Origin of the sequence: Micromonospora sp. NPDC005173 (assembly GCF_040608515.1) — a bacterium.
Lineage (GTDB): Bacteria > Actinomycetota > Actinomycetes > Mycobacteriales > Micromonosporaceae > Micromonospora.
This window is the reverse complement of the sequence record NZ_JBEXIK010000003.1, coordinates 222,059-335,870: the sequence shown is the minus strand read 5'-3', so window position 1 is coordinate 335,870 and position 113,812 is coordinate 222,059. Positions and strand designations below refer to the sequence as shown.

The following is a 113,812-nucleotide window of genomic DNA, read 5'->3' as shown; positions in this document are numbered from 1 at the left end:
TCCAGCTCGCGGGCCGGCCGGCGCAGGTTGTCCGTGGCCAGCAGGTAGAGCGTGACGTGCCCGATGCCGGCCTGGTCGCACCAGCCGAGGACGTGTTTGATCTTCGCGGCGCCGACCCGATGCCCGTCGTTCGGGTCGACGAAGCCCATCTCCCTCGCCCACCGGCGGTTGCCGTCGCACATCACCCCGACGTGTCGGGGCACCGGCTTACCCGCGAGCTTCGCCGTGAGCCGGCGCTCGTACACGGAGTAGATAAGGTTCCGCAGCGTCATCACCTAGCAGCGTAGCGACCCGCGGGGCGGATCATCGCCTCGGAGGCCCATCCCCGCCTGGCAGCGCGATGCCGATCATGGCCAGGGTGCGGGCGGTGAGCCGCCCGTCGCCGAGTCCCAGCTCCACCACATCGTCGAACACCCGGTCGTCCCGACGGGCCGCCCGGACCGCCGCGTCGACCACTCGCCGGCGTCGCGCCAGCCAGGCTGCCACCGAGCTGTGCCGCAGGTGGGTGCCGAGGCGGCGGCGCAGTCCGTCGGCGTAGCGACGGGCGGCACCCTCGGGTGCGTGAGCCGCCGCCGCCCCGGCCAGCGCGCCGGAGAGCAGCGCGTAGAAGATGCCCTCCCCGGTGAACGGGTTGATCAGCGACAACGCGTCGCCGACCAGCAGAGTGCGGCCCTGCCCCGGTGCGGGCCGATGGGTGGACAGCGGCAGGTGGTGGGCGCGCAGCGCGGTCACCGTCCCGAGGTCGGTGCCGGGCAGCAGCGCGGCCAGCCGATCCAGCAGGTACGCCCGGCTCAGCGGCTCACCGCGCAGCACCTCCCCGTACCCGACGTTCGCCCGCCCGTCGCCGATCGGAAACGACCAGGCGTACGCCGGCCAGCGCGCCTGCGACGTGACGATGACCTGCTCGGACGGGCCGGGCAGCGCCGGCGCGTACCCCCGGATGGCCAGCGCCAGGTGCCGGTCGGGGTTCACCGGGTGACCGAGTGCCCGGCGCACCACCGACCCGGCACCGTCCGCGCCCACCACCACCCGGCCGGACAGCTCCCCGTCGAGCACCACCCGGTCGGCACGCGGCTCGACCTGGCGGACGGTGTGCCGGCGCAGCTGCGCGCCGGCAGCCACCGCGGCCGCCACCAGCCGCGCGTCGAAGACCTGCCGGGGCACGGTGTACGCCGGCCGGGGCAGCGCCCGGGCCACCGCGCCACCGCCCGGGGCGATCATGCGCAGCGCGGGCAGCGGGGCGTATCCCGCCACCGCCTCGGTCACGCCCAGTTCGGCGAGCACGTCCACCGAGTGCGCGGCGATCCCGTCGCCGCACGCCTTGTCCCGGGGAAAGTCGGCCCGGTCCAGCAGCAGCACACTGGCACCCGCCCGGCGGGCCGTCAGCGCGGCGGCCGCCCCGGCCGGCCCCGCTCCCACCACCACCACATCGAACTCGTCGCTCACCGCGCGCCTCCCTCCCGCCAACGCGGCCCGGCCCTTCCCGCCCCGCCCCGCCCGGCGAGCCGCCTGCGCCGCTCGACGCCGGCCGCTGTGACCGACGCCACCCGCCATCCTGCCCCCTGCCCGCTCGCGTCGACCGGTCCTCAACGGCCCGGCCGGGCCGAAATCCCCATCCCCAATCCCCAATCCCCAATCCCCAATCGCCGCCGCCTACGCCCCGCCCGGCCCCTGCCCCCGCTTGGGTGCCAGGCTGGCCGTGACCAGTCGTGCCCGGGCTTCCGTTGAATCCCCGTCGGTCAGGGCCACCTGTCCAGGCCCCTGTCGAGCTGCCCCAGATATGGGGCACCGGGACCCAGACGCGCGGGCGCGGGCGCGGGCGCAGGCCAGCCGGTCCATGTGTGGGGCAGCTCGATAGGTCCCACCCGCACGCACACGCCAGCCGGTCCATATCTGGGGCAGCTCGACAGCGACCACCGCACGCACGCCAACCCGGTCCAAATCTGGGGCACCTCGACAGGACCCACCCGCGTGCACACGCCAGCCCGGTCCAAATCTGGAGCAGCTCGACAGGACCCACACACACACGCCAACCCGGTCCAAATCTGGAGCAGCTCGACAGGACCCACCCACACACACGCCAGCCCGATCCAAATCTGGGGCAGCTCGATAGGCCCACACACAGGCGGTGGTCCTCGCCGCGACCGCCGCCGACACCGCACGCCATCGTCTCTGAGGCAGAGACAGGACCACCCGCGCGCGTAGGCCAGCCCGCCTTATCGGAGGCCCGCCGACAGGTGAGTACGCCAGGTGGAAGGGGTCCAGCCGCATTCGCCGCGCCGCGCACCTGCCAGACCGAAGCGGTACAGCCCAGGACTGCGGGGCATCGACCGGGGGCCGGCTCGCCGGCCACGTGAGGCCGGATTCAGGCCGGGTTCAGGCTGGGACGGCGGCGTCGGCGGCGTCGGCGGCGCGAGGCGCTCGCCAGAGTCCGTGCAGCGTCAGCGCGGCGGCGGCGAGCAGCGGGCCGCCGTCCCGGACCAGGCCGTCCACCCCCAGCAGCCACCAGCACAGCGGCAGGTCGACGGCGAGCACAGCCACCGTGACGACGACCAGCAGCCCGCGAGCCCAGTCCTTGCCGCGCATCAGGAACGCGGTGCAGAACAGCACCGCGTAGCTGGCCGCGATGCCGGCACCGAACCAGAACAGCACGGCCGGCACCGCGGCCAGCCGACCGTCCAGGATGGATCCGCCGGCCACCAACGCTGGCACCAGCATCAGCGGGCTGTAGGTGAACGCCGCGACCCGGCTGGTCAGCAGCCAGGCGCTGGCCTGTCGCCGACGCGGCGGGGTCTCCCGCCAGGAGATGCCGGCTCGGTCGATGACCAGCCGGGGCCGGTGCCGGACGAGGTGACCGGCCAGCGCCGGCGAGCGGTAGAGCAGCCAGACCACCGCCGCACAGAGCGCGGTGAGCGCGGCGAAGCCGAGCAATCCGGGCAGCGGAGGCACCCCCTGCCGGGGCACGATCAACCGGCCGACGGCGAAGATCGTGGTGACGGCGAGGATCAGCCCGAACGGGCGGGCCACGGTCCGGCCCCGGCGGACGTGCCCGATCAGCAACAGGAAGCCGAACGAGCGCAGCATGGCCCAGCCGGTCCGCACCGCCAGCCCGAAGCCCTGCTCCGGGGCGTACCACCAGTTGAGCAGCTCGACCACGACGGTGGCCGCCGCGGTCGTCGCGAGCAGGATGGTGAGCACCCGGACGGCGGACGGCCGCCGGACCTCGGTCTCGGCGGCCGTCCTCATGGGATCTGATGATGCCCGCGACGGGCGATCTTCACACCTACCGTTGCGGCTGCGTGGCGTCCAGGCGGGCCCGCAGCGCGTCCAGCTCGGCCCAGAGCACGCCTGGCAGCTTGTCACCGAACTTCTCGAACCACTCGGTGACAAGCGGCAACTCGTTGCGCCACTCATCCGGGTCGACCTTCAGCGCGATCCGGACGTCCTCCGGGGTCATGTCCAGACCCTCGACGTCCAGTGCGTCCGGGGCCGGGACCATGCCGATCGGCGTCTCCACCGCATCGGCCCGGCCCTCGATCCGCTCGACGACCCACTTGAGCACCCGGGAGTTCTCGCCGAAGCCCGGCCAGAGGAACGAGCCCTCCGGGTCCTTGCGGAACCAGTTGACGTAGTAGATCTTGGGCAGCTTGGCCTCGTCGCCGTCGGTGCCCTTGCCCATCTCGATCCAGTGCCGGAAGTAGTCACCGGCGTTGTAGCCGATGAACGGCAGCATGGCCATCGGGTCGCGGCGGACCACGCCGACCGCGCCGGACGCGGCGGCGGTGGTCTCCGAGGAGAGCGTCGCCCCCATGTAGACGCCGTGCACCCAGTCGCGCGCCTCGGTCACCAGCGGGATGGTGTCCTTGCGACGGCCGCCGAAGAGGATCGCGTCGATCGGCACGCCGTTCGGGTCGTAGTAGTCGTCTGCCAGGATCGGGCACTGGGTGATCGGGGTGCAGAACCGGCTGTTCGCGTGCGAGGAGAGGCCGTCGCTCTCCGGCGTCCAGTCGTTGCCCTTCCAGTCGATCAGGTGCGCCGGGGGCTCTCCCATGCCCTCCCACCAGATGTCCCCATCGTCGGTGAGGCCGACGTTGGTGAAGATGGAGTTGCCCCGGTCCAGCGTCCGCATCGCGTTGGCGTTGGTCTTCCAGTCGGTGCCCGGCGCGACGCCGAAGAGGCCGTACTCCGGGTTGACCGCGTACAGCCGGCCGTCCTCACCGAACCGCATCCAGGCGATGTCGTCGCCGATGGTCTCGACCTTCCAACCGGGGATGGTCGGCTCCACCATGGCCAGGTTGGTCTTGCCGCAGGCGGAGGGGAACGCGCCCGCGATGTGGTAGACCTTGCCCTCCGGCGAGGTGATCTTGAGGATCAGCATGTGCTCGGCGAGCCAGCCCTCGTCGCGCCCCATCACGCTGGCGATCCGCAGCGAGTAGCACTTCTTGCCGAGCAGCGAGTTGCCGCCGTAGCCGGAGCCGTACGACCAGATCTCGCGGCTCTCCGGGAAGTGCGAGATGTACTTCGTCTCGTTGCACGGCCACGCGACGTCCTGCTGGCCTGGGGCGAGCGGGGCGCCGATCGAGTGCAGCGCGTGCACGAAGTCCGCGTCGTCACCCATCGCCTCAAGGACCCTGGCGCCCATCCGGGTCATGATGCGCATCGAGGCGACCACGTACGGGCTGTCGGTGATCTCGACGCCGAACATCGGGCTCTCGGCCTCGACCGGGCCCATGACGAACGGGATGACGTACATGGTGCGCCCGCGCATCGAGCCGCGGTACAGGTCGGTCATCGTCCGCTTCATCTCGGCCGGCGCCATCCAGTTGTTGGTGGGGCCGGCGTCCGCCTCGTCGACGGAGCAGATGAAGGTGCGTTCCTCGACCCGGGCGACGTCCGTCGGGTCGGTACGCGCGTAGAACGAGTTGGGCTTCTTCTCCGGGTTCAACCGGATCAGGGTCCCGGCCTCGACCAGTTCGTCGGTGAGGCGGCGCCACTCCTCGTCGGACCCGTCCACCCAGACGACGCGGTCGGGGGTGGTCAGTTCCGCGACCTCACGGACCCAGGCGAGTAGTTTCGGATGGGACGTCGGGGCCTGATCGATACCCCGCACAACAGCCGGAGCAACCATGACACATCTCCTTGTGGTCGACGCTGACCGATCTATGGGATGCACGAGTCTCAGCGGCGCGATGCGTCGCCTTCGTGGAAACCTGGGATTGGCCTCAGCGTAAACCGGGCAGCCTTCCGAGTCAGTGGGACAGGTTGTGAAGAACTGCACAAGGTACGGCCACGCTGCGGCATCACGATCTGATACCCGCTTTCCTGCGCAGTTTCACGCAAATCTTGTTGTGCACCCCGGTCGACGCGAGTCGCGGTCCGGCCGTGGACCGGTCCCGCCGACCGGTTGGTTGATTCCCGTTCCGTGGCGCGTCAGTCCTCCGGATTGGTTACGCTGCGTTCAACAGCGGCGCACCCGACGGAGGGTCGGAACCAGTGACGACGCCTGCTCGCCGTTGCTACCCCGCTGACTGGTCAACAGCCGGTAGGCTCGGCCCGTGGCCGCCACAATGACCGGGGAGCAACCGGGTCCCCGGCAGACCAGACCGGGTCTGGTCCGGGCACTGCTCGACCGTTTCGGTCACCTCGTCCGCGAGTTGAGCAAGTTCGCCACGGTGGGCGGCATCGCCTTCCTCCTCGACTTCGCGCTCTTCAACTACCTGACGACCGCGCGCGGCATGGAGCAGGTGACGGCGAAGACGATCTCCACCGTGATCGCGGCCTCCGTCGCCTTCCTCGGCAACCGGTTCTGGACCTGGCGGCACCGCCAGCGCAACAACCCGGCCCGGGAGTACGCGCTGTTCTTCTTCTTCAACGCCGTCGGCCTCGGCATCGCGGTGGCCTGCCTCGCGATCAGCCGGTACGGACTGGGCAGCATCTGGCCGGCTGTGTTCCAGACGCGGCTGGCCGACAACGTCGCCAGCTTCGTCGTCGGCACGGGCCTCGGCACGCTGTTCCGATTCTGGTCCTACCGGCGGTTCGTCTTCGTCGAAGCGGGAACGCGGCCCGTTCCGCAGGTGAAGCACGACCGTGACCACGGGGCGTGACCTGCCGCCCACTCGTTCGGCCGGTGATCGCCGGCTTCACCGACTGACCTAAGGTGTTTCGCATGCGTCTTGTCCGTCTGCTGCCTGAGCGCTGGCAGAAGTTCATCCACGAGGCGCTCAAATTCGGCATCGTCGGCGGCATCAACACCGTCATCAATTACGCGGTGTTCAATGCACTTGCACTCACCGTCTTTGCCGACGGTCAGTTGAAGGCCACCGTGATCGCGACCATCGTCGCCACGATCACGTCGTATCTAATGAATCGCCATTGGACGTACCGGGATCGCCCGAAATCGGCGCTCCGGCGGGAGTACGTCCTGTTTTTCCTTTTCAACGCGACCGGCCTGATCATCGAACTGGGTGTGCTGGCCGCGGCCAAGTACGGGCTCGGCGTGAACAGCCTGCTGGCGCTGAACGTGGCCAAGACGGGCGGCGTCCTGCTGGCCACGCTGTTCCGGTTCTGGTCGTACCGGACCTTCGTCTTCCAGCCCATCGAACCAGCCGAGGCCGAGGCGAAGGCCGAGCCCACCTGGCACAGCATTCCGCGTGACGAGTGGGACAACGTGGCCGAGATGGACCCGGTCGCCGAGCTGGCCGAATCCGTCTCCGAGCTGGAGGAGGCGCATTCCGATGAGCGCCCGGCCCCGACACCCAGCCCGAACGGCGCTCCCTCTCAGGGGCGGCCCACGCCGCTGACCGCCGGCCTCACCGCCGACCTGGACGCGGAACTCGCTGCGGAGCTGCACGTCGGCACCCGGCGCACGCCCCGCCGGTGACCGCGCCCACCGCGCGCTCCGGCACCGGAGCCCCCGCCGAGCTGTTCTTCGAGGATCTCGTGCCAGGTCTCACCGTCGACCTGGGCGTGGTCACCGTGGACGGCGACGAGATGGTCGCCTTCGCCCGCCGCTTCGACCCGCAGTGGTACCACGTCGACCCGGAGCTGGCCGGGGCGAGCCGGCACGGCGGGCTGATCGCCAGCGGCTTCTACACGGTCAGCCTGTTCATGCGGGCGTACGTCGACCACCTGCTGTCCCGGGCGGCGGCGGACGCCTCCCCCGGTCTGGAGGAGTTGCGCTGGCTCGCCCCGGTACGTGCCGGGGACCGACTCGCCGTCCGGGTCGACGTGATGGGCGCCCGGCCGTCCACCGCCCGCCCCGGCCTCGGCACCGCCAGCCTCACCGGCACCATGCTCCGCCTCGGCCCGGACGACCGGCCCGAACAGGAGGTGCTGCGGACCCGCTTCCGCGGCTGGTTCGCCCTACGCCCGACCGAGCCCGCACCGGAGAACATCCCGCCCGAGACGGGCGGCCCGGCCGAAACTGGCGCCCTGACCGAGAGAAAGCCGACGGACTGACCCGCCCCGGCCCGTCGGCCGGGGCGGTCGTGCGTCGGGGTCAGCTCGTGGTGTCGCGGAGCGGCTTGCCCTCGCGCATGTCGGAGAGGATGTCGCGCATCTCCCCATCGCCCAGCGAGTGCTTGTCGTGCTGCGCCTCGACCAGTTCGTACAGCTTGGTCTGCACCCGGCCGACACCCGGGACGTCGGCGAGCACCGACTGGCCCCGCTCTCCGGCGGACTCGATGGTGAGCGTGCCGCAGCCGAGCACCCGCTCAAGGAAACGCTGGTTCATCGAGTGGTCGTTGATCCGGGTGAGCGGGATGTCCCGCCGGTCCCGGGAGAAGACACCCTGCTGGAGCAGCACCCGCTCGTCGGTGAACAGATAGTGCGTGGTGCGCCAGACCAGGAACGGCCACAGCCCGAGCCAGAGTGCCGCGACCAGGGCGATCACCCCGATCACGGCCAGCGCGATCGACCCACCGCCGCTCGAGGGGAGCAGCAGCACGCCGGCCACCACCGCGGCGATGGCGAGCACCAGCACCGCGATCGGCCGGATCAACGCCTTCCAGTGCGGGTGTAGGTGCAGCACGACATGCTCGTCCTCGGTGAGCACGTCTTCGGGGAACGCCACGGCAAACCTCCAACGCAGAAATGACGCGCTGACCGTAAACCCCCCACCCCTGTACACAACATCCGCCACGTGGCCCCCATCCCACTCTTCGCGATCTTGCGCCCTCGATCACCGCTACGCGGCTCTCGCCCGTTCTGCCGGAAAGCACCTGCAAGATCGCGAAACGGTGTGGTGCGGGTCAGCGGAGGTGGAGGACGTCGCCTGCGGCCAGGACGCGGTCGCCGGCGGGGGTGGTGATGAGGAGTTGGCCGTCGGCGTCGATGCCGGTGGCGGTGCCGGTCACGTCGTCGCCGTTGGGTAGGAGGACCCGCACCTCGCGGCCGACCGTGGCGCAGGCCGCCAGGTAGGCGTCACGCAGGCCGCTGGCCACGGCGTCTCCGCCAGCGGCACGCCAGCGGTCGTACCAGTCGGCCACCGCCCGCAGCAGCGCCCGGAGCAGCGGGTCCCGGTCGGTGGCCGCCGCACCGGCCAGTTGCAGCGAGGTGGCCGGCAGCCCGGTCGGGTTCACCGGCAGCTCGTCGGCGCGCAGCGTCACGTTGAGCCCGATGCCGAGCACGATGGCTGGCGGCTGGGCCGGTGCGCGCCCGGGAATCCCCTCGGCCAGCACGCCGGCGCACTTGGCACCACCGATCAGCAGGTCGTTGGGCCACTTCAGGTTGGCCTCCAGCTCGGCCAGCCGGGCCACCGCCTCGACCAGCGCGACGCCGGCCAGGAGCGGCAGCCAGCCGTACCCCGTCGGTGGCGCCGCCGGCCAGCCGCGGTCCGGCACGGCCTCGCCGGGCCGCAGCAGCACGCTGGTGGCGATCCCGGCCCGCGGCGGCGACTGCCAGACCCGGCCGCGCCGGCCCCGCCCGGCGGTCTGCCGCTCGGCGACCACGACCAGACCCTCCGGCTCGCCGGCCCGCGCCGCCTCGGCCACATCGGCGTTGGTGGAGCCGGTCTCGGCGCGCAGCTCCAGCCGGGCCCACGGGCCGTGCGGCGCGACCAGCGCGCGCCGCAGCCGGGTCACCGACAGCGGCGGGCGGTCCAGATCGGTGTACGGGGAGCCCGGCATTCCGCCAGCCTACGGCGGTGGCCGGACCGGCATTGAGGCGTACTGCACAGCCGCGTCGGCCTGAACCATCGTTATATTCCCTGGGTGACTACCGAGACCGGGACCAACATCCACAGCACCGCGGGCAAGCTGGCGGACCTGGAGCGCCGGGTCGACGAGGCGGTGCACGCCGGATCGGCGCGTGCGGTCGAGAAGCAGCACGCGCGGGGTAAGAAGACCGCCCGTGAGCGGATCGAGATGCTGCTCGACGAGGGCTCCTTCGTCGAGCTGGACGAGCTGGCCCGGCACCGGTCCACAGCCTTCGGGCTGGAGAAGAACCGCCCGTACGGCGATGGCGTGGTCACCGGCTACGGCACGGTGGACGGCCGACAGGTCTGCGTCTTCGCCCAGGACTTCACGGTCTTCGGTGGCTCACTCGGCGAGGTCTTCGGCGAGAAGATCGTCAAGGTGATGGACCTGGCCATGAAGATCGGCTGCCCGGTGGTCGGCATCAACGACTCCGGCGGGGCGCGCATCCAGGAGGGCGTGGTCTCCCTCGGCCTCTACGGCGAGATCTTCTTCCGCAATGTCCGGGCCTCCGGGGTCATCCCGCAGATCTCGCTGGTGATGGGGCCCTGCGCCGGCGGCGCGGTCTACTCCCCCGCGGTCACCGACTTCACCGTGATGGTCGACCAGACCTCGCACATGTTCATCACCGGCCCGGACGTGATCAAGACGGTGACCGGCGAGGACGTCGGCATGGAGGAGCTGGGCGGAGCCCGCACGCACAACTCGCGCAGCGGCAACGCGCACTACCTCGCCAGCGACGAGGAGGACGCGGTCGACTACGTCAAGGCGCTGCTGTCGTACCTGCCGTCGAACAACCTCGACGAGCCGGTGGTCCTCGAGGCCCCTGCCGACCTGGAGATCAGCGACGACGACCGCGAACTGGACACGCTGATCCCGGACTCGGCCAACCAGCCGTACGACATCCACCGGGTGATCGAGCACGTCCTCGACGACGGGGAGTTCCTCGAGGTCCAGCCGCTCTACGCGCAGAACATCGTGGTCGGCTACGGCCGGGTCGAGGGACGACCGGTCGGCGTGGTGGCCAACCAGCCGATGCACTTCGCCGGCACGCTGGACATCGCCGCCTCCGAGAAGGCCGCCCGGTTCGTCCGCACCTGCGACGCGTTCAACATCCCGGTGCTGACCTTCGTGGACGTGCCCGGCTTCCTGCCCGGCACCGGCCAGGAGTGGGACGGCATCATCCGCCGGGGCGCCAAGCTCATCTACGCGTACGCCGAGGCGACCGTCCCCAAGGTCACCGTGATCACCCGCAAGGCGTACGGCGGGGCGTACGACGTGATGGGCTCCAAGCACCTCGGCGCGGACCTGAACTTCGCCTGGCCGACGGCGCAGATCGCGGTGATGGGCGCGCAGGGCGCGGTGAACATCCTCTACCGCTCCGAGCTGGCCGGTGCCGAGGACCCGGCTGCGGTCCGGGCCGAGAAGATCGCCGAGTACGAGGACACCCTGGCCAACCCGTACGTGGCGGCCGAGCGTGGGTACATCGACTCGGTCATCCCGCCGCACGAGACGCGCACCCAGATCGTCCGGGCGCTACGCGTCCTGCGCACCAAGCGCGAGACCCTGCCCCCGAAGAAGCACGGCAACATCCCCCTCTGAGCGCGACGCGCGCGGATCAAGAACCGGCGTCAGCACGACGGGTTGGCGGCGAGGCACATACGGCGGGCGGCCGTCTCGGCGAGGCGGCTCAGCTCCGGCTCGGTGCCGTCCTCGCCAAGGGCGAGCACCGCGATCAGGTCGCCCACCTGCACCACCGCGATGCTGGTCGACCGGGGTCCACCCCCGATGGCCTTGCCGGTCTTCTGATCGCGGGGCTGCGAGACGGTGTGACGCAGCAGGGCTGCTCCGTCGCCCGCGAAGCCTCGCTGGACCACCGCCCAGCGGTGCACCGCCTCGCCGGTACCCGTGCTTCCGGCCACCTCGTAGGGCCCGACGCTGCGCCATTCGGCGCAGGGTGCCACCCGCCGGTCGAGGTCGCCGAAGAACGACTCCGCCGCATCCGGCGTCACCCGGTACAGGTCCTGGCTGAGCAGCACATCGGTGGGGGTGAGGGCGGCACCATCAGGGCCTTCCCGCAGCAGGGTCTGCGATCGTGACCAGCGGGACGTTTCCCAGACGGGTGTCATCCCCCGGCTCTGCCGGCAGTAACCCAGCATGTCCTCGATGAGGACCGGCTCCCCCAGCCCCGACTGGCTGAGCTGCACCTGCGCCGGCTGGGCCAGATCGGCCGGCTGCACCAGGGAGTCAGCGGTGATCTCGCCGCGGGCGGGTGCGTCCGGGGAGGCCGAGGCCGCCACCTGAGGCGGTGCCAACTCCCTCCCGCCTGCGGTCACCACGAAGGCGGACACGCCCGCGAGCGTCAACACGACCGTCGCCGCCACGACGGCACGTCGGCTGCGTCGCCGGGCCCGCGCCCGGATCTCCTGCGGCTCTGGCCACCGCACATCCCCCAGGTCCCGGTGAACCCGCTCGATGAATGCCAGGTCGTCACGCATCGGTAGCCTCCTCCAGATCAGAGACGGCGAGCAGACCGGCGAGCGCGGCGCGCCCCCGGGAGAGTCGGGCCTTGACCGTGCCGACCGGTGCATCGGTCTCCCGCGCCACCTCGGCGACCGGCATGCCGACCAGGTAGTACAGGGCGATGGCGGTGCGTTGCTCCTCGGGCAGCCGGCGCAGCGCGGCGACCACCTCGACGGTGTCGGTGCCCGGGCCGGGAACGGCTTCGGTGGCGGCCCCGTGCCGCAGGTACGCGCGGGCACGGCTGCGCAGGCTGCGCCACCGGCTGACCGCGATCCGGCTGGCCACCACCCGCACCCACGCCTCCGGCTCGTCGTACCGGCTGACCGTCGACCAGCGCTGCCACGCCCGGATGTACGCCTCCTGCACGGCGTCCTGCGCCTCGACCCGATCGCCGGTGAGCACGTAGACGAAACCGAGCAGCCGTTGTCGGCTCCCGCGGTAGAACTCGTCGAACCCGTCGACGTCCGGCACCCGCTACCTCCCCGTGTCGGTCGCAGGGAACACGCGTCGGGCAGGGTCGTCGGTTGCCCCGATCAGGCGATCATCTTCTCCAGCTCGGCGAGCGGGAACGCACCGGCCGCGATCCGCTCCCGGACCGCTCGGCGCACCGCGCGCTGCACGGCCACGTTGGCCGGCGTCGGTACGCCGTGCAGCCGGCCCAGCAGCGCGATCTCCCCGTTGAGGTGGTCGACCTCGGTGGAGCCGGCGCCTCGGGCGAGGCTCTGCCAGGTGGAGCCGCCGGAGCGCTCCGCACCGGCCACTGGGCGCTGCTGGACCAGGTCGCCGCGTTCGGCCTTCTCCTCCTCTGGCGAGGTGTGCGCGATGCTCGCGGCGGCGAACGCGGCGAGGCCCTCGGCGCGTACCCGCTCGGACAGCGCCTCCGGGATGTCCCGACCGAGCAGCGCCTGCAGGCCGTTGCCGAGGTTGTTGAGCAGCTTGCCGTACTTCCAGCGCAGCACATCCGGGCGGACCGGGGCCATGAACCCGGCCGCGCTCAGGTCTGCAGCTATCGCCCGATCGGTGTCGTCGGCACCGGTCGGGTACCGCCCGACGTGCAGCATCCCGGGGTGCGGGTAGCCGTTCGCCACCACCACGCCCGGATCCAGGTGGGTGGCCGGCAGCCAGACGCAGACCGGGTGCACGTCGGCGAAGAGCCGCAGCGCGGCCCGCTCGTTCGCGACCCCGTTCTGCGCGGTGACCAGCGGCAGCCGCTCGCCCGCCGTGCCGCCGCCGGCCACCGGCGCGTCGACCCAGGCCGCCAGCGCGCCAGCGGTGTCCTGCGACTTGACGGTGAGGATCAGCACCGTGTCGGCCGGCAGCGGCTGGTCACCTGGTCCGTCCACGGCGGCGAGCCGGGCGGTGACCTCGCCGTCGGGCTGGCGCAGGGTCAGGCCCCGCGCGCGAATCGCGTCCAGGTGCGCTCCCCGGGCCACCAGGGTCACGTCCCGGCCGGCCTGGGACAGCCGTACGCCGATGGTCCCGCCGACCGCGCCCGCCCCGATGATCACGTATCGCATGGCCTCATTCTGCCCGCCCAGCGAAGTGGTCCCGGTGCTCGCTCCCGTGCGGCGCCCTGGCGGTCAGCCGGTCAGGCCGGCGTCGGTGAGGATCGGGCCGGCGAGCAGTAGCGCGCCGGCGACGAGCGCTACCAGGTTGACCAGCGCGAAGAAGGTCACCCAGAAGAACGCCGGGAACGGGGTGAGCCCGGCGAGCTGGTCGGCGTCGGAGGCGGGCATCCGGCCACGCGAGCGCATCCGTTGCAGCTCCACCACCGGCCGCACCCCGCCAAGCAGCAGGAACCACACCCCGGTGTACGCGAACGCGGCCTGCACCTGCGGGGTGGCGTACCACGAGACGGCGAGCACCAGCGCACCGGTGATCAGCAGCGACACCACGCCGAAGGCGTTGCGGATCATGACCAGCATGGCGAGCAACAGCACCACCGCGACCCAGAGCAGCAGGGTGATCCGGTTGCCGCCGAGCAGCCAGGCACCGGCCAACCCGACCAACGGCGGGGCGACGTAGCCGGCCAGCAGGGTGAGGATCATGCCCGGCCCGCTGGGCCGGCCGGCGGAGAGCGTCAGGCCGGAGGTGTCCGAGTGCAGCCGGATGCCCCGCAGCTTGCGACCGGTGAGCAGGGCGACCAGCGCATGCCCGCCCTCGTGCGCGATGGTGATCGCGTTACGGGCGATCCGCCACGGCAGCCGGGTGGAGACCACCACCAGCGCGACGACCGCGGTGATCAGCACCAGCAGCGGGGGCGGGTCCGGCTGCGCGCCGAACAGCGTGTCCCACAGGTCGCCCAGCCCGTCGATCGACATCATGGGGCGCGAGCCTACCGGTGCCGTTCAGTGCCCCGGGCCCTGCGCTGATCGTTCCGCTCCGGTCACCGGGACGACTTACGCCCGTTGATGAAGCTTTTCTTAGCCACTCTTGTGATCTGGGGCAGTTATCTCCAAAGATGGACGTCAATAGACCGACGTCATTGGAGGCAGCCATGGCCCGTACCAGATCATCGCTGCGCCGCGTGCTCGCGGCCGGCCTCACCGTGCTCGCCACCGCGGCGGCGGCCCTGGTCGCGACCGCTGGCCCGGCGGCGGCAGCCACCACGCCGGGCATCGACGTGTCCAACTACCAGGGCTCCATCAACTGGACCAGCGTCCGCAACTCCGGCATCCAGTTCGCGTTCATCAAGGCGACCGAGGGCACCAGCTACAAGGACCCGCGCTTCAACGCGAACTACGTCAATGCGTACAACGCCGGGGTGATCCGCGGGGCGTACCACTTTGCCCGGCCGAACATCTCCGCCGGCTCGACCCAGGCCAACTACCTGGCCTCCAACGGCGGCGCCTGGTCGGCCGACAGCCGGACGCTCCCCGCCGCGCTGGACCTGGAAGCCAACCCGTACGCCGGCGGCTACTGCTACGGGCTCAGCACCACCGGGATGCGCAACTGGGTGCAGGACTTCCTGAACACCTACCGCTCCCGCACCGGCCGCTACGCGGTCATCTACACCACGGCCAGCTTCTGGAACCAGTGCACCGGCAGTTGGACCGGCCCGTGGGCGAACCACCCGCTCTGGCTGGCCCGCTGGGCGAGCACGCCGGGCGCCCTGCCGGCTGGTGCGCCGGTGTGGAGCTTCTGGCAGTACACCAGCACCGGCGCCGTCTCCGGGATCAGCGGCAACGTGGACCGCAACTACTGGAACGGCGACCGCACCCGGCTGATCGCGCTGGCCAACAACACGGCCTGATCCGCGCCGCTCCGCCCGATCCGCCTGGGGAGGCAGTTGGCGGCAGCGGGATCGGCTGTCACCTCACGGTCGACAATCGGTCCGGCTGCCGCCACTGGGCCGGTACGGGTCAGGCCCGCCGCCGGCTCATCGCCGGAACCACCACGGGAGCGTCCTCGCGCGCCAGGGTCGATCTCCGGCTCAGCCGCCAGGCACCCACGCCGCAGACGGCAACGGCCACGACGCTGAGCAGTGCGATGAGCGCCGAGATCCCCACGCTGACCAGCAGCAGGACCGCGTCGCCGAGTGCGACGAGCATCCACAGTGCCAGCCGGGGCCGGGCATCCCTCCGTCGGTAACCCATGTCGTACCTCCTTCCGTCGTCGATGGTCAGATACCCCAGACGACGGAAGGTCATGCGAATCAGTTCCGTACCGGCGCGAATCCCGCGGCTCAGTCCTTGCGGTCGGGCACGAACCCGGTGGCGATCCGCTCGAAGTTCGGCAGGTTGGCCTGCCAGTCCTTGTCGGCGACCTCCCACCGGATGGCGTACCCGCGGTTGGTGGCCGTCACGAAGCCCCGGTTACGGACGTGGATCCGGGTCCCGTCGCGGGTCTCCAGCCACTCCCAGTCCGCGCAGGTCTTCCAGAAGTCGCACCGCTTGATGTCGATGTACTGGTAGTTGTTGACGAACTTCCTGCGGTCCGGCTCCTTGTCCCGCCAGTCACTGACCGCGTCCGGTGCCGGCCTGCTGGTCCACTGCACGAGCAGCTCGCCCGGCCCGTTGGACTGGTCGAAGACAATCGTGCTGCCGTCGACCTGCCGGCGCACCCAGCCGTCGGGCAGCGGCAGGGCGAACCCGGCCGTGTCCTTGTGCAGCTTCCAGCCTGGCGGCAGCGCGTTCGGGTCGGCTGAAGGAGTGGCCGACGGCGTCGGGCTGGGAGCGCCACTGGTGGGCGGGGGCACCGACGGCGCGGAGGCCTGCGGCGCCGAGGTCCCGGCCGCCCCGGTCGGGCCGGCCTCCGGGGTCTCGTCCTCGTTGCCGAGCAGCGGCACGATCACCGCGAGGCCGATGAGCAGCACGGCCACCACGGCCCCGATCAGCAGATTGCGTCGGGTGTTGTTCGGCTTCGTACCGTCGGACGGCAGCACCGCCGCGCGCCCGACCGGGTCGACCGCAGCCGCCATGACCGCCGTCGGGGTGGTCGGCCTGCGCTGCTCCGGCGCCACCGGCGGACCGTCGACCACGGTCGGCTCGTCGTCGTCGGCCGCCCTCGTACCGTCGGCGGGTGTGTCGCCCGGAACCGCGACGCTCGCGGTGGGCTCGGCGTCGGAGGTCGCCGGGCGGTCGACCACGGCGGTCGGGTCGTCCGCCGGCACCGTCTCGGTCGGGTCAGCGTCCGCCCCGGAGGGCACGACGGCAGTCCGCGTGGCGTCGACAGCGGGGGTCGCGGCAACGGCGGCAGGTGGCGGGGTACGCGGCGCAGGTGGCGACACCGGCTGGTCGGCGCGATTCTCGGCGGGTCGCGGGACCGGCACGTGTGGCGGGCGCGGCTCGCGCGGACCGTTCGGCCCCGGCCGGCGTACGCCATCCAGCAGCGAGATGCTGCGTGCCCGCTTGCCCCCGGCGCGGCGCAGCAGCCGCTCAGCCACCTCAGCGTTGATCCGCTCGTTCGGGTCCTTGCGCAGCAGCCCGTTGAGCACGGCCTTGAGAGGGCCGGCGTTCTTCGGCGGCGGCATCGGCTCGGTGGCCAACGCGGCCAGCGTGCCGATCGCCGACGGCCGGGCGTACGGCGACTTGCCCTCCACCGCGGCGTAGAGCGTCGCGCCCAACGACCACAGGTCGGCCTCCGGCCCGGCGGTGCCGTCCCGGGCCCGCTCCGGCGAGATGTACGCGGGCGAACCGAGCACCATGCCGGTGCGGGTGACGTTCGGGTCGCCCGGAATGGTGGCGAGTCCAAAATCGGTCAACACCACCCGGCCGTCGTCGCCGAGCAGAACGTTGCCGGGCTTGACGTCGCGGTGCATGACGCCGGCCTTGTGCGCGGCGTTGAGGGCGCCCAGCACGCCGAGCCCGATCTCGACCGCGCGGGCCGGCGACACCGGCCCGTCCTCGGCGAGAGTGTCCTGCAACGACCTCGACGCCACGTACTCCATGACGATCCACGGGTCGCCGTCAGTGCGGAGGACGTCGAAGATGCGGACGACATTGACGTGGTTGAGCCGGGCGATGGCCCGAGCCTCCCGCAGCGAGCGCTCCCGCATCTCGCGGCGCTCCTCGTCGGTGAGGCCGGGAGGCGGCACCAACTCCTTGATGGCGACGTCCCGGTGCAGCACCTCGTCGCGCGCTTTCCACACCCGACCCATGCCGCCCTGGCCGAGCGGCGACAGAAGCCGGTATCGGTCAGCGACAAGTTGGGGAACCGCGTTCGACATCGGTGAGACGGTACCCGGAGGGCCCGACCCTCACACCGCCGGCACGCCACTCTGCGTTCCCCACAAACTTCGCGCCGCGTACCCTGGCGGCATGTCTGCCGAAGAGCCCCTGTTCCGGGTCGTCCGCGGCGTGCCCACCGCCGAGGAGCTGGCCGCCCTGGTCGGTGCGATCGTCGTCCGATCCCGCCCGGCCGCCGCCCCCGCGCGAGTGAACCCCTCCGTCTGGGCCCGCAGCGGTCGACCGGCCGGCACGGCGCTCGCGGCCGGTCCGGGCGGGTGGCGCTCCGCCGGCCTGCCCCGCTGACCCGACCCGCCGTACGGGGGCTGTCAGCGTCGCTCCCAGCCGTTAATCTCACTCAGGGAAACGGTGCAGTAACGGGTAGGGAGGATCAATGATCCCCGAAGAAGACCGCCCCACGCCCTGGCTGCGCAACTACGGCGGCATCGAGGCCGACATCCGTCAGCTCCGGGAGTTCGCCGACCGGCTCGCCGCCGAGGTCGAGAGCAACTACGCGCCACACCTGTCGTACATCGCCGACGACATGTCCGCGAAGGTGCCCAACCCCTGCGACGCCTTCATCGAGCTGGTCACCTTCCTGCACGCCCATCACGAGACACAGCAGGCCACCACCGACATGGTGTACGCGGTCCGAGGTGCCACCGGCCACCTCGCCGCCGTCGCCGACCGGGTCGCCACCCAGTACGCCGACGCCGACGTCTTCTCCGCCGCCCGTGTGGTGGACGTCCAGCGGGCCCTCACCGACCCGGGCACCGTCCTGCCTGGTGGCCCGACGCCGATGCTGACCGACCCGACCAGCCCGGACAGCGAGAGGCCGGTGGTCCTACCGTGATCGAACGGGGCAGCGGCCGCACCTCCGGCCTCACCGACTGGCAGCTGATGGACGTCAACAGCATGTGGGCGTGCCTACAGGACCACGACACCGCCAACCACTGGAAGCAGGTCGCCGGATGGCGCAAGGTCTGCGACCTGGCACAGATCCACCTCGGCCGACTCCAGGACTACCGGCGCGGGCTGGCCGAGGCATGGCCGCCGGAAACCAGCGCCGCCTCCGTCACGTACCTCGCCCAGCTCGACGAACTGATCGACAAGGTGCGGCACACCCACGACGCCGCCGCCGCCAACTACACCGCGCTCTCCGCCGCCACCCAGGCCATCGGCACCACCCGCGCCGAACTCCGCAAGGTTTACGAGGAGTACGCGACCAAGCTCCAGCAGAAGCAGGCGTACGAGGCGACGGCCGCCGACCCGAAGGCGATCATGGGCAGCCGGGTCACGGCATCACCGGTGACCGACGTCGAGTTGGAACGGCTGAACGTGCAGGCGCGCGCCATGATGTTCAACCTCAGCGGCGAACTCCAACAAGCCCAAGCCACCCTCCAAAAACCACCCGCAGCACCGAAGAGCGCGAGGCAGCCAGACGACCCCGACGTGTACGGCGGGCATGCCCCGCCCGCTATTCCGCCGATCACGCCGGTTCCACTGACTATTCCCACGACCATCCACGCGCCTAGCGCGACCGCCGCACGGCCGATTCCGGCGCCAGCGGCGCCAGCGATAGGCCCAGTGCTCGGCGGGGCTGCCGCTGGACTCAACGCGCCTCCCATCACAACGCCGCCCAGCATTCAGACAGCGGGAACGGTTGGTCCACCAGCCACTATTGGGCCGGGGCATGGGCTAACGCCAACGCTGCCTCCTGCTTCTGCGGCTTCGCCGCCGTTGCCGAACCCCCGGACGACCCAGCATGGGGTAACCGGAAGGGCGGTCAGTGGAGGTTCCGATGGAAAAGCGGCGCATCCTGGGTCGCCCGCTCGCTCAACCCCTACAACTGGAGGCTTGATCGGGGGAGTCCCAGGCCTGAGCCCGGGCCAGGCGGTCAACAACTCTGGTTCCCCTAGAAGGGTCAACCCGATCGGCGGCGTCATTGGCGGTGGCGGTGCCGGGACTGCACCAACTGGTTCGGCAGGCACCCGTCCGGGTGGGGGCCGCAGCTTCAATGGGAGCCCGAGCAGCCTTCCGATCGGCGGGGCCCCGGGGCTGCATGGGAACGCAGGTCGTTCGGGAGTTGGGCTCGAGGCCGAAGATAAGCCCCGCCAATGGGATCCGGACCACCCCTGGGAGACAGAAAAAGGCGTTCCGCCGGTAGTCCGCCCACCGGACAGGGATGACCCAATCGACCCTGGGCCAGTTATCGGCTTCAACAGGTGACTAGACCGCTACGGGCCAGCATTCCTAAACTGGCCCTGGCCGCAATACTACTGCCCGTAGGTCCATTCACAGCACAACAAGATCCAGACCTTATACGCGGCGATCAGTGGCACTTGCCGTTCCTGCGTATCACGCAGGCGCACTTGTTGAGCCAAGGGTCAGGGGTGGTCGTCGCTGTGCCGGACACAGGAGTCGACCCTCATCCTGACCTACGTGAGAACCTCCTAAGCGGCACCGACGTAATCCCTGGGGGTAGCGGCGACGGTCGCCAAGATCGAGACAGCCATGGGACATCGATGGCGGGCCTAATAGCTGCACATGGAAGAGCCAACGATCAAGGTGCCCTTGGCATTGCACCTAAGGCACAGATCCTTCCAATCCTTGACACCCCACTTGACGGCAAGGGCGACCCCGACGCCCTGGCCTCCGGTATCGAGTTTGCCATCGAAAGGGGCGCCGACGTAATAAGCATCTCAGCCGTCGCCGGAGCCAGTGTGCGCCTTCAGCAAGCACTGAGGGCCGCCAAAGAGGCCAACATTCTCGTGATAGCGGCTGCGGGTAATTGGCCGCCCGACACCGATGTGCGGTATCCGGCTACAGAAGAAGGTGTAATTGCCGTGGGCGGTGTCGACCGTGCTGGACAGCACGCGGCCGTCTCGGTGACTGGGCCGCAGATCGACGTGGTCGCACCGGCGGTCGACATCTACAGCACCAGCTACGACGGCAAGTACTCGAAGGGAACCGGCACCTCTAGTGCGACCGCGATCGTGGCGGGGGCGGCGGCGCTGATCCGTTCCAAGTACCCGTACCTGCCGGCGCAGGAGGTGGCGCACCGGCTCACGGCCACGGCCGTCGACAAGGGGCCGCCCGGGCGCGACGACGAGTACGGCTATGGCGTGATCGACCTCGTGGCGGCGCTGACGGCAGACGTACCCCCGTTGGGGTTTGAGTCGGCGAGCGCGCCGGCCGGTGGTGGTCCGACTACGGCGGCCGGCGCTCAGCCGGGCGACGACGGCGGCGCGACGGTACGCGGCCTGGCCACCCTAGGGGTGATCGTGGCTGCCGGTGTCGGATGGGCGTTGGTGGTGCGGTGGAGGCGGCGAGGCGACGACCCGCCACCCCGAATCAGTCGCTGACGGGTCGCCGGCACGGTGATCGACTCAAGGTCGGCGACCTGGGGGCGTCCGCGAGATGGGATAGCGCGATGTCGGCGATATGGAGTGGATCAAGGCGTTCGGCGCGCGAGCTGGGGCGGCTGGGTGGTCGTGGTGCGCGGGTCGTGGGGGCGGTGGGCCGGTAACGTCGGTCGGGTGTCTGTATCTCTGCCGCTCCGCCTCGTGCTCGCCTCGGCGAGCCCTGCCCGTCGCAAGTCTCTCCAAGCCGCTGGCATCGAGCCGGACGTGCTGGTCAGTGGGGTGGACGAATCCCTGGTGGTGACCGAACGAGCCGAAGAGCTGTGCCTGGAGCTGGCTCGGCTCAAGGCGCAGGCGGTGCTGACCCGGCTGAGCCCGGCCACCGACCAGCGGACGTTGGTGATCGGCTGTGACTCGGTGCTCGCGTTCGACGGGGAGATCCTCGGCAAGCCCGCCGACCCGGCGGACGCCACCCGGCGGTGGCAGCGGATGCGGGGACGCAGCGGCGTTCTGCACAGTGGGCACTGCCTGATCGACGTTGCCGCCGGGCGTCGCGCGGAGGCGGTCGCCTCGACCACCGTCCACTTCGCCGACATCAGCGACGACGAGATCGCCGCGTACGTGGCCAGCGGCGAGCCGCTGGCCGTGGCGGGCGCGTTCACGATCGACGGGTTGGGCGGGCCGTTCGTGGAGCGGATCGAGGGTGACCCGGGGACGGTGGTCGGGCTCTCGATGCCGTTGCTGCGCCGCCTCCTCGCCGAGTTGGGCCTGCGGATCACCGATCTGTGGACGAAGGTCGCGCCCGGAGGCCAGACGATCGAGCCACTCGGTAACGTCCGGTCATGACCACCAAGTCGATCCCGCTCACCGACGAGCTGCACGCGTACCTGGTCGCGCACGGCTCTCCGCCCGACGAGATCATCCGGGACCTGGCCGAGGAGACCCGGTCGGTGCTCCCGGAGCACGCCACTATGCAGGTGGCCCCGGAACAGGCCGCGTTCCTGACCTTCCTCACCCGGCTGCTCGACGCGCGGCAGGCGGTCGAGGTCGGCACGTTCACCGGGCTCTCGGCGCTGGCGATCGCCCGAGGACTGCCCGAGGACGGGCGGCTGACCTGCTTCGACATCTCCGAGGAGTTCACCGGCATCGCCCGGCGCTACTGGGCTCGGGCCGGCGTGCAGGACCAGATCGACCTGCGTATCGGCCCGGCCGGGGACAGGCTCCGGGAGCTACCGCACGAGCGGTACCTGGACTTCGCGTTCATCGACGCGGACAAGACCGGTTACCCGGTCTACTGGGCGGAGTTGGTGCCCCGGATGCGTCCGGGTGGGGTGATCGCCGTCGACAACGTGCTGCGCGGCGGCCGGGTGATCGCGCCGCAGAACGAAGCCGACCGGGCCATCGCCGCCTTCAACGACGAGGTGCTGGCCGACGTGCGGGTGGACCCGGTGATGCTGCCGGTCGCGGACGGCCTGACGCTCGCCCGGGTGCGCTGAACGGCGGCAACCGCTGAACGCGGATATCGGGGTGTCCACGTGCGAAGGACACCCCGATATCCAGGAACTGGGTCGCGTCAGCGCACGCTGCGGGCAAACTGTCGGGCGGCCCAGACGACCCCCGCCGCGGCGAGCACCGTGGTGATGGTCAGGCCCTGCCAGACCTTGTCGCTGCCCAGGTCGCCGGCGAACAGCGCCCGGGTGCCGTCGACCGCCCAGGAGAACGGGTTCCAGTCGGCGATGCCCTGCAACCAGCCGGGCGCGAAGGTGAGCGGCAGCAGGATGCCGGAGAGCAGCAGCACCGGCTGAGCCACCGTGTTCATCAGCGGGGCCAGCGCGTCCTCGCTCTTGACCTTGAGCGCGACGCCGTACGAGACGGCCGAGGTCATCAACGCGATCAGGGCGAGCATCAGGTACGCCAACAGCAGGTCCCCGATGAACACCCGCAGGTCGAACAGGAGCGCCAGCAGGGTGATGATGACCGCCTGCACGAGGAGCGAGACCACGTCGCGCAGCGAGCGGCCGAGCAGCAGTGCGAGCCGGCTGATCGGGGTGACCCGGGATCGTTCGATGACCCCGGCGCGCAGCTCGGCGATCAGGCCGAAGCCCTGGAACAGGCCGCCGAAGATGGCCAGCAGCACGAGCAGACCGGGTACGAAGATCTTGTAGGCGGCAGCCTGGGTGGGCGCGTTCAGCGCCGGCTTGAGCAGCGGGGCGAAGAGCAGCAGGTACATCACCGGCTGGAAGACGCCGACGAAGACCCAGACCGGGTTGCGCAGCAGCAGCTGGGTCTGCCGCTGGAAGATCAGCCAGGTGTCACGGGCGAATTTCATGAGTCGTCTCCGGGTGGTCAGGACTCGCGCAGCGAGCGGCCGGTCTTGGTCAGGAAGACGTCGTCCAGGCTGGGCCGGTGCAGCTCGATCGAGCGCAGGTCCAGCCCGGCGTGGTCGAGTCTGCGCAGGACCTGCGGGATGGCGACGGCGCCCTCTTCGACGTAGAGGCGCAGGCCGCCCTCGTCGGCGGTCTCCAGCTTGTTGACGTACGGCTCGCCGTCGAGCACCTGGGCGGCCTGCGGGGTGGCGGCCAGGTCGAGGCCGACCAACACCACGTCGCCGGAGATCTCCCGCTTGAGCTCGGCCGGAGTGCCTTCGGCCACCACCTCGCCGTTGTCCATGATCGCGATCCGGTCGCAGAGCGCGTCGGCCTCGTCCAGGTAGTGCGTGGTGATGAAGACGGTCATCCCGTCGCTGCGCAGCCGCCGGATCTCGTCCCACATGTGGGCACGGCTCTGCGGGTCGAGGCCGGTGGTCGGCTCGTCCAGGAAGACGATCTTCGGCTCGTGGATGATGCCGAGCGCAATCTCCACCCGCCGGCGCTGGCCGCCGGAGTAGGTCTTGCACTTGCGGTCGGCGTACTCCGTGAGCTGGAAGGCGTCCAGGGCGCGGGCGGCGCGCTGCTGCGCGTCGGCCTTGCGGATGCCGTACATCCGGGCGTGCAGCACCAGCTCCTCGCGCGCGGTCGACTCGTCCCAGGTGCTGCCGCCCTGCGGGACATAGCCGATCCGACGGCGCACCTCGGCCGGGTCCTTGCGCAGGTCGGCGCCGGCGATGGTGGCATCGCCGCCATCCGGCTCGATCAGTGTGGCGAGCATCCGCAACGTGGTGGTCTTGCCGGCGCCGTTCGGGCCGAGGAAGCCGAAGATCTCGCCCTCGGCGACCTCAAGGTTGACGCCCCGCACGGCGTCCACCGTTTTCGTCTCTCGACCCGCGCGGGAGCGGAACGACTTCCGCAGCCCCCTGGTCTCGATCATCTCTGCTCCTGGTCGTCCGGGCCGGCCGGGCCGGCCGTCAAGGGGGACGACGCCGGACGGCGCACTCCCCGCTGTGCCGTCAGCAGGCTAACGCGATATAGCTTTTGTGGTCAACGTTGATTATTTCGTGTCGGGAGCGGCCGGCTCTCCGCCGTCCGTCCACTGCGGCCAACCTTCGGCGTTCGTCAGCTCAGCAGGCAGGTACGACACTCCGGAGTCGATCCGTTCCGCGATCCGCTCGCACCAGCTCATCTCCGCCTCCGCCCGCGCCGACCAGAGCTCGAACATCCAACCGACGTGCACCGGTTTGGTGTTGCGCACCCAGTCCGACTCCAACGAGGCGCGCATCGACTCGATGCCCGCACGCAGCAGGTTGGCCCGGTTGCGCAGGGCCGCCGCCGCCTCGGACCGCGGCATCGCGGGCAGGAACGAGAACGCCGCCGTGAACGGGTCCGTCGGCTCGTTGAAGTTCCACCAGAGGTTGCGCAGCAACGTCTCGAACTCGTCCTCCCCCTTGGCGGTCACCTCGTACGTGGTGCGTGCCGGACGGGCACCGACCTGCTCGGTGGCGACGGCGCGGAGCAGTCCCTCCTCGGTGAGTTTGCGCAGCGCGTGGTAGATCGACCCGGGCTGCACGTTGGCCCACTTGTCGGCGCTCCAGCTCAGCAGCTCGCGGCGCACGTCGTAGCCGTGCACGGGCTGCATCCACCGCACCAGCCCGAGGATCATCATCCGAGTCGCAGACACCACACAAGCGTATTAGCCAAGTTTGACTAGAGGCGGCAGGGACAGTGCGGCATCCCACACTGAGCGATCGTTAGGGCCACCAGGGTGGCCGATACACTCCCGGTCAGTAACCTGCCGGGAGGAGCCACGAAGGTGCGCAAGGTACTCATCGCCAATCGCGGCGAGATCGCCGTCCGGGTGATCCGCGCCTGCCGCGATGCCGGCCTGGGCAGTGTCGCGGTCTACGCGGACTCCGACCGCGACGCCCTGCACGCCACTCTCGCAGACGAGGCGTACGCGCTCGGCGGGGACAGCGCGACCGAGACGTACCTGCGCATCGACAAGCTGCTCGACGTGGCCGCCCGGGCCGACGCCGACGCCGTGCACCCCGGCTACGGCTTCCTGTCCGAGAACGCCGACTTCGCCCAGGCGGTCATCGACGCCGGGCTGACCTGGATCGGCCCCACCCCGCAGGCCATCCGCGACCTGGGCGACAAGGTCACCGCCCGGCACATCGCCCAGCGTGCCGGCGCACCGCTGGTCCCCGGCACCCCCGACCCGGTGGCCAACCCGGACGAGGTGATGGCGTTCGCCGTCGACCACGGCCTGCCGGTCGCCATCAAGGCCGCCTTCGGTGGCGGCGGGCGCGGCCTCAAGGTGGCCCGGACCATGGAGGAGATCCCCCAGCTGTTCGAGTCGGCCACCCGGGAGGCGGTCGCGGCGTTCGGCCGGGGCGAGTGCTTCGTCGAGCGCTACCTGGACCAGCCGCGGCACGTCGAGGCGCAGGTCCTCGCCGACCAGCACGGCAACGTGATCGTGGTGGGCACCCGGGACTGCTCGTTGCAGCGGCGGCACCAGAAGCTCGTCGAGGAGGCGCCCGCGCCGTTCCTCACCGACGCTCAGCGCGCGCAGATCCACGACAGCGCCAAGGCGATCTGCCGCGAGGCCGGCTACCACGGCGCCGGCACGGTGGAGTACCTGGTCGGCGCCGACGGCACCATCTCCTTCCTGGAGGTCAACACCCGGCTCCAGGTCGAGCACCCGGTCACCGAGGAGACCGCCGGCATCGACCTGGTCCGCGAGCAGTTCCGGATCGCCGACGGCGAGAAGCTGCGGATCACCGAGGACCCGACGCCGCGTGGGCACTCCATCGAGTTCCGGATCAACGGCGAGGACCCGGGCCGCAACTTCCTGCCCGCCCCGGGCACGGTCACCGCGTTGCGGCTGCCCACCGGCCCCGGCGTACGGGTGGACACCGGCATCTCGGCCGGAGACGTGATCGGCGGCAACTTCGACTCGCTGCTGGCCAAGGTGATCATCACCGGTGAGACGCGGACCGAGGCGCTGGAGCGGGCCCGGCGCGCGCTGGACGAGATGGTGATCGACGGGATGGCCACCGCGCTGCCGTTCCACCGGCTGGTCGTGCGGGACGAGGCTTTCACCGCCGAGCCGTTCACCGTGCACACCCGGTGGATCGAGACCGAGTTCCACAACACCGTGCCGCCGTTCGCCGCGGCCGCCAGCGCCGCCGAGGCGCCGGCCGAACGCGAGACCGTGGTGGTCGAGGTGGGTGGCAAGCGGCTGGAGGTCAGCCTCCCCGCCGGCTTCGGCGGGGGTACGACCACCACCGCGCCAGCCGCGCGCAAGCCGACCCGGCGCGGCGGCGGAGCGAAGGCCGGCGCCCCGGTCGGCGGCGACGCGCTCACCTCACCGATGCAGGGCACCATCGTCAAGATCGCGGTGGCGGACGGCGACAACGTGGCCGAGGGCGACCTGGTGGTGGTCCTGGAGGCGATGAAGATGGAGCAGCCGCTGCACGCCCACAAGGCGGGCACGGTCAGCGGGCTCACCGCCGAGGTCGGTGCCGTGATCACCGCCGGTGCCGCCATCTGCACCATCGCCTGACGGGTACCCCTTCCGCACGCTTTGTCCGCAGGCGAGGCGTTGCGGGGGTGGTTTGCGGCACCGACGGGGGCACGGGTGGCCGCAGGCAGGAATGATGGCCGGGTGCGGTTTCTTCACGGCGCGGTCCCCGCGCACGACCTGACCTACACCGACGTCTTCATGGCGCCGGCCCGCTCCGACCTGGCTTCCCGGCTCGATGTCGACCTGTCCACCGGCGACGGCACCGGCACCACCATCCCGCTGGTGGTGTCCAACATGACCGCGGTCGCCGGCCGGCGGATGGCCGAGACGGTGGCCCGGCGGGGCGCGATCGCGGTGATCCCGCAGGACATCCCGATCGAGGTGGTGGCGAACGTCGTCGCCTGGGTCAAGCAGCGGCACCTGGTCTACGACACCCCGATCACCCTGGGCCCGACCGAGACCGTGGGCGACGCCATCCACCTGCTGCCGAAGCGCTCGCACGGCGCGGTGATCGTGGTCGACGAGGCCGGCCGGCCGATGGGCGTGGTCACCGAGGCGGACACCCTGGGCGTGGACCGGTTCGCCCAACTGCGGCACGTGATGTCCACCGAGCTGCACACCGTTCCGGCGGACGCGGACCCGCGTGCCGGCTTCGACCTGCTCTCGGCGGGTCGGCGCCGACTCGCCCCCGTGGTGGACGCCGACGGCCGGCTGGTCGGGGTGCTGACCCGGCAGGGCGCGCTGCGGGCCACCCTCTACACACCCGCGGTGGACGACCGGGGTCGGCTGCGGATCGCCGCCGCGATCGGGATCAACGGGGACGTCACCGGCAAGGCCGCCGCGCTGCTCGAGGCGGGGGTGGACACGCTGGTCGTGGACACCGCGCACGGCCACCAGGCGCGGATGATCTCCGCCCTGCAGGCGGTCCGCAAGCTGGACCCGGGGGTGCCGGTGGCGGCCGGCAACGTGGTCACCGCCGAGGGGGTACGCGACCTCGTCGAGGCGGGTGCCGACATCATCAAGGTCGGCGTCGGCCCGGGGGCGATGTGCACCACCCGGATGATGACCGGGGTGGGCCGGCCGCAGTTCTCCGCCGTGCTCGACTGCTCGGCGGCGGCCCGGGAGCTCGGCCGGCACGTCTGGGCCGACGGTGGCGTACGGCACCCGCGCGACGTGGCGCTCGCGCTCGCCGCCGGCGCCTCGAACGTCATGATCGGTTCCTGGTTCGCTGGCACCTACGAGTCTCCCGGTGACCTCTACACGGACGCGGACGGCCGGCGGTACAAGGAGAGCTTCGGGATGGCCTCGGCGCGGGCGGTCAGCGCCCGTACCGCCGACGACAGCCCGTACGACCGGGCCCGCAAGGCGGTGTTCGAGGAGGGCATCTCCTCGGCCCGTATGCACCTGGACCCGGCCAGGCCCGGCGTCGAGGACCTGATCGACGAGATCATCGCCGGGGTACGCAGTGCCTTCACCTATGCCGGCGCGCGGGACCTGACGCAGTTCCACGAGCGGGCGGTCGTCGGCGTACAGAGCGCCGCCGGCTACACCGAGGGGATGCCGCTGCCCACCAGCTGGTGAGGGTCGGCGCAGGCCGCCACGCATTGGTCAGTTGACGAGCCGGCGCAGTACGGCACGGGCGGCCACGCGCGGGTCGTCACCGACCCGGTCCGGCAGTGCGCCCGCCAGCCAGAGGGTCGCGAAGCCGTGCGCGATCGACCAGGCCGCGAGCGAGTCCCGGTCGGCATCGGCGGGCGCGCCACGGGCGGGCAGCGCGCCCACCCCGGCCCGCAGTGCGGCCCGGGCCTGCCCCTGCGCGGCGACCAACTCGGCGTCGTCGGCCCGGTAGAGCTCGGGCCGGAACATCACCTCGAAGTGCGCCCGGCGTTGGACGGCGAAGTCGACGTACGCGACACCGGCCGCCAACAGGTCGTCACCCGCCCTGATCAGCGTCTGCGCCAACAGGTCGAAGCCCTGGGCTGCCAGCGCGGTGAGCAGACCCGCCTTGTCGCCGAAGTGGTGCGCGGGCGCGGCGTGCGAGACGCCGGCCCTGCGGGCCAGGTCGCGCAGGCTCAACGCGGCCGGCCCGACCTCCTCGATCGCCTCCACCGCAGCGGCGAGCAGGGCACGGCGCAGGTCGCCGTGGTGGTACGCGCGCGTCTCGGTCATGCCCGAATCATATCTTGTCATTGACAAGATGCCCGCCCAGGAGGCAATCTTGTCACTGACAAGTTTTCCCGAGGAGGATTCGATGGCACCCCTGATCGCCCTGGTGGTCGGCACCGCACTGGCCCGCCTGGCCGGCCTGGCCGGCATCACCGCACTGGACGGCTGGCACCCCGCACTACGGGTCGGGCTGGCCGTGATGTTCGTGTTGACCGGCGTCGCGCACTTCGTCGGCCAGCGGCGCGCCGGCCTGATCGCGATGGTCCCGCCCGCCCTGCCCAGGCCGGCCCTGCTGGTCACCCTGACCGGCGTACTGGAACTGGTCGGCGCGGTCGGCCTGCTGGTGCCGGCGACCGCCCGCCTGGCTGCGGCCGGGCTCGGCCTTCTCATGCTCGCGATGTTCCCGGCCAACGTCTCGGCCGCCCGGCGAGGGCTGACCCTGGCCGGGAGACCGGTCACCCCGCTCGGCCCGCGCACCGCCCTGCAGATCGTGTTCGTGGCTACTGCGGCGGTTATTTCATTTGGCCCCTGACTATCAGGGGGCTAACCTGCCTTCCGTGGAACTCGTCTCACTCCAGGATGTGCCGCTCGGCCGGCTGGTGGTGGTGGCCGGGCACCTGGTCGGGCAGCGGTGGAACCGCTACCTCGCCGAGGAGCACGGCCTCACCCAGGCCGGCATGGTGACGCTGATGACGCTCGCCCGACACGGCGAGTTGCCCCACCGGAAGGTCGCCGAGAAGGGCTTCGTGCGCCCGGCGACCCTGACCGGCATCGTGGACACGCTGGCCCGCGAGGGGCTGGTCGAGCGGCAGCGCGACGAGAGCGACCGGCGCAGCGTCCGGCTCGCCATCACTCCCGCCGGGCGGGAGCGGGTGGCGGCGCTCACCACGCTGATGCACTCCGGAATTCCGCTCACCTCGGTCGACGCCGACCCGGCGAAGGCCCAGGTCATCCGGGAGTTCCTGCTCGAGGTCATCGGCAGCGGGGACGACCCGCGGATGGCCGGACGTGACACCGAACCGAAGGATCCGTCGTGCTGATCCGACTGTTACGCAATCACCTGCGTCCCTACCACCAACCGTTGACGGCGGTCGTGCTGCTCCAGTTCGTGGGCACCATGGCCTCGCTCTACCTGCCCAGCCTCAACGCCGACATCATCGACCAGGGCGTGGCCCGGGGCGACACCGACTACATCGTGCGCACCGGCGGCTGGATGCTGCTGGTCAGCCTGATCCAGATCATCTGCTCGATCGCGGCGGTCTACCTGGGCGCGCGGATCGCGATGGGCTTCGGTCGGGACGTCCGCGCATCGCTGTTCGGGCACGTCAACCGCTTCTCCGCCCGCGAGGTGGCCCGGTTCGGCGCGCCGTCGCTGATCACCCGCAACACGAACGACGTGCAGCAGGTGCAGATGCTCGTGCTGATGAGCTGCACCATGCTCGTCGCCGCACCGATCATGAGCGTCGGCGGCGTGTTCATGGCGCTGCGGGAGGATCTCGGGCTCTCCTGGCTGATGCTGGTCAGCGTGCCGGTGCTGGCCGTCGCGCTCAGCGCGATCATCCGCCGGATGGTCCCGGGGTTCCGGCTGATGCAGACCCGGATCGACACGGTCAACCGCGTGCTGCGCGAGCAGATCACCGGCATTCGGGTGGTCCGCGCCTTCGTCCGCGAGCCGTACGAGACGGATCGCTTCGGCGTCGCCAACGCCGACCTGACCGCCACGGCGCTGCGTACCGGCAGACTGCTGGCCCTGATCTTCCCGGTGGTCATGCTGGTGCTGAACGTCTCCAGCGTGGCGGTGCTCTGGTTCGGCGCGCAGCGGGTTGACGCCGGTGCGATCCAGGTCGGCGCGCTCACCGCCTTCCTTCAGTACCTGATGCAGATCCTGATGGCCGTGATGATGGCCACCTTCATGCTGATGATGGTGCCCCGGGCCGCGGTCTGCTCCGAGCGGATCATCGAGGTGCTGGACACCGACTCGTCGGTTGTCCCCGCCGCCGACCCGGTCACCGAGCTGCCCACCCGGGCCGAACTGGAGCTGCGCGGGGTGCGTTTCCAGTACCCGGGCGCGGTCGAGCCGGTGTTGCGGGACATCTCCTTCCGGGCCACCCCGGGCACCACCACGGCGATCATCGGCAGCACCGGTGCCGGCAAGACCACCCTGCTGTCGCTCGTTCCCCGCCTGGTCGACGTCACCGCCGGCGCGGTGCTGGTCGACGGGGTGGACGTACGGGAGCTGGCACCCGACGAGCTGTGGCGGCGCATCGGCCTGGTGCCGCAGCGGCCGTACCTGTTCACCGGCACGGTCGCCAGCAACCTGCGCTACGGCAACCCGGACGCCACCGACGACGAGCTGTGGGCGGCGCTGGAGATCGCCCAGGCCCGGGACTTCGTGGCCGAGATGCCCGGCGGGCTGGACGCCCCGATCGCCCAGGGCGGCAGCACGGTCTCCGGTGGGCAGCGGCAACGTCTGGCCATCGCCCGGGCGTTGGTCCGGCAGCCGGAGATCTACCTGTTCGACGACTCGTTCTCGGCGCTCGACCTCGGCACGGACGCGCGGCTGCGGGCGGCGCTGCGCCCGGTCACCGCGCAGGCCGCAGTGGTGATCGTGGCCCAGCGGGTCTCCACGATCGTCGACGCCGACCAGATCATCGTGCTTGAGGACGGAGGGGTCGTCGGAGTGGGACGACACGAGGAGTTTGCTGGAGAGCTGCCCGACGTACGCCGAGATCGTGGCCTCCCAGCAGACGGCGGAGGTGCCGGCATGAGCGAGCCCGACGAGTCGCGGACCGCGGCCGTACCCACGCAGAAGCCGGCCGGCGACGCGCGGACGCCGGAGGGCGACGCGCAACAGCCCGGCGGCGACGCGGCGACGCCGAAGCGGTTGCCTCCGGGCCGCCAGGGCGGCGGGCCGCCGTGGGCGGGCGCCGGGATGCCCGCCGAGAAGTCGATGAACTTCGGGCCGTCCGCCCGGCGGCTACTCGGCCGGCTGCGCCCACACCGGCTGCACCTGACCGCGATCATCACGCTGGCCGTGGTGAGCGTCGGCTTCAGTGTCGCCGGGCCGAAGATCCTCGGCCACGCCACCGACCTGATCTTCAACGGGGTGATCGGCCGGCAGTTGGAGGCTGGGACGACCACCGAGCAGGCCGTCGCGGCGGCCCGGGCCGGCGGCAACGAGAGCTTCGCCGACATGCTGGCCCGGATGGACATCGTGCCCGGGGCGGGCATCGACTTCAGCGCCCTGAGCCGGGTGCTGCTGTTGGCGCTCGGGCTCTACCTGGCCGCGAGTGTGTTGTCGTGGTGGCAGGGCTGGCTGCTCAACGGGGTGGTCCAGCGCACCGTGCTGCGGCTGCGGGCGGAGGTGGAGGAGAAGCTCAACCGGCTGCCGCTGCCCTACTTCGACCGGCAGCCCCGCGGTGAGCTGCTCAGCCGGGTCACCAACGACATCGACAACATCTCGACCAGTCTCCAGCAGACCCTCAGCCAGCTGCTCACCTCGCTGCTGACCGTGATCGGCGTGCTGGGCGTGATGTTCTGGATCTCGCCGCTGCTGGCCCTGGTGGCCCTGGTCGCGGTGCCGTTGTCGGTGCTGGTCACCCAGCGCATCGCCAAGCGCTCGCAGCAGCAGTTCATCGCGCAGTGGAAGCACACCGGCGAGCTGAACGGCCAGATCGAGGAGGCGTACACCGGTCACGAGCTGGTGAAGGTCTTCGGCCGGCAGCGCGAGGTGGAGGCCGCGTTCGCCGCGAAGAACGAGGAGCTGTTCCGGGCCAGCTTCGGCGCCCAGTTCATCTCCGGGATCATCATGCCGTCGATGATGTTCATCGGGAACCTCAGCTACGTGGCGATCGCCGTGGTCGGCGGGCTACGGGTGGCGTCCGGGACGATGAGCCTTGGCGACGTGCAGGCGTTCATCCAGTACTCCCGCCAGTTCACCCAACCCCTCACCCAGCTCGCCTCGATGGCCAACCTGCTCCAGTCCGGGGTGGCCTCGGCCGAGCGGGTCTTCGCGGTCCTCGACGCCGAGGAGCAGAGCCCCGACCCGGTCGAACCGGCCCGGGTTCTCGACCCGCACGGCCGGGTCGAGTTCGAGCACGTCTCGTTCCGCTACGAGCCGGACAAGCCGCTGATCGACGACCTGTCACTGGTCGCCGAGCCGGGGCACACGGTTGCCATCGTCGGCCCGACCGGCGCCGGCAAGACCACACTGGTCAACCTGGTCATGCGGTTCTACGAGCTGGACGCCGGGCGGATCACCCTGGACGGGGTGGACATCACCACCATGCGCCGCGACGACCTGCGCGGTCGGATCGGCATGGTGCTCCAGGACACCTGGCTCTTCGGCGGCACCATCCGGGACAACATCGCCTACGGCCGGCCGGACGCGACCGAGGAGGAGATCCTCGCCGCGGCCCGGGCCACCTTCGTCGACCGGTTCGTGCACAGCCTGCCGGACGGCTACGACACGGTGATCGACGAGGAGGGCAGCAACGTCAGCGCCGGCGAGAAGCAGCTCATCACCATCGCCCGGGCGTTCCTCGCCGAGCCGTCCCTGCTGATCCTGGACGAGGCGACCAGCTCGGTGGACACCCGCACCGAGGTGCTGCTCCAGCGGGCGATGGCGGCGCTGCGCTCGGATCGGACCAGCTTCGTCATCGCGCACCGGCTCTCCACCATCCGGGACGCCGACCTGATCCTCATGATGGAGAACGGTCGCATCGTCGAGCAGGGCACCCACGAGCAGTTGCTCGTCGCTCAGGGCGCGTACCACCGGCTCTACCGCTCCCAGTTCACCGGCGCCGCCGTGGACGACGACTCCGCCGCCCCGGCCGCGCCCGCCAACGCCCAGCCCGCGTCGGTCTAGGGCGGATCGCCGTGCGCACTGTTCGGTCGACGACGATCCGCGCCGGATCGGCGGGTGGGTCAGTCTGGCGGCAGCAGGTCGGCCGCGCGGCTGGCGACCTGTCGGCTGATCAGGGCGAGCGCGGCGGCGGCGGGCATCGGGTCCAGGGCGCGGCCGCCGCGCAGGCGCAGCGCGAGGTGCCCGTCGGCCGCCTCGCGGGAGCCGAGCACCCCGAGGTACGGGACGCGGCGGCGGGCCGCGTCCCGGATCCGGGCGCCCAGCGAGCCGGCGGCGTCGACCTCGACCCGCAGCCCGGCGTCGACGGCCCGCCGGGCCAGCTCGGTCACCGCGTCGACCTGCCCGTCATCCACCGGCAGCAGCATCAGCTGGACCGGCGCGTACCAGGCCGGGAAGGCGCCCTCGTGCACCTCGATGAGGTACGCGAACAGCCGCTCCATGCTGCCGACCAGGCTGCGGTGCACCATCACCGGCCGCCGCCGGCTGCCGTCCCGATCGGTGTACGACAGGTCGAACCGCTCCGGCTTGTCGAAGTCCAGCTGGATGGTGGAGATGGTCGACTCCCGGCCGGCCGCGTCCACGATCTGTATGTCGATCTTCGGGCCGTAGAAGGCGGCCTCCCCCGGCGCCTCGACGTAGTCCACCCCGGCCAGCGCACCCCGGAGCAACTCCTCGGCGCGGGCCCACTGCGCGTCGTCGCCGACGTACTTCTCGCCCGGTCCGCGCAGCGACAGCCGGAAGCCGGCCGGGCGGACGCCGAGCGCGGCGTGCGCGGCGCGGATCAGCCCCAGGATCTCCACGACCTCCTCGCCCACCTGGTCCGGAGCGCAGAAGGTGTGCGCGTCGTTGAGCGAGATGGCACGTACCCGGGACAGCCCGCCGAGCACCCCGGAGCGCTCCGAGCGGTACATCCCGCCCAGCTCCGCGATCCGCAGCGGCAGCTCCCGATAGGAGCGGCCCCGGGCCCGGAAGACCAGCGCATGGTGGGGGCAGAGTGCCGGCCGGAGCACGAACTCGTCGTCGGCGCTCAGCCGCATCGGCGGGAACATGTCGTCGGCGAAGTAGCCGAAGTGCCCGGAGAGTTCGAAGAGTTCCCGCTTGCCCAACGGTGGCGAGTAGACGTGCTGGTGGCCGGAGCGGCGCTCCAACTCCCGGACGTACTCCTCGACGGCGTGCCGGGCGGCGGCGCCGGCCGGCAGCCAGATCGGCAGGCCGGCGCCGGCCAGCGGGTCGGAGACGAACAGGTCCAGCTCCCGGCCGAGCCTGCGGTGGTCAATCATGTCGCGCTCCTGGATCGGGTACGACCCGGAGGCGACCTGGACTCCGAACGCCGCGCGGCCCTCGGGGGCGGATCGCCCCGGGGCCTGGTCGACGGTGGTTACGTCAGAGCGGCACGCCGGGGACACCCGGCGTCGTGGTCACCACTACCGCGCTGCGCATGCGGCGACGGTACCCGCCGGGCGGACGCGGACGCACCCGGATTTGTGGTGCCGAAGGAAGGGGCGGGCCGCCGGCGCGGGACCCGCCGGCGGCCCTGGGCGGCCCGAATCGTCAGGAACGGGGGACCCGACGGACGGGGCCGCGCGCACAACGGTACGCCGACGGACGCCGATCCGCCGACCCCACGCGGGCCCGGTGGGACGGTCGTCGAGCCGTCACCCGAGGACCGTTCGCCTCGTTGTACAGGGGTGGCCCGGCAGTGTCGACGGTCACGACGGGACGGGGCTGTCCACGGTGACGCCGGACACGCCGTCAGGCTCAGGACACTCAATCGGCCGCATCCGGCGAGGTGGCAGGCGTGCCCGAACTACTGACTGACGTCGCATCGCCGACGTGGGCGTACCTCGTGCTGCTTAGCCTGCTGATCGCGGACGCCTTCGTCCCGGTGATCCCCACCCAGATCATCATGATCACTAGCGGCGCGCTCACCGTCTACGGCGGGCTCAACCTGCCGGTCACCATCGCCGTCGGCGCGCTCGGTGTGTTCGCTGGCGACCTGGCCTGCTACCTGCTCGGTCGGAGTGCACCGGACCGGCGGGCGCCCCGGCACACCGAGCCGAGCCGTGCCCGCCGGATGGCCAGCCGGGTCACCCAGGGGCTGCGCCAGCCTGGGCCGGTGGTCATCCTGCTGTGCCGGTTCGTGCCTGGCGGTCGGATGGCGGCCTGCTTCTCGGCCGGCCGCAGCCGCTACCCGTACCGGCTGTTCCTGCTCTACGAGGCGGTCGCCGCACTGGGCTGGGCCACCTACGGCGCACTGGTCGGACACCTGGGCGGCACCGCGCTGACCGAGTCGGCATGGCGGCTGGCCATCATCGCCACCGCCGCGGCGGCCGGCTTCGCCGCTGCCGGCTGGGCGATGACCCTGGTCAGCGCCCGGCACGCCCGCGCCGCCGCCGCAGCCGACATCCCCATCGACTGAGTGTTGCCACCCTGTACGCATAAGCTGCGCTTATATTGACAGGATGTGGGACGTCAAACTTCATCCTGCGGTCGAGGAGTGGTTCCTCGACCTCTGCAGGACGGATCCCGCCAGTGCCGACCTCATCAGCGAGGCCATCGATCTCCTCACCGAACACGGGCCGGCGCTCGGGCGTCCCCTGGTCGACCGCCTCAAGGGCAGTTCTTTCCACCACATGAAAGAGCTGCGACCCGGATCCGCTGGCTCCACGGAGGTCCGCATGATCTTCGCTTTCGATCCACTTCGAGAGGCGGTCTTCCTGGTCGCTGGCGACAAGTCGGGCCAGTGGCAGAGTTGGTACCAGACGGCCGTCCCCTTGGCGGACGATCGGTTCCAGGAGCACCTCATCAGCCTGAAGGACACACAACGATGACCGGTGGAGCTGACTGGCGGGATGTGAAGGCGAAGGCCCGGGAGCTCGATCCGTCCTGGGATCATCCGGATCGGGTTGCACGACGGGCGCAGCAGCGCGAGCAGATGCTGGCATCGGTCAGTGGCATGCAGCTGGCGGAGATCCGCAAGCAGCTGGGCATGACCCAGGCCCAATTGGCCGAGGCCGCAGGATTGACCCAGGCGAGGATCAGTCAGATTGAGAATGGCGAGCACACCAGCCTGGAAACTCTCCGTGCCTACGTCACCGGCCTGGGAGGCCACCTCGACGTCGTCGCCCGCATCGGGAACATCCAACTGAACGTTGCCTGATCGGCGAAGGCCGCCCTCGACAAGCGGCCGGCGCCGGGTCACGACCATTTCCGGGTACCTCTAGGGGTGGTCCCCCGGGACGATTTCGGTGGCCATCCCGGATCCGGCTCGGGTCTCTGCGGCGACAGGCTGAGGCATGCCTGGAACCCGGAGTACCGGCCTGCTCGCCCTCAGCGGAATCGCGCTGGCGGCGCTGCTCACCGTGATCGGTCATCTCGAAGTCAACGACGACCTCAACCCGTGGGCGCTGACCATCAGCGACTTCGCGGTCTCCGACCGGGGCGGCGTAATCGACATCGCGATGGTGGTGCTCGCGCTCGCCACCGTGGCGCTGCTGTACGGGCTGCGCCGCACCGGACCGCCCGAGCCGGTCTCCGATCGACCGACCGAGCTGCTGCTCGGCGCGTGGGTGGCCGGACTGCTGCTGGCCGCGGTGGTGCCGACGAACGAGCCGGGCACCGCCATGACCACCGCCGCGTACCTGCACCGGTACGCCTCGGTGGTCGCCTTCCTGGCGCTGCCGGCCGCCGGCTGGCTGCTCGCCCGCCGGCCCGACCTGGCACCCGCCGCCCGGACGCTGCGCGCCCTCGTCCTGCTCAGCCTGGCCCTGGCGGCGGCGATGATCTGGTCCGCCTACCCCGGTGAGCGCCTGCTCATCGGCCTGGCCGAGCGCCTGCTCATCCTCACCGAGGTGGCAGTGCTCGGCACCGTCGCGGTGACCCTGGCCCGGACGCCGGTCGCCCGGTGGCGGGTCACTCCAGCTCGTGGAGCATGAGCTGGCGGGCCGCCTCGGTGATCGAGCCGGACAGCGACGGGTAGATGGTGATGGTCTGTGCCAGCTCGTTGACGGTGAGGTTGTTCTCCACCGCCATGGTGATCGGCAGGATCAGCTCGCTGGCCTTAGGGGCGACCACCACACCGCCGACCACCTGACCGCTGGCCGGCCGGCAGAACAGCTTCACGAAGCCGTCGGAAAGATCGTCCATCTTGGCCCGGGCGTTGCCGGACAGCGGCAGCATCACCTGCCGGGCCGGCACCTTGCCGGAGTCCACCTCGTCCTGGGAGACACCCACCGTGGCCAGCTCCGGGTCGGTGAAGACGTTCGCCGCGACGGTGCGCAGCCGCAGCGGGCGGACCGCCTCGCCGAGCGCGTGCCACATCGCGATCCGGCCCTGCATGGCGGCGACGCTGGCCAGCAGCAGCACGCCGGTGCAGTCACCGGCGGCGTAGATGCCGGGCACGTTGGTGCGGGACACCCGGTCGACCGTGACGTAGCCACCCCGGCCCAGCTGCACGCCGTACTCGGCGAGGCCCAGGTCGGCGGTGTTCGGGATCGAACCGACCGCGATCAGCGCGTGGGAGCCGAAGACCTTGCGGCCGTCGGAGAGCTCCACCTCGACGCCGTCCGCGGTACGCCGGACCGCGTCGGCCCGGGAGTTGTTGAGGATGTTCATGCCCCGGTTGCGGAACACCCGCTCGATGGCCGCGGCAGCGTCGGCGTCCTCGTGCGGCATCACCCGGTCCCGGCTGGAGACCAGCGTGACCTCGACCCCCATCGCCAGGTACGCGCTGGCGAACTCGGCGCCGGTCACGCCGGAGCCGACCACGATCAGGTGCGCGGGCAACTCCGGCAGGTCGTACACCTGACGCCAGGTCAGGATGCGCTCGCCGTCCGGTACGGCGGTGGGCAGTTGGCGTGGCGTCGAGCCGGTGGCCACCAGCACGGTGGACGCGGCGATCGAGTACTCCTCGCCGCCGCCGGCCGGGGTGACGATGACCCGGTGGGTGTGCCCGAGAGCGTCCTCGCCCAGCCGGGCGGTGCCGGCCACGAAGGTGACACCCGCCTTGAGCAGCTTGGCGTGGATGTCGGCGGACTGCGCCAGCGCGAGTCGCTTGACCCGCTCGTGCACCGCCCGCGCGTCGACGGTGACCGCCTCCAGGCCGTCCGAGTGCACCCCGAACTCCTCGGTGTCCCGGTAACCGGTGACCACCCCCGAGCTGGCGATGAAGGTCTTCGACGGTACGCAGTCGGAGAGCACGCAGGCCCCGCCCGCGCCGTCCGCCTCCACCACGGTGACATCGGCATCCAGCTGGGCGGCGACCAGCGCCGCCTCGTACCCGGCCGGCCCCCCGCCGATGATCACGATCCGGCTCACAACGTTCGCCCTTCGTCGATGCTCACAGTGACTTTCTTCTCCCGAGCGCACCCGACACGCACAGTCGTATTCTCCCCCACCCGTCGGCAGGGCTATCGTCATCGCCGTGCGTCATCACGCCGCCTACGGCTCAAATCTCGACCCCGCACGCATGCGCGCCTACTGCCCGCATTCGCCGATGGTGGGCACCGGCTGGCTGGAGGGGTGGCGGCTGACCTTCGCCGGGGCGGACGTGATCGGCTGGGAGGGCGCGGTGAGCACCCTGGTCGAGTCCCCCGGCGACCGCGTCTTCGTGGCGATCTACGACATCCACCCGTACGACGCGGCCCAGCTCGACGAGCTTGAGGGGGTGGCCGCCGGCACGTACCGCAAGCTGCACGTCCGGGTCTCCACCCTCGACGGCGACGTGACCGCGTGGATCTACGTCTTCGACGGGTACGAGGGCGGCCTGCCGACGTCGTGGTACCTCTCGGAGATCGCGAACGCCGCCGAGAAGGCGGGCGCGCCGGACGACTACGTCACCGAGCTGCGGTCCCGCCCCACCGGCACCGCGTCGGCGTAGGGCGTATCGCACGCCCTCAGTCTGCTCTCGCCGCCGGCCGGACCGTTCGTCGGCCCCGGCCGGGGTCGTCAATCACACACCGGCCGCCGGGACGAGCACCTCGAACATGTCGGTCCACCGCGTCTGCCGCAGGCCCACCGACCGGTAGAGCGACAGCGGCGCGGTCGGGTTGGTGAGGTCCACCCCGAGGCCGGCCGCCTGCCGGCCCTTCTCGGCGTAGCGGGCGAAGGCACGGCGCAGCAGCGCGGCGCCCACCCCCCGCCGGCGGTACGCGGGCAGCACCGACAGGCTCCGCACGAAGCCCTCCTGCTGGTCGAGCGCCTGGTCCGAGGACTGCAACGCACCGGCTTGTACCCCGTCCACCTCGGCGACGAACCACTCGTCCCAGGCGGTCACGTCACCGATCCGGGCCCGCCACCGCTCGTACGACAGCGGCTCGTGGTCCGGGGTGTCGCCGAAGGCGATGTCGTGGATCCGGTGGAACTCCCGCAGGTCGGCCTCGTCGTCCGGGCGGACCGGGCGGACCGTCACGCCGGGCGGCGGGGACGGCTCGGCGGGCAGGTCGGCCAGCGGGCGGCTCATCCGGACGTACCGCTTGGCCAGGGTGAACCCGGCCGTGCGCAGGTCCCGTTCCCAGTCGCGTTCCGGCTCGAAGACCGCGCACCGGACGGTGAGCGCGGGCAGCCCCCGCTCGGCCGCCCGCTCGGCGACCCGGTCCAGTTGCCGGGCCAGCAGCGGAGCCCGCACCGCGGCGGCCCGCTCCGGGTCGACGTAGACCTCCACGAACTCCCGGCCGACCCCGGTCGGGTTGTCCAGGGTCGCCCAGGCGACCACGGCGTCGTCCGGGTCCACCGCCAGCCAGGAGTCCCGCGCGGGGTCGAAGAAGGGGGCGCCCAGCGACTCGGCGACGTCCTCGGCGTCGAAGTCGGGATGGCCGATGGCGAAGGTGTCGGCGGCGTGCACCACCGCGAGGATCGCCGGAACGTCGTCGAGGGTGGGCCGGCGCGTGGTCCAGCCAGCGGGAAGGGTCACGGCAGGTGATCCTGACAGCCGACCGCCGCCGGCGCCGCCCATTTTTGGACAGCCCGTCGTCACCGGCCGAGGGGCAGCGTGGGGGCGAGGTCGGCCCGGGTCCGGTGCAACAGCTCCACCAGCTCGGCGCCGTCGGCAGCGCCGAGCACCGCGAACGCCGGCGCGGCCAGCCGGTTGGTCACCGCCTCCGCCCAGAGCCGCCGACGCACCAGCGGCCCGACCGGCGGGTACGGCGGCGGCCAGCCACAGGCCACCGCGCCGGCCTCCCCCTCGGGCCCGGCCAGCACGGCCTCCAGCGGGGTCATTCCGGCGGCGCGCACCGCCAGCAGGTAGGCGCCGGTGAAGTGTTCGCGGAGCAGTCGCAGCCCCGCGGCGCTCCGTGCGCCGGCGGAGAGATCCGGCAGCGGCATGGCCCGCCAGGCGGCGAAGAGCGGCATGCCACTGGCGTCCGCCGCCGTCACCGCGCGCTCGACCAGCCCGGCCAGGCGCTCGGTGCCAGGCAGCGCGCCCAGGTGCTGCGTCCCCCACCGACAACACTCGGCGAGGCTCGCGGCGGCCACCTCGGCCGGCCGGAGGACCCGGGCCGCGGCGCCCCAACCGTCCGCGACCGCGTCCGGGGCGATGAAGCCGAGGGCGGCGGCGGCCGTCTCGGCCCGTACGTCGCCGAGCGCGCCGGCCCTGCCGCTGATGTAGAAGGCCCAGCCGGAGATGCCGAGCAGCCGAGCCCGGCGCAGCGTGGTCGGGCATCGACTGAAACCGTCGCCCAGGTCGAGCACGACCGGCTTGCTGGCGGCGGCGACCTGCTCCGGCGTCATCCGAACGCCACCCCCGGGCGCACCGGCCCACCAGCCACGGCGCCTTCCCGATCCGGGACTGCCAGCCCGCGACGGCCCGCCCGCTCGTCGTCGTCCATCGATGGTCAGTCTGCCGGGCCACCGCCGGAGTCCGCAGTCCCCTCTTCGGCCGCCAGCGCCTCGACCGCCGCCTCGACCTCGCCCGCGCGCCGCCGGGCCACGGTGACCGCCCGCTCGGCCGCGCGCCGGGCCAGCTTGGCCCGGCTGAGATCCTGCTCCGCGACCGCCCGCCGCCGCTCCAACTCGGCCAGCTCGGTCTCGATCCGATCGAGTACGGCGGCGCCGTCGCGCTCATGCCCGGTCGCCTCGGTCAACTCGGCTTCGGCACGCTCCTGGTCGGTGCGGGCCCTGGCCAGTTCCCGGTCCAGTGCCCGGCGCTGCCGGTCCCGCTCGGCGCGGGCCGCCCGCTGCGCCGCCCGCTCGGCCCGCTCCGCGGCCCGGTCGGTACGGGGGGCAGCCTCCTCGGGGCGGGCCCGCTGGGCACCGGGGCGGCGGACCGGGCGTTCCACTTCCGGCCCCTCGTCGTCGCCGGTGACCAGCCGCAGCTGCGGGCGGGGCACCTCGCCGAAGCCGGCGTAGCTGGCCGCTCGGATCAGGCGTCCAGCCCGGACCTGCTCGGCGACCTCGGTGTCGGAGAGCGCCGCGTTCAGGGTCGCCTCCACCTCGGCCAGCGGCAGCTTGCTGGCCGGCGGGGCGTCCGGCTCCGCTGCGGCGAGCTTGCGGACCTCGGCGACCAGGGCGGCCACCACCGCCCGACGCTGCGCGGACAGCTCCCGGAGCCGGGGCCCGCGCAGCTCCCGCTGGGCGGCACGCAGCGCGTCGGCGAGCTGGACGAGGTCGGCGACCAGCTCGGGGCGGTGGATGGCGAGCAGGTTGACCAGCCAGGCGGCCACCGTGGGGCGGCGCAGTCGGGCCAACTGCCGGGCGGTGGTCGGGTCGCCGGCGCGGCGGGCCTCGGACACGGCGGCGTCCCGGGCGGCCACGAACCGCTCCGGTGGGGTGCGGTAGAGCTGCTCCACCAGCTCCGGGGAGGGGCCGGGCATGGCCTTAGACGTCCACCCGGCTACCGGGCTCCAGACGCTGGTACTCGGTGCCGGACAGCGCGGCGTACTGCCGGTCGAGCACGCCCAGCCCGTTTGCGTTGAGCAGCCCGTCATGCAGCGCGTACGCACGCCGCGGGGCGACCGCCCGGATGAAGTCGACCACCTCGGAGAACTTCGACCAGGGAGCGTGGATCGGCGCGAAGAGCGTGTCGACCGGGGTTTCGTCCGGCACCACCAGGGCGTCCCCGGGGTGGTAGACCACGTCATTGATCAGGAAACCGAGGTTGTCCACCACCGGGATGTCCGGGTGGATCACCGCGTGCCGCCCGCCGTACGCGCGGATGGCGATGCCGGCGGCGGTGAACGACTCGCCGGCCGCGACCGGGTGCAACGCCTCGGCCGCGTCGCCGAGGGTGCCGGCGAGCGAGGCGGGCCCGTGGATCGTGAGCGGTCCCCGGTCGAGCTGTAGGCACACCGCCGCCACATCGAGGTGGTCGGCATGTTCATGGGTGACCAGCACCGCGTCCGCACCTTCCAGCGCTGCGGGATCGCTGAACACCCCGGGGTCGACGACGAGCACTCCCCCGTCGTGTTCCACCCGGAGGCAGGAGTGGGCGTACTTGGTGAGCCGCATCGTGACTCCTCGATTATCGAATCGTGACGTCCTCAGCGCAGTCTGCCGGAACCAGCCGACGAGCGCGCCGCGTCCGAGGTATCGCCACACCGGCTGACGACAGAAGGAGCGGGGATGGACGAACGGGCGGGACGACGCCACGGCACACTGCTGGCGGTAACGGCACTGGCGGCGGCACTGGTGTTGACGGGGTGCGGTGCCGGCGACAGCGGGGCACGGGACACGGCCGGCTCGGCGGCCGACGCGCCGGCCGCGAACGGCGGCGCGGACAAGGACAGCGCTGCGGGCGCACCGGAGGCGGCCGGGGCTGGCGGGCCCGGGGCGGCCGGGGCCGGCGCACCGGACCTGCGGATCGACCAGCGGGCGATCATCTACACCGGAGCGATGCGGGTCCAGGTGAACGATGTGGACGCGGCCGCCCGCGAGGTCACTGCCGTGGTCACCCGGGCCGGTGGCTTCATCGGTGGCGACCAGCGACACAGCGCCGAGGCCGACGCGGTGGCGGAGTTGCAGTTGCGGGTGCCGGCGCCGAAGTTTTCCGGCGTGGTGGACGAGATCGCCAAACTCGGCCGGCAGCAGAGCCGGGAGATCAGCACCCAGGACGTCACCGAGGAGACGGTCGACCTGGACGCGCGGATCATCAGTCAGCGGGCCCGGGTGGACAGCGCCCGCCGGCTGCTCGCCCGCGCCACCTCGATCACCGACCTGGTGTCGCTGGAGAACGAGCTTGGTCGCCGGGAGGCGGACCTGGCCTCACTGGAGGCCAAGAAGCGGCGGTTGGCCGACCTGACCGCCCTCTCCACGATCACCGTGTCACTGGCCGGCCCGGCGGCGAAGACCACCGAAGAGAAGACCGAAACCGGCTTCCTGGTCGGGCTGAAGGGCGGCTGGAAGGCGTTCGTCGCCTCGCTGACCGTCCTGCTCACCGTGCTGGGCGCGCTGCTGCCCTGGCTGGTGGCGCTCGGCGTACCGCTGGCGGTGCTGCTGCTGGTGCTGCGCCGGCGGCGGAAGGATCCGGCCCTGGTGGCGCCGGTCAGCGCGCCGCCGCCAGTGCCCGCAGCGCGGTCTGCACCATGACGCGTACGCCGGCCGGGATGGCCCGCTCGTCCACGTCGAAGGACGCGCGGTGCAGGTCGACGTTGGGGCCGGAACGGCCCACGCCGAGGCGGGCGAGGGCGCCGGGGACGTACTCCAGATACCAGGAGAAGTCCTCGCCGCCCATGCTCTGCGGCGTCTCGGCGATCCCTTGCGGGCCGAGCGCGGCGGCGGTGGCCGCCGTCAGCACCTGGATGGCCCGGGAGTCGTTGCTCACCGGCGGCCGGCCGCGCAGGTACTCCAGGTCGACCGTGGCGCCGGTCGGAGCGATCACGTCGCGGACCACCTGAGCCACGATCTTGGGAGCCTGCTCCCAGGTGTCGCGGTCCATCACCCGCAGCGTGCCCGAGGCGCACGCCTCGGAGGGGATGACGTTGTAGCGGGTGCCGGCCGAGGCGTGGCCGAAGACCAACAGCAGCCCGCTGTTGGCCGGCACCCGGCGGCTGACCAGGGCGGGCACCTCGGTGATCAGCCGGCCGAGTGCGTCGACCAGGTCGACCGTCAGGTGCGGACGGGCGGTGTGCCCGCCCGGGCCGGAGAGCCGGACGGTGACGTTGTCGGCGGCCGCGGTGATCGGGCCGACCCGAAGGCCGACCTGGCCCACCGGCAGGTTCGGGTCGCAGTGCAGCGCGAAGATCTGCACCACGTCGTCCAGGCCGCCGGCCTCGATGACCTCGAGCGAGCCGCAGGGCAGGATCTCCTCGGCGGGCTGGAAGATGAGCCGGACCCGGCCGTCCAGCTCACCGAGGTCGGCGAGCTGGGCCAGCAGCATGCCGACGCCGAGCAGGATCGAGGTGTGCACGTCGTGGCCGCAGGCGTGGCAGACGCCCTCCACGGTGGACCGGTAGGGGACGTCCTTGGGATCGTGCAGCGGAAGGGCGTCGATGTCGGCGCGCAGCGCGATGACCGGGCCGTCCGGGCGGCCGTCGACGTCGCAGATCACGCCGTTGCCCTTGGGCAGCAGCCGTGGGTGCAGCCCGGCCAGTGAGAGCTCCCGGGCGATCAGGGCGGCCGTCTCGAACTCGGTACCGGAAAGCTCTGGGTGCGAGTGGAGGTGACGGCGCGTAGCGATCAGCCCTGGTACGCGGAGCGCGAGGAGGTGGTCCAGATCGCGGGGCAGAGGGATGGACCCGGGCGGCGTCTCCGGCCAGGACGACGCCAGCTGGCTGCCCGTGGGCAGCGTCAACGCACTCGTCACGTCGAATTCTCGATCACTAGAGATGGATGGATCATCGGGGACAGCAGACAGCCTAGACCTCCGGCGGTGACGCTGCGCAACCTCGTTACGGTAATGATCAGACCGCGCAGCGTCACGTATGCCCTGCTGAGGGCGCTCGGAGATGTGTGGGACAGCAGGTAGATCGCGTTCGAACGCCGTCATCCGCCCCTCACCTCCTACAACGCGTAACCGATCCCGGCGGTCACGAATCCCGGAGCCACTCATGGGCCCCCGTTGCGAATTGTCGCATTAGTCCGGCTGATGAACGGACACTCCGACAATTAGCCGACCACGCTCCGCAACGAGCCGGATAAAGACGCTCACACGCACCCGTCCGCCGTGACCGCACACCGTGTGCGTCCGCGTTCACCCGGTCGGGTTACCCCTAAACCTGGTGGGCACACCCCGGACGCCGTCGGGGGCCACGCCGCCCCCGGCCCAGCCGGGGGATCCGCTTCCGACTGTAGCTCCGCCGACGCCCAGCAAACCCGCCTTGACCTGGCAAAACAGCCGATCGTCCGATCAGAACCGGTCGGTGGGCCGGTACAGCCCCCACGCCTCGCGCAGCGTCCCGCAGACCTCACCGACCGTGGCCCGGGCCCGCAGCGCCTCCTTCATCGGGTACAGCACGTTCTCCGTCCCGTCGGCAGCGGCCCGGAGCCCGGCGAGGGCCCGCGCCACCGCGTCGGCGTCCCGTTCGGCGCGCAGCCGGGCCAGCCGCTCGGCCTGAGCCGCCTCGATCGTCGGGTCGACCCGCAACGGCTCGTACGGCTCCTCCTCGTCCACCGCGAACCGGTTGAGCCCCACCACCACCCGCTCGCCCGAGTCGATCTCCTGGGCGATCCGGTACGCGGACTGCTCGATCTCCCGCTTCTGGAACCCGGCCTCGATCGCGTCGACCGCCGAGCCGTGGTCGGCCACCCGCTCCATCAGCTCGACGGCGGCAGCCTCGATCTCGGCGGTCATCGCCTCCACCACGTACGAGCCGGCGAACGGGTCGACGGTGGCGGTCAGGTCCGTCTCGTACGCCAGCACCTGCTGGGTACGCAGCGCGAGCCGGGCGGCCTTCTCGGTGGGCAGCGCGATCGCCTCGTCGAAGCTGTTGGTGTGCAGCGACTGGGTGCCGCCGAGCACCGCGCCCAGACCCTGCACCGCGACCCGGACCAGGTTCACCTCCGGCTGCTGGGCGGTGAGCTGCACGCCGGCCGTCTGGGTGTGGAAGCGCAACATCATGGACTTCGGATCCTTGGCGCCGAAGTCGTCGCGCATCAGCCGGGCCCAGATCCGCCGGGCGGCGCGGAACTTCGCCACCTCCTCCAGCAGCGTGGTGCGGGCCACGAAGAAGAACGACAGCCGGGGGGCGAAGTCGTCCACGGCCAGCCCCGCCGCCAGCGCGGCCCGGACGTACTCCACGCCGTTGGCGAGGGTGAACGCGATCTCCTGCGCTGGCGTCGCTCCGGCCTCCGCCATGTGGTAGCCGGAGATGGAGATGGTGTTCCATTTCGGCACCTCCTTGCGGCAGTACGCGAACGTGTCGGCCACCAGGCGCAGCGACGGCTTCGGCGGGAAGATGTACGTCCCCCGGGCGATGTACTCCTTGAGGATGTCGTTCTGGATGGTGCCGTTGAGCGCCGAGCCGGGGACGCCGTTCTCCTCGGCGACGAGCTGGTAGAGCAGCAACAGCACCGACCCGGGCGCGTTGATGGTCATCGAGGTGGAGACCTTGTCCAGCGGGATGTCGGCGAAGAGCAGCCGCATGTCGTCGATGGAGTCGATGGCGACGCCCACCTTGCCGACCTCGCCGTGCGCGATCGACTCGTCCGAGTCGTAGCCCATCTGGGTGGGCAGGTCGAAGGCGACCGAGAGGCCCATCGTGCCGGCCCGCAACAGCTGGTGGTACCGCGCGTTGGACTCGGTGGCGGTGCCGAAGCCGGCGTACTGGCGCATGGTCCACGGGCGGGAGGTGTACATCGTGGGGTAGACCCCCCGGGTGTACGGGAACTCGCCCGGGCCGCCCAGGCGGGTGTCCAGGTCCTCCGGAAGGTCGGCCGCCGAGTAGACGTCCTTGATCGGGAAACCGGACTCGCTTGACCGCCGTTCGCTCATCCCCGGATGGTAGGACCCGTGGGCGCGCCGTCGGGTGAGGGATACCGCACAGTGCGTCCCGACAGCTCAACAGGAGGTGAACGGTTGGCCACGTTCTGTCGAGTTGGATAAACGTCCGTCGCGTCGGCTTTCGCATCGGGCGTCGGAACCAGCAAGATAGGGGGGTTGTGTCCCAGCCCCCCTCGATTTCCCCCGGTGGCTTTTCTGTGACTCAGATCCCGACGTGGAGCGGCGGACCGGTTAGTTCCGCCAACGGACGAGCGGCGCCCGGCACCACCATCGGTGGCCGGTACTCGCTGCGGTCCTCGGTGGGCAACGGCGGCATGGGTACGGTGTGGCGCGCCACAGACACCCTGCTGCGCCGGGACGTGGCGGTGAAGGAGGTCGTCCTGCCCCCGGGGCTGGCCCCCAGCGACCGCGACGCCATGTACGAACGCACCCTGCGCGAGGCCCGTGCCGCGGCTGCCATCCAGCACCCCGCAGTGGTCCAGGTTTACGACGTGGTCACCGAGGCCGGCCGGCCGTGGATCGTCATGGAGCTGCTGGACGCCCGCAGCCTCGCCGACATGGTGATCGAGGACGGGCCGGTCGCGCAGCGCGCGGTTGCCAAGATCGGCATCGCGCTGCTCGGCGCGTTGGAGGTCGCACACGCGATCGGCGTGCTGCACCGCGACGTCAAACCGGCCAACGTGCTGATCTGCACCGACGGGCGCTGCGTGCTGACCGACTTCGGGGTCGCCCGGATGCCCACCGACGTGCAGCTCACCACCCCCGGCATGGTGCTCGGCTCGCCGCACTTCATCTCGCCCGAGCGGGCCATGGGCCAGGAGTTCGGGCCGCCGAGCGACCTCTTCTCGCTGGGTGTGACGCTCTACACGGCGGTCGAGGGGCGGCCCCCGTTCGACAAGGGCGACCCGATCGAGACCATGCACGCCGTCGTCGAGGACCCGCCCGCCCCGCCGCAGCGCAGCGGTCCGCTGACCCGGGTGCTGATGGGCCTGTTGGAGAAGGACCCGGCCCGCCGGCTGGACGTGCACACCTCCCGGTCCATGCTGCGCGAGCTGCTCGCCGGCCCGCTGGGCAGCACCGCCACCGCCGTGCACTCGGTCACCGACCCGTACGCCGTGGTGCCGGTGCAGCAGCGACCGGCGCCCCTCGCCCTGCCGGCCCAGCCGGAGCCGAAGCCGGACAACCAGATCGGCGGCCGGGCGATGCTGGCCCCGGGCGAGTCGTTGACCGACCGGCTGGCCGCGCTGCGCCGGGGCGAACGCCCGCAGCCGGCCGGCGCGGCCGGCGCCACCGGGCTCGACGAAACCAGCGCCGACGCGCTGGCCGGCCCGCTGCACACGCCCACCGGCGCCATGCCGGTTCCCGGCCGACCCGCTACCGGGCGCACCTACGGCGGCAACGCGGACGCCACCCAGCGGGTGGACGCCGGCGGGCACCCGGACGCCACCCAGCGGGTCAGTTACGGCAGCCGGTCCGACGCCACCCAGCAGGTCGCCTACGGCGGCGCGCCGGAGGCCACCCAGCGCATCGGCGGCACCTACGGCGGTGGAAACCAGTGGTCGGTGCCCGGCACCGGGCAGCCCTGGGCCACGCCGCCTGCCCCGTCGGGCGGCGGCGCCCTCGGCAAGGTCCGCGCCACCGGTGGTCAAATGGTCAGCACCGTGAAGGGCTGGCCGCGCAAGGTGCAGTTGGCCGCGGCCGGTGGGCTGGTCGTGGTGCTGCTGCTCGGCATCGTGGCGCTGTCCAGCGGCGGCGACGAACCCCCACCGGTCACCCCCCAGGCCCAGCCCACCGCGTCCGCCCCGGCTGATCCGGGGGTGGAGATGCAGGAGCACTCCGCCCGGGGCGTGCAGGTGCTGGTGCCGAAGGGCTGGAAGAAGTCCACCGGCGGCAGCTACACCGACTACATCGACCCGGAGGACGACGGTCGCAAGATCCGGATCCTCACCGAGAAGTGGACCGGGACGCCCACCCGCTGGGCGGAGAGCGCACAGAACTTCCTCCGCACCAAGAGCACGTCCTGCAAGAAGCCGTACGAGCAGGTCGCCATCAGCGAGCGGGAGTCGGCGGGCAGCCCCGGCGTCGAATTCGAGTACACCTGTGGCGAGGGTGGCGACATGCGCCACGGGGTGTGGCACGCGGTGGTCAACGACGGCAAGGCCTACTCGTTCTACCTGTCCTCCAGCGACGCCCGGTACGGCGAGAGCAAGCCGATCTTCGACGAGATGGTCCGGACGTTCCAGCTCACCGGCGACGGCTGAGCCGGAGGGAACCGATAGCGGTGATCCGCCGCCGTGCTATCAAGGGGCATGGCGGCGGACACCACTGACATCGACGACATTCGCGAGCAAGCCCGGCGCTGGCTCGCCGACGACCCGGACCCGGCCAGCCGGGATGAGCTGACGGCAGTGCTCGACCGGCTGCCGGCGAGCGCCCCGGAGTTGGCCGACCGGTTCGCCGGGCCGCTGACCTTCGGCACCGCGGGCCTCCGCGGCCCACTGCGCGCCGGCCCCAACGGAATGAACCTCGCCGTGGTCACCCAGGCCGCCGCTGGCCTGGTCGGCTGGCTCGCCGCCCAGGGCGGCACCGGCCCACTGGTGATCGGGTACGACGCCCGGCACGGCTCCCGCGAGTTCGCCGAGCGGACCGCCCAGGTGGCCACCGGTGCCGGCCGGCCGGCTCTGCTGCTGCCCCGCCCGCTACCCACCCCGGTGCTGGCGTACGTGGTGGGCCAGCTCGGCGCGGTCGCTGGCGTGATGGTCACGGCCAGCCACAACCCGCCGCAGGACAACGGCTACAAGGTCTACCTCGGCGCCGAGCTGGGCGGGGAGCTGGGCGCGGGAGCGCAGATCGTGCCGCCTGCAGACGCCGGTATCGAGGCCGCCATCCGCGCGGTCGGCCCGCTGACCCAGGTGCCGCTGGGCCAACCCGGTCAGGTGCTCGGCGACGACGTGGTCGCCTCGTACGTCGAGCGGGCCACCGCGGTGATCGCGCCGGACGGGTCACGGGACCTGACGGTGGCGTACACCCCGCTGCACGGGGTGGGTGCTGCGGTGCTCACCGCCGCCTTCGCCCGCGCCGGCTTCCCGGTGCCCGGTGTGGTGCCCGATCAGGCCGAGCCGGACCCGGAGTTTCCCACCGTGTCGTTCCCCAACCCGGAGGAGCCGGGAGCGGTGGACCGGCTGATCGCGTTGGCCGACTCCACCGGCGCCGACCTCGCCATCGCCAACGACCCCGACGCGGACCGCTGCGCGGTGGTGGTCCGCGACGGCATGACCGACGGCGGGCAGAGCTGGCGGATGCTGCGCGGCGACGAGGTGGGTGTACTGCTCGCCGACCACCTGATGCGCCGCGGGGTGACCGGGCTCTACGCCACCACCATCGTCTCGTCGTCACTGCTCCGGGCGATGTGCGCGGCCCGAGGGCTGCCCTACGACGAGACGTTGACCGGCTTCAAGTGGATCGTCCGGGCCGGCGGCGGGAGCGCGCCGCTGGTCTACGGCTACGAGGAGGCGCTCGGCTACTGCGTCGCCCCGGAGCACGTACGCGACAAGGACGGCATCACCGCCGCGCTGACCGTGGCCGAACTGGCCGCCGGCCTGAAGGCGCAGGGTCGTACGCTGACCGACCGGCTGGACGAGCTGGCCGCCGAGTTCGGCGTGCACCACACCGACCAGCTCTCCGTCCGGGTGGACGACCTGCGGGAGATCGCCCGAGCGATGGCCCGGATCCGCGCGGCCACCCCGACCACGCTGCTGGGCCACCCGGTCGACAGCACCCAGGACCTGCTGCCGGAGGCGGACGTGGTGATCCTGCGCACCGGGGCAGCCCGGGTGGTGATCCGGCCGTCCGGCACCGAGCCGAAGCTCAAGGCGTACCTCGAGGTCGTCGAGCCGGTCACGGACGGCGACGTCGCGGCGGCCCGGACCCGCGCGCAGGCCGCGATCGCGCAGCTCCGCACCGAGATCGCCGCCGCCCTCGGCCTCTAGTGCGAGGAAGGGCCCCTTGCCGACGCCTGGTGCGTGGGCAAGGGGTCCTTTCGTGTCGGGGTCAGGCGCGCTTGCCGAGGGCCTGGTCGACGGCCTTCGCCAGGGCGGCGACGACCAGGCCGACCGAGGGGCGGACCACCGAGTCGTCGGTGCTCACCTCGCCGGAGAAACCGGCGCCGGTGGCGATCTCCGCCAGCCGGCGGCGGGCGTCCGCGGCGGCCTCGCCGGTCACCCCGAGCGCCGATTCCATCCGGAGCACCACGACCAGGGTGGCCAGCGCGGCGGTCCGCTCGTCCGGTGCGGCCACCCCGGTCAGCGCCTCGGCCAGCCGCAGCCGGGTTTCCGCCTCGACGGACGTGTCCACCACCGGGTAGCGGTGCACGTGGATGAAGCCCAGTTCGGTCTCGTCGATGTCCCGGACCACGCCCTGCCGGCACAGGTCACCGAGGATCCGGTCGCGCAGGCCGTGCCGCAGGCGCTGCACCCACGAGGCCGGCGTGTGCGGGGTGTCGGCTGCGATCCGGCCGAGCACCTCGTCGGTGACCGGCTCGCCGGTGGGTGTCGGGTCGACCACGGTCAGGGACCCGTCGGCGTACGCGATCCGGCCGGCCAGGGCCAGCTCGACCAGGACCGCGGCGGCCATGCCCAGGTCCAGGCTGATCCGCGGCATGGTCGCCTTGCCGGTCGTGTCGTCGTAGGCGAGGAGCAGCAACTCCTCGGCGAGCGCAACACCAGTCATGGCCGGAGACGGTAGCGGGTCCGCGCACCACCGCGCGCGAACCCGCCGGACCCGGCACCGACCGGGGTAACGCGTCAGAAGCGGGGCATGCCGCCGAACTGGCGGTCGCCAGCGTCACCGAGCCCGGGGACGATGAACTTCCGGTCGTTGAGCCCATCGTCGATCGAGGCGGTGACCAGCCGCAACGGCAGGCCGGAGCGTTCCAGCCGCTCGATGCCGACCGGCGCGGCCAGCACGCAGAGCACGGTAATGTCGGTGCAGCCCCGGTCGGCCAGCAGCCGGCAGCAGTGCTCCAGCGAGCCACCGGTGGCCAGCATCGGGTCGAGCACCAGCACCGGCAGGCCGGACAGCTCCCGGGGCAGCGACTCCATGTACGCCCGCGGCTCGTAGGTCTCCTCGTCGCGGGCCAGGCCGACGAAGCCCATCGAGGACTCGGGCAGCAGGCCGAGCGCGGCGTCCGCCATGCCCAGGCCGGCCCGCAGCACCGGCACCAGCAGCGGCGGGTTGGCCAGCCGGGTGCCCACGGTGGCGGTGACCGGCGTCTGCACCGGGTACCGCTCGACGGGGAAGGAGCGCGCCGCCTCGTACACCAGCATGGTGGTCAGTTCGTGCAGCGCGGCCCGGAACGTCGAGGAATCGGTGCGCGAGTCCCGCATGGCGGTCAGCCGAGACTGGGCCAGCGGGTGGTCAATGACGTGTACGTCCACGATCGCTCAACCTACCGGTCCGTCCGGCGTGGCGGTGCGGCTGCGGCCGGACCAGCGACGCCGCTCACGCTGGCGCGTCACCGGGCGGGCGTGAGCAAGATCACTCAGTGGTCCCGTGCGTAGACTTCACGGCATGACGGCGACAACGACGTCGGCCCGGTCGGAGCTCTCCGAGCTGGGACGATCCGAGACCGCTCTGCGGACCTTCCTGCACGGCCTGCCCGGCGTGGACCAGGTCGGCGCGGAGCAGCGGGCGGCACAGCTCGGCACCCGCTCCATCAAGACCACCGCGAAGGCGCAGGCGATCGACCTGGCCATCCGGATGGTCGACCTGACCACCCTGGAGGGGGCGGACACCCCCGGCAAGGTGCGCGCGCTGGCCGCGAAGGCGCTGCGCCCGGACCCGGCCGACCCGTCCTGCCCACACGTCGGCGCCGTCTGCGTCTACCCGGCGATGGTCCCGTACGTCGCCGAGGTGCTGCGCGGCAGCAATGTGCACCTGGCCAGCGTGGCGACCGCCTTCCCATCGGGCCAGGCGCCGCTGGAGATCAAGCTCGCCGACACCCGGGCCGCCGTCAAGGCCGGTGCCGACGAGATCGACATGGTCATCAACCGGGGCGCGTTCCTGGCCGGGCGGTACAAGGAGGTCTACGACGAGATCGTGGCCACCAAGGAAGCCTGCGGGGACGCCCACCTCAAGGTGATCCTGGAGACCGGCGAGCTGGCCACCTACGACAACGTGCGTCGGGCCTCCTGGCTGGCCATGCTGGCCGGCGGCGACTTCATCAAGACCTCCACCGGGAAGGTCCCGGTCGCCGCGACGCTGCCGGTGACCCTGGTGATGGTGGAGGCGGTCCGCGACTTCCGGGCCGCCACCGGGCGGCAGGTCGGCGTGAAGCCGGCCGGTGGCATCAAGAACACCAAGGACGCGATCAAGTACCTGGTGATGGTCAACGAGACCGTCGGCCCGGACTGGCTCGACCCGGACTGGTTCCGCTTCGGCGCGTCCAGCCTGCTCAACGACCTGCTGATGCAGCGCACCAAGCTGACGACCGGCACCTACTCCGGTCCCGACTACTTCACCCTGGACTGATAGCCGATGTTCGAATACGCACCCGCCCCCGAGTCCCGCTCGGTGGTGGACCTCAAGCCCTCGTACGGGCTGTTCATCGACGGTGAGTTCGTCGACCCGACCGACGGCGGCAGCTTCAAGTCGATCAACCCCGCGTCCGAGGAGGTGCTGGCCGAGGTATCCGAGGCCGGCGCGCAGGACGTGGAGCGCGCGGTACGCGCCGCCCGCAAGGCGTACGAGAAGGTCTGGGGTCCGATGCCGGGCCGGGACCGGGCCAAGTACCTGTTCCGGATCGCCCGGATCATCCAGGAGCGCTCCCGCGAGCTGGCCGTGCTGGAGTCGCTGGACAACGGCAAGCCGATCAGGGAGTCCCGCGACGTCGACCTGCCGCTGGTCGCCGCGCACTTCTTCTACTACGCCGGCTGGGCCGACAAGCTGGAGCACGCCGGCTTCGGGTCGAACCCGCGGCCGGTCGGTGTCGCCGCGCAGGTCATCCCGTGGAACTTCCCGCTGCTCATGCTGGCCTGGAAGATCGCCCCTGCCCTTGCGGCGGGCAACACGGTGGTGCTGAAGCCGGCGGAGACCACCCCGCTGACCGCGCTGCTCTTCGCCGAGATCTGCCAGCAGGCCGAGCTGCCGGCCGGCGTCGTCAACATCATCACCGGCGCCGGTGACACCGGTCGGACGCTGGTCGAGCACCCCGGCGTGGACAAGGTCGCCTTCACCGGCTCCACCGACGTCGGCCGGGCCATCGCCCGGTCCGTCGCCGGCACTCGCAAGAAGCTCACCCTGGAGCTGGGCGGCAAGGCTGCCAACATCGTCTTCGACGACGCACCGATCGACCAGGCCGTCGAGGGGATCGTCAACGGCATCTTCTTCAACCAGGGGCACGTCTGCTGCGCCGGCTCCCGGCTGCTGGTCCAGGAGAACGTCGCCGACCGGGTGCTCGAGTCGCTGAAGCGGCGGATGGCCCAGCTGCGGGTGGGCGACCCGCTGGACAAGAACACCGACGTCGGTGCGATCAACTCCGCCGCCCAGCTGGAGCGGATCCGCGAGCTGTCCGACGCCGGCTCGGCCGAGGGCGCCGAGCGGTGGTCGCCGCCGTGCGAGCTGCCCGACCGGGGCTTCTGGTTCGCGCCGACCATCTTCACCGGGGTCACCCAGGCGCACCGGATCGCCCGCGAGGAGATCTTCGGCCCGGTGCTGTCGGTGCTCACCTTCCGCACCCCGGCCGAGGCCGTGGAGAAGGCCAACAACACGCCGTACGGGCTGTCGGCGGGGATCTGGACCGACAAGGGTTCCCGGATCCTCTGGATGGCCGACCGGCTGCGCGCCGGCGTCGTCTGGGCCAACACGTTCAACAAGTTCGACCCCACCTCGCCGTTCGGCGGGTACAAGGAGTCGGGCTACGGTCGCGAGGGCGGCCGGCACGGGCTGGAGGGCTACCTCAATGTCTGAGCGGGTCGCGGTACGCAAGACGTACAAGCTCTTCATCGGCGGGAAGTTCCCGCGCAGCGAGTCGGGACGGTCGTATCTCGTGCAGTCCTCGAATGTGTCACTGGCCTCCCGCAAGGACGCCCGGGACGCGGTGGTCGCCGCCCGCGCCGCCGTGAAGGGCTGGGCCGGGGCGACCGCGTACAACCGGGGTCAGATCCTCTACCGGGCCGCCGAGATGCTGGAGGGTCGCCGCGAGCAGTTCGTGGCCCTCGGCGTGCCGGGCGACGAGGTGGATGCCGCGGTGGACCGCTGGGTCTGGTACGCCGGCTGGTCCGACAAGCTCCCCCAGGTGTACGGCGGCGCCAACCCGGTCGCCGGGCCGTACTTCAACCTGTCTTCGCCCGAGCCGACCGGCGTGGTCGCCGTCGTCGCCCCGGAGCGCCCGGCGCTGCTCGGCCTGGTCAGCGTGATCGCACCGGCGATCGTCACCGGTAACACGGTGGTGGTGGCGGCGTCCCCGACCGAGCCGCTGGCGGCGGTGACGCTGGCCGAGGTGCTGGCCACCTCCGACCTGCCCGGCGGGGTGGTCAACATCCTCACCGGCAGGATCACGGAGACCGCGCCGACGCTGGCCGCCCACATGGACGTCAACGCGATCGACCTGACCGGGGTGACCGACGCCGAGCTGGCGGCCGACCTGGAGGTCAGGGCGGCGGAGAACCTCAAGCGGGTGCTCCGGCCGACCCCGGCCGACCACGACTGGTCCGCCGACCCCGGCCTGGCCCGGATGACGAACCTGCTGGAGACGAAGACCGTCTGGCACCCCAAGGGGGTGTGATCGGTCGGTCCCGGCCGTGGGGTTTCGGGGGGAGCCCGCCCGCTCCGGGCGGTCAGGCTTGATCCCTCCGCAGGCGGGCTCCCCCCGAAACCCTGACCTGGGCCGGGTCCGCCCGGGTATTCGATCTTGCTGGCCGGTGCCTCCTGAGGGGTCACCGGCCAGCGGTGTATCCAGTGGACCGACCACGCCGGTGATCATGGGGTTGGCGAGAGGATCGATCTCGCCCGACCCAGCCAACCTGATGATCGTCGGTGGCGGAGCGGGTGACCTCTTGGGGTGGCGGATCTACTACCGGGGGTAGGATTGCGGGGTGACTCGGTTGGGCGATCTTGAGCGTGCGGTGATGGACGTGCTGTGGGACGTGGTTCCCGGCACGTCGGACGGAGTGACCGTGCGCGAGGTGGCCGACGCGCTCGACGGCCGCGAGCTGGCGTACACCACGGTGATGACCGTGCTGGACCGGCTCGCCGGCAAGGGCATGGTGCAGCGGGAGCGGGAGGGCCGGGCCTGGCGGTACCGGCCGGCAGCCAGCCGCGAGGCACACATCGCCCAGCTCATGCTCGACGCCCTCGACCTGGGCGGCAGCCGGGACGCCGCGCTGGTGCGCTTCGCCCGCTCGGTCACCGGCACCGAGGCCGAGGTGCTGCGCGCGGCCCTGGGGAGCGAGGCCGGGCTGACCCGGCCCGCGCCCACCGAAGGGGCCGAGCTGACCGACCGGGTGGACGGACCGGCGGGCCGGCGGGCAGCCGACGAGGCAGCGGAGCGGTAGGGCGCCATGGCCTACGCCGCGCACTTCGCCGCCACCATGCTGGCCTGCTATCTGACCGCGCAGGTACTGGCCCGGTCGACCTGGACGTGGCGTAGCCCTCGGGTGGCGATCATCTGCTGGCAGGCCGTCGGGTTGGCGCTGGGCCTCTCCGCGATGGGCCTGCCGATGGCGCTCGGAGTGAGCGGGTACGACCTGCCGACCGGAAGCGCACTGCTCGCCCTGACGACCGACCTCGCTCACGGCACCCTGCCGGTCGGGGAGACCGCCTTCCACCTGGCCGGTGTGGGCGTGGGCTTCGGCATCGGGGCGGTGCTGGTCACCACGACCGTGCGCAGCATCCACGGCACCGTACGCGCCCAGCGCCGTCACCGGGACCTGCTCACGCTGGTCGCCCGGGACGACCCGGCCGCGCCCGGCGCGCTGGTGCTGGATCATCCGAGCGCCGCGGCGTACTGCCTGCCGGGGGTGAAGCCGCAGGTGGTGGTCAGCGCCGGCACACTGACCCTGCTGGACCGGGCCGAGCTGGCCGCGGTGCTCAGCCACGAGCGGGCACACGCCCATGAGCGGCACGACCTGGTGCTGCTGCCGTTCACCGCGCTCTGCCGTGCGTTGCCGTGGTTCCGCTGGGTCCGTGACGCACACGAGCGGGTCGCCCTGCTGGTCGAGATGCGCGCCGACGACAAGGCACGCGAGCTGCACGCCGAGGCACCGCTGGCGGGCGCGCTGCGCCGGTTCGCCGCCGCCGGCCACCGGATCACCCCGGCCGGGGCGCTGGGCATGGGCGATCGGGACCTGGACGTACGCGTGCAGCGCCTACTGGTCAGCGACCAACCGCCCCGGGTCCTCGGCGCCGCGGCCCTCGCGGTCGCCAGCACGCTGGTCGCCCTCCCGATCAGCCTCTTCCTGAACTGACCCGCACCCGCGCCCGAACCCACTGCACCGCACACCGCGCGACTTCGCGCCGCGCCGCCGTGCCCGTGCCCGTGCCTGCGCCCGTTCAAGGTCACGCTCGATCCAGGATCTAGTGGCCTCTCGGGTCCGTGAGGCCACTACATCCAGGTTTGAGCGCGATCTTCCCGAACCCCAGGACTACTACGTCGTGTCGTAGACTTTCTTACGACAGGGCGTAGTAGTTAATGTGTAGCCAAGCTACGTGTAGGATGGCTATGACAAGGGAGCCAACGCTTACGGAGAGCCGGCCATGGACACGCTGCTCCTCGCTCGCCTGCAGTTCGCCACCACCACCTCGATCCACTTCCTGTTCGTGGTCGTCACGCTCGGGCTGGTCACCCTGCTGGTCGGGATGCAGACCGCCTGGGTGGTCACCGGCAACCCGACCTGGGAGCGGCTCACCCGGTTCTGGGGTCAGCTCTACGTGATCAACTACGTGCTCGGCATCGCCACCGGCATCGTCATGGAGTTCCAGTTCGGTCTGAACTGGAGCGGCCTGTCGCGCTACGTCGGCAACGTCTTCGGCGCACCGCTGGCCATCGAGACACTGGTGGCGTTCTTTCTGGAGTCCACGTTCCTCGGCATGTGGATCTTCGGCTGGCATCGGCTCCGCAAGGGCGTGCACCTCGCGCTGCTCTGGGGCGTGGCGCTCACCGCGTACGCCTCGGCGTTCTGGATCATGGTGGCCAACTCCTGGTTGCAGCATCCGGTTGGCTACGAGGTGCGCGACGGGATCGCCCACCTCACCGACTTCGGCGCACTGCTCACCAACCCCAGCCTCGGCATGGCCTTCGGGCACGTGGTCTCGGCGGCGTTGCTGGTCGGCGGGATGCTGATGGCGGCCATCAGCGCCTGGCACCTGATCCGGCGCACCCCCGACTTCGCGCTCTTCCGCACCTCGCTGCGGATCGGCCTGGTCACCGCAGCGGTGGCGATCACCCTGGTGCAGGGCTTCGGCTTCGCCCAGTTCGGCCCGGTCGGCGCGGTGCAACCGACCAAGTTCGGCCAGGGCCCGGAGGCGCAGGCGCTGATCGCCGAGTGGACGGTTCGGTTCGGCCCCGGCGACTACACCCCACCCGTGCTGGCCAGCGTCGGGCTGGGCTTCATGATCCTGATCGGCTTCACCCTCGGCTGCGTCTGGTTCCTACTCCCCCTGCTCTACCGGGACTGGATCATCCGACTGCGCTTCCCGCTCTGGCTGGTCCTGCTCGCCCTGCCGCTGCCGTTCGTCGCGGTGATCCTCGGCTGGATCTCCCGGGAGGTCGGCCGTCAACCCTGGGTGGCGTACGGGCTGCTCCCCACCGAGCAGGCGGTCTCCCCAGTCGGCGCACCGGTGATGCTCGCCTCGCTGATCGGCTTCAGCCTGCTGCTGGGCACCCTCGCCGTCACCAACTGGGTCCTGCTCGCCCGGCACGCGGCCCGCGGCGCGGGCGACCCGCCGCTCGGCCGCCCGCCGGCAGTGCCGCACGAGCCGTCCCAGCCCGAACCCGCCCTCGCCTGAGGAGATCTCCGTGGACCTCGCCTGGTACGCCCTGCTCGGCCTCTTCTTCTGCGGGTACCTGGTGCTCGCCGGGTACGACTACGGCGTCGGGCTGCTGCTCGCCCGGGGTGGTGGTCCGGCCGGGCGGCGGGCGACGCTGACCGCGCTCGGCCCGTTCTTCCTCGGCAACGAGGTCTGGCTGGTCGCTGCCATGGGCATCCTCTTCGGTGCCTTCCCGGTGCTGGAGGGCGAGTTGCTCTCCGGGTGCTACCCGGCCGTCGCTGGCGCGCTGACCGGGGTGATCCTGGTCACCGCCGGGGTGCAGCTTCGCAGCAGACCGACCGACGAACGGATTCGGGCCCGTTGGGACCGGGTCGTGGTGGTCGGCAGCGCGCTCGCCGCGCTGGGCTGGGGTGTGCTGCTGGCCGCGCTGCTGCAGGGCATGCCGCGGCAGGCCGACGGGCACGTCGCCGGGGTGTCGCATCTGGCCACCCCGTTCGCGGCCGCCGCCGGGCTCGCCATGGTCGCCCTGGTCGCGGTGCACGGTGCGACCTTCCTCACCCTGCGGCTGCCGGCCGCCGACGCTGCCGCGGTCGGCCGGTTGGCCCGCCGGCTGGTTCGGGTGGCGCTCACCGCGGTCGCCCTGGCCACCGTCGTGGGCCTGCTCTCCGCCCGGGTACGCGACGCCGTCCAGCGGCCGGCGGTGGCCGTACTCCTGCCGGTGCTGCTGGCGGCGGCGCTGCTGGTGGCCCGCGCGGCGCTGACCAGGCATCGGCCGGGGTGGGCGCTGATCGCCACCGGCGCGGCCCTGGCGCTGCCGGTGGCGCTGGTCGGCGCGGCCCTCTGGCCCTACGTGCTGGTGTCCACGACCGACTCGGGCGCCTCGCTGACGGTGGCCGACGCCGCCGCCAGCGCACCGACGCTGCGGCTGCTCGGCTGGGTGGTGCTGCCCCTGCTGCCGGCCCTACTAGGCTTCCAGGCAATGTGTTGGTGGGTTTTCCGGGGACGGACCGACGGCAGGGCACCGGTGTACTGGTGAACCGCCGTCCCTTCGACCCGCGTCTGCTGCGCCGGGTCCCCGAGGCCCGGCGTGATCTTGCCGTGCTCGCCCTCCTCGGCGTGCTCGCCGCCGGGTTGATCGTCGCGCAGGCCACCGCGCTCGCGACGGCGCTGGCCACGGCCTTCGACGGGCGGCTGGACCGGCCGGCGCTGGCCGGCTTCGTGCTCACGGTCGCCGCCCGTTCGGCGTTGGTCTGGGCGCAGGGCACGGTCTCGGCGCGGGTCGCCGCCACGGTCAAGGCCACGCTGCGGGCCGACCTGCTCGGCGCGGTGGGCCGGCACGGGCCGGCCTGGGTGGCCGGTCAGCGGGCCGGTCAGCTCGCGACCCTGACCGGGCGCGGGCTCGACGCGTTGGACGCGTACTTCACCGGGTACCTGCCGCAGTTGGTGCTGAGCGTGACGGTGCCACTGGCGGTGCTGGCCCGGGTCGTCCTCGCCGACTGGAGCTCGGCGGTGATCATCGCGCTGACCCTGCCGCTGATCCCGGTCTTCGGCGCGCTGCTCGGCTGGCAGGCGCAGGCCGCCACGGAGCGGCAGTGGCGCCGGCTCTCCCTGCTGGGCGGGCACTTCCTCGACATGGTCGCCGGGCTGCCGACGCTGCGCGCGTTCGGGCGGGCCCGGGCGCAGACCGAGGTGGTCCGCCGGATGGCCGACGGGCACCGGGTCGCCACCATGAAGACGCTGCGGATCGCGTTCCTCTCCGCGCTGGTGCTGGAACTGGTCGCCACCCTCTCGGTGGCCCTGGTCGCGGTGCCGGTCGGCATCCGGCTGCTGGGCGGCGGCCTGGCCCTGCAGACCGCGCTGCTGATCCTGCTGCTCACCCCGGAGGCGTACCTGCCGCTGCGGGCCGCCGGCAGCCGCTTCCACGCCAGCATGGAGGGGCTCACCGCGCTGGACGAGGCGCTCACCATCTCCGCCGCGCCGGCCGCACCCCGGGCCGCCGAGGGCGCGGCCACTCCGGACGGCCGGGGCGAGATCCGGTTCGAGTCGGTGACCGTGGCGTACGAGCGGACCACCGCACTGCGCGACGTGACCCTGACCGTCCGGCCCGGCGAGCGGATCGCCATCATCGGGCCCAGCGGCGCCGGCAAGAGCACACTGCTCGGCCTGCTGCTCGGCTTCGTGACCCCGACCAGCGGCCGGATCACGGTGGACGGGGTCGACCTCGCCGCCGCCGACCCGGACGCCTGGCGCAGGCAGTTGGCCTGGGTGCCGCAACGGGCCCACCTCTTCGCCGCCTCACTGGCCGACAACATCCGGCTCGGCGCGCCCGACACCCGGCCCGAGGCACTCGCCGCCGCCGTACACGACGCGGCCCTGGACGACGTGGTGGCCGGCCTGCCGGACGGGCTGGACACGCTGCTCGGCGAGCGCGGGCATGGCCTGTCCAGCGGGCAGCGGCAACGGGTGGCCCTGGCGCGGGCGTTCCTCCGGGACGCCCCGGTGGTGCTGCTCGACGAGCCCACCGCCCGGTTGGACACCGCAGCCGAGGCGGTGGTGCTCGACGCCACCCGCCGGCTGGTCGCCGGGCGGACCGCGCTGCTGGTCGCGCACCGGCCGGCGCTGCTGGCCGACGCCGACCGGATCCTGCGGATCGAGGACGGCCGGGTCACCGAGCTGACGCCCGAGCCGACCGGGAAGGTGACCCGATGAGCACGGCACCCGATCCCCTGGCGGCCGGGCCGGGCCCGCTGGACGCGATGCCGGAGTTGGCGGCTGGCGCGGCACCGGCCGGGCGGGCGACCGCCGAGCGGACGGTGCTGCGGCTGGCCCGGCCGTACCTGAGCCGGCTCGTCGGCGCGGGGCTGCTCGCCGCTGCCACCGAGTTCGCCGGGCTCGCCCTGATGGCCACCGCGACCTGGCTGCTGATGAGCGCCGCCGGCCAGCCGCCGTTGGACCGGCTCACCGTGGCGATCGTCGCGGTCCGGGCACTGGCGATCAGCCGGGGCGTGTTCCGCTACACCGAACGGCTCGCCGGGCACGACGCCGTGCTCCGCATGATCACCGACGTTCGGGCCCGGGTCTTCGCCACCCTCGCTGCCCGCCGCACCGCCGGGCACCGCTCGGGGGACGTGCTGAGCCGGCTGGTCTCCGACGTCGAGGCGGTCCAGGACCTGCTGCTGCGGGTGCTGGTGCCGGCCTCGGCGGCAGCCCTGGTCGGGTTGTTGGCGGTGGGCGGGGCGGCGCTGATCTCGCCGCCGGCCGCCGGTGTGCTCGCCATCGGCCTGCTCGTGGCCGGGGTGGCGCTGCCCGTACTGGCCACCGCGGTCACCCGGCGTAGCGCGGCCGAGGTGGCCCCGCTGCGCGGCGCACTGGCCACCGACGCGATCGACCTCACCCACGGCGCCGCCGACCTGGCCGCGTTCGGCGCGACCGACACCGCTCTGCACGCCGCCGAGCAGCGGGCCGGACGGCTGGCGCGGCTGGAACGCCGGCTGGCCGCCACCGGGTTCGCGGTGGACGCGACGGGCGTTCTCGTCGCCGGCCTGACCGCTGCCGCGGTGGTGCTGGTCGCGCTCGCCGCCGACGTGCGGGGTGTACTGATCGGCGTGCTGGCCGTCGGCACCCTGACCGCCGTCGAGGTGGCGCTGGCCCTGGTCGCGGCGTCCCGCCAGTGGACCCAGCTACGGCCCGCCCTGACCCGCGTTGCCGCCCTGCTCGATGCGGACGCACCGACTCCCCCGGCCGCCGATCTCAAGCCGGACGGCGTGGACCCGGGCGGCCCGCACGAGCTGCGCTTCGTCGACGTGACCGTGCGGTACCGGGCCGGTGCCGCGCCCGCGCTGGACCGGGTGAGCCTGGACCTGCCGGCCGGGCGGCGGATCGCGGTGGTCGGCCCGAGCGGCGCCGGCAAGAGCACCCTGGCGGCCGTGTTGACCGGCGCGGTCCGGGCCGCGTCCGGCCGGGTCACCCTGGACGGCCACGACCTGTCGGCGTACTCCGAGGAGGAGCTGCCCCGCGCGGTCGGCGGGCTGCTCGCCGAGGCGTACGTCTTCCACGCCACCGTGCGGGAGAACCTGCTGCTCGGCCGGGCAATGGCGGACGACGAGGAGCTGACCGCGGCGACCGCCGCCGCTGGCCTGCTGGACTGGGTACGCGCCCAGCCTGCGGGTTGGGACACCCTGGTCGGCGAGGAGGGCGCCCAGCTCTCCGGCGGCCAGCGGCAGCGGCTCGCGCTCGCCCGGGCCCTGCTCGCCGCGCCGTCGGTGCTGGTGCTCGACGAGCCCACCGAAGGGCTGGACCCGGCCGCCGCGGACGCGGTGCTCGCCTCCGCCCTCGCCGCCACCCCCACCGGGCACTCGGTGTTGCTGATCAGCCACCGGCTCAGCGGTCTGGCCGGCCTGGACGAGATCGTCGTCCTCGACGGCGGCCGGGTGATCCAGCGCGGCCGGCACGCCGAGCTGATCGCCACCCCCGGCTGGTACCGGGACCAGTGGCTGCTCCAGGCGGCGGCCGAACGCGGGTATCTGGCCCTCGCCCCCTGACCGGCCTCCGGGACCGACCAGGGTTTTCCCGGACGTCCGCGCACCGACGTCCGTGGCAGGGTGGTGCCATGCCGCGCTGTGAGGACGTGTTGGTGGAGGAGCACCTCCGGGAGCTGGCCGCCCGGTTGCAGGGGCCCGCGCGGCTGAAGACCGACCTGCTGACCGAAGCCCGGCACGGGCTGCTGGACGCCGTCGAGGCGTACCGCGAGGACGGGGTGCCGCCCACCGAGGCGCAGCGGCGGGCGGTGGCCGAGTTCGGCACACCGGCGCAGCTGCTCCCCTCCTGGCAGGCCGAGTTGGCGGTGGGTGCGCTGCGCGGGCTCTCGCTGCGGATGCTGGCCGTGGCCGGGGTGCTGGTGGTGGCGGGCGACCTGACCTGGAGCGGGGCGACCTGGAGCGATGGCCCGCGCCCGCCGGCCGTCTACCTGCTGCTCTCCGCCTCGGTCGACTGGATCTGGATGGGCGCGCTGCTGTTCGCGGTGGCCGGTCTGCTGGTGGTGGTGGCGAGCGGCCGGTCCGCCCGGCCTGGCCTCGTGGTGGCGCAGCGGGCGGTGGGCGCCGGCCTGACCGGCACCCTGGTCCTCGGCATGCTGGCCGGCGGCGCTCTCTTCGCCTGGTCGATCGGGCTCTGGGACGCGGCGCTGAGCTGGCCGCCGATGATCATCGGCGCGGTGCTGATCAGCGCCGCCTACTTCTCGCTGACCCGCGCGGCGCGCGGCTGGTTGCGGGCCACCGCCCGCTGAGTCGGCGGGCGGCTCAGGCCGGGGTGCCGGGAGGTGGGCTGCCCGGGTCGAGGAACTGGCCGACCGTCGTGCGGAACTCGCGCCAACCCGCCCGCTCCCCGGCCAGCGCCCGCCGGCCGGGGTCGGTGAGCTGATACGTCCGCCGCTCCCGGCCGTTGACCGTGCTCCAGGTGCTCGCCACGTGCCCGGCGCGCTCCAGCCGGCGCAGAGCCGGGTAGATGGTGCCGGTGGGCAGGTCGAGGTTGCCGTCGCTGCGCGCCCGCAGCGCCTCGATGATGGCGTAGCCGTGCAGCGCGCCCTGTTCGAGAACGGCGAGCAGCAGTGCGTCGAGGTGGCCGTGCAACGCCTGGGCCTTCATGCGTAGCAAGACTACTTGTCCGACGGCCGGTCCGCCACCGGCAGGCCCCCGGAGACGCCGGCGGTAACCTGTGGCTGCCGGCGCTGACCCGCAGGCCCGAACCGGTGCACCGCCCGGCCTTCGGGGTGCGGGCACCGGCCACCCAGACCCGCCGACTAGGGTATGTGCCCAGAGTCACTCGCCGGTCGGAGACGCCGGCGGGTGGGCAACCCGAAGCACACGGAGGTCAGCGTGGCCCGCCAGTCGCCCCAACGGCCCGACGCCGACGAGCCCGAGCTCGACGACACCACCGGCCCGGCCGAGCCAGACGAGGCCGACGAGACCGGCCGCGCGTCGACGCCGGCCGACCGGTCGCTCTGGGACGAGGTGCGGATCGACCCGGTGGAGATCGCCCTGCCCGCCGGCACCGGCTTCACGCTGCGGGCGTACCGGACGGCGGGGGAGCTGACCCCGACCGACGTGACCGAGCGGGACCAGGACGACCCGTTCCTCGCTCGCCGTCAGGTGGTCGAGGAGGAGGACGACGAGACCGTCGTCATCCTCGACGATGAGTTGGCCGAGGAGTTCGCCGAGAGCGACGAGGAGGAGCCGTCGCGCCGCCGCCGCGACGGTGCCACGGACGCCGACGCGACCGAGGACGACGAGGACGAGGCCGTCGCCGACGAGGCGGACGACGAGGAGGTGCCCGCCTTCCTCAGCCACCGGGGCAAGCTGCTGCTGTTCAAAACCCCCGAGTCGTTGGTGAGTTTCATCCGATCCGGCGCGCCCAACGATCTGTCCCAACTGGACAGCTGGAATGAATTGGCCGAACGGGTAGAGCCGGCCGATATCGCGCCGCTGGACGAGGACACCTACGAGCTCGACCTCGTGGTGGAGAACCTGCGCGGCGGGCACGACAGCTGGGATTCGACCCTGCTGATCGAGGCTGGTGAGGTCGCCCGTGACCTGTCGTACGCGTTGCGGCTGCCTGCGGTGTTGGACATGCTCTCCGCCGGTTCCAGCCTCGACGATCTGGACGAGGCGCTGCGGGCCACCGTCAACGGTGGGATCGGCGGTTTCATGGGCCGACGGCGGCTGAAGAAAATCGGGGCACAAACCGCAAGTCTGGGTTGGCGCACCATTGTCGGCAAGATCTCTGCGGTCGTGGACTGGCGCGACTGACCCGTACCGGGGAGCATCAGTTGCTGGCAGAGGAAAGACCTGTCCCGGGAGGAGGACGACGCCGTGGCGCTCGTGCGCGTGTACTGCGGTCTGGCCTCGGCGGACCCGGCTGATCGATCGGCCTCGGCCGGTTCGACGCTGACGTCCGCTGTGGTCGACGACGCAGGCCGTCTGCTGCATGTCTGCGAGATCGGCGACGACCCGGCTGGCTACGCCCAGCTCGTCGCGCTGCTCGTGGAGCGGTCGGGCGGGCCGAGCGGCGCGGCCATCGCCGCCGACAGCGACGACCACACGGTCACCTCGCTGTTGAGCGCGGCGGGTCGGCCCCTGGCGATCGCCGACGACGACTCGGTGGACGACTTCGCCGAGCGGTTCGCCGACGACGACTCCCTGGAGGAGATGCAGTCGCCGCCGGCCGAACGTCGGGCTGTCGGCCTTGCCCGCGCGTTGCAGGCGGGCGCACTCTCCGCGGTCACCCTGCCAGCACCCCGGGACCTCGCCGGCTACAAGCAGGTGCTCTCCGCGCACGCCGCGCTGGCCAGCGGTCGACACTCCGCCGCCGTGGCCCTGCGCGAGGTGCTGCGCGAGCTCTACCCGGCGGCGCTGCGCGCGTACCCCGATCCGGCCGAGCCGGTCTCGCTGGCGGTGCTGGACGCGCTGCCCGAGCCGGGGATGCTCGGCGGCACCGTCGCCCGGGGCCGCGAGGTCTCGGTGGCGACCGACGCCATCGCCGCGCACCTCGCCGCGGACGGGGTGGCCGACGCCGACGAGATCAACGATGCGGTCACCGCGTTGCGGGTCGCCATCTCCGAGACGCCTCGCCGCGCCGCGGTGAACCGGGCGCTCACCTCTGCGGTGGCCGAGACGGTCCGGCAGGCGGTCGCCTCGGTGCGCGCCTGCGACGCCGGTTGCGAGGCTCTGGTGAGCGCGCTCAGCTCGCGGGTCAGCACTCCCGCGCCGGCGCCCGGCCGCCGGGCCGCCACCCGTCGTGGCGAGTCGATCAGCGACCTGGCCGGCATGGCCAACACCAGCACCGGGTTGCGGACGGTCCGGCCGACCCCGACCCCGACCCCGACCCCGGCCGCCGCCGAGCCCGCACCCACCGGTGGTCGGCGCAGCCGCCCCGAGCCGGTCCCGGGCGGCGCCCCGCTGGCGTCGCCCCGCCCACTCGGGCCGCCGCCGGTCGCACCGGCTCCGGTCACCCCGCCGCCGGTCGCGCCCACTCCGGTGGCCCCGGCCGCGTTCGCCGGCCCGCCGGTGTCCGCCCCTCCCGGGCGAGCCGAGTTCGGTCCGAGCCGGATCGACGGTCCGACCAACCGGCCGGTCTCCTCGCCGCCGCCTCCGCCTCCGGGGATCACCCCGATCGCACCGGCGCAGCGCGGCACGGTCCCGCCGGCCGAGGCCGGCGAGCCGTTCCGGCCGACGCTGACCACCGCCGCGATCAACAACGCGCGGGCCGAGCGGCAGCGCACCGTCATCCCGCCCCGCCCGAAGACCAACGGCCAGCCCCGCCCGAACCACCTGCAGCGTCCGGTCGAGGAGCCGCCCACCGGCGGGTTCAGCGCCACCGACCTCAGCATCCCGGTGCCCATCCCCCGGCCCGACCAGGAGTCGGCAGCGCCGGGCTCCCGGGCCAACTGGCCGCTGGTCAACAACCCGGAGGACCCGGCCGACAGTTCGCCGAACAACCCGGCCGCCTACTCGTACGGCGGCGGCCGTGGCATCGATGCCCCGACCGACCCGGGTCGCGCCGACGGCCGCGTCACCCCGCCCTGGCTGGCGGACGACCTACCCCAGGAGCCACCCATGCTGCGGCTGGTGGAGCCGCCGCCGCTGGCCGATCGGGCGCTGCGCGAAGGGCTCAACCCGCCCGCCGACCCGCGTCTGGAGACGCCGCCGCTGCGGTTGGTCGACGCGGAGCAGGCCGCTCGCAACAGCCGTCCCGCAGCCCGCGCCGAGCGCGCTCCCGAGCACCGGCCGGCCCCCCCGATCGAGCACCGGCCACCGCCGGTAGCAGACGAGGGCGACGGTGACCTCCTGATCTTCGCGCAGGCCAAGTCGGCCTGGTTCGTCGGGCAGACCGAGGAATCCGACATGGACTGGTCGACGAAGGCCGACACCGGGTGGCAGGCCGCCGAGCAGGCCGCCCGCCCCGCGGTGGGTGCCGAGACGACGGCCGGGCTGCCAAAGCGGGTGCCGCAGGCCAACCTGGTCCCGGGTTCCCCGCTGCGCGAAGAGCGTCCACTGCGGATAGTGCGTGACGCTGCGAGCCTCGCCGAGAACACCACCGGCTACTTCCGCGGTTGGCGCCGCGGCCAGGAGATCGGCGGGTTCGCAGTGGGCGGCCGGCCGGGTCGCGAGGCCGCTGGCGGCTGGGACTTCAGCCGCGACCACGGCGACCGCGATGACGACCGGGAGTACGAGTACCGCTCCGCCGGCTACCAGTCCTGAGCACTGTCAGCCACTCCGGCTGACGGCACAGCGACACAAGCGCAGACCGACGACAAACGTCCGGGGTGAGAGGTCTCACCCCGGACGACGTCTATGTAAAGACCTTGGAAGGCACCTACCCCTCCAGGGGTCGGATCCTTCCACGATCTCCGACGGTCGCGCACCGACCGGTCCTGGACAGCATTTAGCGCCCGGTGGCGGCCGAAGCTACCACCGGGCGCTGATCGCCCGATCAGGCCGGGGCGACGGCGCGCGTACGACGCATGGTGAGCACGTACTCGACCAGCGAGATCAGCACGTGCTTCGTCGACTCCCTGTTACGGGCGTCGCAGGCCACCACCGGCACGTCACTCGAGATCGCCAGCGCGTCCCGAACGTCCTGCGGGTCGTGGTACTGCATCCCGTCGAAGCAGTTGATGGCCACCAGGTACGGAAGCCGCCGGTGCTCGAAGAAGTCGATCGCCGCGAAGCAGTCGGCCAGCCGGCGAGTGTCCACCAGCACGACCGCACCGATGGCGCCCCGGACCAGTTCGTCCCACATGAACCAGAATCGGGTCTGACCCGGCGTACCGAACAGGTACAGGATCAGGTCACGATCGATCGAGATCCGGCCGAAGTCCATGGCCACCGTGGTCGTCGTCTTGCCCGGCACCTGCCGGGTGTCGTCGACGCCCACGCCGGCGGAGGTCATGATGGCCTCGGTGGTCAGCGGCGTGATCTCCGAGACCGAGCCGACCAGCGTCGTCTTGCCGACGCCGAATCCACCGGCGATAACGATCTTCGCCGACGTCACGCGCGCGCTCGGGTTCGGCGGGCGGTGCGACATGTCAGAGCCTGCGAAGTCCACTCAGCACCCTCTCCAGCAGTTCAGTGCCCACCGCGTCGTCGGAGTCGTCCAGGATGGTCGGCTCGTGGACTGCGACCAGGCCGTCCGTCGCCATGTCGGCGATGAGCACCCGGGCCACACCGAGCGGGAGCTGCATCCGCGCCGCGATCTCGGCGAGCGATTGCACGCGTCCGTCACACAGCGCGGCGATGTACTGGTGTTCGCGGCCCTGGCCGCCGTTGCCATTGGCAGCGGCCCGACCGCGCACCGTCGTCTCGACGAGCGCCTCCAGCGCGATGTCGAGCCGGGGACGGGTACGACCACGGGTAACGGCATATGGACGGACCAACGCTCCGGTCGGTTCGTCACGATCGGCCATGTCGCCGCTCACCTCCTTCGTACCCCGTACCGGCTCCCACCGGTGACACCCGTCGTTGTTGTCGTTGCAGTTGCGCCGACCTCACGATCGGCGCGACGTCAGCCCAGCATTCCCGCGGCCGCACGCGGCTGCGGGGTCAAGGCGTCGCCCACCCGGTCGACCAGCAGCGCCATCTCGTAGCCGACCTGCCCGACGTCAGAGCTGCGGGCGGCCAGTACGGCGAAGGACGAGCCATCCGAGATGGACATCAGGAACAGGAAGCCATTGTCCATCTCCACGACGGTCTGCAGTACGGCGCCTCCCTCGAAGCAGCGAGCCGCCCCCTGGGTCAGGCTGACCAGACCGGACGCGATCGCGGCGAGCTGGTCGGCCCGGTCCCGTGGCAGATCCCGTGACGACGCGAGGAGCAGGCCATCCGCCGAGACGGCGACCGCATGCGCGACACCGGGAACCCGGTCGGCGAAGTTGGCCAGCAGCCAACCAAGATCCTGCGTAGTTGTCATCCTTCTTGCTCCTTCTGCCCGCTCCCGGCCGCTGAGCCTGAGCCAGACTGCGAGGATTGCTGCCCTCCCGGAGTCGCCTCCGGGCTGGTCGGGTTGTCCGAGGTGCTACGCCCTCGCTGCACGCCCCGGTGGTAGGCGGAGAGCAGGCCACGGACCGCCTCCGGGGAGCGCCGCTGGACCGAGGTGGTGGGCTTCTCCACCGCGCCTGGCACCAGCTGCGCCATCGGCTTGCGCTTCGGCAGACCGGTCGTGGTGGTCTCGCTCACTGGCGCCGTGCTGGCCGCTGCCGTGGCGGCACGCCAGCCGTCGTCGGCGGCGGTCTGCCAGCCGTTGGTCTGCTGCGGTTGGGGCCGGCGGGTCGGCAGGCTCTCGGCGAGGCTGGGGCGAGCGCCCCCGTTCGCTGTAGACCCGTTGTCCCGCGGCGCTCCTCCGGCCGTCGGAGTGTCTGCCATCGGCGTGTTACCTGTCGTCCCGGGTGGTGTCTTGTGGACGGCCCGACCGCTGGCCTCGACCGTAGCGAACTGCTGTGTCGCGGTGCCGCCGTTCGCCGCCGGCTGGGCTGCCGGGGCCGCCGCCTCATCCGTACCCGGCCGGCGGGTACGGAACCAGGCCGACTCGAGCTCCCGGAAGATCGGCAGCTCCATGGTCTCGTCCGCGTACCGCTGCCTGTTCTGGGCCTGCGGCTGGCGCGGCGCGGGCCGGCTCTGCGCCGGTGCCGGCGGGGTCGGTGCCGGCGGCTGGGCCGCGGCGGCCGACTGCTCGGGTCGTTGCACCCGTGGCAGTTCCGTCGTCATGTCCAGGGCGGCGGCGAGCCGCTCGGGAACCGGCGGGGTCGCCGCGTCCCGGTCGCCACCCGGCACCGGTGGCCAGGCCGGCGGTGCGGGCGCGCTGGGCGTCGACGCGGGCGGGGCGGATCGGGGCGCGAAGCCGCTGAACGACTGGCCGGAGGCCGGTGGCGCCGAGTACGGCTGACCGGACGCCGGGGTGGCCGAGACCGGCGACGCGGACACCGGAGGGCCGGCGTACGGCTGCCCGGAGGCCGGGGCGGCGGACACCGGCGCACCGGTGTACGGCGCACCCGAGTACGGCTGCCCGGAGTACGGCTGGCCGGAGGCTGGCGAGGCGGAGACCGGCGCACCGGAGTAGGGCTGCGCAGAGACCGGCGGCAGTGGCGGCGCGGAGACCGGCGGCGGCGAGTACGGGCGCGTCTCCGGGCTGCTGGGCAACTGCCTCGGGATGGCCTGCTGCTGACCGGTGTTCTGGGGTTCGTCACCGGACCGGCGCTGCGGCAGCGGGTCGATCGGCTGGCCGTCGGCTGTCCGCGGGGTGAACCCGTCCCCGCCGTTCGTCCCGGCCGCACCGGTCAGGTCCGACCAGGCCGGCATCGAGCGGTACGCACCGGTGTTGGCGGGGGTGCCGGCGCCGTTGCGCGAGGCCGGATCGAACGGGCGACCGCCCAGGGTGACCTGGTTGCCGGACTCGCTCGGGCGAGGGCCGTTGCCCAGTGCGGGCAGCGCGCCGAAGGCCGGCGCGGGCCCACCGTGCTGCTGCGGGCCGCCGGCAGCCGGCAGCGCCGGCGGCTGCTGCACCCGGCCGGAGAGCGCCCGGGGCACCAGCACCGAGGTCGGCAGGGTCACGTCGGCGACCGTGCCACGGTCACCGCCGGGACGCAGCTCGACCCGGACCCCGTGCCGGGACGCCAGCCGGGCGACCACGACCAGGCCCATCATTCGGGACACGGCCACGTCCACCTGCGGCGGCGTGGCGAGCCGCTCGTTGAGCTCGTACAGCTGCTCGCGGCTGATGCCGATGCCGCGGTCCTCGACGTAGAGCGAGGCACGGTCGCCGACCCGGCGGGCCTCGACCATCACCTGCGAATCCGGCGGGGAGAACGCGGTGGCGTTGTCGAACAGCTCGGCGACGAGGTGCACCAGGTCGTTGACCGCGTGCGCGGCGACCTCGATGTCCCGGTCGATGACACCGAACTCGATCCGGGTGTAGTGCTCGACCTCGGACTGCGCGGCGCGCAGCACGTCGATGAGCGCAGCCGGCTCGCGCTGGACGCGGGTGGAGTCGGCGCCGGCGAGCACCAGCAGGTTCTCGTCGTTGCGGCGCATTCGGGTGGCCAGGTGGTCGAGCTGGAACAGCTCGGCCAGCCGGTCCGGGTCTTCCTCGCCGCGCTCCAGCCGGTCGAGGTGACCGATGAGGCGGTCGACCAGGATCTGCGAACGGCGGGCCAGGTTGACGAACATGGTCGCGACGGAGGCGCGCAGCGCCGCCTGCTCGGCGGCCGTCCGGACGGCCTCCAGGTGGACGGCGTTGAACGCCTCGGTCACCTGGCCGAACTCGTCCTTGCTGCGGACCGGCAGCGGCTCGGCGATCTGGTTGGCCAGCTGCACCGGGGACAACTGCCCGACGACCTGCGGGTCGCGCAGCCGGGCCACCGCCTGCGGCAGACCGTACTGGGCGACGGAGAGGGCGCCCTGCCGCAGCTCACGCAGCGAGCGGGCCATCGAGCGGGCGACCAGGTAGGCGAAGAGGATGGCCAGCAGCAGCATGCTGAGCAGCAGGCCGGTCTCCAGGAACACCTGGCGCTGGACGTCCGAGCGCAGGTTGTCGGCCTCGGCGACCACGTCGCGGTCGAGCTTCGTCTCGACCGAGCGGATCAGCTTGGCGTTGGCCGTCATGGCCGAGTCCCACTGGTCCGGACCGAAGATCGCGCCGCGCATGTCGCCGGTGGTGTTGCCGTCCATCCAGCCGATGTAGTTCTGCGCCTCGCGGCGGTCACCGCCGGCGATCGTCTGATCGTGGAACGCGGCCTCTTCAGGCGTGGCGACGGCCTTGAAGCTCTGCTCCGCCTGCTGCTGGCCGGTGCCGCTGGCGATGTAGTCGGTACGCAGCACCGGGGTCAGCTGCTTCTGGTCCAGTGCGCGGTGCACGACGACCCGGCGTACGGAGAGGAACTCCTTCTCCCGGGCGACTGCCGCAGCGGCTCGCATCCGGTCGCTCAGCTCGTTGTTACCGGCGAGCTGGGTGGCCGACTCACGGATGGCGAGCAGGTTGTTGATCAGACCCTCGTATGCCTGGACGGTCTCGGTGAGCTTGAGCTTGCTGTTGTACACCTGGCTGCGGGCGCCCGGCAGATCCTTCAGGTCCTGGTCGATCTGGTCGAGCAGGCCCTCCAGGCTGGCTGGCAGGTCCTCGATCTCGGCCCGCTGTTGCAGGTAGGGACCCTTCGCCTGGTCGACCCGGGAATTCACCCGGTTGTAGGCCTCCTGGTACTGCGCCTTCGGCTGCAGCCCGTCCGCCGCGGACAGCAGCACGGCCGCCGTCCGCTCGTCCTGCAGCGTGTCGACCAGGTCACCCGAGTAGCTCGACAGGTTGGCCAGGTCGCCGGCCCGGTTGGCATTGTTGAGGGTCTCCAGGTGGTCGACCAGACCACTGGTACCCACAACGACCGTGGCGATGGTCGGCACGATCATGATGAGACCGAGCTTGGACCAGATCGGCATGTCCCGGAGCCGGCTGGCCGGCCGGCGCAGCCGCGACAGGAAGGAGCCCGCCGTCTTTGGCCGTTTGCTCACGTCACCGCCCTCGCGATTACAGCTTCAGCGCGTTGCCCCGGGCAACGCCCAGCGACCGACCCGGCGGGTCGGACCCCCGAGATTCCACCATGTCGCCCGGCAAGAAGAAAGCCCAGGTTGTCACCGGCCGAATGTGTGATGAGATGTTGATACGATTTGATAGCAGTCCGTCTGGCCGGAGTAACTGAAGGTAATGGAACATCCGCACCGCGTTGTCCTGCTCGCCGGCCCTTCTGGCTCCGGAAAGTCCTACATAGCACAGCAAACCGGCCTACCGGTGCTCTGCCTGGACGACTTCTACAAGGACGGCGATGACCCTACGTTGCCGCACCGAAACGGTCAGGTCGATTGGGAATCACCTGAGTCGTGGGACGCCCTGACCGCGGTGGAGACGATTGCCCGCCTCGCCCGCGAAGGTCGGGCGGAAGTGCCGGTTTATGCGATCGGCGCAGATCGACGGGTGGCCACCCGGCCATTTGACGTCGCCGGATCGCCACTTTTCGTGGCCGAAGGGATCTTCGCCGCCGAGATTGTCGAGGAGTGCCGGCGCCGAGGGCTGCTCGCTGGCGCGTACGCGCTGCGTCGCCCGCGCGGCGCGACCTTCCTGCGCCGGTTGGCCCGCGACCTGTCCGAGCAGCGCAAAGCGCCCCGCGTGCTGGTCCGACGCGGCGTGACGCTGCTGCGCGCCGAGCCCGCGGTGTTGCGCCGGCAGACCGGGCTGGGTGCGGAGGCGGCCCGGGCCCGGGAGGTGCTGCACCGCGTGGCCGGCCTGCTCGCCGGCCACCCGCGCGGCTGACCGGTCAGGGCAGCAGCTTGGCGTACGCCGGCTTGATCACCTCATCGATGATCCGCAGCCGCTCGTCGAACGGGATGAAGGCGCTCTTCATCGCGTTGATGGTGAACCACTGCAGCTCCCGCCAGCCGTAGCCGAACGTCTCCACCAACAGCGCCATCTCCCGGGACATCGAGGTGCCGCTCATCAGCCGGTTGTCGGTGTTCACGGTGACCCGGAAGCGCAGGTCCCGCAGCAGGCCGATGGGATGGTCCGCGATCGAGTCCACCGCACCGGTCTGCACGTTCGACGACGGGCACAGTTCCAGCGGGATCCGCTTGTCCCGGACGTACGCGGCCAGCCGGCCGAGCACCGGCACCCCGCCCGGGGTGATGTCGTCGACGATCCGTACCCCGTGGCCGAGTCGGTCCGCGCCGCACCACTGGATCGCCTGCCAGATCGACGGCAGGCCGAACGCCTCGCCGGCGTGGATGGTGAAGTGGAAGTTCTCCCGCTGGAGGTACTCGAAGGCGTCCAGGTGCCGGGTGGGCGGGAAGCCCGCCTCGGCGCCGGCGATGTCGAAGCCGACCACCCCGCTGTCCCGGTGCCGCACGGCCAACTCGGCGATCTCCTGCGAGCGGGCCGCGTGCCGCATCGCGGTGAGCAGAGTGCCCACCCGGATGCTCAGACCCGCCTCGACGGCCTGGGCGGTGCCCTCGGCGAACCCGCCCAGCACCGCCTCGACCACCTCGTCCAGGCTCAGGTCCTGTTCGAGGTGCTGCTCCGGGGCGAAGCGCACCTCGGCGTAGACCACGCCGTCGGCGGCCAGGTCCAGCGCACACTCGCGGGCCACCCGGCGCAGCGCCGGCGCGGTCTGCATGACCGCCACGGTGTGCGCGAACGTCTCCAGGTAGCGCTCCAGGGAGCCGGAGTCGGCCGCGTCGACGAACCAGCGCCCGAGCGCCTCCGCGTCGGTGGTGGGCAGTTCGTGGCCCACCTCGGCGGCCAGCTCGACGATTGTCGCCGGCCGCAGCCCGCCGTCGAGGTGGTCGTGCAGCAGCGCCTTCGGGACCTTGACGATGTCCTCGTAACGGATAGTCGCGACCATGCTCAGACCCTAGTCTGCCGCACCGGGCCGGCCGACGGGACCGGCACGGACCGGTGGTCGGTGCCGCGACCCGCCGGCACCAACTTCCGCACCGTTCCGGCCGGACGCCCCGCGTCGCCCGGCCGCAACGGCCGGCATGGCCTGACCGGCGCCGGTCAGGGACGCCAGCCGTACACCCGCTCGACGGCGAGCCGGAGCACCAGCCGGCCGTCAGCGACCATCGCCGCCCGGTACTCGGCCCAGTCGGGGTGCTCGCCGCGGATCCGCCGGTAGACCTCGACCAGTTCCTCGACGCCTGCGTCGTCGGGCGCCGCCGCCGGCGGGGTGAATGTGACCACGCCCTCCGCGACCGCGTACGCCCCGCCGTCGGCGGTGGTGACGTGCAGGCTGGCCCGGGGATCGCGGCGCAGGTTGCGCACCTTGGCCCGGTCGCCGGTGGTGGAGCAGCGGATCAGGCCGGGTTCGGCGAGGTAGTCGAGGTTGGACAGCTGGGGCCGCCCGTCGCGGCGCAGGGTGACCAGCACGCCCCGGCCCCGCTCCCCGAACAGCTCCCACAGCCGTGCGTTCACGCCGGCACCCGCAACGGGGCGAGGGCGGCGGCGAGCCGGTCCAGCTCGCCGAGCATCGCCTCGGCGGCGGCGTCACGCGCCGGGTTCGGCACCAGCTCGCCGGCGTCGTCGAGGGCCTCCCGCAGGAACACGGTCACCGCCTCGTTGGCCGGCATCATCTTGAGGGTGGTCACCACCTGCTTGATCATCTGGACTGCGCGCAGGCCGCCCGAGGTCATGCCGTAGCTGACGAAGCCGACCGGCTTGTACTGCCACTCGGTGTAGAGGTAGTCGATCGCGTTCTTCAGCGGCGCGCTGAAGCCGTAGTTGTATTCCGGCATGACGAAGACGAAGGCGTCCCCGGCGTCGACGGTGGCGCTCCACTCCCGGGTGTGCCGGTGCAGGTAGTGACCCTCGGAGGGGTGGTGCGGCTCGTCGTGGAAGGGCAGGCCCACCTCGGCGAGGTCGACGAGGCGTACGTCGTCGAAGGCGTCGTGTGCGGTGGCGATGGCGGTGAACCAGTCGCCGATCCGGCGGCCCACCCGGCCGGGCCGGGTGCTGGCGACGATGACGGTCAGGCAGGGCATGGCGGTGTCGCTCCTGTGGTGGCGGGCCGGCGCGGGGCCGGCACGGTGAACGTGGGGATGAGGCGCTGCGCCAGCGGTCCGATGCTGACGGCGAAGAGGAGGGTGCCGGGTCCGACGGTGCCGCCGAGCGCCCAGCCCAGCGCGAGCACGCCGAGCTCGATGGCCGTGCGTACCCGCCCGATCGGCAGGCCGCGGGCGGCCAGCCCGGTCATCAGGCCGTCGCGTGGCCCGGGCCCGAGGCGGGCCCCGAGGTAGAGGGCCGTGGCGAACCCGTTGAGCAGGATGCCGGCGACCAGCAGGCCGATCCGGCCGGCGACCGGGGTCACCGGCGGCAGGACGGCGAGCGCGGCGTCGGCGGTGAACCCGACCACCACCGCGTTCGCGAGGGTGCCGACCCCGGGGCGCTGCCGCAGCGGGATCCAGAGCAGCAGCACGACCACGGCGACCAGGTTCACCACCTGGCCGAGGGGCAGCCCGGTCCGCTCGGCCAGCCCTTGATGCAGCACGTCCCAGGACGCGAGGCCCAGGTCGGCGCGGACCATCAGGGCCACGCTGACGCCGAACAACACGAGGCCGGTCAGCAGGCGGACCAGCCGGCCCGGCAATCTGGTTGACATGTCACCAACCTTAGGCAGTGGATTGATGACATGTCAACCAGATGGCTAGGATGGTCGGCATGGACGAACCACGCTGGCTCGACGAGCAGGAGCAGAGCGCCTGGCGGGGCTACCGGCAGATGCGCCACCTGCTCGACCTGGAACTGGCCCGCGAGCTGATGCGGGACGCGGGGCTCTCCGAGCCCGACTACGACGTCCTCTCCGACCTGTCGGAGACTCCCGACCAGCGGCTGCGACTCAGCGAACTGGCCGACCGGATGCTCTGGTCACGCAGCCGACTCTCCCACCACCTGACCCGCATGCAGCAGCGCGGCCTGGTCACCCGCGAGGAGTGCGCGACGGATGGGCGGGGCGCCGTCGTCGCGCTCACCGCCGAGGGTCGACGCGCCATCGAGGCGGCGGCCCCCGGCCACGTGGCGGCGGTCCGCCGGCACTTCATCGACCTGCTCACCCCCGACGAGATCGTCGCGCTGGACGCGCTGACCCACCGCGTGGTCGACCACCTGACCGGCCCGGACGATGCGCGGCGGTGACCGATGGTGGTGCAGGCACCACCATCGGACCGGCGTACGCGCACCATCGAAGTGACCCGTCCGGCTGCCTAGCGTCAACGGCATCACCAGAAGCCGACGCGGGGAGAGTTGCACGTGTTCACCACATTGGCCACAGCGGTGGTCCGCCGTCCGGGTCGGGTGATCGCCGGCTGGCTGCTCGCCATCGCCGCGCTCACCGCCGCCACCTTCGCCGTCTACGGGCCGACCGGACCGCGCCCCGCCGACAGCCAGGCCGACTTCCTGCCGGCCCGGTACGAGTCCGCGCAGGCCGCCGGCATCGCGGCGCGGATCTTCCCCGCGCAGCCCGGCAGCAGCGCGGTGCTGGTCGTCCGCCGGGCCGACGGGGCCCCGCTGACCGCCGACGACAGCGCCCGCATCGACCGGCTGCCGCAGGAGCTACGGGTCGCCGGCGTCACCGAGGTGACCCCCGGCGCGGTCGCCCCGGACGGGCGGCTGCGGCTGGCCGAGGCCCGCCTGTCCGGGGACGCGTACGAGGAGACCACCATCGCGGCCGTCGGGCGGCTTCGGGACGCCACCGACGACGCGCTGGCCGGCAGCGGACTGGTCGCCGGCTGGACCGGGGAGGCGGCCGGCGCCGCCGACAGCTTCCTGCTCGACATGATCGTCAACGGCGCCATGATGCTGGTGATCCTGCTCCTGCTGCTCGTCGTCTTCCGCAGCCCGACGATCGCGCTGGTCAACCTGTTCCTGGTGCTGCTGGTCGCGCAGGCCGCCACCGGCCTGCTCGCGCTGGGCGGAAAGGTCTTCGGGTACGCCCTGGACAGCTCCACCACGGGCCTGCTCCCGGTCGTGCTGCTCGGCATCGGCACCGACTACGCGGTCTTCCTGCTCTTCCGCTACCGGGAACGGCTGCGGGCCGGCGAGGACCGGCGCGCAGCGATGGTCCACGCGGTCGGCCGCATCGGCGGCCCGGTCACCGTGTCCGCGCTGGTCGTGGCGGTGGCGTTCGGCGCGTTGGTGCTCTCCCAGCTGGCCTCCTTCCGGGTGCTCGGGCCTGCCCTGGCCGTCGCCGTCCTGCTCATGGTGGCGGCCGCGCTGACGCTGTTCCCCGCGGTCTACTCGCTGCTCGGCCGCCGGGCGTACTGGCCGGCGAAGCTGGTCGCGTCGGGTGACGGCGGGACGCCGGGTGACGGTGCCGCCGCGCCGACCGGTCTGGCGGCCCGCGCCGGCCGGCTGGTCGCCCGCCGGCCCGCCCGGGTCGTGCTGGCCACGGTCGCCGCGCTCGGGCTGCTCGGCCTCGGCGCGCTGCACCACCGGCCGAGCTACGAGATGGACGCGCTGCCGCCCGGCTCCGAGTCGGCCCGGGCCCTGGACTGGCTCCGCTCCGGGCTGCCGGCCGGGACCCTCTCCCCGACCGTCGTCTACCTCACCGGGCCCGGGGTGGACGCGATCACCGCCGAACGGTTCGCCGCACGGCTCGCCGAGGTGCCCATCGTGGCGGCACCGGGCGGGGTCGAGGTCAAGGGAGACGTGGCCCAGGTTCAGGTGCTGCTCGCCGAGCCGCCGTACTCGCAGCGCGCCATGGACGCGGTGGAGCACCAACTGCGGCCGGCCGCGCACGCTGCGGCGCCGCCCGGCACCCAGGTGTACGTCGGCGGGGAGACCGCCACCTTCGCCGACATCCGGACCGTGCTCGACGAGGACCTCCGGCTGGTCTTCCCGGTGGCCGCCGGGCTGATCGGGCTGCTCCTGCTGCTGATGCTGCGCGGCCTGCTCGCCTCGCTGGGACTGCTCGCCGCCGTCGCGCTCGGCTTCGCCGCCACCCTCGGCACCAGTGTGCTGGTGTTCCAGGTCCTCGGCGGGCAGTCCGGGCTCAACTTCCAGCTGCCGCTGGTCGTGTTCCTCTTCGTCACCGCGATCGGAACCGACTACAACATCCTGATGGTCGCCCGGCTCCGGGAGGAGTTGCGCGCGGGACGCTCGCCCCGCCAGGCCGCCGAGGAGGCGGTACGGCGGGCCGGGCCCGCCGTCGCCGCGGCCGGGGTGATCCTGGCCGGCAGCTTCGGGGTGCTCGTGGCGTCGCCGATGATGGCCCAGATCGGGCTCGCCGTCGCCGTCGGCGTACTGATCGCCACGTTCGGGCTCTCCTGGTTGCTGGTGCCGGCGTCGACCGCGCTCACCGGCCGGGTGGCCTTCTGGCCGGCCCGTACCCGTCCCGAGCCCGGTGCGGCCACCCTGCCGGCGGGCGACATGGCCTCGGCCCCCGCGCTGGCGGCGGACGCCGTGACGGCTGGGACAATGGCCCGATGAGCGGGGTGCGGCGGGCCTGGGGCGAGCTGAACCAGTTGGCCGTCACGGCAGGGCTGGCCTGCGCGGGTATCGGCTTCGCGCTGGCCACGCTCCTGACCGCCGGGCTCAGCCTGCTCGGCATCGGCCTACCTCTGCTCGACCGCACCCTCACCGGCACCCGGGCGCTGCTGGAGCGGCAGCGTCACCGGGTGCCCGACCCGCCGATCCGGTCGGCGTACCGGCCGGTGTCGGGCGGGCTGACGGCCCGGCTGCGGACGATGGCCGGCGACCCGGCCACCTACCGGGACCTCGCGTTCCTGTTCGCCCACTTCGCCTACGCCCCGGTCGCCGTGGTGCTCGCCGTGGGTATCTGGCTCGGCGCCGCGCAGGGCCTCGCCATGCCGGCGATCCACACCGTGGCGCCCGGCGCCGTCGACAACTACCTGGGCCTGCCGATCGACTCGCTGGGCAACGCCGGGCTGGCCGTGGTGCTCGGGCTGCTGGTGGGGGTCGGGGCGTACTGGCTGCCCCGGGGGCTGGTCCACCTGGACGAGGCGCTGACCCGTGCGCTGCTCGCGCCGACCGCCCGGGCTGCCCTCGCCGAGCGGGTGGTGGAACTGGCCGACACCCGCGCCCAGAGCGTCGACGCGCAGGCGGCCGAGCTGCGCCGCATCGAGCGGGACCTGCACGACGGCGCGCAGGCGCGGCTGGTCGCGATGGCGATGAACCTCGGCCTCGCCGAGGAGCTGCTGGCCCGCGACCCGGAGGCGGCCCGCGGGCTGGTCACCGAGGCCCGTACGAGCGCCGGCACCGCCCTGTCCGAGCTGCGCGACGTGGTACGCGGCATCCACCCGCCGGTGCTGGCCGACCGGGGGCTCGCCGGCGGCCTCGCCGCCCTCGCCCTCGGCGCGGCCCTGCCGGTCGACCTGGACGTCGACCTGCCCGATCGGCTGGCGCCCCCGCTGGAGTCGGCGCTCTACTTCACCGCCGCCGAGCTGCTCACCAACGCGGCCCGGCACAGCGGGGCGGAGCGGGTGGCGATGCGGCTGCGCCGGGTCGGCACGACGGTCCGGCTGACCGTCTCCGACGACGGCCGGGGCGGCGCCGACCCGGAGCGGGGCACCGGGCTGGCCGGCATCCGGCAGCGGCTCGCCGTCTTCGACGGCCGCGTCCGGATCAGCTCGCCGGCCGGTGGGCCTACCGTGGTCGACGTGGAGCTGCCGTGCGAGTCGTGATCGCCGAGGACCTGGCACTGCTGCGCGACGGGCTGATCCGCCTCCTCACCGCGTACGGCGACGAAGTGGTGGCCGCCGTGGAGACCGGCGACGAACTGCTCGCCGCCCTGCTGGAGCACCGTCCCGACGTGGCGGTGGTGGACGTCCGCCTCCCGCCGACCCACACCGACGAGGGGCTGCGCGCCGCGCTGACCGCCCGGGAACGGCTTCCCGGCCTGCCGGTGCTGGTCCTCTCCCAGTACGTCGAGCAGCTCTACGCCCGGGAGCTGCTCTCCGACGGCGCCGGGGCAGTGGGCTACCTGCTCAAGGACCGGGTGGCCGACGTGACGCAGTTCGTCGCCGCGGTGCACCGGGTCGCCGACGGCGGGATGGCGATGGACCCCGAGGTGATCTCGCAGTTGCTGGCCCGGCCCGCCCGGGCCGCACCGCTGCGCCGGCTCACCCCGCGCGAGCACGAGGTGCTGGCGCTGATGGCCGAGGGACGCTCCAACGGCGCGATCGCCCAGCGCATGGTGGTCACCGAGAAGGCGGTCAGCAAGCACATCAACTCGATCTTCGCGAAGCTCGACCTGCGCGACTGCGACGACGACCACCGCAGGGTCCGCGCGGTGCTGACCTACCTGGACGCCTGACGTGGACCCCCGCATCGTCGACCGGCTCCGCTGCCCGGTCTGCGCCGAGCCGCTGGCCGAGGTCGCCGCTGGCGGTGCCAGCGCGCTGCGCTGCCCGCGCCGGCACAGCTTCGACGTGGCCCGCCACGGCTACGTGAACCTGCTCGCCGGCCGCGCCCCGCACGTCGGGGACACCGCCGAGATGGTGGCCGCCCGCGCCGACTTCCTCTCCGCCGGCCACTACGACCTGGTCTCGACCGCCCTCGCCGCCGCCGCGACACAGGCCGTTGAGCACCCGGCCGGGGAGCACTTGGCCGAGGAGCACGAAGCCGGGGAGCACGAAGCCGGGGAGCACGCCGTCGGGTCGTACCCCCTGGTGGTGGATGCCGGGGCGGGGACGGGCCGGCACCTCGCGGCGGTGCTGGCGGCGCTGCCGGACGCCGCGGGTCTCGCCCTGGACGTGTCGAAGCCGGCGCTGCGCCGGGCCGCGCGGGCGCACCCGCGCGCGGCGGCGGCGCTCGCCGACACCTGGCAGCGGCTGCCCCTGGCCGACGCCGGCACGGCCGTGCTGCTGAACGTCTTCGCCCCGCGCAACGGGGCGGAGTTCCACCGGGTGCTCGACCCGGCCGGGTCCCTGCTCGTGGTGACGCCGGCCGAGGACCACCTCACCGAACTGGTCGGCGCCCTCGGCCTGCTGCGGGTGGACCCGGCCAAGGCCGACCGGGTCGCCGAGAGCCTCGGGGGGCACTTCACCCCGGCGACGTCGACCGTGCACCGGCGGGAGCTGGCACTGACCGGCCCGGAGGTCGCGACGCTGGTCGGGATGGGCCCCAGCGCCTGGCACACCGACCCGGCCGGGCTCGCCGCCCGGGTGACGGCCCTCGCCGAGCCGGTACGGGTGACCGTCGCGGTGCGGCTGACCGTCTGGCGCCCGATGCCCCGCTGACCGCCCGCCGCTTCCCGTGCCGGCACCCGACCCGGCCGGTCAGGTGGAGAGGTCGACCTCTTCCCAGCCGGGGGGCTCGTCGTGGTACGGCCCGCGCAGGATCACCGCCCACTCCAGCGCCCAACGCCGCTGCCCGATCGCGTTCGCGTCGACCAGCCCGGGCACCGGCCGGCCGCTCCGCTCGGTCTCCAGGTACGCCCAGTCCAGGCAGTAGTGCAGGTCGAGCAGGGCGGCCACATCGGCGGGGTGCTGCGGCGCAGTGAGGATCCGGGATCGCCAGTGCGGGAACATCTCCCCCGCGGCGATGTGCGGCAACCGCTCCATCAGCTGCTCGTCCACGGCGAGGGTCGGGTCGAGCTGCTTGGTCAGCCCGAGCACCCAGGCGAGCGCGAAGAGCGCGTCGTGGTGCAGCACGAACGAGCGGTGGTCGCCCTTGCCGCCCATCACGAACTGCCACTCCGGCGGGGTGACCATCTCGACCAGGTGCGAGCCGAGCAGCCAGCTCATCGCCGCCTGCGGGGGCATCCCGAAGCAGCGGGCCAGGATCAGGTGCAGCACGGCGATCCGCGCCTCGATCTCCGCCGTGGGACGCAGCTCGATCTTGTCACCCGGCTCCCAGACGAGCGGGAACTGGGCCGGCGGCAACGGCAGGCCGAGCCGGGACAGCTCGTCCAGGCTCGCCTCGCGCACCTCACGGGGGTTGGGGGCAGATACGGTCACGGCGGAGTCTTCCTGTCTGCTCGCGACGGCTCAAGGCCGGCTATCCCCCTTGGCCTGCGAGAATAGCGCCCCCTGGTGACGGGCACCACGCGACCCCGACTCCGCGCTTGGTCAGCCGATCCGCTCGATGACCAACGGCGTCGCCGCTGGTGCGGTCGGCGCGATCCGCACGGCACCGGCAGCCTCTGCCAGCGCCGCCGGGATCCGCGCCGGGTCCTCGGCGCGCAGCTCGTAGAGGGGGTCGCCGGCCCGTACCGGGTCGCCCGGCCGCTTGTGCAGCACCACCCCGGCCGGCACGCTCACCGGGTCCTCCTTGCGGGCCCGGCCCGCGCCGAGCCGCCAGGCCGCCACCCCCATGGCGTACGCGTCGACGGCCGCGACGTGCCCGTCCTGCTCGGCGCGGACCACCTCGACCTCCGTGGCGGCCGGCATCGGCGCGTCCGGGTCGCCGCCCTGCGCCCGGACCATCGCCCGCCAGGAATCCATCGCCCGGCCGTCCCGCAACGCCGCCGCCGGGTCGGCGTCCGGCAGCCCGGCCGCGTCGAGCATCTCCCGAGCCAGGGCCAGCGTCAGCTCCACCACGTCGGCCGGCCCGCCACCGGCCAGCACCTCGACCGACTCGGTCACCTCGACCGCGTTGCCGATCGCCAGGCCGAGCGGCGTGGACATGTCGGTGAGCAGGGCGACCGTCCGGACGCCGTGCGCGCCGCCCAGCTCGACCATGGTGCGGGCCAGCTCGCGGGCCTGGTCGACGGACTTCATGAAGGCGCCGGAGCCGACCTTGACGTCAAGGACCAACGCCCCGGTGCCCTCGGCGATCTTCTTGCTCATGATCGAGCTGGCGATCAGCGGGATCGCCTCCACCGTGCCGGTCACGTCGCGCAGCGCGTACAGCTTGCGGTCGGCGGGGGCGAGCCCGGCGCCGGCCGCGCAGATCACCGCGCCGACGTCGCCGAGCTGCGTGATGAACTCGTCGTTGCTCAGCGCGGCCCGCCAGCCCGGGATGGACTCCAACTTGTCCAGCGTGCCGCCGGTGTGGCCGAGGCCGCGCCCGCTCAGCTGCGGCACGGCCGCGCCGCACGCCGCCACCAGCGGGGTGAGCGGCAGGGTGATCTTGTCGCCGACGCCGCCGGTGGAGTGCTTGTCGACGGTCGGGCGACGCACCGCCGAGAGGTCCAGCCGCTCACCGCTGGCGATCATCGCGGCGGTCCACCGCGCGATCTCCGGCCCGGTCATGCCGTTGAGCAGGATCGCCATGGCCAGCGCCGACATCTGCTCGTCGGCGACCACCCCCCGGGTGTACGCGTCCACCACCCAGTCGATCTGCGCGTCCGACAGCACACCCCCGTCCCGCTTCACCCGAATGACATCAACAGCAGCAAAACCACTACTCATCAGAAGATCTCTCTAGTCGTATCGAGATACCGGCCCGCAACCGTGACCGACGTACGGCCGTGCCCACGACGGGGCCGGGGCCGACCGTGCCCGGCGGAGGGATCAAGCCCGACCGCCCGGAGCCGGGCACGGTCGGCCCCGGCCCCAAGCGCAACCAGCAACAAAGATCAAGACCAGCGAACCGGGATCTCCATCGGCGGCTCACCCTCACCGGCCCAGAAGATGGTCCCGGTCGCGTCGACCACCACCACCCGGGGCGTCCGGGCCATTCCCCAGGTGATCGCCTCTGCGGGGTCGTCCCAGCTCGGGGCCTCCTCCAGCACACCGGTCTCGGCGCCCGCGTCGTCCCCGGCCGACCGCTCCCAGTACGCCGTCCAGACCTGCTGCCCGGCGGACATGTCCGGGTGCACGAAGACGGTGCCGCGTCCACGCCAGGCGGCCAGCCGCTCCGGAACCACCGGCACCGGCGTCTCGCCCGTCACCGCCTCCAGGTCCTCCACGCCGAAGGCGTGTGGCAGCAGCTCGGACATCCGCAGCGGGCGGTCCCTGGTCTCGATCAGGCACTCCGGCCCACCGTGCTCCCAGAGCAGCTGCCGGCATCGGCCGCACGGCATCAGCGGCTCACCCGTGGCGTCGACGCAGGAGAGCGCGACGAGCCGACCGCCGCCGGTGGCGTGCAGGCTGGAGACCACCCCGCACTCGGCGCAGAGGGTCACCCCGTAGGCGGCGTTCTCCACGTTGCAGCCGACCACCACCCGGCCGTCGTCGACCAGAGCGGCCGCACCGACCGGGAACGTCGAGTACGGCGCGTACGCGTGCCGCATCGCATCCGTGGCGGCGGCGCGCAGGCGCGCCCAGTCGATCTCGGTCATCCCATCATTCTGCCGCACCGCCATCGTGGCCTGCGGCGGGACCACCTCGGCCCCGCCGCGTCGGCCACCGGGCGTCAGCCCTTGATGTACGGCTTGCCGTCGGCGGCCGGTGCCCGGACCCGGCCGACCAGCCCGGCCACCGCCAGGATCGTCGCCAGGTAGGGCAGCATGGCCAGGAACTGGCTGGGGATCGCGCTGTTGATCGCACCGAGATAGGTGGCGAGCTGGTCGGCGAAGCCGAAGAAGAGCGCGGCGAGCAGCGCCCCGGTCGGGTTCCACCGGCCGAAGATCAGCGCGGCCAGCGCGATGAAGCCCTTGCCGCCGATCATGTTCTTGGTGAACGAGTAGAGCGCCAGCGTGTAGGAGGCACCGCCGATGCCGGCGACCACACCGGCCAGCAGCACGTTGCGGTACCGCACCCGCAGCACCTTGACGCCGAGCGTGTCGGCGGCGGTCGGGTGCTCACCGACCGAGCGGGTACGCAGCCCCCACCGGGTGCGGAACAGCGCGATGTGGATCACCAGCACCAGGAGCAGGCCGAGGTAGAGGAAGATGTTGCCGCGGAACAGCGCCGGGCCGAGCACCGGGATGTCCTTGAGCAGCGGGATCTCCCAGTTGCTGAACCGGGGAGCGCTGTTGTACCGCTCGATGTTGGTCTGCATCAGCCGCTCGTAGAGGAAGCCGGTGACGCCGACCGCGAGCAGGTTCAGCACGATGCCGATGACCACCTGGTCGACCAGGTAGCGGATGGCGAAGATGGCCAGCAGCAGCGAGATGAACGCGCCGCCGAGGGCGGCGGCCACCAGGCCCACCCAGACGTTGCCGGAGATGCTGCCGAAGAGCGCGCCGCTGAACGCGCCCATCAGCAACTGCCCCTCGATGGCCACGTTGACCACACCGGAACGCTCACAGAGCACGCCGGCCAGCGCACCGAAGATCAGCGGCAGAGCCAGGATGAAGGTGCCCCGGATGATGTTGACCAGCGGCATGAAGTTCTGCCCGGTCGGCGCGGCGGAGACCTGCCAGCAGAGGAACGACAGGACGAAGCCGATCAGCCCGACCCCGAGCACGGTGGTGAACCAGCGCTTGGGCACCCCGGCGAGCAGGGCCGCGCCGGCGGCGATCGCGATGATCCCGAACAGGATCGCGCCGATCGTGCCGTTGATCTCCAGCGCGGCGCCGCCCGCGTCATCGCTGAGCGTGAACCGGGCCTGCTGGTCGGTGGCGAGCGCGCCGAAGAGCACCGCCGAGAGCAGGCCGAGCGCGAGCAGCACGAGGCCGACCTTGCGGTTCCGGGTCCAGAAGCCCTCGTCGACCGCGGCGACCGCCACGTCGGGGACAGCCATGGTGGACATGAGTTACCAGCCCTTCGCCAGGCTCGTCTGCAACCGGGCTGCTCGTGCGGCCCGGAGCTGGAAGATCGCCTTCACCAGGGCGGGCGCGGCGATGAAGATGACGATCAGGGCCTGGAGCACCGTGACCAGCTCCAGTGAGATCCCCGAGTACGACTGCATCCGGTTGCCGCCGGCCTGTAGCGCCCCGAACAGCAGCGCCGCCAGCAACACCCCCCAGGGCTTCACCCGCCCGAGGAGCGCCACCAGGATGCCGTCGAAGCCGATCTGCGCGACCACCAGCGGGGTCAACGCGCTGGCGGTGGAGCCGAGCACCATGTTCGAGCCGCCGAGACCGGCCAGGATCCCGGCGAAGACCATGATCAGGATGTACGTCCGGGTGACGCTGATGCCGGCGGTGCGGGCGGCGTCCGGGTTGGCACCGACCGCGCGCAGCTCGAAGCCGAGCGTGGAGCGGTTGAGCAGCCAGGCGACCGCCCAGGTGGCCAGCACGGCGAGCAGGATGCCGGCGTGCACCCGCAGGTTGTCGCCGAGCAGCCGGGGCAGCTGCGCGGAGCTGTCCACCGCCTTGCTGATGGCGTCGGTACGGTTCGGATCCTGCACGCCGTTCTGCACGATGAGCCAGGTCAGGAAGTACGTGGCGACGTAGTTGAGCATGATCGTGTTGATCACCTCGTGCGCACCGGCACGGGCCTTGAGGATGCCGGGGATGAAGCCCCAGATCGCCCCGCCCAGAGCGCCGGCCAGCACCGCCACCAGCAGGTGCAGGCCGGGCGGCAGCGGCAGCAGGAAGCCGGCCAGCGCGGCGAAGATCACGCCGATGGTGGCCTGGCCCTGGGCGCCGATGTTGAACAGGCCGCCGCGGAAGGCCAGCGCCACCGACAGGCCGGTGAAGACCAGCGGCGCGCTGTAGGTGAGCGTCTCGGAGATCGGCGCGAGCACGGCCTCCCAGCCGTTGGTGCCGTTCAGCCAGCCGGAGAACGTCTCCGGGTCGAAGATCGAGCCCTTGAACAGGTTCGCGTACGCCTCGCTGACCAGCGTCCAGCTCGAATTGAGCGCGTCGGACGGGCGGGAGGTGATGTACGAGTAGGTGGCGAGCACGTCCGGATCAGAGATGATCATCAAGACCGCGCCGACCACGATCGCCAGCACCAGCGACAGCAGGGTCACCGTGAAGGTGTTGGCCGCCCAGAGGTTGTCCAGGAACAGCCGGCCCAGGGCGGGCTTCGGCTCCGGCGCCGACCGGCCGGGCGCGGTCGCCGACTCGGCCTGTTCGGTGTTACCCAGAGCGGTCTGCGCGGCCTGCGCCTCGCTCGCCGGTTCCTTGTCCGGCGAGCCGGACTGCGGGTTGGGGTCGCTCATTCCTCGTCCTCGCTCGCGGGGCTTGCGGCGCTCGCCGGGCCCCCGTCGGTCACCGTGCCGTCGGTCGGTGCACCGTCGGTGGCCGTGCCGTCCGTGGCCGTCCCGTCGGTCGGCGCGGCGCCCGCACCGCGCTCGGGAAGCGCGTCCGGGCTGATGCCGGCCATCAGCAGGCCGATCTCCTCGCGCGGGGTGTCCGGGCCGACGATGCCGATGATGCGGCCCCGGTACATCACCGCGATCCGGTCGGCCAGCCCGATCACCTCGTCGAGTTCGCTGGAGACCACCATGACGGCGGTGCCGATGTCCCGCTCGCGGATGATCCGGCTGTGGATGAACTCGATCGACCCGACGTCGACGCCGCGGGTCGGCTGGGCGGCGATGAAGAGCTTCAGCGGCCGGGACATCTCCCGGGCCACGATCACCTTCTGCTGGTTGCCGCCGGAGAGGGTGCCCACCGGCGCGTCGGCCGATGAGGTGCGTACGTCGAACTGCTCGATCCGCTCCTTCGCCGACGTCGCGATCGCGTCCGGCTTGAGCGCGAGCCCGGCGCCGAACGGCGGCCGGTCGTAGATGTCCAGCACGAGGTTCTCCGCGACGCTGAACTCCTTGACCAGGCCGTCCACGCTGCGGTCCTCGGGCACGTAGCCGACGCCGGCGCGGAGCACCTTCTTGGTCTTCCAGCCGTCGATCCGGTCGCCGGCCAGGCTGACCGTGCCGGCGAGCAACGGGCGCAGGCCCATGATCGCCTCGATCAGCTCGGTCTGGCCGTTGCCCTGTACGCCCGCCACGCCGAGCACCTCGCCCGCGCGCACGGTCAGGTCCACGCCGTCGACCGCCCGGATCTGCCGGTCGTCGTCGACGACCAGCCCGGCCACCTCCAGCACCGGCTCGCCCGGCGTGGCCGGGGACTTCTCCACGGTGAGCCGGACGTTGCGCCCGACCATCAGGGCGGCCAACTCGTCGCGACTGGCCTCCGGCAGGGCGGTGCCGACGGTCTTGCCGCGCCGGATCACGGTGATCCGGTCGGCGATCGCCTTGACCTCGCCGAGCTTGTGGGTGATGAAGACGATCGACTTGCCGGCGGCCTTGAGCGACCGCATGACCGTCAGCAACTCCTCGGTCTCCTGCGGGGTGAGCACCGCCGTCGGCTCGTCCAGGATGAGCAGGTCGACATTGCGGGTGAGCGCCTTGACGATCTCGACGCGCTGCTGGATGCCGACCGGCAGGTCCTCGATCACCGCGTCCGGGTCGACCCGCAGGTTGTAGCGCTCGGACACCTCGGCGACCTCGCGCCGGGCCCGCCGCCGGTCCAGGAAGCCGGCGATGCCGCCCCGGACCTGCTCGGCGCCGAGCATGATGTTCTCCGCCACGGTGAAGACCGGCACCAGCATGAAGTGCTGGTGCACCATGCCGATCCCGGCGGCGATCGCGTCGGACGGGCCCTTCAGCTTCAGCGGCTTGCCGTCGACCAGGATCTCGCCCTCGTCGGGCTGGTAGAGCCCGTAGAGGACGTTCATCAGGGTCGACTTGCCCGCGCCGTTCTCGCCGAGCAGGGCGTGAATCTCTCCAGGCTCGACCGTCAGATCGATGTGGTCGTTGGCGACCAGATCACCGAACCTCTTGGTGATGCCGCGCAGTTCGAGTCTCAGCGCAACCTCCTGGAGTGCGAGCGATGGTGCAGCGTAGCTGCCGTTGACCGAGCCGGACTGGCCCGGTCACCGTGGCGCGCGATCGGCCGCTCCGGCCCCACGGGTGGTTAACCCGCGGCGCCGGAGCGGCCGGATCGGTCGTACCTGTCCCCCGCCGACCCTCCCGATGATCTCATCGGAGGGACCGGCCGGTCGTCACTTGGTCGGCTGGGCCTTCGAGGTGACGGTGATGGTGCCAGCGGCGATGTCCGCCTTGATCTTGTCGACCTCGGCCTTCAGCTCGGCCGGAACCTTGCTGTCGAAGTCGTGGTACGGGGCGATCGAGACACCGGTGTTGGCCAGGGTGCCCACGAAGCCCGGCTTGGCCTGCAGCTTCTCGCCACCGGCAGCCTTGAGCACGGCCTCCTTGACGGCCTCCGGGATGTTCTTGACGACCGTGGTGATGATCGCGGAGCAGTCCGGCGTGCTCTCGCAGCCGTCGACGTCCACCCAGATGGTGTTGTACTTGCCGCCCGAGGCCTTGGCCGCGGAGGTGGTGCCGAGGCCGGCGCCGCCGGCGACCGGCATGATGATGTCCGCGCCCTGGGCGACCAGCGCGTCGGAGACCTTCTTGCCCTCGTCCTGCTTGGCGAAGTCGTTGGTGAAGGAACCCTTCTGGGTCTCCTTGTTCCAACCCAGCGCCTGGACGTTCTTGCCCTTGGTCTGGTTGTAGTACGCCACGCCGTCGACGAAGCCATCCATGAAGATGGTCACCGGCGGGATCGGCAGGCCGCCGTAGGTGCCCACCTTGCCGGACTTGCTCATCCCGGCGGCCAGGTAGCCGGCCTGGAACGCGGCCTGCGCGGTGTCGAACTGCATCGGGTAGACGTTGGCGTCACCCGGGTTGGCGTCGACGATGCCGAACGTCTGGTTCGGGTTGGCCTTGGCGATCTTCGAGGTGGCGTTGGCCATCAGGCCACCGACCGCCAGGATGAAGTCGCACTTCTGGTTGACGTACTGCGTCAGGTTCGGCTCGTAGTCGGCCTCGGCCTTCGACGCCACGAACTTGGTCTCGATGTTGCTGTTGGCGGCCTTGGCCTCCTCGAGACCCTTCCAGGCCGAGGTGTTGAACGACTTGTCGTCGATGCCGCCGACGTCGGTCACCATGCAGGCGCTGAACTTCTTGGCGCCACTGCCGGCGTTGTTGTCATCATCGGGGGCCTCGCCACACGCGGCGGCGCTGAGCACGAGCCCACCCACCGCGAAGATCGAGGCGATCCGCATCCCACGCACCGAGCGCAAGACGTCTCCTTCCCATTGCACACCGCGCCTAGTGCGGTGGCAGCCCATCAGCCGACCTGCGGTGTGCCGCCGGCTGTCCCACGTTACGGACGGGAGCGTACGCCCGCGCCCACCCACCGGCCGACAATCGTGCACGACTGTTGAGCGCCTGTTACCCGCGTGTAACCCTTGCGTGGGGCAAGTCACTCATCGTGCTGGTAGGCGAGCAGCCGAGGCGCCCTCAAAGTCCCGTTTTCGAGGGGCGTCCCTTCGTCGGACGTTACCGCCAAAAGACCGCGACCGCCGCGTTGACCAGGGTCAGACCGGCGATCGCGAGGAAGTGGCCGCGGTTGACCGCGTCCCGCTTCCGGGAGAAGAAGACCATGACGAAGATCAGCAGCGCGAGCACCAGCTTCGTCACAATTTTCGCCGGTGCCGGCTCGTCACCGTCCCGCAGCGGGGCGGAGAGCCCGATCCCGGTCAGCAGACCGATCACGGACCCCCACAGCATGGCCGGGTTGATCCGTAGCCGGCCGCTGACGTACTGGGCGATCGTGCCGCCGAGCAACAGGGCGAACCCGATGAGATGGACATAGAGGAGAGTCAGTCTCAGTGCTTCCACGCCGCCCATCTTCCCCTATCAACGACAGTTTGTAGTAGCCCGGTCGTGGCACTCGGCGCGTCCGAGCCACCGCGGCGGCGTTCAGCACAGCCGCCAGACCTGGAAGGTGGGGCCGTCCGCGGGCAGGGTCAGCGCACCGTCCGGGCCGGGCCGCAGCGCCGGCGCGCCGCCGTACACGTTCTCCGCGGCCGGCAACCCGGCCAGCCGCACCGGCGCCCCGGCCGCCCGCCGAGCCAGCACCAGCACCGCCCCGGTCGGTGCCTCGCGCAGGAAGACGATCGTGTCGGGGTCGTGGTGCAACCGGCGTAGGCCGCCGTGGCGCAGCGCCGGCTCGCCGCGGCGCAGCGCGATCAGCGCCTGGTACGCGGCGAGCGTGCCGGCGTCCCAGCTCTGCGGGCGGTGCCACGGCATCGGGGTACGCGAGGACTCGCCGTTCGTGCCGACCAGACCGAGCTCGTCCCCCGCGAAGATCATCGGGATACCGGGCATGGTGGCGAGCAGACCGGCGGCCACCTCCTGCCGGGCGGCGTCGCCGACCACCGTCCGGATCCGGGCCGAGTCGTGCGAGCCGAGCAGTTGCCAGGAGTGCGTGTACGAGCGCCAGGAGATCAGCGACCGGTAGGCGTCCATGGTGCCGAGCACCGCGTCCGCGTCCCGCCGTGGCACCCCGCCCGGGGTGCCGAGGAAGTTCGGCACCGGCTGGTCGCCGTGCCGCAGCCAGGACCAGACCGGATCGGTGAAGCCGACGTAGTTCATGGTGCCGTGCCAGCCGTCGCGGTCCAGGTCGCCGGTGTGGTCGTGGCCGTGCTCTGCCATCAACAGGCCGTCCGGCCGATCCGCGGCCAGCACCGAGCGGAGCAGCGCCGCCACCTCGTGGGTGTACGCGTCGGCGCCCCGTCGGCCGGTCATGTTCGCCACGTCCACCCGCCACCCGTCCAGCCCGTACGGCGGGCGGAGCCAGCGGCGCAGCGCCGCGTCGTCGGCGGTGGCGAAGCGGCGGCGCAGCTCGGCGCTGCCCCAGTTCAGCTTCGGCAGCGACTTGATCCCGTTCCAGGACTCGTAGTCCCCGGTGATCTCGTCGAAGTAGTACAGCTCCCGCTCCGGGGCACGCACGTCGGAGGAGGCGGCGGTGAACCAGTCGTGCGCGTCGCCGGTGTGGTTGCTGGTGATGTCGCCGAGCAGCCGCCAGCCCCGGGCCCGTACCGCGTCCGCGAGCCGGGCCAGCGCGGCGTCCCCGCCGAGCAGCGGGTCGACCCGGTCGAAGCTGGCCGCGTCGTAGCGGTGGTTGGAGCGGGCCGGGAAGATCGGGGTCAGGTAGACCGTGTTCACCCCGAGCCGATCCAGGTGGTCCAACCGCTCGGCGATCCCGTCCAGATCGCCACCGTAGAGCTGGTGCGGCGTTTCCGGGCCACGGCCGACCACGGGAGTGTCCCAGTGGCACGGGATCGCCCAGTCCGGCAGTGGCCGGGCGTCGGCCGCGGCGGACCGGGCGAACCGGTCCGGGAAGATCTGGTAGATCACCGCGTCCCGCGCCCAGGTCGGCGGCGGGGCGTGGGTGACCAGCTTGAAGTCGCCGTGGTCGGGCACGTCGTGGTCGACCAGCCCCGCCGCGGTCAGCCACCGGGGACCGCGCCGCCCCGAGAGCAGGAATCGGTAGTTGCTCACCGGGTTGCGGGCCGGCACCTCGGCCCGCCACCAGACGTCTCCGCCGTCGGTGCGATCCACCACCGCCTCGATGAACCTCGGCTCACCGTCACCGGTGGTGCGTACGTGTACCTGGCGGACGTCGGCGCCGGCCGGCGCCCGGACGAAGACGTCGACGACCTCCCCCAGCGTGGGCTCCTGCTGCGGGACGTAGCGGGCGGATCCGTCATGGTGCGGCTGCATGGCGGGGTCTCCTCTCGGGTGCACTCGGGGGTACTCGCGGACGGGCGCCGACGGCTACCCCTTCACGGCGCCGGCGGTCAGCCCGGAGACGATGTAGCGCTGGAGGAGCTGGAAGACCAGCACGGTGGGGATCGCGGTGAGCAGGGTCCCGGCGGCGAAGATCCCGAAATTGTTGTTGCGCTCGTTGCCCTGCAACATGCCGTACATGCCGACCGCGAGCGTCTTCGAGTCGCTGCTGGTGAGGAACACGTTGGCCATCAGGAACTCGTTGATGGTGCCGATGAACGCCAGTAGCCCGGTCACCGCCAGGATCGGCGCCACCAGCGGCAGCATGATCCGGAAGAAGACCTGGGCGTGCGAGGCCCCGTCCATGGTGGCCGACTCGTCCAGTTCCTGGGGCAGGGTGTCGAAGAAGCCCTTCATCAGCCAGGTGTTCACCCCGAGCGCGCCACCCATGTAGAGCAGCAGCAGCCCCCACGGGGTGTTGAAGCCGATCGACGGCCACAGGTCGGTGATCGTGCCGAAGATCAGGTAGATCGCCACGATCGCCAGGAACTGCGGGAACATCTGGATCAACAGCAGCGAGAGCAGCCCCACCCGCCGACCGCGGAACCGCATCCGGGAGAAGGCGTACGCGGCCAGCGCGGAGAGGAACACCGACGCGAACGAGGCGACTCCGGCGATCAGCAGCGAGTTGACGAACCACCGCTCGAAGGCGGTGCGTTCGAACAACTCGCCGAAGTTGCCGAGCGAGACCCCGCCGGTCGGCACCAGCTCGGTGGTGGAGAGCGTGCCGAGCGGGTTGAGCGCGGCGGAGAGCACGAACACGATCGGGAAGAGGCTGAACAGCACGCCGAGCACGGCGACCAGGTGCCGCCAGCCGACCTGGGCGAACCAGCGGTTGCGGCGCCGGCCCGTGGCGTTGCGGTTGGCCGCGGGCGGCCGGCCCGCCGTGTCGCCGGTACGCGCGGCCCCGGTGAGTGTGGTCACGAGTACACCTCCTCCTGCTTGCGGGTCCGCCGGAAGCTGACGGTCGAGACCACCGCGACGATGGCGAAGATGAACAGCGAGATCGCGGCGGCGAAGCCGAACTCCGCGCCCTGCCCGCCGAAGGCGAGCCGATAGGTGTACGTGATCAGCAGATCGGTGGCGCCGTTGGTCGGGTTGTCGGCCGGGAAGGGCGCGCCCTCGGTGGTCAGGTAGATCGCGTTGAAGTTGTTGAAGTTGTACGCGAACGACGAGATCAGCAGCGGGGAGAGCGCGATCAGCAGCAGCGGCAGGGTGACCGCGCGGAAGGACTGCCAGGGCGAGGCCCCGTCGATCGAGGTCGCCTCGGTCAGCTCCCGCGGGATGGCCTGCAACGAGCCGGTGGCCACCAGGAACATGTACGGGTAGCCGAGCCAGAGCTGCACCAGGATGACCGCGAGGCGCGCCGTCCACGGTTGGCCGAACCAGTCCACGTCCAGTCCGAACAGGTTGTTGATCAGCCCGAAGTCGGCGTTGAACATGTCCCGCCAGGCCAGCAGCATCGCGAACGACGGCATGGCGTACGGCAGGACCAGCAGCACCCGGTAGAGGTTGCTGCCGCGCATCCGGGGCGAGTGCAGCACGAGCGCGATCATCATGCCGAGCAGGAACGTCCCGCCGGTGGACGCGATGGCGAAGGCGAAGTTCCAGATCAGGGTGCTGAGGAAGGGGCCGGAGATGTTCTCGTCGGTGAGCACCCGGGTGAAGTTGCTCAGCCCGACGTGGACCTTCCAGCCCTGGGCCAGCCGCTCGCCGTCGGCGGCGACGAAGGCGCCCACCTCCTCGTCGGCGGTCCAGGTCTGCCCGGTCCCGGTGTCCCGGACGCAGTCGCAGCCGGCCTCGTACGCCCGCACCGCCTTGCCCTCGTAGGCGCGGGACAGGCCGCTGGAGCGCAGCGCGCCGCCGGCGGTGGGCACCACCAGGTCGGTGATCTCCTTGCTGCGGGCGCTGGCCTGGCCGAAGTTCAGCACGGTGTAGCCCTCGGCGGCGGTGACCTTGCCGCCCGCGGCGACCGTGACGTCGGCGGCGTCGAGCTGGCGTAGCCCACCGGTGTCACCGGCGGAGACCGTGCCGGTGGTGGGGTCGGTGACCAGGAAGACCAGCGGGGCGGAGGCCGGGTCGCCCTTCGTGGCGATCGACAGGGCGTACTCGGCGGAGCCGGGCACCTGGGTGACCGAGGAGGTCTGGATCGCGACGATCGCGTCGTCCTTGCTGCCCCGGTGCCCGTCACCGAAGTTGGTGAAGGCGGTGCTGGCGGTGTACAGCACCGGGAAGACCTGGAAGGCGATCAGGAACAGGGTGCCCGGGACCAGGTACTTGGCCGGGATGTGCCGGCGGGTGAGGTACAGGTAGAACAGCCCGGCGGTGGTCGCCGTCAGCAGGGCCAGGCCGGCCCACTTTCCGCCGTCGATGAGCGGGAAGGCCGCCCAGATCGCGATACCGGCGGTCAGGCCGAGCAGGAGCACCTTGCCGGCGAGGCCGGTCAGGGTGATCGGCGCGTGGTCACGCGCGGCACGGGAGCGCGGGGGCCGGGAGCCGACCGGCCCCCGGCCCGGGGTCCGCGTGGCGGACCCCGGGCCGGACTGCGGCGTGCTCATTACTTGATCTGGCCCGAGATGGTCTTGCCGGCCGCGGTGATGGTGCTGGTCGGGTCGGCCCCACCGATGACAGCGGCCTGGGCCTTGCCGAACGGGTCCCAGATCGCGGCCATCGCCGGGATGGCCGGGAGCACCTGACCGTTCTTGCCGGCCTCCTGGAACTTGGCCAGGTCCGGGTCACTGCCCTTGACCTGGTCGAGGGCGGCGGTCAGCGCCGGCGGCCGGGGCTCGGCGTTGTACAGCGCGACGGCCAGCTCGGGCGTCGTGGTGTAGTTGGCCACGAACTCCTGGGCCAGCGCCTTGTTCTTGCCCTTGGCGGCGACGTAGAACGCCTGCACGCCCACGAACGGCTGGGCCTCCTTGCCGCCGGCGAAGCCGGGGATGGCGGAGATGTCGTACTTGATGTTGGCCTTCTTGACGTCGGCCACCGCCCACGGGCCGGAGACCAGGTAGGCGCACTTCTTACCGGTGAAGGTGGCGATCGAGTTGGTGTCCGAGATGGAGCGCTTGAGCACGCCCTCGCCCTTCTCGCCCAACGCGCCGATCTTCTTGAACGCCTCGATCGACGCGGGCTTGCCCACGCCCAGGTCCTTCGGGTCGTAGTCGCCGTTGGCGCCGGCGCCGAAGAGGTAGCCGCCGGCCGAGGTGTACAGCGGGTAGATGTGGTACGCGTCGCCGTTCTGGCCGACCTGGAGGCAGAGCGTCTCGGTGGCCTTCTTCGCCGCCTTGAGCTGCTTGCCCTGGGCGACCAGGTCCTCGATGGTCTTCGGCGCCTCGGGGGCCAGCTCGGTGTTGCGGATCAGCGCCAGGTTCTCCTGGGCGTACGGCACGCCGTAGAGCTGACCGTTGAAGGTGACCGCCTTGACGGCGGTCTGGTTGAACCCGTTCTTCTGCTCGGCGGAGAGCTGCACCGGGTCGATGGCGCCGTTCTGCACCAGGTTGCCGATCCAGTCGTGCGCGCCGACCACCACGTCGGGGCCGCTGCCCTGCTGCGAGGCGGTGACGAAGTTGGTCTGCAGGTCCTTGCTGACGGCCTGGACCTCGACGGTGACGCCGTTCTCCTGGCCGAACTTCTCGGCGAACGGCTTGAGAGCGGCGGTCCGCTTGTCGTCTGCCCAGATCACCAGTTTGCCGCCGGCCGCCTTGGGGGACTGGTTCGCGGCCGGCTCGTCGCTGTCGCCACCACAGCCCGAGGCGGCGAGCGCCAGGGCGAAGAGGGCGACCACACCCGCGGTACGGATGCGCATCGGTACTCCTGTCGTCATGGCGGTCCGCCGGGGGAAGGGCGGCCCACCGATGGGAAGCTCTGGAAGTTTTTGCCAACCGGCGCTTGGATGCTGCGCCGCTGCTCTCGCATGTTGCGGGGACGTTAGCAAGAGGTTGCAGATTATGGAAGCACTTGCAGAGCGCCGCGCAAGAACTTGCCGGTGGGCTAAAGTGCCGCCATGCGCGCTCGACTGTCCGACATCGCCCAGCAGGCCGAAGTCAGCGAGGCCACGGTGTCGCGGGTGCTCAACGACCGCCCCGGCGTGGCCCCGGAGACCCGGCAGGCCGTCCTCACCGCTCTCGACGTGCTCGGCTACGAGCGCCCGGCCCGGCTGCGCAAACGCAGCGCCGGGTTGGTCGGCCTGGTGGTGCCGGAGCTGGACAACCCGATCTTCCCCGCCTTCGCCCAGGTCATCGAGTCGACCCTGGCGCAGAGCGGGTTCACCCCGGTGCTCTGCACCCAGACCGCCGGTGGCGTCACCGAGGACGAGTACGTCGAGATGCTGCTGGACCGTCAGGTCTCCGGGATCGCCTTCGTCTCCGGTCTGCACGCCGACACCGCCGCCAACCACGACCGCTACCGGGCGCTGATCGCCCGGCCGTTGCCCGTCGTGATGATCAACGGGTACGTGCCGGGCATCGGCGCCCCCTTCGTCTCCTGCGACGACGGGGAGGCGGCCGAGCTGGCCGTGGCCCACCTGGTCGCGCTCGGGCACCGTCGGATCGGCCTGATCACCGGCCCGGACCGCTTCGTCCCGGTGCAGCGCAAGGTGGCCGGCTGGCGCTCCGCGATGACCCGGTTGGCCGGGGTCGCCGAGGCCGACCTGGGCCCGCTGGCCGAGCTGTCACTGTTCGGTGTGGAGGGTGGCGAGGCCGCGGCCGGCCGGCTGCTGGACCGCGGGGTGACCGGTGTGGTGTGCGGCTCGGACCTGATGGCGCTCGGCGCGATCCGGGCGGCCCGCCAGCGCGGCCTGACCGTCCCCGGCGACCTCTCCGTGGTCGGCTACGACGACTCGCCACTGATGGCCTTCACCGACCCGCCGCTGACCACCATGCGGCAGCCGGTCATCGCGATGGCGGTGGCCGCGGTCCGGGCCCTGGTTGACGAGATCAACGGGCACGGCGCCCCGCACTCGGAGTACCTGTTCCGCCCGGAGCTGGTGGTGCGCGGCTCCACGGCGGTCGCCCCGGCCGGCACCCGGACCGGCGGAGCCGGGTCGAACCGGCACCGACCCGGCTCGTCGGCGCTGGCCGTCCCCGCCTGAGCGGCACCCCACCAGGCTGGGCAGCCGACTGGCGCAGCAGCAACCCCGGCACGCCTTGCGCAAGAACTGCTTGACTCTTGCAGTGTTTGGGCGGCATATTGCTCAGACACCCGCGTTGCCACCGTCCGCGCCGCGCCGGGTGCCGCCGCCGCACCTGACCCGAGACAGACGGGGAACGCCACCGATGACCGTCAGCACCACCACCCCGCACCACACCGCCGACGACGACTGGTGGCGCTCCGCGGTCGTCTACCAGGTCTACGTGCGCAGCTTCGCCGACAGCGACGGCGACGGCATCGGGGACCTCCAGGGCATCCGGCAACGCCTGCCGTACCTGCGCGACCTCGGGGTGGACGCGCTCTGGCTGACCCCCTTCTACACCTCCCCCATGGTCGACGGCGGGTACGACGTCGCCGACTACCGGGACGTCGACCCGATGTTCGGCACCCTCAGCGACTTCGACGCGATGATCGCCGACGCGCACGCCCTCGACCTGCGGATCATCGTCGACCTGGTGCCCAACCACACCTCCGACGTCCACCGCTGGTTCGCCGCCGCCCTCGCCGCCGGCCCCGGCTCCCCGGAGCGGACCCGCTACCTCTTCGCCGAGGGCCGGGGTGCGCACGGCGAACTGCCGCCGAACGACTGGGAGAGCATCTTCGGCGGCCCGGCCTGGACCCGGGTCGCGGACGGCGAGTGGTACCTGCACCTGTTCGACCCGGCTCAACCGGACCTGAACTGGCGCCACCCCGAGGTCCGCGCCGAGTTCGAGGACGTGCTGCGGTTCTGGCTGGACCGGGGCGTGGACGGCTTCCGGATCGACGTGGCCCACGGCATGATCAAGGCCGAAGGGCTGCCGGACGTCGGCTTCAGCACGATGACCACCGGCCAGCGCCAGGTCGAGCTGCTCGGCAAGGGCCGGCTGCCGTACTTCGACCAGGACGAGGTCCACGAGATCTACCGCGCCTGGCGGCCCATCCTGGACAGCTACCCGGGCGGCCGGATGGCGGTCGCCGAGGCGTGGGCCGAGACCCCGCAGCGGCTGGCCCGCTACATCGGCCCGGACGAGCTGCACCAGGCGTTCAGCTTCGACTTCCTCGACGCCACCTGGTCGGCCGACTCGTTCCGCAAGGTGATCGACACCGCGCTGTCCGAGTCGACCGTGGTCGGCGCACCCACCACCTGGGTGCTGTCCAACCACGACAAGCAGCGGCACGTCACCCGTTACGGTGACGGCGCCGAGGGGCTGCGCCGGGCTCGCGCCGCCAGCCTGCTGATGCTCGCCCTGCCCGGCTGCGCCTACCTCTACCAGGGCGAGGAGCTCGGCCTACCCGAGGTGCTCGACCTCCCCGACGAACTGCGCCAGGACCCGGCGTTCCTGCGCACCGGCGAGAGTCGGGACGGCTGCCGGGTGCCCATCCCGTGGAGCGGCGAGCTGGCCCCGTACGGCTTCGGGCCGGCCGGCGGCGAGCTGAGCTGGCTACCGGCCCCGGCGACCTGGCGGGCCCTGTCGGTCACCGCGCAGACCGGCGTGCCCGGCTCGACGCTGGAGCTGTACCGGGCCGCGCTGCGCATCCGGCACGAGCACCCGGCGCTGGCCGTCGACGCTGGCGGGGTGACCTGGCTGGAGAGCGAGCCCGGCGTGCTGGCCTTCTCCCGCACCTCCGGCGCGACCGTGCTGACCTGCGTGGTCAACCTCAGCGGCGCGCCGGTCCTGATCGACGGGTACGGCCAACCGCTCGTCGCCAGCGCGGCGCTCACCGAGCAGGGCTCCGGCCATCTGCTTCCGGTTGACGCGGCCGCCTGGTTGGAACGGCGCTGAGCGGGTAATCCGTCACCAACCTGGTCGTCCGTCGTGCCCCGCGCCGGCGGGCGACTGGGCTACCGGCCCCTTGTGGTGGGGGGTGAGGTGGCACCGGCGCCACGCGGAGTCCGCTCCGGGTGGCGCCGGTGTCCGTCTGCGCCAAGGTGTGCTCCGCCCGCTGACCGCCCCGACGCGCGGCGTCCCGGTCCGGAGCGGCTCACTTCGCGGTGAGCAGCGCCGCGATGCGGGTGAAGCCGGCGCGTACCTCGGCCTCGTCCGGCGGCTCGGCGGGCTCGCCGTGGCCTGCCTCGTCGGCGGCGGCGTCCAGCTCCTCGTCGATCACGTCCTCGAAGTCGCCGTACAGGTCGGCCCCCTCGACCTGGCGGTCCTCGTCCTCGGCGGCGACCTGTGCGGCGGCGATCTCGCTGCGGATCTCGTCGGCCGACAGCGCCGGCAGCAGCGGCTCCACGACGGCTATCAGCTGCTCGTCGGCCACCACCGCCTCGGCCAGCGCCAACGCGTGCGGCCGCTCGTACGGCCCGCAGACCACCGGCTCCCACTCGTCGAGGTCACCGAGCGGGCCAAAGGTGATGATCCACGGCAGACCGAGCATCGGCGAGTCGGCCGGCAGGTCCAGTGTCATGAGTGCGCCCACCGGCTCATCATGGTCCGCGAACACGAGCGCCGACGCCGTTCGCCTCAGTTTCCGCCCGCCGGGCGCCCGATCAGCGACTGGTCAGCCGGGACGGGCGGCGTCCAGGGCGGCGCGGACCAGGGCGAGCGCGGTGGCGGGCGGCACGCCCAGCCGGGTCGCCTCGGCCGCGTACCCGGCTGCCGCCCGGTGCAGTCGGTCGACGGCGTCGTCCCGGCCGGGGGCGACGAAGGTGCCGTTGCGCCCCCGGGTCTCCAGCAGCCCGGCCGTCTCCAACTCCCGGTACGCCCGGGCCACCGTGTTCGCGGCCAGCCGCAGGTCGGCGGCGAGCTGCCGGACGGTGGGCAGCCGGCTGCCCACCGGCAAGCGGCCGTCGCCGATCAACTCGGCGAGCTGCCCGCGTACCTGCTCGTACGGGGGCACCGACGAGTCCGAGTCGACCGAGATCGTCACCTGCGCACCTTCCGCCATCAGCCCGCACCGCCCGGCGTACCGGGATCGGTGTCCTCGTCGAGAGCCACCGGCGGGGCGCCCTCCGCCAGGTCCAACACCCGTCCACGCTGACTGGTCGCGAGGAGCGCCGCCCCGAACAGCACCAGCTGGTTGAGCAGGTAGAGGTAGAGCAGCAGGCCGACGGCGCCGGCCACCACGGTGTACGCCGGGTTCCGCTCGGTGCGCACCACGTAGTACCGCCCGACCGTGTTGAGCAGCGTGATGCCGATCGCGACCAGCACCACCACCGGGCGCAGCCGGGACCGGCTCACCCGCAGCCGGGGCACCGCGACCAGCAGCGCGGTCGCGAGCACCGCGTTGATCAGCACGCTGAGGATCGCGCTGATCGTGGTCAGACCGACCGAGCCGGTGCTGCGCAGCAGGAATCGCAGCAGCGACTCCAGGGCGTCCACCGCGGCCACCGAGACACCGAGCAGCACGAAGACGCCGATCATCACCCCGAGGTCGACCAGCCGCCGGATCACCAGGTTTCCGGGTTGCTGGTTGAGCCGGTACATCAACCGCTGTGAGGAGCGGATCGCCTCCACCCAGCCGATCCCGGTGAAGACCAGGATGACCAGGCCGACCACGCCGACCGTGCCGCTGGAGTTGGCGATCTGCTCCGCGTCCAGGAACGGCAGGTTCTCCTTCAGGAACCCGGCCGCCGCCGCGCTGACCTCGTCGTTGTCCTCCAGGATCGCGCCGAAGATCGAGTACGCGACCAGCGCGAGGGCGAACACCGCGAAGAAGCCGTAGTAAGCGATCGCAGCGGCCAGCCGCCCGGCCAGCAACTCGGCGTAGAGCGCGCCGGCCCGCCACACGTGGTCGAAGAGCCCCGACCGGGAGCGCGCGGCGCTCACCCAGCGGTCGATGCCCGCCTCGATCGCCCCGATCACGTTCACGCGATCATCCTCGCCGATCTCCCGCCGCCATAGGGGCAACCGGCTCCCGATGCTCGCCGACCGGCGCGTCGCCGAACGATGCTTCGCCGAACGATGCGTCGCCCCCGGCGCGTCGCCGAACGGTCAGCCGCCGAGGCGGAAGTCCCGACGGGGCTGCCACCGGGCCTGCCCGCTGTGCGAGAACAGGGTGAACGCGTCGACCTCGAACATCGCGGAGAAGTCGGCCAGATCCTCGTACGCCTTGTCCAGCGCCTCCGGTGCCACGTCCTGTGCCACGGTGACGTGCGGATGGTAGGGGAAACGGGTCTCGCGGTGCAGCTCCGGTGCCGCGCGGATGGCGCCGGCCAGCAGCTCGCACTCGCTGATCCCGGCGGCCACCGCCACGAACACCACCTGGGTCACCGGGCGGAACGTGCCGGTGCCCCGCAGGTGCAGCGCGAACGGCAGGTGCGCGGCGGCGACGGCGGCCAGGTGCCGTTCGACGGCGGGCAGGGCGGCCGTCGGGATCTCGGTCGGCCCGAGCAGCGTCACGTGCGCGGGCACCGCCAGCGGGTCGCCGGCCTCGACCCGCCGTCGGGTGAGCTGCGCCCCCCACGGCTCCGGGATGTCCACCGCGATGCCGACCTGGATCGTGTCGCCGGCTGGCGGCACCCCGCCACTGCGATCCACGCTCCGCGCCGCCCCTTCGGCCACCGACCCGCCCACCTGTCCCGGGGCGCTATTCGCCGCGTACCGGCGGGAAGAACCCGACCCGCTCGTACGCGGACCGCAGGGTCGGTCCGGCCACCGCACGGGCCTTCTCCGCGCCGGCGGCGAGCAGCTTGTCCAGCTGCGCCGGGTCGTCGAGGTAGGTGCGGGTGCGCTCCTGGATCGGGCGGACGAACTCCGCCACCACCTCGGCCAGGTCCTTCTTCAGGTCGCCGTAACCGCGACCGGCGTACGCGGCCACCAGATCGTCGATGCCGCGCCCGCTGAGCGCCGAGTGGATGGTCAGCAGGTTGGACACGCCCGGCTTGGTCTCGGCGTCGAAGACGATCTCCCGGCCGGTGTCGGTCACCGCCGAACGGATCTTCTTCGCCGACCGGGCCGGGTCCTCCAGCAGGTCGATGATGCCGGCCGGCGAGGACGACGACTTGGACATCTTCGCGGTCGGGTCCTGCAGATCGGTGATCTTCGCGGTGTCCTTGACGATGTGCGGCGCGGGCACCGTGAACGTCGGGCCGAACAGCGAGTTGAAGCGCTGGGCCAGGTCCCGCGAGAGCTCCAGGTGCTGACGCTGGTCCTCGCCGACCGGCACCGCGTTGGCCTGGTAGAGCAGGATGTCGGCGGCCTGCAGGATCGGGTAGGTGAACAGGCCGACGCTGGCCCGCTCGTTGCCCTGCTTCTGTGACTTGTCCTTGAACTGGGTCATCCGGCTGGCCTCGCCGAAGCCGGTGATGCAGCCGAGCACCCAGGCCAGCTGCGAGTGCTCAGGCACCTGTGACTGCACGAACAGGGTGCTGCGCTCCGGGTCCAGACCGACCGCGAAGAGCTGGGCGGCAGCCACCCGGGTCCGCTGGCGCAGCAGCACCGGGTCGTGCCCCGCGGTGATGGCGTGCAGATCCACGACGCAGTAGAACGCGTCGTGGGTCTCCTGCAGGGCCACCCAGTGCCGCACCGCGCCGAGGTAGTTGCCGAGGTGGAAAGAGTCGGCCGTCGGCTGGATGCCGGAGAAGACGCGGGGGCGGGCGGGAACGTCGGACATGGCGATAATTCTGTCAGCAAGCGACGGGGTCCGTCATGACGGGCCGGCGGGTCAGCCGCGGCCCGCCGCTGTCGGGGCGTTGACCTCGCGCGGTTCCCCCTGGCCGACCCGGCGGATCGGCCCGACCACGGCCCCGCGTTGCTGCCCGGCCACCGGCTCCGGCGACCACCGCGCGCCGGCCTCCCGCGACTGCCCGGTGCCAGCCTCGCGGCGCTGCTCGGTGCCAGCCTCCCTCGACTGCCCGGTGCCGGCCTCGCGGCGCTGCTCGGGCATCCGCACGGCGGAGACCGCGAGCCGGGCCACCCGGCGTCCATCCAGCGTCAGCACCCGCAACAGCCAGCCGCCCGACGGATCGGCCGGGTCGGGCCCGTCGGCGTCGACCGGTTCAGCGGGCACCGGCACTTCGTCGCCGGTCACCGGCAGCCGACCCAGGGCGGCCATCACGAACCCACCGACCGTCTCGTACGGCCCGGCGGGCAGCACCAGCCCGGTCCGCTCGGCGAAGTCGGCCAGGTTGAGCCGACCGTCCACCACGGCGGGCAGGCCGTGCACCGGGTCCGGCTTGGTGTCGTACTCATCGTGGATCTCGCCGATCAGCTCCTCGATCAGGTCCTCCAGGGTGACGATCCCGGCGGTGCCGCCGTACTCGTCGACCACCACCGCCAGGTGCTGACCCTCCCGGCGCATCTCGGTGAGTGCGGGCAGCACCCGCTTGCTGCCGGGCAGTCGCTTCACCTCCCGGGTCAGCTCGCCGACGGTGACGCACGGGTCGGCGTCCGGGCGCAGCAGTACGTCGCGCAGGTGCACGAAGCCGACCACGTCGTCGTGGGTGCCGTCGGTGACCGGGTAGCGGGTGTGCGTCTCGGCCCGGACCAACCGGGCGGCCTCGGCGATGGTCAGCCGGGCGGGCAGGAAGACCACCTCGGTGCGGGGCATCATCACCTCGCGGATCAGGCTGGCGCCGGCCACCAAGACCTCGTCGATGATCCGCCGTTCGTCCGGGTCGAGCACCGTGTTCGCGGCGACCAGGTCCCGCAGCTCGGCCTCGGAGATGCGCTCCCGGCCGGCCGCCGGGCCAGCTCCGAGCAGGTCGGTGACGAGGCGGGTGGCACCGTCGGCGGCGCGGACCACCATCCGGGCGACAGCCCGGGCGAGCGGACCGGGGTCACGGCGGGGCCGCCCCCGCGCGCGTCGCCGGAGCCCCGTATGGGCCGCTTCCCGCATGACAGAGATGGTAGACACCGACGGCCCATCGCACCGGGGATCACGCACGCCCGACGGCTATGTTCGGCTCTGTTTAATCGTGGGAGATTATGATGGAATGTGGATGGCGGCGTGGTCGGTCGGGGTACACCCGCCGCCGTAGGGTGATCACCGAAGGGCCACGTCCCGGGCGGGCCAGGCAGGAGGCAACGACGTGAAACTGCTCGTCACGGGGGGCGCCGGCTTCATCGGCAGCGTAGTGACCCGAATGCTGCTCGACGCGGGCCACCAGGTCGTCGTGCTGGACGACCTGCGCACCGGCCACCGCGAGGCGCTCGCTCCGGACGCGACCCACGTCGAGGCGTCCATCCACGACGCCGCCCGGATCGTCACGCCCGACGCGGGCTTCGACGGGGTGCTGCACTTCGCCGCTCTGATCGCCGCCGGCGAGTCGATGGTCAAGCCGGAGCTGTACTGGCAGACCAACACGGTCGGCACCCTCGCCCTGATCGACGCGGTCCGGGCCGCCGGGGTGCCCCGGATGGTCTTCTCCTCCACCGCCGCCGTCTACGGCAACCCCACCGAGCTGCCCATCCCGGAGAGCGCGGTCAAGGCGCCCACCAACACGTACGGCGCCACCAAGCTCGCCGTCGACATGGCGCTCACCTCCGAGGCGGTCGCGCACGGGCTGGCCGCCGTGTCGCTGCGCTACTTCAACGTGGCCGGCGCGCACCTCGACGGCGACGTCGCGCTCGGCGAACGGCACGATCCGGAGACGCACCTGATCCCGATCGCGTTGGAGGTCGCCGCCGGCCGGCGGGAGAAGCTCCAGCTCTTCGGCGACGACTACCCCACCGTGGACGGCACGTGCGTCCGCGACTACATCCACGTCGCCGACCTGGCCCGAGCCCACCTGTTGGCACTGGACGCCGCCGCCGCGGGCCAGCACCGGATCTACAACCTGGGCAACGGCAACGGTTTCACCAACCGGCAGGTGGCCGACGTGGTCCGCGAGGTCACCGGGCATGCACTGCCGGTCGAGGTGGCGCCACGCCGCGAGGGCGACCCGGCCGAGCTGGTCGCCTCCTCCGCTCTGGCCCGCGACGAGCTGGGCTGGGTGCCGCAGAAGCCGACCCTGCACGACATGGTCGGCGACGCCTGGGCCTTCTACCGCACCCACATCCTGGAGCAACGGTGAGCGCGAGGAGTGAGCCGGTGTTTGCGAGCCCCGCAGTCGCGAACGGCGGAGGCACGGTGAGCGCGAGGAGTGAGCCGGTGTTGCGAGCCCCGCAGTCGCGAACGGAGGAAGCAGCGTGACCGACCCCACCGGTGACGTCGCCGAGCGGGCCGCCGCCGGCTTCACCGAGCAGTACGGCGGCCAGGCCGCTGGCCGCTGGGCGGCTCCCGGCCGGGTCAACCTGATCGGCGAGCACACCGACTACAACGACGGGTTCGTGCTGCCCTTCGCGCTGCCGCTGCGCACCGTGGTCGCCGCCGACCGGCAGGACGGGGAGCGCTGGACGGTCTGGTCCGAGCTGTCCGGCGAGACGATCACCTTCGGCGCGGACGACGTGACCCAGCCGGGCCGGGTCGCCGGCTGGGGCGCGTACGTGGCCGCTGTGGTCTGGGCGCTGCGCGAGGCCGGCCACCCGGTACCCGGCGCCCGGTTGGCGATCGCCTCCGACGTGCCGCTGGGCTCCGGGCTCTCCTCCTCGGCCGCACTGGAGTCGGCCGTGCTCGCCGCCCTGCTCGACCTGGGTGGGGTGGAGCTGGCCGCCGAACGGCAGCCTCGGCTGGCGCAACGCGCGGAGAACGTCTACGTCGGCGCACCGACCGGAATCATGGACCAGTCCGCGGCGATCCGCTGCCGCGCCGGGCACGCCCTCTTCCTGGACTGCCGCGACGAGTCGGTCGAGCACATCCCGTTCGACCTGGACGCCGCTGGGCTGGCCGTGCTGGTCATCGACAGCCGGGCGCCGCACCGGCACGCCGACGGCGAGTACGCCGCCCGCCGCCGGTCCTGCGAGGCGGCGGCCAAGACCCTCGGCGTCGCCGCGCTGCGTGACGTCGCCATCGACCAACTCGACACCGCGCTGGCCCGACTCGACGACGAGGAGACCCGGCGGCGGGTCCGGCACGTGGTCACCGAGGACCAGCGGGTGTTGGACACGGTGGCACTGCTGCGCGCCGGCCGGGTCCGGGACATCGGCCCGCTACTCACCACCTCACACGTCTCGATGCGCGACGACTTCGAGATCACCGTGCCGGAGATCGACACCGCGGTCGAGGCGGCGCTGGCGGCCGGCGCGCTGGGTGCCCGGATGACCGGCGGTGGCTTCGGTGGCTGCGTCCTCGCCCTGATAGCGGCGGACCGGACCGACGCGGTAGCCGCCGCCATAACTGCCGCCTACGCCGAACGCGGCTTCACCGCACCCACCACCATCCCAGTCCTCCCATCCCCCGGCGCCACCCGCCTCAACTAACCCCACCCACCCCACCCCACCCCACCGGGTTGATCAAGAGGTTTGCGTCAGTCCGAGCCCGGATCCTGACGCAAACCTCTTGATCACCGGTCGAGGTGGGATGGGGTCGGGGTGAGATCGTGCTCGTTCGTGGAAGTAGTGGCCTCGCCCATCGGGCGAGGCCACTACTTCCTGGATGGAGCGCGATCTTGCGGGCAACCGGGCCGGGGCGGGCCGAGCCTCGGTCAGCTGGCTTCGACGATCATGCCGGCACCGACGGTGCGGTTGGTGGCCTCGTCGATGATGACGAAGCCGCCGGTGGTGCGGTTGCGCCGGTACTCGTCGGCCAGCAGCGGCACCGTGGTGCGCAGCCGCAGCCGGCCGATCTCGTTGAGCCGCAGCTCATCGGCCGACTCGTCGCGGTGCAGCGAGTTGATGTCCAGCCGGTAGTGCAGCCCGCGCACGATCGCCCGCGCCGACCGAGTGGTGTGCTTGATCGCGTACCGGCCGCCGACCCGCAGCGGGCGGGTCTCGTCCATCCAGCACACCATCGCCTCGATGTCCTGGGCCACCGCGGGAGCGTTGTTCGGCCGGCAGATCATGTCGCCCCGGGAGATGTCGATCTCGTCGGCCAGCCGTACCGTCACCGACATCGGCGGGAACGCCTCCGCGACCGGCCCGTCGGCGGTCTCCACCGCGGCGATCCGGCTGGTGAAGCCGGACGGCAGCACCATCACCTCGTCGCCCGGCTTGAGCACGCCGGAGGCGACCTGACCAGCGTAGCCGCGGTAGTCGGTGACCGTGGTGGACTGCGGCCGGATCACGTACTGCACCGGGAACCGGACGTCGACCAGGTTGCGGTCGCTGGCGATGTGCACCCGCTCCAGGTGGTGCAGCAGCGACGAGCCCTCGTACCACGGCATGTTCTCCGACCGGGTGACGATGTTGTCGCCACGCAGCGCGGAGATCGGCACCACGGTCAGGTCCGGCACGTCGAGCTTCGCGGCGAACGCGGTGAACTCGTCGGCGATCCGCTCGTAGACCTCCTGCGACCAGTCCACCAGGTCCATCTTGTTGACGCAGAGGACCAGGTGCGGCACCCGCAGCAGCGAGCACAGGAACGCATGCCGGCGGGACTGCTCGACCAGGCCCTTGCGCGCGTCCACCAGGATCAGCGCGAGGTCGGCGGTGGACGCCCCGGTCACCATGTTGCGGGTGTACTGGATGTGCCCCGGGGTGTCGGCGATGATGAACTTGCGCCGCGGCGTGGCGAAGTACCGGTAGGCCACGTCGATGGTGATGCCCTGCTCCCGCTCGGCGCGCAGGCCGTCGGTGAGCAGCGCCAGGTTGGTGTACTCGTCGCCGCGGGCCGCGCTGACCGCCTCCACCGCGGCCAACTGGTCGGTGAAGAGCGACTTGGTGTCGTAGAGCAGCCGGCCGATCAGGGTCGACTTGCCGTCGTCCACGCTGCCCGCGGTGGCGAACCGCAGCAGGTCCATCGGACGGGCCTCCGGCCCGGACCCGCTGGGGACGGCGGCCGGGGCCACGATCTCGGTGGTCATCAGAAGTAGCCCTCCCGCTTGCGGTCTTCCATGGCGGCCTCGCTGACCCGGTCGTCACCACGGGTCGCGCCGCGCTCGGTGATCCGGGTGGCCGCCACCTCCTCGATGACCTTCTCCACGGTGTCCGCGTCGGAGCGGACCGCGGCGGTGCAGGAGGCGTCGCCCACGGTGCGGTAACGCACCTGCGCCTTGAACCGCTCCTCGCCCGCCCGGGGACGGAAGAACTCGTTGACCGCGTAGAACATCCCGTCCCGCTCGATCACCTCGCGCTCGTGCGCGTAGTAGATCGACGGCAGCGGGATCCGTTCCCGGGCGATGTAGTGCCAGACGTCCAGCTCGGTCCAGTTGGACAGCGGGAAGACCCGGATCGACTCTCCCGGGTGGTGCCGGCCGTTGTACAGCGACCACAGCTCAGGCCGCTGGTTCTTCGGATCCCACTGGCCGAACTCGTCCCGGAAGCTGAACACCCGCTCCTTGGCCCGGGCCTTCTCCTCGTCCCGGCGGGCGCCACCGAACAGCGCGTCGAAGCGGTGCCTCTCCACCGCGTCCAGCAGCACCGGCGTCTGGATCCGGTTACGCATGCCGTCGCCGGACTCCCGGACCAGCCCGCTGGCCAGGGCCTCCGGCACGCTCGCCACCACGAGCTGCAACCCCAGCTCGGCGACCCGCTGGTCGCGGTATTCCAGCACCTCGGGGAAGTTGTGGCCGGTGTCGACGTGCATGACCGGGAAGGGGATGTTGGCCGGAGCGAACGACTTCTGCGCCAGCCGCAGCATGACGATCGAGTCCTTGCCGCCGGAGAAGAGCAGCACCGGGCGTTCCATCTCGGCGACCACCTCGCGCATCACGAAGATGCTCTCCGCCTCCAGGGCGTCCAGGTGGGAGACCCGGTAGGCCGCGGGGGTGGTCATGACACCGGCTCGATTCGCTCGCTCATCCGATTTCCAGACCTTTCCGGTCGGACATGTCAAGAAGTGCGCCCAGGCTACCCGGAATGCCTCTGCAGCGCTGCAAGCAACCGGGAGGCGAGATCCTTGCGGCAGACCAACAGGTCCGGCAGGCGTGGATCCGCCTCGTTGTATCTCAGCGCAGAACCGTCGATCCGGGAAGCGTGTAGTCCGGTGGCCGTCGCCACAGCCACCGGCGCCGCTGAGTCCCACTCGTACTGCCCACCGGCGTGGATGTACGCGTCCACCTCTCCGGTGATGACCGCGGCGATCTTCGCGCCGGCCGAACCCATCGGCACCAGCTTCGCCCCCACGTCCTCGGCCAGGTCGGTGAGGAACACCGGCGGCCGGCTCCGGCTCGCCGCCAACCGGATCACCCGCGCGCCGGCCGTCGCCGCCTCCACCGTCATCGGCGGGTACGCCGGCGGGTAGTCCGTGCCCAGCACCCGGTGCTGCGCCGGCAGCCCCACCGCCCCGGCGACCAGCCCGTGCGGGCTCGGCGCGCTACGCGCCCAGAGCGCCACGTGCACCGCCCAGTCCGAGCGGCCCTCCTCGGCGAACTCCCGGGTGCCGTCCAACGGATCGATGATCCACACTCGGTCCGCGGCCAACCGGGACACCGCCTCGGCGTTCACCTCCGCCGCCCAGGCCAGCCGCGACCCCTCGTCCTCCTCGGAGAGCACGGCGTCCCCCGGCCGCCACTTCGCCAACTCCGTGCGGATCAGGTCGTGCGACACCTTGTCCCCGGCCGACTTCAGCGCGCCGGCGTCGCCGAAACCCAGCTCGGCCCGCAGGTCGAGCAGCGCCTGACCGGCCCGGGCCGCCAACCACCGGGCGAACGCACCGTCGATCATCGGAGGACTGCTCATCTGCCCGCTCCCGTCGCCTCGCCGCGACCCGTGCCCGCACCGGCCGCTCCGCCGCGACCCGCGTCGTCGGTCGCGGCACGCCGAAGGCGCAGACTACCGGCCCATCGACCCCGATCCGGTACGCCCCGCCCGGCTCAGAGACTGTCGGAAAGTCCCGAGGCGAGCGAGGCGGGGCTTCCCGACAGTCTCAACCGCCGTGGTAGAGGTTCTGAGTCGGCTCCACGCCCTTGACGACCACCGACTCCACCACGTCGGCGGCCCGGTCCACCAGGAAATCCAGCTCCTTGCGCTCCGCGGCGCCGAAATCCGACAGCACGTAGTCCGCCGGGTCCTGCCGCCCGGGTGGCCGGCCGATGCCGAACCGCACCCGGACGTACTCCTTGGTGCCCAACGACTTCGACATCGAACGCAGGCCGTTGTGCCCGCCCTCGCCGCCACCGCACTTGACCCGCACCTGGCCGTACCCGATGTCCAGCTCGTCGTGCACCGCGATCACCTGTGCCGGCGGCACCTTGTAGAACTGCGCCAGCGCCGCCACCGGCGCGCCGGAGAGGTTCATGTACGTCAGTGGCTTCGCCAGCACCAGCTTCGGCCCGCCGAAACCCAGTCGACCCTCGGCCACCTCGGCCACCGCCCGCTTGTGCCGGCCGAACCGCGCGCCCACCCGTCCGGCCAGCAGGTCAGCCACCATGAACCCGACGTTGTGCCGGTTCCCGGCGTACTCCCGACCCGGGTTGCCCAGGCCGACCACCAGCCACGGTCCCGCCTCGTCCGTCACGACCCGTCCCTCCCGCCGAACTCCCGATACGCCGACAGGCGCCCCCGAACGCTCGGGGACGCCTGCCGCACAGTACGAACCGATCAGGCCTCGGTGCGCGCCTCGGTGTTCTCCGCGCCCTCGGCGGTCGGGGCGGCGTCCGCACCCTCGGAACCCTCGGTGACCTCGCCGACCTCGGCCTCGGCCTCCTCGGTGGCCTCCTCGACCTCGGGCAGCGTCGCCTCGAGCTGCTCGGCGGTCGGCGCGGCGGTCACCGCAGCGACCGGCAGCGTCGCGTCGACGGCCAGCTCGACACCGGCCGGGAGCTGCACGTCGCCGGCGGTCACCTGGGAGCCCGCCTCCAGGCCCTCGATCGACGCCTCGAGGTGGTCCGGCACCTTGGTGGCGTCGGCGGTCACCGAGAGGGTGTCGTGGTCGTGCACGATCAGGGTGTCCCGCGCGGCCTCGCCGGTCAGCTGGACCGGGACCTCGACGGTGACCTTCTCGCCCCGGCGGACCAGGATGAGGTCCACGTGCTCGAAGGTGTCCTTGATCGGGTCACGCTGAATCGCCTTCGGCAGCGCCAGCACCTGCGTGCCGTCGGTGATGTCGATCGCGAACAGCTGGTTGGCGCCACCCTTGCGGATCGCCGCGGCGAACTCCCGGGACGGCAGCGCGATGTGCTTGGGCTTCTCGCCGTGGCCGTACAGCACGGCGGGCACCTTGCCGGCCCGGCGGGTACGGCGGGCACCACCCTTGCCGAACTCGGTACGGGGCTCGGCGCTGATCTTTACCTCGGACACGGGGAAACTCCTGATGCTTTTCGCTGCGGCGGCTTGTCGTCT

At 72.0% G+C, this 113,812-nt stretch carries 104 protein-coding genes and 1 pseudogene (1 of these 105 only partly in view); 47 read left to right on the top strand and 58 right to left on the bottom strand.

Annotation, left to right across the window (positions count from 1 at the left end; translation table 11 throughout):
* The 4 genes from ABZV00_RS06875 to ABZV00_RS06860 form a co-directional block, all read right to left on the bottom strand.
* Positions 1-272, bottom strand: partial view of an isoprenyl transferase gene (locus ABZV00_RS06875; RefSeq protein ID WP_328423513.1) — the beginning only. The gene continues 499 nt to the left of window position 1, outside the view; the window shows 272 of its 771 coding nt (coding positions 1-272); its start codon is at positions 270-272; its stop codon lies off the left edge, out of view.
* Between the two features lie 31 nt (positions 273-303).
* A complete protein-coding gene (locus ABZV00_RS06870; RefSeq protein ID WP_355602496.1) occupies positions 304-1,446 on the bottom strand; it encodes a geranylgeranyl reductase family protein in 1,143 nt (380 codons plus the stop codon).
* Positions 1,447-2,376: 930 nt separating this feature from the next.
* Complete coding sequence (locus tag ABZV00_RS06865; protein ID WP_355602494.1) at positions 2,377-3,246, bottom strand: hypothetical protein; 870 nt, start codon at positions 3,244-3,246, stop codon at positions 2,377-2,379.
* 37 nt (positions 3,247-3,283) lie between these two features.
* Positions 3,284-5,128, bottom strand: a complete 1,845-nt coding sequence (locus ABZV00_RS06860; RefSeq protein ID WP_355602492.1) for a phosphoenolpyruvate carboxykinase (GTP) — start codon at positions 5,126-5,128, stop codon at positions 3,284-3,286.
* A 427-nt stretch (positions 5,129-5,555) separates the two neighbouring features.
* Between ABZV00_RS06860 and ABZV00_RS06855 the strand changes: the two genes are divergently transcribed.
* From ABZV00_RS06855 to ABZV00_RS06845, 3 genes are all read left to right on the top strand, one after another.
* A complete protein-coding gene (locus ABZV00_RS06855) occupies positions 5,556-6,104 on the top strand; it encodes a GtrA family protein (RefSeq protein ID WP_355602490.1) in 549 nt (182 codons plus the stop codon).
* Between the two features lie 62 nt (positions 6,105-6,166).
* The gene (locus ABZV00_RS06850) at positions 6,167-6,880 is read left to right on the top strand and encodes a GtrA family protein (protein WP_355602611.1); all 714 of its coding nucleotides are present in this window, start codon (positions 6,167-6,169) and stop codon (positions 6,878-6,880) included.
* Entirely contained in the window at positions 6,877-7,458 is a 582-nt protein-coding gene (locus ABZV00_RS06845; protein WP_355602488.1) for a MaoC/PaaZ C-terminal domain-containing protein, read from the top strand. The genes ABZV00_RS06850 and ABZV00_RS06845 overlap by 4 nt, the downstream gene beginning before the upstream one ends.
* 40 nt (positions 7,459-7,498) lie before the next feature.
* Here the strand turns inward: ABZV00_RS06845 and ABZV00_RS06840 are convergent, their stop codons facing one another.
* Together ABZV00_RS06840 and ABZV00_RS06835 are read right to left on the bottom strand one after the other, a co-directional pair.
* The gene (locus ABZV00_RS06840) at positions 7,499-8,071 is read right to left on the bottom strand and encodes a PH domain-containing protein (protein ID WP_328423497.1); all 573 of its coding nucleotides are present in this window, start codon (positions 8,069-8,071) and stop codon (positions 7,499-7,501) included.
* Positions 8,072-8,249: 178 nt separating this feature from the next.
* Positions 8,250-9,125, bottom strand: a complete 876-nt coding sequence (locus tag ABZV00_RS06835; protein ID WP_355602486.1) for a biotin--[acetyl-CoA-carboxylase] ligase — start codon at positions 9,123-9,125, stop codon at positions 8,250-8,252.
* A gap of 84 nt (positions 9,126-9,209) precedes the next feature.
* On the opposite strand from ABZV00_RS06835, the gene ABZV00_RS06830 reads away from it, so the two are divergent.
* Positions 9,210-10,793: an acyl-CoA carboxylase subunit beta gene (locus tag ABZV00_RS06830; RefSeq protein WP_355602484.1), complete on the top strand. Its 1,584-nt coding sequence runs from the start codon at positions 9,210-9,212 to the stop codon at positions 10,791-10,793.
* A gap of 29 nt (positions 10,794-10,822) precedes the next feature.
* Here the strand turns inward: ABZV00_RS06830 and ABZV00_RS06825 are convergent, their stop codons facing one another.
* The 4 genes from ABZV00_RS06825 to ABZV00_RS06810 form a co-directional block, all read right to left on the bottom strand.
* A complete protein-coding gene (locus tag ABZV00_RS06825) occupies positions 10,823-11,689 on the bottom strand; it encodes a hypothetical protein (RefSeq protein WP_355602482.1) in 867 nt (288 codons plus the stop codon).
* A complete protein-coding gene (locus ABZV00_RS06820) occupies positions 11,682-12,185 on the bottom strand; it encodes a SigE family RNA polymerase sigma factor (RefSeq protein ID WP_355602480.1) in 504 nt (167 codons plus the stop codon). Before ABZV00_RS06820 ends, ABZV00_RS06825 begins: the two co-directional genes overlap by 8 nt.
* Before the next feature lie 62 nt (positions 12,186-12,247).
* The gene (locus ABZV00_RS06815; RefSeq protein WP_355602478.1) at positions 12,248-13,231 is read right to left on the bottom strand and encodes a 2-dehydropantoate 2-reductase N-terminal domain-containing protein; all 984 of its coding nucleotides are present in this window, start codon (positions 13,229-13,231) and stop codon (positions 12,248-12,250) included.
* A gap of 63 nt (positions 13,232-13,294) precedes the next feature.
* The gene (locus ABZV00_RS06810) at positions 13,295-14,038 is read right to left on the bottom strand and encodes a M50 family metallopeptidase (RefSeq protein ID WP_355602476.1); all 744 of its coding nucleotides are present in this window, start codon (positions 14,036-14,038) and stop codon (positions 13,295-13,297) included.
* Positions 14,039-14,211: 173 nt separating this feature from the next.
* On the opposite strand from ABZV00_RS06810, the gene ABZV00_RS06805 reads away from it, so the two are divergent.
* Complete coding sequence (locus ABZV00_RS06805; protein WP_328423483.1) at positions 14,212-14,967, top strand: GH25 family lysozyme; 756 nt, start codon at positions 14,212-14,214, stop codon at positions 14,965-14,967.
* 109 nt (positions 14,968-15,076) lie between these two features.
* Here the strand turns inward: ABZV00_RS06805 and ABZV00_RS06800 are convergent, their stop codons facing one another.
* Positions 15,077-15,310 carry a hypothetical protein gene (locus ABZV00_RS06800; RefSeq protein ID WP_328423481.1) on the bottom strand — a complete coding sequence of 78 codons (234 nt, stop codon included), beginning with the start codon at positions 15,308-15,310 and terminating at the stop codon, positions 15,077-15,079.
* 89 nt (positions 15,311-15,399) lie between these two features.
* Positions 15,400-17,382: a protein kinase gene (locus tag ABZV00_RS06795; RefSeq protein WP_355602474.1), complete on the bottom strand. Its 1,983-nt coding sequence runs from the start codon at positions 17,380-17,382 to the stop codon at positions 15,400-15,402.
* 91 nt (positions 17,383-17,473) lie between these two features.
* On the opposite strand from ABZV00_RS06795, the gene ABZV00_RS06790 reads away from it, so the two are divergent.
* From ABZV00_RS06790 to ABZV00_RS06765, 6 genes are all read left to right on the top strand, one after another.
* Positions 17,474-17,686 (top strand): acyl-CoA carboxylase subunit epsilon, encoded by a 213-nt coding sequence (locus ABZV00_RS06790; RefSeq protein ID WP_355602472.1) that lies wholly within the window; start codon positions 17,474-17,476, stop codon positions 17,684-17,686.
* A gap of 88 nt (positions 17,687-17,774) precedes the next feature.
* The gene (locus ABZV00_RS06785; protein WP_355602470.1) at positions 17,775-18,233 is read left to right on the top strand and encodes a hypothetical protein; all 459 of its coding nucleotides are present in this window, start codon (positions 17,775-17,777) and stop codon (positions 18,231-18,233) included.
* Positions 18,230-19,609 carry a hypothetical protein gene (locus ABZV00_RS06780; RefSeq protein WP_355602468.1) on the top strand — a complete coding sequence of 460 codons (1,380 nt, stop codon included), beginning with the start codon at positions 18,230-18,232 and terminating at the stop codon, positions 19,607-19,609. Before ABZV00_RS06785 ends, ABZV00_RS06780 begins: the two co-directional genes overlap by 4 nt.
* 20 nt (positions 19,610-19,629) lie before the next feature.
* Positions 19,630-20,745, top strand: coding sequence for a type VII secretion-associated serine protease mycosin (gene mycP, locus ABZV00_RS06775; RefSeq protein ID WP_355602610.1), 1,116 nt, complete (start codon positions 19,630-19,632; stop codon positions 20,743-20,745).
* A gap of 174 nt (positions 20,746-20,919) precedes the next feature.
* Positions 20,920-21,588, top strand: a complete 669-nt coding sequence (locus tag ABZV00_RS06770; RefSeq protein ID WP_355602466.1) for a Maf family protein — start codon at positions 20,920-20,922, stop codon at positions 21,586-21,588.
* Positions 21,585-22,238 (top strand): O-methyltransferase, encoded by a 654-nt coding sequence (locus tag ABZV00_RS06765; protein ID WP_355602464.1) that lies wholly within the window; start codon positions 21,585-21,587, stop codon positions 22,236-22,238. Before ABZV00_RS06770 ends, ABZV00_RS06765 begins: the two co-directional genes overlap by 4 nt.
* 77 nt (positions 22,239-22,315) lie before the next feature.
* Here ABZV00_RS06765 and ABZV00_RS06760 read toward each other — a convergent pair whose 3' ends face one another.
* The 3 genes from ABZV00_RS06760 to ABZV00_RS06750 all read right to left on the bottom strand — a co-directional run bounded on the left by ABZV00_RS06760 (position 22,316) and on the right by ABZV00_RS06750 (position 24,780).
* Positions 22,316-23,071, bottom strand: coding sequence for an ABC transporter permease (locus tag ABZV00_RS06760; RefSeq protein ID WP_355602462.1), 756 nt, complete (start codon positions 23,069-23,071; stop codon positions 22,316-22,318).
* 17 nt (positions 23,072-23,088) lie between these two features.
* Positions 23,089-24,048: an ATP-binding cassette domain-containing protein gene (locus ABZV00_RS06755; RefSeq protein ID WP_328423465.1), complete on the bottom strand. Its 960-nt coding sequence runs from the start codon at positions 24,046-24,048 to the stop codon at positions 23,089-23,091.
* 120 nt (positions 24,049-24,168) lie between these two features.
* A complete protein-coding gene (locus ABZV00_RS06750; protein WP_328426303.1) occupies positions 24,169-24,780 on the bottom strand; it encodes a PadR family transcriptional regulator in 612 nt (203 codons plus the stop codon).
* 147 nt (positions 24,781-24,927) lie between these two features.
* On the opposite strand from ABZV00_RS06750, the gene ABZV00_RS06745 reads away from it, so the two are divergent.
* Both ABZV00_RS06745 and ABZV00_RS06740 read left to right on the top strand, forming a co-directional pair.
* Positions 24,928-26,679, top strand: a complete 1,752-nt coding sequence (locus tag ABZV00_RS06745) for a biotin carboxylase N-terminal domain-containing protein (protein ID WP_355602460.1) — start codon at positions 24,928-24,930, stop codon at positions 26,677-26,679.
* 102 nt (positions 26,680-26,781) lie between these two features.
* Entirely contained in the window at positions 26,782-28,221 is a 1,440-nt protein-coding gene (locus ABZV00_RS06740) for a GuaB1 family IMP dehydrogenase-related protein (protein WP_355602458.1), read from the top strand.
* Between the two features lie 27 nt (positions 28,222-28,248).
* Here ABZV00_RS06740 and ABZV00_RS06735 read toward each other — a convergent pair whose 3' ends face one another.
* Positions 28,249-28,809, bottom strand: a complete 561-nt coding sequence (locus ABZV00_RS06735; RefSeq protein ID WP_355602456.1) for a TetR/AcrR family transcriptional regulator — start codon at positions 28,807-28,809, stop codon at positions 28,249-28,251.
* Between the two features lie 82 nt (positions 28,810-28,891).
* Here ABZV00_RS06735 and ABZV00_RS06730 point away from each other — a divergent pair, with 82 nt between their 5' ends.
* From ABZV00_RS06730 to ABZV00_RS06715, 4 genes and pseudogenes are all read left to right on the top strand, one after another.
* The gene (locus ABZV00_RS06730) at positions 28,892-29,338 is read left to right on the top strand and encodes a DoxX family membrane protein (protein WP_355602454.1); all 447 of its coding nucleotides are present in this window, start codon (positions 28,892-28,894) and stop codon (positions 29,336-29,338) included.
* Positions 29,339-29,363: 25 nt separating this feature from the next.
* Positions 29,364-29,846: a MarR family transcriptional regulator gene (locus ABZV00_RS06725; RefSeq protein WP_355602452.1), complete on the top strand. Its 483-nt coding sequence runs from the start codon at positions 29,364-29,366 to the stop codon at positions 29,844-29,846.
* Positions 29,840-31,574: pseudogene (locus ABZV00_RS06720) on the top strand (ABC transporter ATP-binding protein). Before ABZV00_RS06725 ends, ABZV00_RS06720 begins: the two are co-directional and overlap by 7 nt.
* Positions 31,575-31,738: 164 nt before the next feature.
* Positions 31,739-33,673, top strand: a complete 1,935-nt coding sequence (locus ABZV00_RS06715; RefSeq protein ID WP_355602607.1) for an ABC transporter ATP-binding protein — start codon at positions 31,739-31,741, stop codon at positions 33,671-33,673.
* Between the two features lie 59 nt (positions 33,674-33,732).
* On the opposite strand, the gene thrS is transcribed toward ABZV00_RS06715, so the two are convergent.
* Entirely contained in the window at positions 33,733-34,950 is a 1,218-nt protein-coding gene (thrS, locus tag ABZV00_RS06710; protein ID WP_355602450.1) for a threonine--tRNA ligase, read from the bottom strand.
* Positions 34,951-35,468: 518 nt separating this feature from the next.
* On the opposite strand from thrS, the gene ABZV00_RS06705 reads away from it, so the two are divergent.
* The 4 genes from ABZV00_RS06705 to ABZV00_RS06690 all read left to right on the top strand — a co-directional run bounded on the left by ABZV00_RS06705 (position 35,469) and on the right by ABZV00_RS06690 (position 37,605).
* The gene (locus ABZV00_RS06705) at positions 35,469-36,089 is read left to right on the top strand and encodes a DedA family protein (RefSeq protein WP_328423449.1); all 621 of its coding nucleotides are present in this window, start codon (positions 35,469-35,471) and stop codon (positions 36,087-36,089) included.
* 43 nt (positions 36,090-36,132) lie between these two features.
* Positions 36,133-36,501 carry a type II toxin-antitoxin system RelE/ParE family toxin gene (locus tag ABZV00_RS06700; RefSeq protein WP_355602448.1) on the top strand — a complete coding sequence of 123 codons (369 nt, stop codon included), beginning with the start codon at positions 36,133-36,135 and terminating at the stop codon, positions 36,499-36,501.
* Positions 36,498-36,830, top strand: coding sequence for a helix-turn-helix transcriptional regulator (locus ABZV00_RS06695; protein WP_355602446.1), 333 nt, complete (start codon positions 36,498-36,500; stop codon positions 36,828-36,830). Before ABZV00_RS06700 ends, ABZV00_RS06695 begins: the two co-directional genes overlap by 4 nt.
* Positions 36,831-36,966: 136 nt before the next feature.
* On the top strand, positions 36,967-37,605 hold the full coding sequence (locus tag ABZV00_RS06690) for a DUF998 domain-containing protein (RefSeq protein WP_355602444.1): 639 nt from the start codon (positions 36,967-36,969) through the stop codon (positions 37,603-37,605).
* Here ABZV00_RS06690 and ABZV00_RS06685 read toward each other — a convergent pair.
* On the bottom strand, positions 37,583-38,986 hold the full coding sequence (locus ABZV00_RS06685; RefSeq protein WP_328423445.1) for an NAD(P)H-quinone dehydrogenase: 1,404 nt from the start codon (positions 38,984-38,986) through the stop codon (positions 37,583-37,585). The genes ABZV00_RS06690 and ABZV00_RS06685 overlap by 23 nt on opposite strands.
* 106 nt (positions 38,987-39,092) lie before the next feature.
* On the opposite strand from ABZV00_RS06685, the gene ABZV00_RS06680 reads away from it, so the two are divergent.
* A complete protein-coding gene (locus ABZV00_RS06680; RefSeq protein ID WP_328423443.1) occupies positions 39,093-39,548 on the top strand; it encodes a gamma-glutamylcyclotransferase in 456 nt (151 codons plus the stop codon).
* 72 nt (positions 39,549-39,620) lie between these two features.
* Here ABZV00_RS06680 and ABZV00_RS06675 read toward each other — a convergent pair whose 3' ends face one another.
* From ABZV00_RS06675 to ABZV00_RS06660, 4 genes are all read right to left on the bottom strand, one after another.
* Positions 39,621-40,580: a GNAT family N-acetyltransferase gene (locus tag ABZV00_RS06675; protein WP_355602442.1), complete on the bottom strand. Its 960-nt coding sequence runs from the start codon at positions 40,578-40,580 to the stop codon at positions 39,621-39,623.
* 59 nt (positions 40,581-40,639) lie between these two features.
* Positions 40,640-41,395, bottom strand: a complete 756-nt coding sequence (locus ABZV00_RS06670) for a hypothetical protein (protein WP_355602440.1) — start codon at positions 41,393-41,395, stop codon at positions 40,640-40,642.
* Between the two features lie 104 nt (positions 41,396-41,499).
* Positions 41,500-42,477 carry a hypothetical protein gene (locus ABZV00_RS06665; protein WP_355602439.1) on the bottom strand — a complete coding sequence of 326 codons (978 nt, stop codon included), beginning with the start codon at positions 42,475-42,477 and terminating at the stop codon, positions 41,500-41,502.
* Between the two features lie 4 nt (positions 42,478-42,481).
* Entirely contained in the window at positions 42,482-43,111 is a 630-nt protein-coding gene (locus ABZV00_RS06660; protein ID WP_328423439.1) for an MBL fold metallo-hydrolase, read from the bottom strand.
* A 114-nt stretch (positions 43,112-43,225) separates the two neighbouring features.
* Between ABZV00_RS06660 and ABZV00_RS06655 the strand changes: the two genes are divergently transcribed.
* On the top strand, positions 43,226-44,188 hold the full coding sequence (locus ABZV00_RS06655) for a DUF4349 domain-containing protein (protein WP_355602437.1): 963 nt from the start codon (positions 43,226-43,228) through the stop codon (positions 44,186-44,188).
* Here ABZV00_RS06655 and ABZV00_RS06650 read toward each other — a convergent pair.
* Positions 44,145-45,404 (bottom strand): amidohydrolase, encoded by a 1,260-nt coding sequence (locus ABZV00_RS06650; RefSeq protein WP_355602435.1) that lies wholly within the window; start codon positions 45,402-45,404, stop codon positions 44,145-44,147. The genes ABZV00_RS06655 and ABZV00_RS06650 overlap by 44 nt on opposite strands.
* Before the next feature lie 543 nt (positions 45,405-45,947).
* Positions 45,948-47,531: a methylmalonyl-CoA mutase family protein gene (locus tag ABZV00_RS06645; RefSeq protein WP_355602433.1), complete on the bottom strand. Its 1,584-nt coding sequence runs from the start codon at positions 47,529-47,531 to the stop codon at positions 45,948-45,950.
* A gap of 206 nt (positions 47,532-47,737) precedes the next feature.
* On the opposite strand from ABZV00_RS06645, the gene ABZV00_RS06640 reads away from it, so the two are divergent.
* The gene (locus tag ABZV00_RS06640; protein WP_355602431.1) at positions 47,738-49,801 is read left to right on the top strand and encodes a protein kinase; all 2,064 of its coding nucleotides are present in this window, start codon (positions 47,738-47,740) and stop codon (positions 49,799-49,801) included.
* A 48-nt stretch (positions 49,802-49,849) separates the two neighbouring features.
* Positions 49,850-51,529 (top strand): phospho-sugar mutase, encoded by a 1,680-nt coding sequence (locus ABZV00_RS06635; protein ID WP_355602429.1) that lies wholly within the window; start codon positions 49,850-49,852, stop codon positions 51,527-51,529.
* Positions 51,530-51,590: 61 nt separating this feature from the next.
* On the opposite strand, the gene ABZV00_RS06630 is transcribed toward ABZV00_RS06635, so the two are convergent.
* Both ABZV00_RS06630 and upp read right to left on the bottom strand, forming a co-directional pair.
* Positions 51,591-52,268 carry a GPP34 family phosphoprotein gene (locus ABZV00_RS06630; RefSeq protein ID WP_328423431.1) on the bottom strand — a complete coding sequence of 226 codons (678 nt, stop codon included), beginning with the start codon at positions 52,266-52,268 and terminating at the stop codon, positions 51,591-51,593.
* Between the two features lie 74 nt (positions 52,269-52,342).
* On the bottom strand, positions 52,343-52,975 hold the full coding sequence (gene upp / locus ABZV00_RS06625; protein WP_355602426.1) for a uracil phosphoribosyltransferase: 633 nt from the start codon (positions 52,973-52,975) through the stop codon (positions 52,343-52,345).
* A 133-nt stretch (positions 52,976-53,108) separates the two neighbouring features.
* Here upp and deoC point away from each other — a divergent pair, with 133 nt between their 5' ends.
* The 10 genes from deoC to ABZV00_RS06575 all read left to right on the top strand — a co-directional run bounded on the left by deoC (position 53,109) and on the right by ABZV00_RS06575 (position 64,809).
* A complete protein-coding gene (deoC, locus tag ABZV00_RS06620; RefSeq protein ID WP_355602424.1) occupies positions 53,109-54,068 on the top strand; it encodes a deoxyribose-phosphate aldolase in 960 nt (319 codons plus the stop codon).
* A gap of 6 nt (positions 54,069-54,074) precedes the next feature.
* Positions 54,075-55,505, top strand: a complete 1,431-nt coding sequence (locus ABZV00_RS06615; RefSeq protein WP_355602422.1) for an aldehyde dehydrogenase family protein — start codon at positions 54,075-54,077, stop codon at positions 55,503-55,505.
* Positions 55,498-56,322 carry an aldehyde dehydrogenase family protein gene (locus tag ABZV00_RS06610; RefSeq protein WP_355602420.1) on the top strand — a complete coding sequence of 275 codons (825 nt, stop codon included), beginning with the start codon at positions 55,498-55,500 and terminating at the stop codon, positions 56,320-56,322. The genes ABZV00_RS06615 and ABZV00_RS06610 overlap by 8 nt, the downstream gene beginning before the upstream one ends.
* Before the next feature lie 310 nt (positions 56,323-56,632).
* Positions 56,633-57,091, top strand: coding sequence for a BlaI/MecI/CopY family transcriptional regulator (locus ABZV00_RS06605; RefSeq protein WP_328423421.1), 459 nt, complete (start codon positions 56,633-56,635; stop codon positions 57,089-57,091).
* 6 nt (positions 57,092-57,097) lie between these two features.
* Positions 57,098-58,003, top strand: a complete 906-nt coding sequence (locus tag ABZV00_RS06600) for a M56 family metallopeptidase (RefSeq protein ID WP_355602418.1) — start codon at positions 57,098-57,100, stop codon at positions 58,001-58,003.
* 289 nt (positions 58,004-58,292) lie between these two features.
* A complete protein-coding gene (locus ABZV00_RS06595) occupies positions 58,293-59,543 on the top strand; it encodes a cytochrome ubiquinol oxidase subunit I (protein ID WP_355602416.1) in 1,251 nt (416 codons plus the stop codon).
* A 10-nt stretch (positions 59,544-59,553) separates the two neighbouring features.
* On the top strand, positions 59,554-60,561 hold the full coding sequence (locus tag ABZV00_RS06590; RefSeq protein WP_355602414.1) for a cytochrome d ubiquinol oxidase subunit II: 1,008 nt from the start codon (positions 59,554-59,556) through the stop codon (positions 60,559-60,561).
* Complete coding sequence (cydD, locus tag ABZV00_RS06585; protein ID WP_355602412.1) at positions 60,558-62,234, top strand: thiol reductant ABC exporter subunit CydD; 1,677 nt, start codon at positions 60,558-60,560, stop codon at positions 62,232-62,234. Before ABZV00_RS06590 ends, cydD begins: the two co-directional genes overlap by 4 nt.
* Before the next feature lie 47 nt (positions 62,235-62,281).
* Positions 62,282-64,066 (top strand): thiol reductant ABC exporter subunit CydC, encoded by a 1,785-nt coding sequence (cydC, locus tag ABZV00_RS06580; RefSeq protein ID WP_355602605.1) that lies wholly within the window; start codon positions 62,282-62,284, stop codon positions 64,064-64,066.
* A gap of 68 nt (positions 64,067-64,134) precedes the next feature.
* A complete protein-coding gene (locus ABZV00_RS06575) occupies positions 64,135-64,809 on the top strand; it encodes a permease prefix domain 1-containing protein (protein ID WP_355602410.1) in 675 nt (224 codons plus the stop codon).
* A 13-nt stretch (positions 64,810-64,822) separates the two neighbouring features.
* Here the strand turns inward: ABZV00_RS06575 and ABZV00_RS06570 are convergent, their stop codons facing one another.
* A complete protein-coding gene (locus ABZV00_RS06570; RefSeq protein ID WP_328423409.1) occupies positions 64,823-65,167 on the bottom strand; it encodes a helix-turn-helix transcriptional regulator in 345 nt (114 codons plus the stop codon).
* Positions 65,168-65,368: 201 nt separating this feature from the next.
* Here ABZV00_RS06570 and ABZV00_RS06565 point away from each other — a divergent pair, with 201 nt between their 5' ends.
* Together ABZV00_RS06565 and ABZV00_RS06560 are read left to right on the top strand one after the other, a co-directional pair.
* On the top strand, positions 65,369-66,328 hold the full coding sequence (locus ABZV00_RS06565) for a DNA primase (RefSeq protein ID WP_355602409.1): 960 nt from the start codon (positions 65,369-65,371) through the stop codon (positions 66,326-66,328).
* Positions 66,329-66,367: 39 nt separating this feature from the next.
* Positions 66,368-68,779, top strand: coding sequence for a transposase (locus tag ABZV00_RS06560; RefSeq protein ID WP_355602603.1), 2,412 nt, complete (start codon positions 66,368-66,370; stop codon positions 68,777-68,779).
* 232 nt (positions 68,780-69,011) lie between these two features.
* On the opposite strand, the gene ABZV00_RS06555 is transcribed toward ABZV00_RS06560, so the two are convergent.
* The 4 genes from ABZV00_RS06555 to ABZV00_RS06540 all read right to left on the bottom strand — a co-directional run bounded on the left by ABZV00_RS06555 (position 69,012) and on the right by ABZV00_RS06540 (position 74,071).
* Positions 69,012-69,605, bottom strand: a complete 594-nt coding sequence (locus ABZV00_RS06555) for an ATP/GTP-binding protein (protein ID WP_328423405.1) — start codon at positions 69,603-69,605, stop codon at positions 69,012-69,014.
* Position 69,606: 1 nt separating this feature from the next.
* The gene (locus ABZV00_RS06550) at positions 69,607-69,984 is read right to left on the bottom strand and encodes a DUF742 domain-containing protein (protein ID WP_030329021.1); all 378 of its coding nucleotides are present in this window, start codon (positions 69,982-69,984) and stop codon (positions 69,607-69,609) included.
* Positions 69,985-70,082: 98 nt separating this feature from the next.
* Positions 70,083-70,487, bottom strand: a complete 405-nt coding sequence (locus tag ABZV00_RS06545; protein WP_007455462.1) for a roadblock/LC7 domain-containing protein — start codon at positions 70,485-70,487, stop codon at positions 70,083-70,085.
* Positions 70,484-74,071 carry a nitrate- and nitrite sensing domain-containing protein gene (locus tag ABZV00_RS06540; protein WP_355602408.1) on the bottom strand — a complete coding sequence of 1,196 codons (3,588 nt, stop codon included), beginning with the start codon at positions 74,069-74,071 and terminating at the stop codon, positions 70,484-70,486. The genes ABZV00_RS06545 and ABZV00_RS06540 overlap by 4 nt, the downstream gene beginning before the upstream one ends.
* A 193-nt stretch (positions 74,072-74,264) precedes the next feature.
* Between ABZV00_RS06540 and ABZV00_RS06535 the strand changes: the two genes are divergently transcribed.
* Positions 74,265-74,867: an ATP-binding protein gene (locus ABZV00_RS06535; RefSeq protein ID WP_355602406.1), complete on the top strand. Its 603-nt coding sequence runs from the start codon at positions 74,265-74,267 to the stop codon at positions 74,865-74,867.
* 4 nt (positions 74,868-74,871) lie between these two features.
* Here ABZV00_RS06535 and ABZV00_RS06530 read toward each other — a convergent pair whose 3' ends face one another.
* The 4 genes from ABZV00_RS06530 to ABZV00_RS06515 form a co-directional block, all read right to left on the bottom strand.
* Entirely contained in the window at positions 74,872-75,951 is a 1,080-nt protein-coding gene (locus ABZV00_RS06530) for an adenosine deaminase (RefSeq protein WP_355602404.1), read from the bottom strand.
* Between the two features lie 155 nt (positions 75,952-76,106).
* Positions 76,107-76,520 (bottom strand): PPOX class F420-dependent oxidoreductase, encoded by a 414-nt coding sequence (locus ABZV00_RS06525; RefSeq protein ID WP_355602402.1) that lies wholly within the window; start codon positions 76,518-76,520, stop codon positions 76,107-76,109.
* Positions 76,517-77,086: an NAD(P)H-dependent oxidoreductase gene (locus ABZV00_RS06520; RefSeq protein ID WP_355602400.1), complete on the bottom strand. Its 570-nt coding sequence runs from the start codon at positions 77,084-77,086 to the stop codon at positions 76,517-76,519. Before ABZV00_RS06520 ends, ABZV00_RS06525 begins: the two co-directional genes overlap by 4 nt.
* Positions 77,074-77,721, bottom strand: coding sequence for a hypothetical protein (locus ABZV00_RS06515; RefSeq protein WP_328426293.1), 648 nt, complete (start codon positions 77,719-77,721; stop codon positions 77,074-77,076). Before ABZV00_RS06515 ends, ABZV00_RS06520 begins: the two co-directional genes overlap by 13 nt.
* Before the next feature lie 41 nt (positions 77,722-77,762).
* Here ABZV00_RS06515 and ABZV00_RS06510 point away from each other — a divergent pair, with 41 nt between their 5' ends.
* The 5 genes from ABZV00_RS06510 (at position 77,763) to ABZV00_RS06490 (ending at position 83,299) form a co-directional block, all read left to right on the top strand.
* Positions 77,763-78,236, top strand: coding sequence for a MarR family transcriptional regulator (locus tag ABZV00_RS06510; protein ID WP_355602398.1), 474 nt, complete (start codon positions 77,763-77,765; stop codon positions 78,234-78,236).
* 114 nt (positions 78,237-78,350) lie between these two features.
* On the top strand, positions 78,351-80,528 hold the full coding sequence (locus ABZV00_RS06505; RefSeq protein ID WP_355602397.1) for an MMPL family transporter: 2,178 nt from the start codon (positions 78,351-78,353) through the stop codon (positions 80,526-80,528).
* Positions 80,525-81,742 carry a sensor domain-containing protein gene (locus ABZV00_RS06500; RefSeq protein ID WP_355602395.1) on the top strand — a complete coding sequence of 406 codons (1,218 nt, stop codon included), beginning with the start codon at positions 80,525-80,527 and terminating at the stop codon, positions 81,740-81,742. The genes ABZV00_RS06505 and ABZV00_RS06500 overlap by 4 nt, the downstream gene beginning before the upstream one ends.
* Positions 81,730-82,374, top strand: coding sequence for a response regulator transcription factor (locus tag ABZV00_RS06495; protein ID WP_328423387.1), 645 nt, complete (start codon positions 81,730-81,732; stop codon positions 82,372-82,374). Before ABZV00_RS06500 ends, ABZV00_RS06495 begins: the two co-directional genes overlap by 13 nt.
* 1 nt (position 82,375) lies before the next feature.
* Positions 82,376-83,299 (top strand): putative RNA methyltransferase, encoded by a 924-nt coding sequence (locus tag ABZV00_RS06490; protein ID WP_355602393.1) that lies wholly within the window; start codon positions 82,376-82,378, stop codon positions 83,297-83,299.
* Between the two features lie 39 nt (positions 83,300-83,338).
* On the opposite strand, the gene ABZV00_RS06485 is transcribed toward ABZV00_RS06490, so the two are convergent.
* From ABZV00_RS06485 to ABZV00_RS06430, 12 genes are all read right to left on the bottom strand, one after another.
* Positions 83,339-84,019, bottom strand: a complete 681-nt coding sequence (locus ABZV00_RS06485) for a DUF4272 domain-containing protein (protein WP_355602391.1) — start codon at positions 84,017-84,019, stop codon at positions 83,339-83,341.
* A gap of 111 nt (positions 84,020-84,130) precedes the next feature.
* The gene (locus ABZV00_RS06480) at positions 84,131-85,414 is read right to left on the bottom strand and encodes a thymidine phosphorylase (protein WP_355602389.1); all 1,284 of its coding nucleotides are present in this window, start codon (positions 85,412-85,414) and stop codon (positions 84,131-84,133) included.
* A 167-nt stretch (positions 85,415-85,581) separates the two neighbouring features.
* Positions 85,582-86,286: a cytidine deaminase gene (locus ABZV00_RS06475; RefSeq protein ID WP_355602387.1), complete on the bottom strand. Its 705-nt coding sequence runs from the start codon at positions 86,284-86,286 to the stop codon at positions 85,582-85,584.
* A 74-nt stretch (positions 86,287-86,360) separates the two neighbouring features.
* Positions 86,361-87,641, bottom strand: coding sequence for an ABC transporter permease (locus ABZV00_RS06470; RefSeq protein ID WP_328423380.1), 1,281 nt, complete (start codon positions 87,639-87,641; stop codon positions 86,361-86,363).
* 3 nt (positions 87,642-87,644) lie between these two features.
* Positions 87,645-89,000, bottom strand: a complete 1,356-nt coding sequence (locus ABZV00_RS06465) for an ABC transporter permease (RefSeq protein ID WP_355602385.1) — start codon at positions 88,998-89,000, stop codon at positions 87,645-87,647.
* Positions 88,997-90,589, bottom strand: a complete 1,593-nt coding sequence (locus ABZV00_RS06460; protein WP_355602601.1) for an ABC transporter ATP-binding protein — start codon at positions 90,587-90,589, stop codon at positions 88,997-88,999. Before ABZV00_RS06460 ends, ABZV00_RS06465 begins: the two co-directional genes overlap by 4 nt.
* Positions 90,590-90,844: 255 nt before the next feature.
* On the bottom strand, positions 90,845-91,912 hold the full coding sequence (locus tag ABZV00_RS06455; RefSeq protein WP_328426289.1) for a BMP family ABC transporter substrate-binding protein: 1,068 nt from the start codon (positions 91,910-91,912) through the stop codon (positions 90,845-90,847).
* Positions 91,913-92,189: 277 nt separating this feature from the next.
* Positions 92,190-92,531, bottom strand: a complete 342-nt coding sequence (locus ABZV00_RS06450; protein WP_328423376.1) for a hypothetical protein — start codon at positions 92,529-92,531, stop codon at positions 92,190-92,192.
* Positions 92,532-92,612: 81 nt separating this feature from the next.
* Positions 92,613-94,418 (bottom strand): glycoside hydrolase family 13 protein, encoded by a 1,806-nt coding sequence (locus ABZV00_RS06445; RefSeq protein WP_355602383.1) that lies wholly within the window; start codon positions 94,416-94,418, stop codon positions 92,613-92,615.
* A gap of 54 nt (positions 94,419-94,472) precedes the next feature.
* Positions 94,473-95,288 (bottom strand): sugar ABC transporter permease, encoded by an 816-nt coding sequence (locus ABZV00_RS06440; protein ID WP_355602598.1) that lies wholly within the window; start codon positions 95,286-95,288, stop codon positions 94,473-94,475.
* A 116-nt stretch (positions 95,289-95,404) separates the two neighbouring features.
* Positions 95,405-97,042 carry an ABC transporter permease subunit gene (locus ABZV00_RS06435; RefSeq protein ID WP_355602381.1) on the bottom strand — a complete coding sequence of 546 codons (1,638 nt, stop codon included), beginning with the start codon at positions 97,040-97,042 and terminating at the stop codon, positions 95,405-95,407.
* Entirely contained in the window at positions 97,042-98,289 is a 1,248-nt protein-coding gene (locus ABZV00_RS06430; protein ID WP_355602379.1) for a maltose ABC transporter substrate-binding protein, read from the bottom strand. Before ABZV00_RS06430 ends, ABZV00_RS06435 begins: the two co-directional genes overlap by 1 nt.
* Before the next feature lie 198 nt (positions 98,290-98,487).
* Here ABZV00_RS06430 and ABZV00_RS06425 point away from each other — a divergent pair, with 198 nt between their 5' ends.
* Together ABZV00_RS06425 and ABZV00_RS06420 are read left to right on the top strand one after the other, a co-directional pair.
* Positions 98,488-99,573 carry a LacI family DNA-binding transcriptional regulator gene (locus ABZV00_RS06425; protein ID WP_355602377.1) on the top strand — a complete coding sequence of 362 codons (1,086 nt, stop codon included), beginning with the start codon at positions 98,488-98,490 and terminating at the stop codon, positions 99,571-99,573.
* Between the two features lie 184 nt (positions 99,574-99,757).
* On the top strand, positions 99,758-101,395 hold the full coding sequence (locus tag ABZV00_RS06420; RefSeq protein WP_355602375.1) for a glycoside hydrolase family 13 protein: 1,638 nt from the start codon (positions 99,758-99,760) through the stop codon (positions 101,393-101,395).
* 199 nt (positions 101,396-101,594) lie between these two features.
* On the opposite strand, the gene ABZV00_RS06415 is transcribed toward ABZV00_RS06420, so the two are convergent.
* The 6 genes from ABZV00_RS06415 to ABZV00_RS06390 all read right to left on the bottom strand — a co-directional run bounded on the left by ABZV00_RS06415 (position 101,595) and on the right by ABZV00_RS06390 (position 106,391).
* Complete coding sequence (locus ABZV00_RS06415) at positions 101,595-102,032, bottom strand: hypothetical protein (protein WP_328423365.1); 438 nt, start codon at positions 102,030-102,032, stop codon at positions 101,595-101,597.
* Between the two features lie 81 nt (positions 102,033-102,113).
* Positions 102,114-102,500, bottom strand: a complete 387-nt coding sequence (locus ABZV00_RS06410; RefSeq protein ID WP_328423363.1) for a GntR family transcriptional regulator — start codon at positions 102,498-102,500, stop codon at positions 102,114-102,116.
* Complete coding sequence (locus ABZV00_RS06405; RefSeq protein ID WP_355602373.1) at positions 102,500-103,423, bottom strand: YhjD/YihY/BrkB family envelope integrity protein; 924 nt, start codon at positions 103,421-103,423, stop codon at positions 102,500-102,502. The genes ABZV00_RS06410 and ABZV00_RS06405 overlap by 1 nt, the downstream gene beginning before the upstream one ends.
* 123 nt (positions 103,424-103,546) lie before the next feature.
* Positions 103,547-104,116: a 2'-5' RNA ligase family protein gene (locus ABZV00_RS06400; protein ID WP_355602371.1), complete on the bottom strand. Its 570-nt coding sequence runs from the start codon at positions 104,114-104,116 to the stop codon at positions 103,547-103,549.
* 25 nt (positions 104,117-104,141) lie between these two features.
* Entirely contained in the window at positions 104,142-105,167 is a 1,026-nt protein-coding gene (gene trpS / locus ABZV00_RS06395) for a tryptophan--tRNA ligase (RefSeq protein WP_328423356.1), read from the bottom strand.
* Between the two features lie 51 nt (positions 105,168-105,218).
* The gene (locus ABZV00_RS06390) at positions 105,219-106,391 is read right to left on the bottom strand and encodes a hemolysin family protein (protein ID WP_355602369.1); all 1,173 of its coding nucleotides are present in this window, start codon (positions 106,389-106,391) and stop codon (positions 105,219-105,221) included.
* Positions 106,392-106,584: 193 nt separating this feature from the next.
* On the opposite strand from ABZV00_RS06390, the gene galE reads away from it, so the two are divergent.
* On the top strand, positions 106,585-107,568 hold the full coding sequence (gene galE / locus ABZV00_RS06385) for a UDP-glucose 4-epimerase GalE (protein ID WP_355602367.1): 984 nt from the start codon (positions 106,585-106,587) through the stop codon (positions 107,566-107,568).
* Between the two features lie 115 nt (positions 107,569-107,683).
* The gene (gene galK, locus ABZV00_RS06380; RefSeq protein ID WP_355602365.1) at positions 107,684-108,853 is read left to right on the top strand and encodes a galactokinase; all 1,170 of its coding nucleotides are present in this window, start codon (positions 107,684-107,686) and stop codon (positions 108,851-108,853) included.
* Positions 108,854-109,077: 224 nt separating this feature from the next.
* Here the strand turns inward: galK and ABZV00_RS06375 are convergent, their stop codons facing one another.
* The 5 genes from ABZV00_RS06375 to ABZV00_RS06355 all read right to left on the bottom strand — a co-directional run bounded on the left by ABZV00_RS06375 (position 109,078) and on the right by ABZV00_RS06355 (position 113,770).
* Positions 109,078-110,394 carry a GTP-binding protein gene (locus tag ABZV00_RS06375; protein WP_355602363.1) on the bottom strand — a complete coding sequence of 439 codons (1,317 nt, stop codon included), beginning with the start codon at positions 110,392-110,394 and terminating at the stop codon, positions 109,078-109,080.
* A complete protein-coding gene (gene cysD / locus ABZV00_RS06370; protein WP_355602361.1) occupies positions 110,394-111,305 on the bottom strand; it encodes a sulfate adenylyltransferase subunit CysD in 912 nt (303 codons plus the stop codon). The genes ABZV00_RS06375 and cysD overlap by 1 nt, the downstream gene beginning before the upstream one ends.
* A gap of 74 nt (positions 111,306-111,379) precedes the next feature.
* Complete coding sequence (locus tag ABZV00_RS06365) at positions 111,380-112,210, bottom strand: inositol monophosphatase family protein (RefSeq protein ID WP_328423344.1); 831 nt, start codon at positions 112,208-112,210, stop codon at positions 111,380-111,382.
* 187 nt (positions 112,211-112,397) lie between these two features.
* Positions 112,398-112,988, bottom strand: coding sequence for an aminoacyl-tRNA hydrolase (gene pth / locus ABZV00_RS06360; protein ID WP_328423343.1), 591 nt, complete (start codon positions 112,986-112,988; stop codon positions 112,398-112,400).
* Positions 112,989-113,071: 83 nt separating this feature from the next.
* Positions 113,072-113,770 (bottom strand): 50S ribosomal protein L25/general stress protein Ctc, encoded by a 699-nt coding sequence (locus ABZV00_RS06355; RefSeq protein WP_328423342.1) that lies wholly within the window; start codon positions 113,768-113,770, stop codon positions 113,072-113,074.
* Positions 113,771-113,812 lie beyond the last annotated feature (42 nt).

Bases quoted from the DNA above. Each gene is read 5' to 3' on its own strand.
- ABZV00_RS06865 (WP_355602494.1), bottom strand. From the start codon at position 3,246: ATGAGGACGGCCGCCGAGACCGAGGTCCGGCGGCCGTCCGCCGTCCGG.
- ABZV00_RS06860 (WP_355602492.1), bottom strand. From the start codon at position 5,128: ATGGTTGCTCCGGCTGTTGTGCGGGGTATCGATCAGGCCCCGACGTCC.
- ABZV00_RS06850 (WP_355602611.1), top strand. From the start codon at position 6,167: ATGCGTCTTGTCCGTCTGCTGCCTGAGCGCTGGCAGAAGTTCATCCAC.
- ABZV00_RS06835 (WP_355602486.1), bottom strand. From the start codon at position 9,125: ATGCCGGGCTCCCCGTACACCGATCTGGACCGCCCGCCGCTGTCGGTG.
- ABZV00_RS06825 (WP_355602482.1), bottom strand. From the start codon at position 11,689: ATGCGTGACGACCTGGCATTCATCGAGCGGGTTCACCGGGACCTGGGG.
- ABZV00_RS06815 (WP_355602478.1), bottom strand. From the start codon at position 13,231: ATGCGATACGTGATCATCGGGGCGGGCGCGGTCGGCGGGACCATCGGC.
- ABZV00_RS06810 (WP_355602476.1), bottom strand. From the start codon at position 14,038: ATGATGTCGATCGACGGGCTGGGCGACCTGTGGGACACGCTGTTCGGC.
- ABZV00_RS06805 (WP_328423483.1), top strand. From the start codon at position 14,212: ATGGCCCGTACCAGATCATCGCTGCGCCGCGTGCTCGCGGCCGGCCTC.
- ABZV00_RS06800 (WP_328423481.1), bottom strand. From the start codon at position 15,310: ATGGGTTACCGACGGAGGGATGCCCGGCCCCGGCTGGCACTGTGGATG.
- ABZV00_RS06795 (WP_355602474.1), bottom strand. From the start codon at position 17,382: ATGTCGAACGCGGTTCCCCAACTTGTCGCTGACCGATACCGGCTTCTG.
- ABZV00_RS06790 (WP_355602472.1), top strand. From the start codon at position 17,474: ATGTCTGCCGAAGAGCCCCTGTTCCGGGTCGTCCGCGGCGTGCCCACC.
- ABZV00_RS06785 (WP_355602470.1), top strand. From the start codon at position 17,775: ATGATCCCCGAAGAAGACCGCCCCACGCCCTGGCTGCGCAACTACGGC.
- ABZV00_RS06765 (WP_355602464.1), top strand. From the start codon at position 21,585: ATGACCACCAAGTCGATCCCGCTCACCGACGAGCTGCACGCGTACCTG.
- ABZV00_RS06760 (WP_355602462.1), bottom strand. From the start codon at position 23,071: ATGAAATTCGCCCGTGACACCTGGCTGATCTTCCAGCGGCAGACCCAG.
- ABZV00_RS06755 (WP_328423465.1), bottom strand. From the start codon at position 24,048: ATGATCGAGACCAGGGGGCTGCGGAAGTCGTTCCGCTCCCGCGCGGGT.
- ABZV00_RS06750 (WP_328426303.1), bottom strand. From the start codon at position 24,780: ATGATGATCCTCGGGCTGGTGCGGTGGATGCAGCCCGTGCACGGCTAC.
- ABZV00_RS06735 (WP_355602456.1), bottom strand. From the start codon at position 28,809: ATGACCGAGACGCGCGCGTACCACCACGGCGACCTGCGCCGTGCCCTG.
- ABZV00_RS06730 (WP_355602454.1), top strand. From the start codon at position 28,892: ATGGCACCCCTGATCGCCCTGGTGGTCGGCACCGCACTGGCCCGCCTG.
- ABZV00_RS06715 (WP_355602607.1), top strand. From the start codon at position 31,739: ATGCCCGCCGAGAAGTCGATGAACTTCGGGCCGTCCGCCCGGCGGCTA.
- thrS (WP_355602450.1), bottom strand. From the start codon at position 34,950: ATGATTGACCACCGCAGGCTCGGCCGGGAGCTGGACCTGTTCGTCTCC.
- ABZV00_RS06700 (WP_355602448.1), top strand. From the start codon at position 36,133: ATGTGGGACGTCAAACTTCATCCTGCGGTCGAGGAGTGGTTCCTCGAC.
- ABZV00_RS06695 (WP_355602446.1), top strand. From the start codon at position 36,498: ATGACCGGTGGAGCTGACTGGCGGGATGTGAAGGCGAAGGCCCGGGAG.
- ABZV00_RS06690 (WP_355602444.1), top strand. From the start codon at position 36,967: ATGCCTGGAACCCGGAGTACCGGCCTGCTCGCCCTCAGCGGAATCGCG.
- ABZV00_RS06670 (WP_355602440.1), bottom strand. From the start codon at position 41,395: ATGACGCCGGAGCAGGTCGCCGCCGCCAGCAAGCCGGTCGTGCTCGAC.
- ABZV00_RS06665 (WP_355602439.1), bottom strand. From the start codon at position 42,477: ATGCCCGGCCCCTCCCCGGAGCTGGTGGAGCAGCTCTACCGCACCCCA.
- ABZV00_RS06660 (WP_328423439.1), bottom strand. From the start codon at position 43,111: ATGCGGCTCACCAAGTACGCCCACTCCTGCCTCCGGGTGGAACACGAC.
- ABZV00_RS06655 (WP_355602437.1), top strand. From the start codon at position 43,226: ATGGACGAACGGGCGGGACGACGCCACGGCACACTGCTGGCGGTAACG.
- ABZV00_RS06645 (WP_355602433.1), bottom strand. From the start codon at position 47,531: ATGAGCGAACGGCGGTCAAGCGAGTCCGGTTTCCCGATCAAGGACGTC.
- ABZV00_RS06635 (WP_355602429.1), top strand. From the start codon at position 49,850: ATGGCGGCGGACACCACTGACATCGACGACATTCGCGAGCAAGCCCGG.
- ABZV00_RS06630 (WP_328423431.1), bottom strand. From the start codon at position 52,268: ATGACTGGTGTTGCGCTCGCCGAGGAGTTGCTGCTCCTCGCCTACGAC.
- deoC (WP_355602424.1), top strand. From the start codon at position 53,109: ATGACGGCGACAACGACGTCGGCCCGGTCGGAGCTCTCCGAGCTGGGA.
- ABZV00_RS06615 (WP_355602422.1), top strand. From the start codon at position 54,075: ATGTTCGAATACGCACCCGCCCCCGAGTCCCGCTCGGTGGTGGACCTC.
- ABZV00_RS06610 (WP_355602420.1), top strand. From the start codon at position 55,498: ATGTCTGAGCGGGTCGCGGTACGCAAGACGTACAAGCTCTTCATCGGC.
- ABZV00_RS06600 (WP_355602418.1), top strand. From the start codon at position 57,098: ATGGCCTACGCCGCGCACTTCGCCGCCACCATGCTGGCCTGCTATCTG.
- ABZV00_RS06595 (WP_355602416.1), top strand. From the start codon at position 58,293: ATGGACACGCTGCTCCTCGCTCGCCTGCAGTTCGCCACCACCACCTCG.
- cydC (WP_355602605.1), top strand. From the start codon at position 62,282: ATGCCGGAGTTGGCGGCTGGCGCGGCACCGGCCGGGCGGGCGACCGCC.
- ABZV00_RS06575 (WP_355602410.1), top strand. From the start codon at position 64,135: ATGCCGCGCTGTGAGGACGTGTTGGTGGAGGAGCACCTCCGGGAGCTG.
- ABZV00_RS06570 (WP_328423409.1), bottom strand. From the start codon at position 65,167: ATGAAGGCCCAGGCGTTGCACGGCCACCTCGACGCACTGCTGCTCGCC.
- ABZV00_RS06555 (WP_328423405.1), bottom strand. From the start codon at position 69,605: ATGTCGCACCGCCCGCCGAACCCGAGCGCGCGCGTGACGTCGGCGAAG.
- ABZV00_RS06550 (WP_030329021.1), bottom strand. From the start codon at position 69,984: ATGGCCGATCGTGACGAACCGACCGGAGCGTTGGTCCGTCCATATGCC.
- ABZV00_RS06545 (WP_007455462.1), bottom strand. From the start codon at position 70,487: ATGACAACTACGCAGGATCTTGGTTGGCTGCTGGCCAACTTCGCCGAC.
- ABZV00_RS06535 (WP_355602406.1), top strand. From the start codon at position 74,265: ATGGAACATCCGCACCGCGTTGTCCTGCTCGCCGGCCCTTCTGGCTCC.
- ABZV00_RS06530 (WP_355602404.1), bottom strand. From the start codon at position 75,951: ATGGTCGCGACTATCCGTTACGAGGACATCGTCAAGGTCCCGAAGGCG.
- ABZV00_RS06520 (WP_355602400.1), bottom strand. From the start codon at position 77,086: ATGCCCTGCCTGACCGTCATCGTCGCCAGCACCCGGCCCGGCCGGGTG.
- ABZV00_RS06510 (WP_355602398.1), top strand. From the start codon at position 77,763: ATGGACGAACCACGCTGGCTCGACGAGCAGGAGCAGAGCGCCTGGCGG.
- ABZV00_RS06500 (WP_355602395.1), top strand. From the start codon at position 80,525: ATGAGCGGGGTGCGGCGGGCCTGGGGCGAGCTGAACCAGTTGGCCGTC.
- ABZV00_RS06480 (WP_355602389.1), bottom strand. From the start codon at position 85,414: ATGAGTAGTGGTTTTGCTGCTGTTGATGTCATTCGGGTGAAGCGGGAC.
- ABZV00_RS06475 (WP_355602387.1), bottom strand. From the start codon at position 86,286: ATGACCGAGATCGACTGGGCGCGCCTGCGCGCCGCCGCCACGGATGCG.
- ABZV00_RS06470 (WP_328423380.1), bottom strand. From the start codon at position 87,641: ATGTCCACCATGGCTGTCCCCGACGTGGCGGTCGCCGCGGTCGACGAG.
- ABZV00_RS06465 (WP_355602385.1), bottom strand. From the start codon at position 89,000: ATGAGCGACCCCAACCCGCAGTCCGGCTCGCCGGACAAGGAACCGGCG.
- ABZV00_RS06455 (WP_328426289.1), bottom strand. From the start codon at position 91,912: ATGCGGATCGCCTCGATCTTCGCGGTGGGTGGGCTCGTGCTCAGCGCC.
- ABZV00_RS06445 (WP_355602383.1), bottom strand. From the start codon at position 94,418: ATGCAGCCGCACCATGACGGATCCGCCCGCTACGTCCCGCAGCAGGAG.
- ABZV00_RS06435 (WP_355602381.1), bottom strand. From the start codon at position 97,042: ATGAGCACGCCGCAGTCCGGCCCGGGGTCCGCCACGCGGACCCCGGGC.
- ABZV00_RS06430 (WP_355602379.1), bottom strand. From the start codon at position 98,289: ATGCGCATCCGTACCGCGGGTGTGGTCGCCCTCTTCGCCCTGGCGCTC.
- ABZV00_RS06425 (WP_355602377.1), top strand. From the start codon at position 98,488: ATGCGCGCTCGACTGTCCGACATCGCCCAGCAGGCCGAAGTCAGCGAG.
- ABZV00_RS06420 (WP_355602375.1), top strand. From the start codon at position 99,758: ATGACCGTCAGCACCACCACCCCGCACCACACCGCCGACGACGACTGG.
- ABZV00_RS06410 (WP_328423363.1), bottom strand. From the start codon at position 102,500: ATGGCGGAAGGTGCGCAGGTGACGATCTCGGTCGACTCGGACTCGTCG.
- trpS (WP_328423356.1), bottom strand. From the start codon at position 105,167: ATGTCCGACGTTCCCGCCCGCCCCCGCGTCTTCTCCGGCATCCAGCCG.
- ABZV00_RS06390 (WP_355602369.1), bottom strand. From the start codon at position 106,391: ATGCGGGAAGCGGCCCATACGGGGCTCCGGCGACGCGCGCGGGGGCGG.
- ABZV00_RS06375 (WP_355602363.1), bottom strand. From the start codon at position 110,394: ATGACCACCGAGATCGTGGCCCCGGCCGCCGTCCCCAGCGGGTCCGGG.
- cysD (WP_355602361.1), bottom strand. From the start codon at position 111,305: ATGACCACCCCCGCGGCCTACCGGGTCTCCCACCTGGACGCCCTGGAG.
- ABZV00_RS06365 (WP_328423344.1), bottom strand. From the start codon at position 112,210: ATGAGCAGTCCTCCGATGATCGACGGTGCGTTCGCCCGGTGGTTGGCG.